The sequence below is a fragment of the Haemophilus sp. HMSC71H05 genome (genome assembly GCF_001838635.1).
GTDB lineage: Bacteria > Pseudomonadota > Gammaproteobacteria > Enterobacterales > Pasteurellaceae > Haemophilus_D > Haemophilus_D parainfluenzae_R.
Genome location: NZ_KV838026.1, coordinates 115,344 through 230,686, shown reverse-complemented (window position 1 = coordinate 230,686; position 115,343 = coordinate 115,344). Strand labels below are relative to the sequence as shown.

The 115,343-nt window shown below is 39.1% G+C and carries 107 protein-coding genes and 2 tRNA genes (2 of these 109 cut by a window edge); 65 read left to right on the top strand and 44 right to left on the bottom strand.

The window, feature by feature from the left end:
* Together HMPREF3279_RS02440 and HMPREF3279_RS02435 are read right to left on the bottom strand one after the other, a co-directional pair.
* On the bottom strand, positions 1-183 hold the 5' portion of the coding sequence (locus HMPREF3279_RS02440) for a mercuric transporter MerT family protein (protein WP_070592243.1). The gene continues 180 nt to the left of window position 1, outside the view; only the first 183 of its 363 coding nucleotides appear in the window; its start codon is at positions 181-183; its stop codon lies off the left edge, out of view.
* Positions 158-1,264, bottom strand: a complete 1,107-nt coding sequence (locus tag HMPREF3279_RS02435) for a transglutaminase-like domain-containing protein (RefSeq protein ID WP_070592242.1) — start codon at positions 1,262-1,264, stop codon at positions 158-160. The genes HMPREF3279_RS02440 and HMPREF3279_RS02435 overlap by 26 nt, the downstream gene beginning before the upstream one ends.
* Before the next feature lie 177 nt (positions 1,265-1,441).
* Between HMPREF3279_RS02435 and HMPREF3279_RS02430 the strand changes: the two genes are divergently transcribed.
* Entirely contained in the window at positions 1,442-2,509 is a 1,068-nt protein-coding gene (locus tag HMPREF3279_RS02430; protein ID WP_070867966.1) for a TIGR01620 family protein, read from the top strand.
* A gap of 50 nt (positions 2,510-2,559) precedes the next feature.
* Here HMPREF3279_RS02430 and prfB read toward each other — a convergent pair.
* Positions 2,560-3,658, bottom strand: a protein-coding gene (gene prfB / locus HMPREF3279_RS09985) for a peptide chain release factor 2 (RefSeq protein WP_143422657.1) whose coding sequence is annotated in 2 segments (ribosomal slippage) — positions 2,560-3,582 and positions 3,584-3,658 — 1,098 coding nt in all. Because the reading frame shifts where the segments join, the coding sequence is not laid out codon by codon here.
* Positions 3,659-3,784: 126 nt separating this feature from the next.
* Between prfB and dsbC the strand changes: the two genes are divergently transcribed.
* The 4 genes from dsbC (at position 3,785) to HMPREF3279_RS02410 (ending at position 7,707) form a co-directional block, all read left to right on the top strand.
* Positions 3,785-4,471, top strand: coding sequence for a bifunctional protein-disulfide isomerase/oxidoreductase DsbC (gene dsbC / locus HMPREF3279_RS02425; protein ID WP_070867965.1), 687 nt, complete (start codon positions 3,785-3,787; stop codon positions 4,469-4,471).
* Between the two features lie 102 nt (positions 4,472-4,573).
* Positions 4,574-6,298 carry a single-stranded-DNA-specific exonuclease RecJ gene (gene recJ, locus HMPREF3279_RS02420; protein ID WP_070867964.1) on the top strand — a complete coding sequence of 575 codons (1,725 nt, stop codon included), beginning with the start codon at positions 4,574-4,576 and terminating at the stop codon, positions 6,296-6,298.
* 48 nt (positions 6,299-6,346) lie between these two features.
* A complete protein-coding gene (locus HMPREF3279_RS02415) occupies positions 6,347-7,018 on the top strand; it encodes a thiol:disulfide interchange protein DsbA/DsbL (protein WP_232090030.1) in 672 nt (223 codons plus the stop codon).
* Positions 7,018-7,707 (top strand): 5'-methylthioadenosine/adenosylhomocysteine nucleosidase, encoded by a 690-nt coding sequence (locus HMPREF3279_RS02410; RefSeq protein ID WP_070867962.1) that lies wholly within the window; start codon positions 7,018-7,020, stop codon positions 7,705-7,707. Before HMPREF3279_RS02415 ends, HMPREF3279_RS02410 begins: the two co-directional genes overlap by 1 nt.
* Positions 7,708-7,807: 100 nt before the next feature.
* Here HMPREF3279_RS02410 and HMPREF3279_RS02405 read toward each other — a convergent pair whose 3' ends face one another.
* On the bottom strand, positions 7,808-10,654 hold the full coding sequence (locus HMPREF3279_RS02405) for a TonB-dependent receptor domain-containing protein (protein ID WP_070867961.1): 2,847 nt from the start codon (positions 10,652-10,654) through the stop codon (positions 7,808-7,810).
* Positions 10,655-11,036: 382 nt separating this feature from the next.
* Between HMPREF3279_RS02405 and cmk the strand changes: the two genes are divergently transcribed.
* From cmk to yciH, 7 genes are all read left to right on the top strand, one after another.
* Positions 11,037-11,714: a (d)CMP kinase gene (gene cmk / locus HMPREF3279_RS02400; protein ID WP_070867960.1), complete on the top strand. Its 678-nt coding sequence runs from the start codon at positions 11,037-11,039 to the stop codon at positions 11,712-11,714.
* A 96-nt stretch (positions 11,715-11,810) separates the two neighbouring features.
* Positions 11,811-13,460: a 30S ribosomal protein S1 gene (gene rpsA / locus HMPREF3279_RS02395; protein WP_070867959.1), complete on the top strand. Its 1,650-nt coding sequence runs from the start codon at positions 11,811-11,813 to the stop codon at positions 13,458-13,460.
* Between the two features lie 151 nt (positions 13,461-13,611).
* Complete coding sequence (locus tag HMPREF3279_RS02390) at positions 13,612-13,896, top strand: integration host factor subunit beta (RefSeq protein WP_005695916.1); 285 nt, start codon at positions 13,612-13,614, stop codon at positions 13,894-13,896.
* A gap of 93 nt (positions 13,897-13,989) precedes the next feature.
* The gene (locus tag HMPREF3279_RS02385; RefSeq protein ID WP_005699471.1) at positions 13,990-14,283 is read left to right on the top strand and encodes a LapA family protein; all 294 of its coding nucleotides are present in this window, start codon (positions 13,990-13,992) and stop codon (positions 14,281-14,283) included.
* Positions 14,283-15,461 (top strand): lipopolysaccharide assembly protein LapB, encoded by a 1,179-nt coding sequence (lapB, locus tag HMPREF3279_RS02380; protein WP_070867958.1) that lies wholly within the window; start codon positions 14,283-14,285, stop codon positions 15,459-15,461. Before HMPREF3279_RS02385 ends, lapB begins: the two co-directional genes overlap by 1 nt.
* 21 nt (positions 15,462-15,482) lie before the next feature.
* On the top strand, positions 15,483-16,172 hold the full coding sequence (pyrF, locus tag HMPREF3279_RS02375) for an orotidine-5'-phosphate decarboxylase (RefSeq protein WP_070867957.1): 690 nt from the start codon (positions 15,483-15,485) through the stop codon (positions 16,170-16,172).
* A gap of 4 nt (positions 16,173-16,176) precedes the next feature.
* Positions 16,177-16,497, top strand: a complete 321-nt coding sequence (gene yciH / locus HMPREF3279_RS02370; RefSeq protein ID WP_070868135.1) for a stress response translation initiation inhibitor YciH — start codon at positions 16,177-16,179, stop codon at positions 16,495-16,497.
* Between the two features lie 47 nt (positions 16,498-16,544).
* Here yciH and HMPREF3279_RS02365 read toward each other — a convergent pair whose 3' ends face one another.
* Both HMPREF3279_RS02365 and ettA read right to left on the bottom strand, forming a co-directional pair.
* Positions 16,545-16,901, bottom strand: a complete 357-nt coding sequence (locus HMPREF3279_RS02365) for a SirB2 family protein (protein ID WP_070867956.1) — start codon at positions 16,899-16,901, stop codon at positions 16,545-16,547.
* Between the two features lie 56 nt (positions 16,902-16,957).
* Entirely contained in the window at positions 16,958-18,628 is a 1,671-nt protein-coding gene (gene ettA / locus HMPREF3279_RS02360) for an energy-dependent translational throttle protein EttA (RefSeq protein WP_007242265.1), read from the bottom strand.
* A gap of 348 nt (positions 18,629-18,976) precedes the next feature.
* Here ettA and zevA point away from each other — a divergent pair, with 348 nt between their 5' ends.
* Both zevA and zevB read left to right on the top strand, forming a co-directional pair.
* Positions 18,977-19,609, top strand: coding sequence for a zinc transporter binding subunit ZevA (gene zevA / locus HMPREF3279_RS02355; RefSeq protein WP_070867955.1), 633 nt, complete (start codon positions 18,977-18,979; stop codon positions 19,607-19,609).
* A gap of 1 nt (position 19,610) precedes the next feature.
* Positions 19,611-20,588: a zinc transporter permease subunit ZevB gene (zevB, locus tag HMPREF3279_RS02350; protein WP_070867954.1), complete on the top strand. Its 978-nt coding sequence runs from the start codon at positions 19,611-19,613 to the stop codon at positions 20,586-20,588.
* 41 nt (positions 20,589-20,629) lie between these two features.
* Here zevB and HMPREF3279_RS02345 read toward each other — a convergent pair whose 3' ends face one another.
* The 7 genes from HMPREF3279_RS02345 to HMPREF3279_RS02315 form a co-directional block, all read right to left on the bottom strand.
* Complete coding sequence (locus HMPREF3279_RS02345) at positions 20,630-21,292, bottom strand: NAD(P)H-dependent oxidoreductase (protein ID WP_070867953.1); 663 nt, start codon at positions 21,290-21,292, stop codon at positions 20,630-20,632.
* A 48-nt stretch (positions 21,293-21,340) separates the two neighbouring features.
* Complete coding sequence (locus HMPREF3279_RS02340; RefSeq protein ID WP_070867952.1) at positions 21,341-22,084, bottom strand: YdcF family protein; 744 nt, start codon at positions 22,082-22,084, stop codon at positions 21,341-21,343.
* Complete coding sequence (locus tag HMPREF3279_RS02335; RefSeq protein WP_070867951.1) at positions 22,084-23,040, bottom strand: polysaccharide pyruvyl transferase family protein; 957 nt, start codon at positions 23,038-23,040, stop codon at positions 22,084-22,086. Before HMPREF3279_RS02335 ends, HMPREF3279_RS02340 begins: the two co-directional genes overlap by 1 nt.
* Positions 23,037-24,560 carry a lipopolysaccharide biosynthesis protein gene (locus tag HMPREF3279_RS02330; RefSeq protein WP_070867950.1) on the bottom strand — a complete coding sequence of 508 codons (1,524 nt, stop codon included), beginning with the start codon at positions 24,558-24,560 and terminating at the stop codon, positions 23,037-23,039. The genes HMPREF3279_RS02335 and HMPREF3279_RS02330 overlap by 4 nt, the downstream gene beginning before the upstream one ends.
* Before the next feature lie 139 nt (positions 24,561-24,699).
* Positions 24,700-26,460 carry an ABC transporter ATP-binding protein/permease gene (locus HMPREF3279_RS02325; RefSeq protein ID WP_070867949.1) on the bottom strand — a complete coding sequence of 587 codons (1,761 nt, stop codon included), beginning with the start codon at positions 26,458-26,460 and terminating at the stop codon, positions 24,700-24,702.
* A gap of 64 nt (positions 26,461-26,524) precedes the next feature.
* On the bottom strand, positions 26,525-28,768 hold the full coding sequence (locus tag HMPREF3279_RS02320; protein ID WP_070867948.1) for a TonB-dependent siderophore receptor: 2,244 nt from the start codon (positions 28,766-28,768) through the stop codon (positions 26,525-26,527).
* A 172-nt stretch (positions 28,769-28,940) separates the two neighbouring features.
* Positions 28,941-29,017 (bottom strand) — tRNA-Val (locus HMPREF3279_RS02315).
* A 229-nt stretch (positions 29,018-29,246) separates the two neighbouring features.
* Between HMPREF3279_RS02315 and pyk the strand changes: the two genes are divergently transcribed.
* The 4 genes from pyk to pgi all read left to right on the top strand — a co-directional run bounded on the left by pyk (position 29,247) and on the right by pgi (position 35,051).
* Positions 29,247-30,683 (top strand): pyruvate kinase, encoded by a 1,437-nt coding sequence (pyk, locus tag HMPREF3279_RS02310; RefSeq protein ID WP_070867947.1) that lies wholly within the window; start codon positions 29,247-29,249, stop codon positions 30,681-30,683.
* A 149-nt stretch (positions 30,684-30,832) separates the two neighbouring features.
* Positions 30,833-32,239, top strand: coding sequence for a replicative DNA helicase (locus HMPREF3279_RS02305; RefSeq protein WP_005695940.1), 1,407 nt, complete (start codon positions 30,833-30,835; stop codon positions 32,237-32,239).
* Positions 32,240-32,262: 23 nt separating this feature from the next.
* Positions 32,263-33,345, top strand: a complete 1,083-nt coding sequence (gene alr / locus HMPREF3279_RS02300) for an alanine racemase (RefSeq protein WP_049380934.1) — start codon at positions 32,263-32,265, stop codon at positions 33,343-33,345.
* A gap of 56 nt (positions 33,346-33,401) precedes the next feature.
* Entirely contained in the window at positions 33,402-35,051 is a 1,650-nt protein-coding gene (gene pgi, locus HMPREF3279_RS02295; protein WP_070867946.1) for a glucose-6-phosphate isomerase, read from the top strand.
* Between the two features lie 45 nt (positions 35,052-35,096).
* On the opposite strand, the gene HMPREF3279_RS02290 is transcribed toward pgi, so the two are convergent.
* The 10 genes from HMPREF3279_RS02290 to HMPREF3279_RS02245 all read right to left on the bottom strand — a co-directional run bounded on the left by HMPREF3279_RS02290 (position 35,097) and on the right by HMPREF3279_RS02245 (position 45,611).
* Positions 35,097-36,269 carry an MFS transporter gene (locus HMPREF3279_RS02290; protein ID WP_143422658.1) on the bottom strand — a complete coding sequence of 391 codons (1,173 nt, stop codon included), beginning with the start codon at positions 36,267-36,269 and terminating at the stop codon, positions 35,097-35,099.
* Between the two features lie 71 nt (positions 36,270-36,340).
* Entirely contained in the window at positions 36,341-36,958 is a 618-nt protein-coding gene (locus HMPREF3279_RS02285; protein WP_070867944.1) for a dual specificity protein phosphatase family protein, read from the bottom strand.
* A gap of 9 nt (positions 36,959-36,967) precedes the next feature.
* Positions 36,968-38,422, bottom strand: coding sequence for a glycoside hydrolase family 32 protein (locus HMPREF3279_RS02280; protein WP_070867943.1), 1,455 nt, complete (start codon positions 38,420-38,422; stop codon positions 36,968-36,970).
* 9 nt (positions 38,423-38,431) lie between these two features.
* A complete protein-coding gene (locus HMPREF3279_RS02275; RefSeq protein ID WP_070867942.1) occupies positions 38,432-39,043 on the bottom strand; it encodes a glutathione S-transferase N-terminal domain-containing protein in 612 nt (203 codons plus the stop codon).
* Positions 39,044-39,101: 58 nt separating this feature from the next.
* A complete protein-coding gene (locus HMPREF3279_RS02270; protein WP_070867941.1) occupies positions 39,102-40,028 on the bottom strand; it encodes an aminoimidazole riboside kinase in 927 nt (308 codons plus the stop codon).
* Between the two features lie 75 nt (positions 40,029-40,103).
* Positions 40,104-41,291 carry a tyrosine--tRNA ligase gene (gene tyrS / locus HMPREF3279_RS02265; protein ID WP_070867940.1) on the bottom strand — a complete coding sequence of 396 codons (1,188 nt, stop codon included), beginning with the start codon at positions 41,289-41,291 and terminating at the stop codon, positions 40,104-40,106.
* A gap of 137 nt (positions 41,292-41,428) precedes the next feature.
* Positions 41,429-42,808: a rhodanese-like domain-containing protein gene (locus HMPREF3279_RS02260; RefSeq protein ID WP_070867939.1), complete on the bottom strand. Its 1,380-nt coding sequence runs from the start codon at positions 42,806-42,808 to the stop codon at positions 41,429-41,431.
* A 17-nt stretch (positions 42,809-42,825) separates the two neighbouring features.
* Complete coding sequence (locus tag HMPREF3279_RS02255; protein ID WP_306806855.1) at positions 42,826-43,794, bottom strand: YeeE/YedE family protein; 969 nt, start codon at positions 43,792-43,794, stop codon at positions 42,826-42,828.
* 261 nt (positions 43,795-44,055) lie between these two features.
* Positions 44,056-44,772 (bottom strand): DNA/RNA nuclease SfsA, encoded by a 717-nt coding sequence (gene sfsA / locus HMPREF3279_RS02250; protein WP_070867937.1) that lies wholly within the window; start codon positions 44,770-44,772, stop codon positions 44,056-44,058.
* A gap of 92 nt (positions 44,773-44,864) precedes the next feature.
* On the bottom strand, positions 44,865-45,611 hold the full coding sequence (locus HMPREF3279_RS02245; protein WP_070867936.1) for an SIMPL domain-containing protein: 747 nt from the start codon (positions 45,609-45,611) through the stop codon (positions 44,865-44,867).
* 241 nt (positions 45,612-45,852) lie between these two features.
* Here HMPREF3279_RS02245 and HMPREF3279_RS02240 point away from each other — a divergent pair, with 241 nt between their 5' ends.
* From HMPREF3279_RS02240 to odhB, 4 genes are all read left to right on the top strand, one after another.
* Positions 45,853-46,515, top strand: coding sequence for a Bax inhibitor-1/YccA family protein (locus HMPREF3279_RS02240; protein WP_005699490.1), 663 nt, complete (start codon positions 45,853-45,855; stop codon positions 46,513-46,515).
* Between the two features lie 124 nt (positions 46,516-46,639).
* On the top strand, positions 46,640-47,344 hold the full coding sequence (locus HMPREF3279_RS02235; RefSeq protein WP_070867935.1) for a helix-hairpin-helix domain-containing protein: 705 nt from the start codon (positions 46,640-46,642) through the stop codon (positions 47,342-47,344).
* Between the two features lie 150 nt (positions 47,345-47,494).
* Complete coding sequence (gene sucA, locus HMPREF3279_RS02230; protein ID WP_070867934.1) at positions 47,495-50,302, top strand: 2-oxoglutarate dehydrogenase E1 component; 2,808 nt, start codon at positions 47,495-47,497, stop codon at positions 50,300-50,302.
* A 57-nt stretch (positions 50,303-50,359) separates the two neighbouring features.
* Positions 50,360-51,586, top strand: a complete 1,227-nt coding sequence (gene odhB / locus HMPREF3279_RS02225; protein ID WP_070775408.1) for a 2-oxoglutarate dehydrogenase complex dihydrolipoyllysine-residue succinyltransferase — start codon at positions 50,360-50,362, stop codon at positions 51,584-51,586.
* 102 nt (positions 51,587-51,688) lie between these two features.
* On the opposite strand, the gene cytX is transcribed toward odhB, so the two are convergent.
* Positions 51,689-52,867, bottom strand: a complete 1,179-nt coding sequence (cytX, locus tag HMPREF3279_RS02220; protein WP_070775407.1) for a putative hydroxymethylpyrimidine transporter CytX — start codon at positions 52,865-52,867, stop codon at positions 51,689-51,691.
* A 145-nt stretch (positions 52,868-53,012) separates the two neighbouring features.
* On the opposite strand from cytX, the gene sucC reads away from it, so the two are divergent.
* The 5 genes from sucC (at position 53,013) to cysB (ending at position 57,831) form a co-directional block, all read left to right on the top strand.
* Positions 53,013-54,179 (top strand): ADP-forming succinate--CoA ligase subunit beta, encoded by a 1,167-nt coding sequence (sucC, locus tag HMPREF3279_RS02215; RefSeq protein WP_070775406.1) that lies wholly within the window; start codon positions 53,013-53,015, stop codon positions 54,177-54,179.
* Positions 54,180-54,181: 2 nt separating this feature from the next.
* Positions 54,182-55,051 carry a succinate--CoA ligase subunit alpha gene (gene sucD / locus HMPREF3279_RS02210; RefSeq protein ID WP_070775405.1) on the top strand — a complete coding sequence of 290 codons (870 nt, stop codon included), beginning with the start codon at positions 54,182-54,184 and terminating at the stop codon, positions 55,049-55,051.
* A 121-nt stretch (positions 55,052-55,172) separates the two neighbouring features.
* Positions 55,173-55,796, top strand: coding sequence for an L-threonylcarbamoyladenylate synthase (locus tag HMPREF3279_RS02205; protein WP_070867933.1), 624 nt, complete (start codon positions 55,173-55,175; stop codon positions 55,794-55,796).
* A 40-nt stretch (positions 55,797-55,836) separates the two neighbouring features.
* Complete coding sequence (gene rluB / locus HMPREF3279_RS02200) at positions 55,837-56,847, top strand: 23S rRNA pseudouridine(2605) synthase RluB (protein ID WP_014065283.1); 1,011 nt, start codon at positions 55,837-55,839, stop codon at positions 56,845-56,847.
* Between the two features lie 12 nt (positions 56,848-56,859).
* Positions 56,860-57,831 carry an HTH-type transcriptional regulator CysB gene (gene cysB / locus HMPREF3279_RS02195; RefSeq protein ID WP_014065284.1) on the top strand — a complete coding sequence of 324 codons (972 nt, stop codon included), beginning with the start codon at positions 56,860-56,862 and terminating at the stop codon, positions 57,829-57,831.
* 55 nt (positions 57,832-57,886) lie between these two features.
* Here the strand turns inward: cysB and HMPREF3279_RS02190 are convergent, their stop codons facing one another.
* A complete protein-coding gene (locus HMPREF3279_RS02190; protein ID WP_070868134.1) occupies positions 57,887-58,951 on the bottom strand; it encodes an MFS transporter in 1,065 nt (354 codons plus the stop codon).
* 97 nt (positions 58,952-59,048) lie between these two features.
* Complete coding sequence (prmB, locus tag HMPREF3279_RS02185; RefSeq protein ID WP_070867932.1) at positions 59,049-59,993, bottom strand: 50S ribosomal protein L3 N(5)-glutamine methyltransferase; 945 nt, start codon at positions 59,991-59,993, stop codon at positions 59,049-59,051.
* A gap of 84 nt (positions 59,994-60,077) precedes the next feature.
* On the opposite strand from prmB, the gene smrB reads away from it, so the two are divergent.
* A complete protein-coding gene (smrB, locus tag HMPREF3279_RS02180; RefSeq protein ID WP_049369061.1) occupies positions 60,078-60,587 on the top strand; it encodes an endonuclease SmrB in 510 nt (169 codons plus the stop codon).
* Between the two features lie 34 nt (positions 60,588-60,621).
* Here smrB and argS read toward each other — a convergent pair whose 3' ends face one another.
* A complete protein-coding gene (argS, locus tag HMPREF3279_RS02175; RefSeq protein WP_070867931.1) occupies positions 60,622-62,355 on the bottom strand; it encodes an arginine--tRNA ligase in 1,734 nt (577 codons plus the stop codon).
* 88 nt (positions 62,356-62,443) lie between these two features.
* On the opposite strand from argS, the gene HMPREF3279_RS02170 reads away from it, so the two are divergent.
* The 5 genes from HMPREF3279_RS02170 to HMPREF3279_RS02150 all read left to right on the top strand — a co-directional run bounded on the left by HMPREF3279_RS02170 (position 62,444) and on the right by HMPREF3279_RS02150 (position 65,216).
* The gene (locus tag HMPREF3279_RS02170; protein WP_070867930.1) at positions 62,444-63,013 is read left to right on the top strand and encodes a VOC family protein; all 570 of its coding nucleotides are present in this window, start codon (positions 62,444-62,446) and stop codon (positions 63,011-63,013) included.
* A 4-nt stretch (positions 63,014-63,017) separates the two neighbouring features.
* Positions 63,018-63,317, top strand: a complete 300-nt coding sequence (locus HMPREF3279_RS02165; RefSeq protein ID WP_005695975.1) for a hypothetical protein — start codon at positions 63,018-63,020, stop codon at positions 63,315-63,317.
* Between the two features lie 23 nt (positions 63,318-63,340).
* The gene (locus HMPREF3279_RS02160; protein WP_049365852.1) at positions 63,341-63,805 is read left to right on the top strand and encodes an outer membrane lipoprotein; all 465 of its coding nucleotides are present in this window, start codon (positions 63,341-63,343) and stop codon (positions 63,803-63,805) included.
* Between the two features lie 151 nt (positions 63,806-63,956).
* Positions 63,957-64,784 carry a 2,3,4,5-tetrahydropyridine-2,6-dicarboxylate N-succinyltransferase gene (dapD, locus tag HMPREF3279_RS02155; protein ID WP_005695977.1) on the top strand — a complete coding sequence of 276 codons (828 nt, stop codon included), beginning with the start codon at positions 63,957-63,959 and terminating at the stop codon, positions 64,782-64,784.
* Positions 64,785-64,853: 69 nt separating this feature from the next.
* Positions 64,854-65,216 carry a hypothetical protein gene (locus HMPREF3279_RS02150; RefSeq protein ID WP_070867929.1) on the top strand — a complete coding sequence of 121 codons (363 nt, stop codon included), beginning with the start codon at positions 64,854-64,856 and terminating at the stop codon, positions 65,214-65,216.
* A gap of 50 nt (positions 65,217-65,266) precedes the next feature.
* Here HMPREF3279_RS02150 and tehB read toward each other — a convergent pair whose 3' ends face one another.
* Positions 65,267-66,127 (bottom strand): SAM-dependent methyltransferase TehB, encoded by an 861-nt coding sequence (gene tehB / locus HMPREF3279_RS02145; RefSeq protein WP_070867928.1) that lies wholly within the window; start codon positions 66,125-66,127, stop codon positions 65,267-65,269.
* Positions 66,128-66,231: 104 nt separating this feature from the next.
* Positions 66,232-68,280 (bottom strand): methionine--tRNA ligase, encoded by a 2,049-nt coding sequence (gene metG / locus HMPREF3279_RS02140; RefSeq protein WP_070867927.1) that lies wholly within the window; start codon positions 68,278-68,280, stop codon positions 66,232-66,234.
* A 161-nt stretch (positions 68,281-68,441) separates the two neighbouring features.
* Between metG and apbC the strand changes: the two genes are divergently transcribed.
* Complete coding sequence (gene apbC, locus HMPREF3279_RS02135) at positions 68,442-69,554, top strand: iron-sulfur cluster carrier protein ApbC (RefSeq protein ID WP_070867926.1); 1,113 nt, start codon at positions 68,442-68,444, stop codon at positions 69,552-69,554.
* 73 nt (positions 69,555-69,627) lie between these two features.
* Here apbC and HMPREF3279_RS02130 read toward each other — a convergent pair whose 3' ends face one another.
* The 4 genes from HMPREF3279_RS02130 to HMPREF3279_RS02115 form a co-directional block, all read right to left on the bottom strand.
* Positions 69,628-70,257 (bottom strand): histidine phosphatase family protein, encoded by a 630-nt coding sequence (locus HMPREF3279_RS02130; protein ID WP_070867925.1) that lies wholly within the window; start codon positions 70,255-70,257, stop codon positions 69,628-69,630.
* Between the two features lie 53 nt (positions 70,258-70,310).
* On the bottom strand, positions 70,311-71,678 hold the full coding sequence (locus HMPREF3279_RS02125; RefSeq protein ID WP_070867924.1) for a toxin/drug exporter TdeA: 1,368 nt from the start codon (positions 71,676-71,678) through the stop codon (positions 70,311-70,313).
* An 84-nt stretch (positions 71,679-71,762) separates the two neighbouring features.
* Positions 71,763-73,694: a MacB family efflux pump subunit gene (locus tag HMPREF3279_RS02120; RefSeq protein ID WP_070867923.1), complete on the bottom strand. Its 1,932-nt coding sequence runs from the start codon at positions 73,692-73,694 to the stop codon at positions 71,763-71,765.
* A gap of 18 nt (positions 73,695-73,712) precedes the next feature.
* Positions 73,713-74,897 carry an efflux RND transporter periplasmic adaptor subunit gene (locus HMPREF3279_RS02115; protein ID WP_070867922.1) on the bottom strand — a complete coding sequence of 395 codons (1,185 nt, stop codon included), beginning with the start codon at positions 74,895-74,897 and terminating at the stop codon, positions 73,713-73,715.
* 221 nt (positions 74,898-75,118) lie between these two features.
* Between HMPREF3279_RS02115 and glnS the strand changes: the two genes are divergently transcribed.
* The 14 genes from glnS to dapB all read left to right on the top strand — a co-directional run bounded on the left by glnS (position 75,119) and on the right by dapB (position 91,490).
* Positions 75,119-76,792, top strand: coding sequence for a glutamine--tRNA ligase (glnS, locus tag HMPREF3279_RS02110; RefSeq protein WP_070867921.1), 1,674 nt, complete (start codon positions 75,119-75,121; stop codon positions 76,790-76,792).
* A 66-nt stretch (positions 76,793-76,858) separates the two neighbouring features.
* Positions 76,859-77,299: a YcgN family cysteine cluster protein gene (locus HMPREF3279_RS02105; protein WP_049369087.1), complete on the top strand. Its 441-nt coding sequence runs from the start codon at positions 76,859-76,861 to the stop codon at positions 77,297-77,299.
* A 136-nt stretch (positions 77,300-77,435) separates the two neighbouring features.
* Positions 77,436-77,831, top strand: a complete 396-nt coding sequence (locus HMPREF3279_RS02100) for a 4-alpha-glucanotransferase (RefSeq protein ID WP_257282652.1) — start codon at positions 77,436-77,438, stop codon at positions 77,829-77,831.
* A 30-nt stretch (positions 77,832-77,861) separates the two neighbouring features.
* Entirely contained in the window at positions 77,862-80,051 is a 2,190-nt protein-coding gene (glgB, locus tag HMPREF3279_RS02095; protein WP_070867920.1) for a 1,4-alpha-glucan branching protein GlgB, read from the top strand.
* A 17-nt stretch (positions 80,052-80,068) separates the two neighbouring features.
* Positions 80,069-82,087, top strand: a complete 2,019-nt coding sequence (glgX, locus tag HMPREF3279_RS02090) for a glycogen debranching protein GlgX (protein ID WP_070867919.1) — start codon at positions 80,069-80,071, stop codon at positions 82,085-82,087.
* Positions 82,077-83,375 (top strand): glucose-1-phosphate adenylyltransferase, encoded by a 1,299-nt coding sequence (glgC, locus tag HMPREF3279_RS02085; protein WP_070867918.1) that lies wholly within the window; start codon positions 82,077-82,079, stop codon positions 83,373-83,375. Before glgX ends, glgC begins: the two co-directional genes overlap by 11 nt.
* Before the next feature lie 90 nt (positions 83,376-83,465).
* Positions 83,466-84,905, top strand: a complete 1,440-nt coding sequence (glgA, locus tag HMPREF3279_RS02080) for a glycogen synthase GlgA (RefSeq protein WP_070867917.1) — start codon at positions 83,466-83,468, stop codon at positions 84,903-84,905.
* 115 nt (positions 84,906-85,020) lie between these two features.
* Complete coding sequence (locus HMPREF3279_RS02075; RefSeq protein ID WP_070868133.1) at positions 85,021-87,486, top strand: glycogen/starch/alpha-glucan phosphorylase; 2,466 nt, start codon at positions 85,021-85,023, stop codon at positions 87,484-87,486.
* Positions 87,487-87,591: 105 nt separating this feature from the next.
* A complete protein-coding gene (gene ribE / locus HMPREF3279_RS02070) occupies positions 87,592-88,065 on the top strand; it encodes a 6,7-dimethyl-8-ribityllumazine synthase (protein ID WP_070867916.1) in 474 nt (157 codons plus the stop codon).
* Positions 88,066-88,070: 5 nt separating this feature from the next.
* A complete protein-coding gene (nusB, locus tag HMPREF3279_RS02065; RefSeq protein WP_049366976.1) occupies positions 88,071-88,508 on the top strand; it encodes a transcription antitermination factor NusB in 438 nt (145 codons plus the stop codon).
* A 57-nt stretch (positions 88,509-88,565) separates the two neighbouring features.
* On the top strand, positions 88,566-89,546 hold the full coding sequence (gene thiL / locus HMPREF3279_RS02060) for a thiamine-phosphate kinase (protein ID WP_070867915.1): 981 nt from the start codon (positions 88,566-88,568) through the stop codon (positions 89,544-89,546).
* Positions 89,546-90,040, top strand: a complete 495-nt coding sequence (locus HMPREF3279_RS02055; RefSeq protein WP_070867914.1) for a phosphatidylglycerophosphatase A family protein — start codon at positions 89,546-89,548, stop codon at positions 90,038-90,040. Before thiL ends, HMPREF3279_RS02055 begins: the two co-directional genes overlap by 1 nt.
* Complete coding sequence (locus HMPREF3279_RS02050; protein ID WP_070867913.1) at positions 90,034-90,660, top strand: LysE family transporter; 627 nt, start codon at positions 90,034-90,036, stop codon at positions 90,658-90,660. Before HMPREF3279_RS02055 ends, HMPREF3279_RS02050 begins: the two co-directional genes overlap by 7 nt.
* 17 nt (positions 90,661-90,677) lie before the next feature.
* Positions 90,678-91,490: a 4-hydroxy-tetrahydrodipicolinate reductase gene (dapB, locus tag HMPREF3279_RS02045; RefSeq protein WP_070867912.1), complete on the top strand. Its 813-nt coding sequence runs from the start codon at positions 90,678-90,680 to the stop codon at positions 91,488-91,490.
* On the opposite strand, the gene yfaE is transcribed toward dapB, so the two are convergent.
* Positions 91,485-91,733 (bottom strand): class I ribonucleotide reductase maintenance protein YfaE, encoded by a 249-nt coding sequence (gene yfaE / locus HMPREF3279_RS02040; RefSeq protein ID WP_070867911.1) that lies wholly within the window; start codon positions 91,731-91,733, stop codon positions 91,485-91,487. The genes dapB and yfaE overlap by 6 nt on opposite strands.
* A 106-nt stretch (positions 91,734-91,839) precedes the next feature.
* On the opposite strand from yfaE, the gene HMPREF3279_RS02035 reads away from it, so the two are divergent.
* From HMPREF3279_RS02035 to qseC, 4 genes are all read left to right on the top strand, one after another.
* The gene (locus HMPREF3279_RS02035; protein ID WP_070867910.1) at positions 91,840-92,526 is read left to right on the top strand and encodes a hypothetical protein; all 687 of its coding nucleotides are present in this window, start codon (positions 91,840-91,842) and stop codon (positions 92,524-92,526) included.
* A gap of 145 nt (positions 92,527-92,671) precedes the next feature.
* Positions 92,672-93,040 carry a YgiW/YdeI family stress tolerance OB fold protein gene (locus HMPREF3279_RS02030; protein ID WP_070867909.1) on the top strand — a complete coding sequence of 123 codons (369 nt, stop codon included), beginning with the start codon at positions 92,672-92,674 and terminating at the stop codon, positions 93,038-93,040.
* A 75-nt stretch (positions 93,041-93,115) separates the two neighbouring features.
* Entirely contained in the window at positions 93,116-93,784 is a 669-nt protein-coding gene (locus tag HMPREF3279_RS02025) for a response regulator (protein ID WP_054419433.1), read from the top strand.
* Positions 93,774-95,129, top strand: a complete 1,356-nt coding sequence (gene qseC, locus HMPREF3279_RS02020; protein WP_070867908.1) for a quorum sensing histidine kinase QseC — start codon at positions 93,774-93,776, stop codon at positions 95,127-95,129. The genes HMPREF3279_RS02025 and qseC overlap by 11 nt, the downstream gene beginning before the upstream one ends.
* A gap of 27 nt (positions 95,130-95,156) precedes the next feature.
* Here the strand turns inward: qseC and HMPREF3279_RS02015 are convergent, their stop codons facing one another.
* On the bottom strand, positions 95,157-95,717 hold the full coding sequence (locus tag HMPREF3279_RS02015; RefSeq protein WP_070867907.1) for a YceB family lipoprotein: 561 nt from the start codon (positions 95,715-95,717) through the stop codon (positions 95,157-95,159).
* Between the two features lie 90 nt (positions 95,718-95,807).
* Here HMPREF3279_RS02015 and HMPREF3279_RS02010 point away from each other — a divergent pair, with 90 nt between their 5' ends.
* The 9 genes from HMPREF3279_RS02010 to tyrA all read left to right on the top strand — a co-directional run bounded on the left by HMPREF3279_RS02010 (position 95,808) and on the right by tyrA (position 104,039).
* Entirely contained in the window at positions 95,808-96,530 is a 723-nt protein-coding gene (locus tag HMPREF3279_RS02010; protein ID WP_070867906.1) for an RIO1 family regulatory kinase/ATPase domain-containing protein, read from the top strand.
* Positions 96,527-96,655 carry a hypothetical protein gene (locus HMPREF3279_RS10215; protein ID WP_070867905.1) on the top strand — a complete coding sequence of 43 codons (129 nt, stop codon included), beginning with the start codon at positions 96,527-96,529 and terminating at the stop codon, positions 96,653-96,655. The genes HMPREF3279_RS02010 and HMPREF3279_RS10215 overlap by 4 nt, the downstream gene beginning before the upstream one ends.
* 114 nt (positions 96,656-96,769) lie before the next feature.
* Positions 96,770-96,846, top strand: a tRNA-Met gene (locus HMPREF3279_RS02000).
* A 129-nt stretch (positions 96,847-96,975) separates the two neighbouring features.
* Positions 96,976-97,431, top strand: a complete 456-nt coding sequence (gene rimP, locus HMPREF3279_RS10080; protein ID WP_049364144.1) for a ribosome maturation factor RimP — start codon at positions 96,976-96,978, stop codon at positions 97,429-97,431.
* Positions 97,432-97,446: 15 nt separating this feature from the next.
* Complete coding sequence (gene nusA / locus HMPREF3279_RS01990) at positions 97,447-98,934, top strand: transcription termination factor NusA (RefSeq protein ID WP_049373488.1); 1,488 nt, start codon at positions 97,447-97,449, stop codon at positions 98,932-98,934.
* A gap of 11 nt (positions 98,935-98,945) precedes the next feature.
* Positions 98,946-101,456 (top strand): translation initiation factor IF-2, encoded by a 2,511-nt coding sequence (gene infB / locus HMPREF3279_RS01985; RefSeq protein ID WP_070867904.1) that lies wholly within the window; start codon positions 98,946-98,948, stop codon positions 101,454-101,456.
* 62 nt (positions 101,457-101,518) lie between these two features.
* Positions 101,519-101,905 carry a 30S ribosome-binding factor RbfA gene (gene rbfA, locus HMPREF3279_RS01980; RefSeq protein WP_005699364.1) on the top strand — a complete coding sequence of 129 codons (387 nt, stop codon included), beginning with the start codon at positions 101,519-101,521 and terminating at the stop codon, positions 101,903-101,905.
* Positions 101,905-102,828 carry a tRNA pseudouridine(55) synthase TruB gene (gene truB, locus HMPREF3279_RS01975; RefSeq protein WP_070867903.1) on the top strand — a complete coding sequence of 308 codons (924 nt, stop codon included), beginning with the start codon at positions 101,905-101,907 and terminating at the stop codon, positions 102,826-102,828. Before rbfA ends, truB begins: the two co-directional genes overlap by 1 nt.
* Positions 102,829-102,914: 86 nt before the next feature.
* Entirely contained in the window at positions 102,915-104,039 is a 1,125-nt protein-coding gene (tyrA, locus tag HMPREF3279_RS01970; protein WP_070867902.1) for a bifunctional chorismate mutase/prephenate dehydrogenase, read from the top strand.
* 44 nt (positions 104,040-104,083) lie between these two features.
* Here tyrA and queF read toward each other — a convergent pair whose 3' ends face one another.
* Genes queF through HMPREF3279_RS01945 form a run of 5 tightly spaced genes read right to left on the bottom strand, consistent with a single transcriptional unit; the run spans position 104,084 to position 107,811 of the window.
* Positions 104,084-104,923, bottom strand: coding sequence for an NADPH-dependent 7-cyano-7-deazaguanine reductase QueF (queF, locus tag HMPREF3279_RS01965; RefSeq protein ID WP_070867901.1), 840 nt, complete (start codon positions 104,921-104,923; stop codon positions 104,084-104,086).
* A 24-nt stretch (positions 104,924-104,947) separates the two neighbouring features.
* A complete protein-coding gene (locus HMPREF3279_RS01960) occupies positions 104,948-105,733 on the bottom strand; it encodes a Zn-ribbon-containing protein (protein WP_070867900.1) in 786 nt (261 codons plus the stop codon).
* Positions 105,734-105,735: 2 nt separating this feature from the next.
* A complete protein-coding gene (locus tag HMPREF3279_RS01955; RefSeq protein ID WP_070867899.1) occupies positions 105,736-106,110 on the bottom strand; it encodes a SufE family protein in 375 nt (124 codons plus the stop codon).
* Positions 106,104-107,306, bottom strand: a complete 1,203-nt coding sequence (locus HMPREF3279_RS01950) for a cysteine desulfurase (protein WP_070867898.1) — start codon at positions 107,304-107,306, stop codon at positions 106,104-106,106. Before HMPREF3279_RS01950 ends, HMPREF3279_RS01955 begins: the two co-directional genes overlap by 7 nt.
* Entirely contained in the window at positions 107,296-107,811 is a 516-nt protein-coding gene (locus HMPREF3279_RS01945; protein WP_070867897.1) for a thermonuclease family protein, read from the bottom strand. The genes HMPREF3279_RS01950 and HMPREF3279_RS01945 overlap by 11 nt, the downstream gene beginning before the upstream one ends.
* A gap of 111 nt (positions 107,812-107,922) precedes the next feature.
* On the opposite strand from HMPREF3279_RS01945, the gene HMPREF3279_RS01940 reads away from it, so the two are divergent.
* Genes HMPREF3279_RS01940 through HMPREF3279_RS01925 form a run of 4 tightly spaced genes read left to right on the top strand, consistent with a single transcriptional unit; the run spans position 107,923 to position 112,379 of the window.
* On the top strand, positions 107,923-108,339 hold the full coding sequence (locus HMPREF3279_RS01940) for a CidA/LrgA family protein (RefSeq protein WP_070867896.1): 417 nt from the start codon (positions 107,923-107,925) through the stop codon (positions 108,337-108,339).
* A 6-nt stretch (positions 108,340-108,345) separates the two neighbouring features.
* Complete coding sequence (locus HMPREF3279_RS01935; protein WP_049365532.1) at positions 108,346-109,041, top strand: CidB/LrgB family autolysis modulator; 696 nt, start codon at positions 108,346-108,348, stop codon at positions 109,039-109,041.
* Positions 109,038-110,390, top strand: coding sequence for an anti-phage deoxyguanosine triphosphatase (locus HMPREF3279_RS01930; protein ID WP_070867895.1), 1,353 nt, complete (start codon positions 109,038-109,040; stop codon positions 110,388-110,390). The genes HMPREF3279_RS01935 and HMPREF3279_RS01930 overlap by 4 nt, the downstream gene beginning before the upstream one ends.
* 45 nt (positions 110,391-110,435) lie before the next feature.
* Positions 110,436-112,379, top strand: a complete 1,944-nt coding sequence (locus HMPREF3279_RS01925; RefSeq protein WP_070867894.1) for an ABC transporter ATP-binding protein — start codon at positions 110,436-110,438, stop codon at positions 112,377-112,379.
* 44 nt (positions 112,380-112,423) lie between these two features.
* Here HMPREF3279_RS01925 and HMPREF3279_RS01920 read toward each other — a convergent pair whose 3' ends face one another.
* The 4 genes in view from HMPREF3279_RS01920 to rsxG are tightly spaced (at most 26 nt apart) and all read right to left on the bottom strand, a layout consistent with a single transcriptional unit that may run on beyond the window.
* The gene (locus HMPREF3279_RS01920) at positions 112,424-113,794 is read right to left on the bottom strand and encodes a sodium-dependent transporter (RefSeq protein WP_070867893.1); all 1,371 of its coding nucleotides are present in this window, start codon (positions 113,792-113,794) and stop codon (positions 112,424-112,426) included.
* A gap of 26 nt (positions 113,795-113,820) precedes the next feature.
* A complete protein-coding gene (nth, locus tag HMPREF3279_RS01915; protein ID WP_049373472.1) occupies positions 113,821-114,456 on the bottom strand; it encodes an endonuclease III in 636 nt (211 codons plus the stop codon).
* Positions 114,453-115,163 (bottom strand): electron transport complex subunit E, encoded by a 711-nt coding sequence (locus tag HMPREF3279_RS01910; protein WP_070867892.1) that lies wholly within the window; start codon positions 115,161-115,163, stop codon positions 114,453-114,455. Before HMPREF3279_RS01910 ends, nth begins: the two co-directional genes overlap by 4 nt.
* 10 nt (positions 115,164-115,173) lie before the next feature.
* A protein-coding gene (gene rsxG / locus HMPREF3279_RS01905) for an electron transport complex subunit RsxG (RefSeq protein ID WP_049384776.1) crosses the window boundary here: on the bottom strand, positions 115,174-115,343 show its final stretch. 457 nt of this gene lie beyond the right edge of the window; the window shows 170 of its 627 coding nt (coding positions 458-627); its start codon lies beyond the right edge, outside the window; it ends in the stop codon at positions 115,174-115,176.

The following is a 115,343-nucleotide window of genomic DNA, read 5'->3' as shown; positions in this document are numbered from 1 at the left end:
GATAAGCATCGGAATGCGTAAATAATCATATTCACCCAAGCCAATCAACCATGTGGATGACACGCCAAATACTAAATAGATTAAAGGCGCAATACAACACAATGTTGAAGCCACCGCAGCACTTAGCGCGGTGGCAATCGCAACCCAAAAAGATTTATTAGAGCTTTTTAGAGACGTAGTCATATTTAAATTCTTTCGGGTCAAAGGAATTTAGCGGGTCACCACCGACTTCGGCATACGGATAGCCAAAGTTATTGAGTGGGGCAAGTTCTGGTTGCGGATATAAATCGAAGTCACGAGCATGATTAAAGCCTACCCAGTTAGCTTCCCAGTTACCGAATAAGTATTTGGCAACGGCTTGTGTATCCTTATCGTCAACGGATTTTTTCTCTGCTAAACGCATTTTTGCTACGTCTGCAGAATCAACAGGCACCCAACCGAAACCTGCAAGATAGAATTCAGCACGGCAATGCTGACCACCGCTTACGTTCGCTACGCCATGTTCATCCGCACTACCGAAAGCACCTTTGGAATATTTGCCCATTTTATCCGCTGCACCTAAACGAATACCGAAAATTTCACGAGCCGGAATACCGCTGGCACGAGCCAGTGCAACGAAGACAGAGTTAATATCGGTACATTTGCCTTTTAACACACCAGTGGTCAGAATTTTTTCTACATCACCATCGCCACAGCCTAGAACAGAATTGTCACGTTCCATATTGTTGACGATCCATTGGTGGATCAACTCAGCTTTTTTCAATGGATTGGTTTCAGTGCCTACAATTTTATCGGCGAACTGTTTCACGATACCATCAGTTTTAATATGTTGAGTCGGTTTTAAATATTCTTGTACATCAACAGAATAGTGAATATCTTTTGGTGGCGTGTAATTTTCTAGTGCACCTTTAACCATTGGTTCACGATCTTTGGTTTCAATCACCATTGTGATTTTTAAATCGCGTTTTTGTGCATCTTTATCCCAAGTTGCAAAGAGCGTTTTCGCACCATATTTGTTGTTTTCTGTTATATAGGCATCTAAATAGTTACCTTCAAAATGGATAGATTTTACCTGTTGATACTCACCATTAAATGGTAAAGGCACCCACAGATTCGCTTGTCCTTGCGAACCCTTTGGCGCAACTAAGTCATAAGTTTGAGTGAATTCATACAGATGAGAATCGGTATTGTAGTTTGGAATGTCGGTATTGGCGTAAGCCATGGAACATGCGGAGAGCACCGCAGTGGCGATAAGTTTCTTCATGAAAAGATCCTTCTTAGTTAACAGTTAAAACTTAACACATTAGATAAACTAATTGTGGACATGACTATAGTAGCTCATTTTATTTTCTAGTCAATATTGCTTTTTTATTTCAGCCATTTAAGATTTGCTAAAGAAATTCGAAGTAAAATACCGTTTCTATTTTTATTGGAAAGAATAATGACAAAACAAATTTTCACACAATCTCAACAACCAGAAGAGGAAGAAATTCTGCCTAAGCAGGAATTTTATAATGTTGAAACAACCATTGATAATGAACCTTTAGAAGGGGAGTTGTTGGACGAGCAATTTGAGCAAATTGTGAAACCTAAATCGAGTGGTTGGAAAACCGCTTTGAAATTGACCGCACTTTTATTTTTAGGGGCGACGGTTGCGCAATCTGTTCAATGGATTTGGGACAGTTATCAAAATCAACAATGGATTTACCTTGCTTTTGCCTTGGTAAGTTTTGTCGTTGTATTGTTTGGTTTATCTGAAATCATTGCAGAATGGCGACGTTTGGTGAAACTCAAAAAGCGTTTGAATCTACAAGAACAAAGTCAGCGGTTAATTGGTGAAAGTGCGGGTAAAAATCATCAAGTTTTTTCAGAACAGGATAGTGAGCAAGGAAAAGCCTTGTGTTTATCGATTGCCGATACCTTAAAATTGGATTCGCAACATCCCTCAATTGTCCAATGGGAAAAACAGCTGAATGAAAGTTATTCTGCTCGCGAAGTTACCCATTTATTTAGTAAGACGGTATTACAGTCTTTTGATCAAAAAGCGAAAAAACTGATTATGAAAATGTCGGCAGAATCCGCGGTGATTGTGGCAATTAGTCCTTTAGCTGTGATTGATATGTTTTTTATTGCGTGGCGAAATATTCGTTTAATCAATAAAATTGCAGCGATTTATGGGATTGAGCTTGGGTATTTTACCCGTCTTCGTTTGCTCAGAATGGTGTTAGTGAATCTTGCTTTTGCCGGTGCGACTGAAATCGTGCAAGATTTAGGGATGGATTGGCTTTCGCAAGATATTACCGCGAAACTTTCTGCACGAGCCGCACAGGGGATTGGTGTGGGATTATTGACAGCTCGATTAGGTATCAAAGCCATGGAGTTTTGTCGTCCATTGGCATTTGAAAAGTCAGAAAAACCAAAGCTTTCTCATGTGCAAAAAGAATTGCTGACGGTGATGAAAGATGCAGTGTTAGGCAAGAATAAACTGAAAGAAAAAGAAGAAGTGTAATAAAAAAGTGCGGTTAAAATTGACCGCACTTTTTTGTATAACAGAGATGATTAAAGTCCCGCTTTCAAGCTGGCCTCAATAAAGCGATCAAGATCGCCATCTAGCACGGCTTGCGTATTACGATTTTCAACGCCGGTGCGGAGATCCTTAATACGCGCATCATCTAACACATAAGAACGAATTTGGCTGCCCCAACCGATATCCGATTTATTATCCTCCATCGCTTGTTTGTCCGCATTTTTCTTTTGTAACTCAAGCTCATACAATTTTGCTTTTAACTGTTTCATGGCTTGATCTTTATTTTTGTGTTGAGAACGATCGTTTTGACATTGCACAACAATTCCACTTGGCATGTGAGTAATACGTACCGCACTTTCGGTTTTATTGACGTGCTGACCACCCGCACCGGATGCACGATAAACGTCAATACGTAAATCTGCCGGATTGATTTCAATATCAATATTGTCATCAATTTCAGGATAAACGAAAGCCGCTGCAAATGATGTATGACGACGGTTATTGGAGTCGAATGGACTTTTGCGCACTAAACGATGAATCCCCGTTTCTGTGCGTAACCAACCGAAAGCATATTCGCCACTAACACGAATCGTCGCGGATTTTAAGCCGGCGACATCGCCATCAGAGACTTCCATTAACTCAGTTTTAAAGCCTTTGCTTTCAGCCCAGCGAAGGTACATGCGAAGTAACATTTCTGTCCAGTCTTGTGCTTCTGTACCACCAGAGCCCGCTTGTAAATCGACATAACAATCGCATGCATCATGTTCACCGCTAAACATGCGGCGGAACTCTAATTTGGCAAGTTGTTGTTCAAGCTCATCTAATTCAGCAACGGCTTCATTGAAGGTCTCTTCATCTTCTGCTTCAACGGCTAATTCAAGCAGTCCTTCAATATCCTCTAAACCTTGTTCTAAATTCTTGATGGTATCAACCACTTGTTCAAGTGAAACGCGTTCTTTCCCAAGCGCTTGGGCTTTTTCGGGCTCGTTCCACACATCGGGTTGTTCTAATTCGGCATTAACTTCTTCTAAACGCTCAACTTTTGCATCGAAGTCAAAGATACCCCCGAAGCACAGAAGTGCGCTCGGAAAGGTCGGCAATTTTGTTTTTGATTGGATTGATTTCAAACATAATAAATAAACCTCTATAAGCGGCAGAAGTATAAGTCATTTTCAGTTTTTTGGGTAGTTTGGCTTGCACAAATCATCGATCCATTTATAATTCTAATCTTTGTTGTTTAGATATTTAGGAATAAAAATGAAAAAATTACTGACCGCACTTTTAATCACAGCTTCTGCCACAGCTATGGCGACTGATGCTGAGATTAAATCGAAATTACAAGCATTAGGTGCGAAAAATATTGAAGTGAAAGATTCACCGGTAAAAGGCCTTAAAACAGCGGTGACTGATCAAGGCATTTTATATGTGAGTGAAAATGGTCAATATGTTTTGCAAGGCAAAATGTATGAATTAACAAATAAAGGTCCAGTTGATGTAGCGGGTAAACTTTTAGCGGATAAAGTGAATGCGTTAAAAAACGAAATGATCATTTATCCAGCAAAAAATGAAAAATATGTTGTGACCGTATTCATGGATATTACTTGTCATTATTGTCATATTCTTCATCAACAAGTGAAAGAATATAATGATTTAGGTATTACCGTTCGTTATCTTGCATTCCCACGTGCTGGAATGAATGAAACTGCTCGTCAAATGGAAGCAATTTGGACAGCGAAAGATCCTGTGTTTGCATTGAACGAAGCTGAAAAAGGTAACTTACCGAAAGAATTAAAAACACCTAACATTGTGAAAAAACATTATGATTTAGGTGTACAACTTGGTGTAAAAGGTACGCCAAGTATTGTGACTTCAACAGGTGAAATGCTTGGGGGATATTTAAAACCTCAAGATTTATTAGCGGTGTTACAAGAATCTGCACAATAATTGTTAGTAGTGAGGGCGTATTGTATGCGCCCTTAAAATATTCATATCATCAAAACACATATCGAATGTGCCTTTAGTGGCCATTTTAAATAACGAAATACCGTGAAAAAACTCATCAAACGTCGTGAAATTCCTGCTGGAAATCCTGTTTCAGATAATGAATTACTCGATCGTCTCTATCGTTCTCGCCATATTAAAAACAGCCAAGAATTAGACCGCACTTTGCAATCAATGCTGAATCCCAATCAATTACACGGCATTCAACAGGCTGTAGATTTATTGGTTGATGCTTATCAACAGCAACAGAAGATTGTTATCGTCGGTGATTTTGATGCTGATGGGGCTACAAGTACGGCACTTTCAGTATTAGCTTTACGTATGCTTGGCTTTACGGATGTGGAATATCTTGTGCCGAATCGTTTTGAGCAAGGCTATGGTTTGAGTGTGCCTGTTGCTGAAATGGCAATGGAAAAAGGCGTGCAGTTATTGATGACAGTGGATAACGGAGTATCATCCTTTGAGGGCGTGGCGTATTTAAAAGAGCAGGGAGTAAAAGTGTTGATTACCGATCATCACTTACCACCAGAAATCCTGCCGAATGCTGATGCTATTGTTAATCCAAATTTGCAACAATGTGATTTCCCCTCAAAATGTTTAGCCGGTGTGGGCGTGGCGTTTTATTTAATGCTCGCTTTGCGTGCTAAATTTCGTGAATTGGGCATTTTTACGGCAGAAACACAACCTAATTTTACAGAGTTACTGGATTTAGTTGCGCTCGGCACGATTGCAGATGTGGTTCCTCTAGATCAAAATAATCGTATTTTAGCTCATCAAGGGTTGATGCGAATTCGTGCGAAACGCTGTCGTCCAGGAATTATTGCTCTCGCTGAAGTGGCTAATCGAGAAGTCGAAAAACTTTGTTCGACTGATTTGGGTTTTGCGATTGCTCCCCGTTTAAATGCTGCGGGTCGATTAGATAATATGTCTGTTGGTGTGGAGTTATTACTTGCAGAAAGTATGCAAGAGGCTAGAGCGCAAGCCTTAGATTTGGATAGTTTAAATCAAGCCAGAAAAGAAATTGAGCAAGGCATGAAGTTAGAAGCCTTAGAAATTTGCCGAAATCTCACCGCACTTTCTGATGAATTACCGATGGGGATAGCCTTATTTCAACCAGATTGGCATCAAGGTGTATTAGGCATAGTGGCCTCTCGAATTAAAGATCAATACCATCGACCAGTTATTGCTTTTGCGCAAGATCAAGAAGGTATTTTAAAAGGTTCTGCGCGTTCAATTGAAGGCTTGCATATGCGCGATGTATTAGAGCGCATCCATTCCCAACATCCTGATATGATTTTAAAATTTGGCGGTCATGCCATGGCAGCAGGATTAAGCATTAAAGAAAGCTTTTTCCTTGATTTTCAAAAGATTTTTAATCAAACGGTGCAAGATTGGTTAAATGAAGATCAATTACAAGGTGTGATTTGGACGGATGGCGAACTTCAAGCAAATGAATTTAGTATTGAAACTGCAGAAGTGATAAAATCTGGCGGACCTTGGGGACAAGCTTTTCCTGAGCCTGTTTTTGATGGTGAGTTTAAAATTTTTGAGCAACGCGCGATCGGGCAAAATCAAAATCACTTAAAAATGCTTGTAGAGCCTAAAAATGGTGGTCCATTATTAGATGCCATTGCGTTTAATATCGATACTCGGTATTATCCCGATTTGTCGATTAAGCAGGCAAAATTTGCTTATAAGTTAGAAATTAATGAGTTTCGTGGAAATCGAAACGTCCAATTATTAGTCGATTATATTGAACCAATTGGTTAATTTATGAAAAAAGTTTGGCAGAATAAATTATTAAAAGGATCCTTTGCAATGATATTGCTGAGTGTGACGAATGTCGCATTCGGTGAAGTCAGTGCAAAGGATTTTTCTGCCAAAAATCCACCGCACTTACCACCAGCGAATGTCGCACAGTTTGAAGATGGTCGAGATTATTTTTCATATCAAGAACCGATTGAACAAGCCAAAAGAAGCGATCGTAAAATTCCGATCCAATTTTTCTTTGATTATGACTGTCGAGTTTGTTCTTCAGCGCAAGACATCTTGCAGCTTTATAGCCAAATTCGCCCAAATAAAGTGGCATTAGATGAATACCCGGTTGCTACGAATGAAGCAAAATTTTCAGCGACAATATTTTATACCTTACAGCGTTTAAAAGTAGGCGAGTTGTCAGATACGCTGTTATTTGAAACCTCTGAAAAGGCACGTTATACCGAATTATCGTCATTAGATAAGATGCGAGAATGGATAGCCTCGCAAGGGATCAGTAAAGCTGAATTTAATAAAATCGTGCATTCTGCTGAAGTAAAAGAAGATGTGAATAATGCCATTAATTTAACAGAAGAATATGGCGTATTTACGTTCCCTTATGTGGTTGTGGGCGGAAAATATGTTCTCACCGCAAGTACATTATATAACGATGATTATGGCGTCGCGGTATTAGATTTCTTAGTGAATAAACTTGAGCAAGAAAGGAAAAAATAATGAAAATCGGGATTGTTGGTGCGATGGCACAAGAAGTGGAAATTTTATCCCAATTAATGACAGATAAAAAAGAAACGAAAATCGCAAGTGCGGTCATTTTTGAAGGCAAAATTAATGGTAAAGAAGTCGCATTATTGCAATCAGGGATTGGCAAAGTTGCGGCAGCTATTGGCACTACCGCTTTATTGCAATTGGCTAAACCTGATGTGGTTTTAAATACGGGCTCAGCAGGCGGTGTCGCAAAAGGTTTAAAAGTTGGGGATATCGTTATTTCAGATGAAACCCGCTATCACGATGCTGATGTGACGGCATTTGGCTATGAAAAAGGTCAATTACCCGCGAATCCAGCGGCTTTTCTTTCAGATAAACAATTAGCCGATTTAGCCGATGAAATTGCCCAATCACAAGGGCAAAATGTGAAACGTGGTTTAATTTGCTCGGGAGATAGCTTTATTAATAGTGAAGAAAAAATTGCTCAAATTAAAGCGGATTTCCCAAATGTGACAGCTGTAGAAATGGAAGCAACCGCGATTGCACAAGTTTGTCATGCCTTTAACGTACCTTTTGTGGTCGTTCGAGCTATTTCAGATGCAGGTGATGGCGAAGCGAGTATGTCATTTGAAGAGTTTTTACCCTTGGCTGCAAAGCAGTCTTCGGCGTTAGTGTTGGCAATGATAGATAGACTATAGTGCTTTATAATCTGTAAATAAGATGATTAATTTTTGAATAAAACAACAAACATTGTTTAAAAAGGCATAGTTAACTAACTATGCCTTTTATATAAACCCATTAGAATTTATAGTTTAAACTGAGAATATAAGTTCTTCCTCGTGCAAAATTGTAAAGTACAGATTTATCTTTTATTCCGTTTTCGCAAGTATCATTTTTGCTACAAATGGAATCATTTAAGCTTGAATAATATCGTTGAGATGCCGCATCGTTGCCAGAATCTAAAGGATCAACATAACGTTTATCTAGTAGGTTTTGTACTTCAGCTTTGATAATCAAATCTTTGATAGGTTCGTAACTTATATGCAAATCTAAAATAATCGGTTGTTTATTAATTTCCTCTGTTTTCTTAATTGCATAATAAGTTCTTTCATGACTAGTATTTAATTCAAATTCAGAACCGTTAATATAGTCTTCTTGAATGGTTGCCCGTTTGCTTTTCCCATAGTAACGAGCAGCAATACCAACAGTTAATTTTTGATCAAACCAGCGAGAGCCAAGTTCTAATCTTCCATAATCTTTAGGTAACATTGAGATACGAGATAGACCATAACCTTGTTTTAGAATGTCATCTTTTGATGCGTTGTTAGGACGTGGGCTTGCATCTGCATAATTGGTTGGTTGATTTGTTCGTTGATATGAATAAGACAGATTTGCAAAGAAACGTCCCATGTCATAGTTAATTTCTAACTCAACACCGCTTTTTTTCACAATAGGCTTATAATTTTGATGAGCAATGGTAAATCTAAATCCATTATTAGCTGCCCAGTCAGGAACAACACCATCTCTCCACCATACACCATATACATTATGAATATAATTTTTGATGAAACTGCGATATCCCACTAGTTTTAAACCTAGAACATCTTCTTCTGTAAAAACAGCTTTTTTATAGGTATTAAACCCAAGTTGATAGGTTTCAGCTCGCTCAGGTTTTAATGCTGTATTTACGCCAACATCAGAGACTTGAGAGAAGAACATTTCTTGAATATTTGGCATTCTATGTGTGCGCGAATAGGTGAAAAACGGCATAAAATAATCATTGATATCTGCACTAAGTATTGCTGAGTGATTTATCGCTGTTTTATGTCCTGATTTATGCAAAATCGGTTCATTAATTTGTGTCGGTGTATTTTCGTAACCTACATACTCACCGTTAAATGCATAATGCGTAAAATTGACACTATAATCTAAATGGTAAATTCCTTTAGAAAGTGCGGTATCAAAATAAACAGTTTTAAATTTTTGTTTACCAGAAGGTTGTAAGATCACTGAACGTTGTGGTAATCCGCTTTTGCTCCCTTGGAAGCGGCCTAAATAACTATAGTTTCCTTGAGAGTGTGATTCATTGTTATAAAACAAACTTAATTCTTCTGGAAAACGGTTTTTACTATACTCATTAATAAAGTAGTTAAAGCCCAATGTGGTTTTTAAATCGATTTCTTTTGGCAATAAAAAAGTATAGCTATTGTTAATATCAATAATATTTGCCACATTCTTTGTAATTAATTTATCTTCTACTTGCCAACCAGAAAAGAATGCACCTTTAGGATAAATGGTTTTACCTAAGTTATGTGCTACCATTAGATTTAGATCAAGATAGCGATTATTATTAAAGTTATAATTTAATTGATAATTACGATTTTCAATTTTTCGAGAACCAATTTTATTATCGAGAGTGCGAATTTGTGCACCTAAGGTATGGCGATCATCACCATACTCAAATTTTAATAAATGGCTACGAGAACGAGATTGCAAACTGCCAGGTTCAATAGGTGCGACGCTATATTGATCTTTATTACGTTCAAATGATTTGTCAGTTTTTTCAATTCCATCATCACCTTTTTGGAGCTCTTCAATATCCTCAGGTTTTTTTCCTGCTCCTAATTGTTGTAGAATGCTTGCTCTAGCCTGATTTTTATAAATATTTTTTACACTGGTCTCTGTTTCTTCAGGATCGTATATATTGGATTTTTCAATATGAGTAATACAATTTGAATCGGTCCATATTGTTTCTGTTTCTCCTGTTAAATCATTAGAGCTTGTCGTTTTTTCTGTACTTCCATGAAATGTTGGATTGGGGGCATTACAAGACCAATGGTTTTTACTTAAATCAGGTGTCCACTGTCCAGCTGAATTTAAAACATAACCTGCATTGTGGAAATAGGCTTCTTTCTCTTTAGCAAGAATATCTTGTCCTAGCGAAGACAATCGTTCTCCTCCACCAATACGATAATCTTGTGAAACCTCACGTTGACTGTAACCATATACCACACCAACATAACCACCATTATCAAGCCATTTTCTACCTGCAGCCATTGTCATAAAATTCGATTTAGTTGCATTGCTCCCCGTCATTCCTTTTACGATGAGCCCAAAAGGTTTGTCATCAGTAATAACATCATTAACGCCTAATGTTCTAAAATTAGCACTCCCAGACAAGGTATTTATACCATTGGAACCAGAAAAATTACTTTTATTGACATCTACACCTGCAATAAAATTGGGATCTATCGCTGCACCAAATTGAGAGCTACCACCAGATTGTCCCGAATCCATTGAGGTGGAATAAAAGGTTTGTGTAACTCCATCGACCATTGTATTGACACGACCTAATCCATTTTCGCCACGAATATTCACAGAAACTACGCCAGCCCCTTTATCTTGTTGAGTAAAAGCACCAGGGATACTTCGAATAACTTGATCGATAGTTTGAGTATTCTTAAATATATGCTCCCTTGTACTTTTAGCTTTTGCTTCTGTGAATGGTTTCTTATCATTAGCCACATTTTTTTCGACCACATTTATTTGATCGAGTATTTCTTCTGTTTGAGCTTCAGCAATATTAATATTCATTGCATTTATTAGGCAAAATGTAACTAAGTTTAATTTTATTTCTTTCTTCATTTGTTACCCCTTTATTTTTTTTGAGAAAGATTCTCATTATCTTCTTTGGGGTGAGAGAATTCAAGGGATGAGATCATGAAATTTATATAAGAATTAAAGAATAATTTTCATGTTATATATGATGAAATTTTTAATTCTCCTTTTTTGTTGAAAACATAATAACGATTATTGAAGTTTTTCTTTTTATCGGTGGCGTTTGCCTTGACATTATAGGAGAGGATTAAGAGCTGATATTTTTTCTTTAAATTTTATATGAGTTATCAATGTTTATTTAGAACTGTGATAGGTGATTATTTTTAACATTTGGCAAAAGAATCTTTAGTGAAATAAATTATTTGTGTCTATAATATATCGGTTTTTGAAAAGTAAAAGGATAGAGATGATGGGGATAATTATCACCGTTGATGGCCCAAGTGGGGCTGGAAAAGGAACACTTTGTTACGCATTGGCAGAAAAGTTAGGTTTTACCTTATTAGATAGTGGCGCGATTTATCGCGTGACAGCATTGGCTGCACTGAAACGTCATGCAGACTTAACCGATGAAGAAGGATTAGCGGAGTTAGCACGTCATTTAGATATTCAGTTCATTCCAAAGAATGGAGAAGTCAATGTGCTTCTTGGAGGGATGGATGTGAGTCATTTAATCCGTACGCAAGAAGTGGCGGAAGCCGCTTCAAAAGTAGCGGTTTTCCCAAAAGTGCGGTCAGCTTTACTGCAACTTCAGCAGGATTTTGGCAAAAATGATGGCCTGATTGCTGATGGACGAGATATGGGAACTGTGGTTTTCCCAAATGCACAAGTTAAACTGTTTTTAGACGCGAGTGCGGAAGAACGTGCAAAAAGACGCTATAAACAGTTGCAAAATAAGGGAATTAATGGTAACTTTGCACAGATTTTAGCCGAGATACAAGAACGTGATTTTCGCGATAGAAATCGTGAGGTTGCGCCATTGAAACCGGCTGACGATGCTTTATTGTTAGATAGCACAACATTGAGTATTGATGAGGTCATTGCTCAAGCGTTGGATTATATTCAACAAAAAGTGTCAATTTCGATTTAACTGTTTATTCAAGGAAGAATAGACATTTATCCTCAACCCCGCATTTTATGGATCTTAATGTGGATGTTATTAACTTAAATTAAGAAGATTATTTATATGTCAGAATCTTTTGCTCAACTCTTTGAAGAATCATTAAAAGGCCTTGAAACTCGTCAAGGTTCAATCGTTAGCGGTACTGTTGTTGCTATTCAAAAAGGCTTTGTACTTGTTGATGCAGGCTTGAAATCTGAATCTGCAATTCCTGTTGCTGAATTCCAAAACGCTCAAGGTGAACTTGAAGTTAAAGTTGGCGACACAGTAAACGTAGCTTTAGATGCAGTTGAAGATGGTTACGGCGAAACTAAACTTTCTCGTGAGAAAGCTGTTCGTCACGAATCTTGGATTGAATTAGAAAAAGCTTACGAAGATAAAGCGACCGTTATCGGTTTAATCAACGGTAAAGTGAAAGGCGGTTTCACAGTTGAGTTAAACGGTGTTCGTGCATTCTTACCAGGTTCATTAGTTGACACTCGTCCAGCACGTGAAGCAGATCACTTACTTGGTAAAGAATTAGAATTCAAAGTAATCAAATTAGATCAAAAACGTAACAACGTTGTTGTTTCTCGTCGTGCAGTGATCGAATCTGAAAACAGCCAAGAACGTGAACAAATCCTTGAGAACCTAGCTGAAGGTTCAGAAGTTAAAGGTATCGTTAAAAACTTAACTGACTACGGTGCATTCGTAGATTTAGGTGGCGTTGACGGTTTATTACACATCACTGATATGGCTTGGAAACGTGTTAAACACCCAAGCGAAATCGTGAATGTAGGCGACGAAGTAACTGTTAAAGTATTAAAATTTGACAAAGATCGTACTCGTGTATCTTTAGGCTTAAAACAATTAGGTCAAGATCCTTGGATTGCTATCGCTGAAAACCACCCAGTAAACAGCAAATTAACTGGTAAAGTAACTAACTTAACTGACTATGGTTGTTTCGTTGAAATCTTAGATGGCGTTGAAGGTTTAGTTCACGTTTCTGAAATGGATTGGACTAACAAAAACATCCACCCATCTAAAGTTGTAAGCCTTGGCGATACAGTTGAAGTAATGGTGTTAGAAGTTGACGAAGAACGTCGTCGCATTTCTTTAGGTTTAAAACAATGTAAACCTAACCCATGGACTCAATTCGCTGAAACTCACAACAAAGGTGACAAAGTTACTGGTAAAATCAAATCAATCACTGATTTCGGTATCTTCATCGGTCTTGAAGGTGGTATCGACGGTTTAGTTCACTTATCTGACATTTCTTGGAATGTTGCAGGTGAAGAAGCAGTTCGTAACTACAAAAAAGGTGACGAAGTTTCTGCAGTAGTATTAGCAGTAGACGCAGTGAAGGAACGTATTTCTTTAGGTATCAAACAACTTGAAGATGATCCATTCAACAACTTCGTAGCAGTTAACAAGAAAGGTGCAGTAGTTTCTGCAACTGTTGTTGAAGCTGATGCTAAAGGTGCTAAAGTTGAATTAGCAGGTGGCGTTGAGGGTTATATCCGTGCAGCAGACTTAACAAACGAAGTGGCAGCAGGTGATGTAGTTGAAGCGAAATACACTGGTGTTGATCGTAAAGCTCGTATCGTTCACTTATCTGTAAAAGCGAAAGATCAAGCTGAAGAAGCTGCGGCAGTTGCAAACGTGAATAACAAACAAGAAGATGTTGCTATTCCAAACGCAATGGCTGAAGCTTTCAAAGCAGCTAAAGGTGAATAATTAATTCACATAAATAAGGCTGGGTCATTGACTCAGCCTTATTATTACCAACTATAATTAACAAGGATTTAGCGGTAATTTATTATGAACTAATGCATTACCTGTAAGTCTTAATAACAAGTTTAAGTATAAATTTAAAGGAGAGTTGACGATGACTAAATCTGAACTAATTGAAAATCTATCAACAAAGCACCCAACTTTATCCGCAAAAGAAGTAGAAGGTATTGTAAAGGATATTCTTGAACTCATTGCACAATCTTTAGAAGAAGGTAATCGTATTGAAGTGCGTGGTTTTGGTAGCTTCTCTTTACACCATCGTCAACCACGAGTTGGCCGTAATCCTAAAACCGGTGATTCTGTAAAATTAGATGCTAAATCTGTACCGCACTTTAAAGCGGGTAAAGAATTAAAAGATCGCGTAAATGTTTTTGCTTAAACATTCAATCGATATCAATAAAACGACACTTAGGTGTCGTTTTTTATTACAAATTTTGGCATAATGAACCCATTCTTAACAAAGGAGATTGTGATGATTAAATATATTCTCGGACTCATTATTGTATTGGCTATCGTACTTGTTGCGGTAACTATAGGGGCAAATAATGATCAAGTAATCACCTTTAACTACATTGTTGCTGAAAGCCAATTCCAACTTTCAACATTAGTTGCAATTTTATTTGGTTTTGGATTAATTTTAGGTTGGTTAATTACAGGATTTTTCTACTTAAAATTAAAATTCAAAAATATGTCGTTAGCGCGTCAAGTTAAACGTCAAACATTACAAATTAACGAATTAACGACTACTCGCGATAAGGCAGTATAATGCTTGAATTACTCTTTCTGCTTCTGCCAATAGCCGCCGCTTATGGTTGGTATATGGGGCATCGGAGTGCTAAGAAAGATCAGGAAGATATGAGTAATAAACTCTCCCGTGATTATGTCACGGGGGTCAATTTTTTGCTTTCTAATCAAACGGATAAAGCCGTTGATTTGTTTCTTGATATGTTGCAAAAACAAGAAACAGAAAATGAAATTGAAAGCAACTCACAATTTGAAGCTGAGCTAACGCTCGGTAACCTTTTCCGTTCTCGAGGCGAAGTGGATCGTGCTTTAAGAATTCATCAAGCCCTCGATCGTAGTCCCAATTATTCTTTCGAACAAAAATTATTAGCTAAACAGCAACTTGCTAAGGATTTCATGGCGGTGGGTTTTTATGACCGTGCGGAAGCCCTTTACATCATTATGGTGGATGAACCTGAGTTCGCTGAAAATGCACTACAACAGCTTTTAGTGATTTACCAAAAAACAAAAGAATGGAAAAAAGCGGTTAATATCGCAGAAAAACTAGCCAAAATTTCCCCTAAAGAAAATGATGTGGAATTAGCACAATGTTATTGTGAATATGCTTTAAGTGGCGAGCTTGAAAGTGCGATTGAAAAACGCAGTATTTTACAAAAAGCGCTGAATGTTTCTCCAACGAGTGTGAGAGCATCAATGCTACTTGCTGATTTAGAAATGGCTAATAAAAACTATCGTCAAGCCATTCATTTTTTAGAGAATATTCTGAATCAAAATCCAATTTATATTGGTGAAGTGCTGAAAACACTCAAATATTGTTATGATGAATTAGGTGAAAGAGATAACTTTGAATTATTCCTGATTCGTGCCAGTCAACAGATTAACAATACGAAAGTTGATTTAATGTTAGCAAGCGTGATTGAAGAGAAAGATGGCAAGAGTGCAGCGCAATCAAAGCTTTATCAACAACTGACAAAACATCCTAGTACATCTATTTTCCACCGATTTATTCAATTTCAAATTGATGATGCAGAAGAAGGGCGAGGTAAAGAAAGCTTAATTTTGCTACATAAAATGGTGGGGGAGAGAATTAAGCAAGGCTTTGGTTATCGTTGTTCAAATTGCGGTTATCAAACCCATAAATTAATGTGGAATTGTCCTTCTTGTAAACAGTGGGAAACCATCAAACCAGAACATAATTAATTGACACAGTGAGGTAAAATTATGAATAGCAAAGTAATCGTTGCATTGGATTACGAAACGGAAGCAGAAGCGTTATCCCTCGTGGATCAAATTGATCCAAGCTTATGCCGTTTAAAAGTGGGTAAAGAAATGTTTACCACACTGGGAACCAGTTTCGTTAAGCAATTACACGAGCGTCAATTTGATGTTTTCCTCGACCTAAAATTTCATGATATTCCAAATACTGTGGCAAGAGCGGTGCGTTCTGCGGCTGATTTAGGCGTATGGATGGTGGACGTCCATGCGAGCGGTGGTTTAAAAATGATGGAAGAGGCGAAGAAAATTCTCGAGCCTTATGGAAAAGATGCGCCATTATTAATCGCGGTAACCGTATTAACAAGCATGGAAGATTTAGATTTGTTGCAAATTGGTATTAATTCTTCGCCACTTGAACACGTTTTACGTCTTGCAAATTTAACACAACGTGCAGGATTAGATGGGGTGGTTTGTTCACCACAGGAAGTGGAGATTTTACGTAATACTTGTGGTCCAGATTTTAAATTAATCACCCCAGGGATTCGCCCGATTGGAAGTGATTTTGGTGATCAGCGTCGCGTAATGACACCAGCAGCAGCTATTCGATCTGGTTCTGATTATTTAGTAATTGGTCGTCCAATTACTCAAGCTGAGAATCCAGCTGAAGTGCTTCGTTCAATTAATGCATCAATTTAGTAATATGACTGAGAGTACTTTAGTTTATTCTACCGAAGTTGGTCGAATTAAAGAGCAAAAGCAGTCCGTACAACGCCCTAAGGGTGATGGTATTGTTCGCATCCAAAAACAGACCAGTGGTCGAAAAGGTGCGGGCGTCTCAGTGATTACTGGGCTAGATTTATCTGATGATGAATTGAAAAAGTTAGCGGCAGAACTGAAAAAACGTTGTGGTTGTGGTGGTTCGGTTAAAGACGGCAATATTGAGATTCAAGGCGAAAAACGCGATTTACTTAAACAACTTTTAGAACAAAAAGGGTTTAAAGTAAAATTAGCCGGTGGTTAAGATAAGACAAAAAATCCATCTTCAATTGAAGATGGATTTTTTCATGATTAGCCTTCCATAAAGTTTGGTTGGTAAGCAAAGAACATTGCACCTAAGAAACTTAACAAGGCAAATGCCAGAAATGCACTGTTTGGATTGACCGCTTTACGACTAAAATATTTAGCCGAGAAGAAGATATAAAGCGCAAGCATGATGATTTTCATGATTAGCCAGCTTTGTAACTGATAACCGACCAAGAAGAAAATCGTTAAGCCACTTGCAATTAAAAGTGTATCAACCAAGTGCGGTAAAATTTTTAGCAATTTAATCGCTCGCCAATCTTTCCCACTTAATTGCATTCCCCCACGGATTAACAATAATCCTAAACTTAAAAATGCACAAACAATGTGCAAATAAACTAACATAATCACTCCAGATGTAAAAGGAAAAGTGCGGTCAAAAATAACCGCACTTTAATTTCTTATTTTGCAATACGTTTATATTTTATACGATGTGGTTGTGTTGCGGCTTCACCTAAGGTTTTCTTTTTCCACTCTTCGTAGTCAGAGAAGTTACCTTCATAGAAAGTCACTTTACCTTCATCACCGTAATCTAAAATATGAGTTGCAATACGGTCTAAGAACCAACGGTCATGGGAAATCACCATCGCACAGCCTGGGAACTCTAAGATCGCATTTTCTAACGCACGTAAGGTTTCAACGTCTAAGTCATTGGTCGGTTCGTCCAATAATAGTACGTTACCACCACGTTGTAGAAGTTTAGCTAAGTGTAAACGACCGCGTTCACCACCCGATAATTCGCCCACACGTTTTTGTTGATCTACGCCTTTGAAGTTAAAGCGTCCAACATAGGCACGACTTGGAATTTCAAAGTTACCAATAGTGAGAACATCTTGTCCGTTAGACACTTCTTCCCAAACGGTTTTCTTATCGTCCATTGAGTCACGGAACTGATCTACTGAGGCAAGTACAACCGTTTCACCCATCGTAATTGAGCCGCTATCGGGTTGTTCTTGGCCTGAAAGCATACGGAATAGGGTTGATTTACCCGCACCATTCGCCCCGATAATCCCCACGATAGCCCCTTTTGGAATGCTGAATGATAAATCATCAATTAAAGTGCGGTCGCCGTAAGATTTAGTGAGATGTTCTACCTCAATCACTTTATCACCTAAACGTGGACCAGGTGGAATAAAGAGTTCGTTGGTCTCGTTACGTTTTTGGTATTCGCCGGAGTTCAACTCATCGAAGCGCGCCATACGTGCTTTGCTTTTTGCTTGACGGCCTTTCGGATTTTGACGAACCCATTCTAACTCTTTCGCAATCGATTTTTGGCGTGCATTTTCAGCAGCTTGTTCTTGCTCTAAGCGTTTCTCTTTTTGCTCTAACCAAGAAGAGTAGTTACCTTCCCAAGGAATACCTTCACCGCGGTCGAGCTCTAAGATCCAACCTGCTACGTTATCTAAGAAGTAACGGTCGTGGGTAATTGCCACAACAGTACCTTCGTAGTCATGTAAGAAGCGTTCTAACCATGCCACAGATTCCGCATCTAAGTGGTTGGTTGGCTCGTCTAATAAGAGCATGTCTGGTTTTTCGAGCAACAAACGACAAAGCGCCACACGACGACGCTCACCACCAGATAAATGCTCAATTTTGGCATCCCAATCCGGTAAACGTAATGCATCTGCAGCACGCTCTAATTGGTTATCTAAATTATGTCCATCGTGTGCTTGAATAATCGCTTCAAGGTTTGCTTGTTCTGCGGCTAGTTTATCGAAATCCGCATCAGGATCTGCATAAAGTGCATAAACTTCATCTAAACGAGTCAGTGCATTTTTTACTTCAGAAACGGCTTCTTCTACCGCTTCACGCACAGTTTGTTGCGGATCAAGTTTTGGTTCCTGTGGAAGATAACCAATCTTAATACCTGGTTGTGGACGCGCTTCACCTTCGAACTCTTTATCCACGCCCGCCATAATGCGTAACAGGGTTGATTTACCCGCACCATTTAAGCCGAGCACCCCGATTTTTGCACCAGGGAAGAAGCTTAAAGAAATATCTTTCAAAATATGACGCTTCGGTGGCACCACTTTGCCGACACGGTGCATCGTATATACAAATTGCGTTGACATAATTTTCTCGATGTTATGAATAAAAGTGCGGTTATTTTACTTGATGTTTAGGGAATAAGCTATTTGAAAGGCAAAAAAAACCACCCATACAGGGTGGTAGGAAAGTAGTTTAGCTATATTTATGATTATTTTATTTAGGAACTTTATGAATATCAAGCAATCACTTGACGAAACAGATAGTACATAAATTTCAGTTATAAGGGAAATGCGAATGAATCATTTTTTGATAAAAATCAATAAAATCATAGGATTTTTTACTTTTAGACTGATTTTTATTCGATTTTGATTGGGAACTGCTTGTGATAAAATCTGTCTATTCAATCATTTAGCCACTCTTTTTTCTTATTTATGTTTAAAAAATTACCTCTTGGATTATTGCTGATTTCGCCTTTTTCAGCACTAGCGCATCCCCACGCATTCATCGATATGCAAACGAAACCCTTAGTGAAAGATAATCAATTAATTGGTTTCTCGACGCAGTGGTTACTTGATGAAGCCAGTTCTTCAGCTGTCTTGTATGATGTGAAACAGGCAAAAGGGGATAAGGCAGCCCAACAGAAATTAGTTGATGATGTCATGGCAAACGTTGTGAATGAACATTACTTTAGTTATGTCTTTGACAAAGAAAATCATAAAATTAAATACACAAAACACCCTGAAAATTACGGTATGCGTGTGAAAGGGAATGAGGTGGAATATTATTTTGATTTTCTTTTAGCTCAACCACAGGCCTTGCAAAATAATGAATTTACGCTAATGACTTATGATCGCACTTATTATGTGGCAATGCGGTATGCAGAACCAGGCAAAAGAGCGGTTGATTTTTCATCACTTCCTGCAAATTGCAAAGGCGAGGTGCTGGAACCTAATGTCGATGAAAAAATTCAATCTTACGCATCATCATTGGATAAATCGCAAAAAAATGAAGATGATTCCCTTGGTGTATTGTTTGCGCAGAAAGTAAAAATTAAGTGTGAATAAAATGAAGTTAAAACTGACCGCACTTTTTATTGGTTTATTAGCGATTATCTTCGCATTATTACCTTGGCTGTTTGTGCAAGTTGCTGATTGGCAAAAAGCCTTTAATCAGTTGATTTCTGAAAATCTACATCAGATTCAAGCACATTCATCAACAGCAGGATTGTGGTTGATTTTTGCCGCCTTTTCTTATGGTGTATTACATGCATTAGGGCCTGGGCATGGCAAATTTATTATCGCTAGTTATCTTTCTACGCACGAAAGCCAACTTAAGACCAGCGTACGTTTAAGCTTGCTTTCCTCTCTCATGCAAGGTTTTGTCGCAGTCGCTGCAACCTCCATTGTGGTGGTGATACTTAATCTATCCTCTAAATATTTTAAACTTAGCCAGTTATGGCTGGAACGTAGCGCTCTAATTTTATTAGTGTTGTTAGGGATTTATTGGATTACTCAAGGTCTGAAAGGCTTAAAGAAAAAGCAATCTTTTCGTATTACATCGATCCAATCATTACCAAAACAGATTGGAACAGCTTCGCCTTTTCGATATGAGCAAGGAAAAGTAAGTCAAACACAGTGTAGCTGTGGGCATCAACATCTACCGAATAATCAACAGCTTAAGCAATCAGGTGATTTAAAATCTCAGCTCTTAGTGATTTTGACTATTGGTATGCGACCGTGTAGTGGCGCTATTTTTGTGCTCTTTCTCGCTTATATGCTGGATCTTTATTGGTGGGGAATTGTAGCTACGTTTGCCATGTCTCTGGGCACAGGATTAATGCTTTCACTTTTTGCTGCGTTAGTGCGCTATGCGAGAAATGTCGCAACGCGATTAGGCCATTGGTACGGTTTAACTGGTTCTAATCAAAAAGGCGAGGCCATGATCAAATGTATTGCGGGCGCAATTATGATCTTTTTTGCACTAAGCTTGTTATATGGCACGATGGAGGCTGTAACAGGTGGCGCAGCCTTGTTTGGTGGGTAAAGAAAAGGGCAGCGTTTGCTGCCCATTTATTTGAAAATAGATTATTCAACCCAAGTAACGATTTCTTCAATTGGTCTACGTGATTTTTTAGTAATGTCTCTCGCACGATAACCAAATGTTGCTGCCACAGATACGCCCCATTCATTTGGATCAAAAAGACCTTCAGCGGCTAAAACTTCATTCATTTTATCGTAGTTAAAGCCTTCAATCGGGCAAGAATCAACACCGATAGCGGCGGCACCAGTGAGCATATTCGCTAATGCAATGTAGGTTTGTTTGCTTGCCCAGTCAAATAATGCACGCTCGCTTTCTGCGGTTTTCATTTGAACTTCTTGTAAGTCTTTGTATTTTGCCAAGGCTTTTTCTAATTGCTCACCTTGTAAACCTCTACGCACCGCTACATCACGGAAGAAAGGCGTGTCATAGCGCGCATTTTTCTTCGCAAGAATGATCACTAAATGGCTACAATCATCTAATTGATATTGCATACCCCAGCTAAAAGGTTTGAGTTTATCGCGTAATGCTTTATTTTGAATAATTAAGAACTTCCATGGCTCAGAGCCGACAGAGCTTGGTGATAAACGAGCAAATTCTAAAATTGCCGCGAAATCTTCTTGGCTAATTTTTTTATTTGGATCGTAATAACGTGTGGAGCAGCGATTTTCGAATACCTGAAGCATTTGTTCGCGTGTAATTTGACTCATGTTTTCTTCCTCTTAACATTATCTAATTTGTGATCGTTTGACCGCACTTTAGCGCTCTTTCCAATATCCAATCCACTCTTTGAGTAATTGCATATTTTTCGTAATCGCGCCACCTTGCGGAATAAAATGCATCATATTAAGTCCATAATTGTCAGGTGTAATGCCTTCACCTACACTTGCAGGTAACACATCAAAACCTTGTTGTTGGAACAATAATTTTGCACGTTGCATATGCCATTCATTGGTGACTAAAATAATTTTGTGAATACCTTCTTTTTCCAATATTTGTTTGGTGAAAAGGGCATTTTCTTTGGTAGTAAGTGCTTTAGGTTCAATCCATTTAGTTGGCACATTAAAGAAGTTTTGGAGTTCTTCCGCAGCGATTTTTGCTTCAATGGCGCCAGTTGGACTCGCCCCTGTAATTAATAATGGCAAGTGCGTTTCTTTTTGCAAGAATGCGGCATAGCGTAAGCGTTCAAGTTGAATACCTGTTGAAGCTAATGGTGCATAAAGCTCTTTGTTATCACGTAAACCACCGCCAAGTAAAACGATCGCTTGCGCTTGTTGATAATCTTGCAGAGTTAAATGATCTTCAGTAATGAGACTGTCTTTAAGTACTTGTGCAGTGTAAGGAATGCTTAAAAGATAGAGTAGAGAGAAACCAAGTGCGGTCGAAATTCGGCTTAATTTTTTGAAATTGAATTTAGCTAGAATAAGTGAAAGTCCCCATAAAATTAAAATATTAAATGGGGGAAGAATCATGGCTGTAATCAGTTTTTTCAATTCAAACATTATTTATCCAATTCAACAAAATCTAGCTCTTTGGTCCATAATTTGGCATAGCTACTATTTTTACCATAAGAGTTATCGCAAACACGATTTGGAATTTCTAACAAGCAAGAGAAAATATGACCATGTAAGCGAGTTGTGGTGACTTTATCATTCGCTAAGAATACTTGTGCAACACGTTTTACAATGCGTTGAGTATAGGCATACCAAAACTGATGGCAGAGATCTTTCAGCCAACCCAGACCAAATTTATTGGCCATTTTACTCATTCGCCAGCTTACTGCTAAAACAACATCGTCTTCTGTTGAAAGAATATCTTCCCAGTCTTTTACATTGCTGTTAGCAGGCAGTTGAGCAAGGATATTTTTCTCGATATCACTCGCTTCAATATCTTTACGTAGGAAGTAAAGTTGCTCACCAGTTTTGCCTTGTTTCGTTTCCATGGTGCCATAAAGCTGATGAGCCATGTCCGGTGATAAATAAACATGATCAGAAAATTGAGCAAATAGATTCGCGGTTCTTTCGTCACGAGCCAGTAAATGACAATCACTGTGGCTACGGAAAAGTGCGGCTGATTTTTGCAGATTTTCTTCGTGTTTAAAATAAGCAGTTTGTGGCAACACAATAATGCGATTATTCGGGAAATTCGTCACCATTTCTTCACGGATCTTTTGGTGCTGCGAATAAAGATCGCCAAAATTACCGCCACCATGTAAAAGGATGGTGGTGTTTGGTGTAATTTTCGCTTTAACTTCTTCAAGATCTAAATCATATTCGCAACGTTTTAAGGTCACATTAATGTGGTGATCTTTAAAAAATTGCTCGGTTCCGTGATAAATCAGTAAATCGCCCACGTTCAAATGAAGCGGGTAGTCGAAATAAAATACGTCGTTTTTATCTTTGATCAGTTCGACAATAGGATTCAGTTTGTTTTTTAAATCAATAAGGAGTTGATTCATTTTTTTACTCTTTTCTTTAAATAGCTAAACAAGAAATTTTTTTCTGCTGTGTTTAATCCGAAGATTAAAATGACACAGATTAATACCATTTCTAAAATGATGGATTGTCCAATAAATTCCAATAAAGAATAGCTGCGGGTAGTATCGGATATATAGATGGTACCTAATAGCAGGCCAAACACCACGCCGACATTCACTAAATATGAGACAAATTCTTTGTGGTTAAATTTAATTTTTTTATTAATAAAATATAATCGATAGAGTTGTGAGATGACCATCGTACTAAATTTACCCACAAAGGCAAATACTGGATTATAACCTAGTGTGAACAAATAATAAGCCAAAGGCACCGTACAAAGATCGATTAATGCGACGATGATATTGTATTGTTTTACGGTGGATGTGCCAATGGCTAATGCACTCATCCAAAATGCCCCTGCCATTGCACTGATTAATAAGCAAGCAATAATAGCTTGTACGAGTTGCTCAGTATATTGCGGAAGATGATCACCTAACCAAAATGTCAGTAAGGTATGGGTGAAATACAATACAGGGGCAGAGAGAATCGCCATTAAATAAAGTGAGTATTTTGAAATACCAAGAATTAATTGGCGATTGCGATCGTAATCTTTTGCCGCATAAGACTGCACTAACTGCGGATTAGCCGCCATTTGGAAATTATTCACAAAGCTATAAACCGCACCTTCTACCTGGGTCGCAATGGCGACAGCTGCATTGACTGCCACGCCAAAGAATAAGTTAGACACCATATTCAAGCCTTGGGTCGAACCCACATAGGCAACTTGCCCCATGAGCATCCAACCTGAAAAACTCACCATTTCTTTGGTTTTGCTTAAATCTTTATATAGGCGGAAACGTGCAGCTTCTTTGAAGTAATATTTAGTGAATAACACATAAAGAGAGAGCACGATTAAACTGACTGAAAGCAATAAGCAGCCATAAGTAATCAACTTATCGTAATGCGTGATATGACTTAAGATAAAGACAGAAGTCAGTTTTAAAATGGTTTCACCTAATCCCAACCAAGCATAGAATCCCATTTTCTCATGGGCAACAATCATGGCATTGAATGGCACTTTGATGATTTCAACAAGAGCAATAATTAATGCTAATTGGTAAACGATATTTGCGGCTTGCAAGCGTTCAGCGGGGATCACCAATTTGTGATTTAAAAACCATAAACCGACGGTTTCGGCTAACACGAATACGATAAAAATAATGAGTAGGTGATTTAAGATGCTAATATTAAAGACTTTATTGACACGTTGAATGTCATTCGAGGCTTTTTCTACGTTAATAAAACGCTGAGTGGTGGCCGTCATTGTGCCATTAAAAAAGGAAAATAAGACCACCACACCCATCACAATGTTGTAGATACCAAAATCTTCCACACCCAATACCTGCAATACCACACGAGAGATATACAGCATCGCCCCCATGTTGAAGAGCATTCGGATGTAAAGAAATAGCGTATTTTTGGCAATGGTTTTATTTGACATTGTGAGAATGAAATTAGAAAAATTGGGGGAATTATAGGGGGGATTGGGATGTGTAGCAAGCCTTGAGAGACTTCTTATAAGTTCAATCGTATTTAGTAAAAAAAAGAAAAGGCTAAATATAAATTTAGCCTTTTATTATTTAGACGATGCAGACTGCCAAATCTAGTTGCTTATTATGGAACTGATGCAATGTGCCACGATGACCCACGCTCAAAATGATCATATTGGGTAACCGCTCTTTAATTGTTTTATAAAGGAGGTACTCGGTTGGCTCATCAAGTGCTGATGTGGTTTCATCTAAAAAGACCACTTCAGGTTTCGTTAGTAAAATCCGAATAAATGCCACGCGCTGTAATTCACCTGGCGACAAAATTGCCTGCCAATCGTTATCTACATCTAAGCTATGAAGATATTTATCCAAACAACAGTCAGTCAGTGTTTTTTCCAATTCAGGATGATAAGGATCAATATCTGGATAGCAAATCGCTTCACGTAACGTACCTTGTGGCATATAAGGGCGTTGAGGTAGGAACAAACTGGTCACACAAGGATGTTCCACCAGACCAACTGTTTCAAAAGGATAAATTCCTGCCATCGCTTTTAATAGCGATGTTTTTCCCGTACCAGAAGGCCCTTGAATTAATAAAGCATCACCATTTTTTAATTCAATATTCAAGTTATTAAGCAACAATCTGCCTTGGTCATCTTTAATACCAAAATTTGATAACGCAACACGGTTTGAGCATTTCATGGGTTGATGAACCTCTAAATGATCTAATTCATCCAACTTCGTCATAAAACCATAAAGACGATTTAAACGCGCTTGGTAGAGCGTAAATTCTTCATAGAACAAACGGAAGAAGGAAAGTGCGGTCATTAATCGGTTAAATGCTTGCACAGTTTGGTGCATATCGCCCAGTTTGATTTGTCCAGTGAAAAAACGAGGTGCTTGCAGCATTAACGGTAAGAGTTTTGCAACGCGCGTGACACTTCCATTAAAGCCGTCTAATCCCAACATTCTCAATACAATTGCCCAACGGTTATGAATGATTTGAGCAAATTTGTTTTTCAATAAGTGTTGTTCTTGCAGTTCGCCTTGATAGAAAGCGATACTTTCCGCATTATCCCGCACTCGAATCAAAGAATAACGGTAGTCACCATTGAGTTTTTCTTTATTGAAATTTAACTTGATTAAAGGATGACCAATCCAAACAGACATTAACGTTGCGAGGATAATAAAGGCGTAAATAAAGAAGACAACGCCTTTTTCGATATTTAATCCGAAAAGACTTAACACGCCAGAAAGAGACCAAAGGATGATGGTAAATTCAATAGTGGTCAGTACAGAATTAATCATACCGCGTACAATAGTGACAGTGCTACTGATGAATTCACGCGCATCTTGTTCAATACGTTGATCAATATTATCGGGTAGCTCTTTTTCATATTTGAGACGATAGTATTTTTTATTTTCTAACCATCGTTTAACCAGGATTTTATTCAAGCTTTCCAACCAACGGATTTCAAATACTTGCCGTAAGAAATAATCGGCAATGGAGTGGATCACTTGTACCAATACTAAGAGAGCATTTAGTTTTGCAAAGAACCAAAACTTATCCGCATCTAATTCCTGCATGGAGCTATAAAGCCCATTATAGAAAAAAGAATTGAGCACGCTGAAGCGCACTTCTAGCAAAATCATCGTAAACAATACCAGTAGCATAAGGATGATTTTGATGCTGTTACGACGATTAATCGAAGGGGATACAATATGCCAAAACTTTTGACCAAATGAGGTTTGCTTTAGCGCTATCATTACCACGCTAAAGCATAAAACTACCCAGAAAAGTGCGGTCAAAATCCAGCTTAAACTTGAGTTAAGTTCAGTTTGCCAATTCATTGATTATCCATAAAGTAAAAAACGAAAAAAGGGCGAAATATTCGCCCTAATATTGTGCGCTCAATTAAAACTCAATTTTCGTGTTGAAGATAAATTCACGTCCATAACCTAATGCAACAGGGATTAACGTGTTTGTTGCGTTACCAGAGGTGGATGGATAGTAAGTTTTATTTGTTAAGTTTTTACCGTTAAGTTGGAAAGATACTTTCTTGCCAGAGATTTTGGTATCGTAAGCAATAAAGGCATCATATACCACGGCATGAGGTAATTTGTATGCTTTGGTGTAATCACTGTTATAAGCATGCCAAGAACCTAAATAACGAGCACCTCCACCAACACGAATGTTACCAAAATCAAATTCACCTACGTTATAAGCTAAGAATAGAGAAGCTTGATGTTTCGGTACACCAGAAAGTTGTTGATTTATCGCATCAGGATAAAGCTCATTTTCAAGTGATTTTACCTTGGTGTAGGTATAGTTAGCCGCTACACTTAGGTTATCAGTAACTTGACCATTAAGATCGAATTCCATACCGCGAGAACGTTGTTTACCCACAATATTTAGTTGCGCACTTGAACCCGAACCAACGGCTTCAGCCACATTACGTTTGATGATATTGAATAATGCAAGTGTCGCGTTGAAGCCAGAGTTTTCGTATTTTGCACCAATTTCAAAAGATTTACCTTGTTCTGGTTTTAAATCGCCGCTAACAGGTGTTGCAACACTCATTTGTGGACGGAAAGACTCAGCGTAGTTAGCAAATGTCGCAATATGTGGCGTAAATTTATATACGGCACCTAATTGATACAATAATTTACCATCGTGCTGATCAGTATTGCCGGTTCTTGTTAGATTTTGGCCTTTTTTACAGTTTGCAGCATTTAAACAATGACGTCCCGCAAATTGATCAAAGTACTCATAACGTAAACCACCTGTCATGATAAAGTTATCTGTAAAGTAAGCGGTATCTTGAATATAAACACCAACGGTTTTGAGATGGTTATATTGGTAAGCGTTGCCGTTACCGTTTTTATGTTCAGCAACCGGATTGGTATAATTTGGATGATCGATATTGATATCAGAACTCATGATACCTTGGTTATAAATAGGTCCAATATCACGAATATTACGCATAACATCCACACCGGCTACAAAACGGTTGGCAATATCACCAATACCAAATTCACCGACGATATTTAATGTGCCACTATGAACACGTTGATCGCCTTGTTGTTGCTCAATAGCTCGGCGTACATGACGAGCGCTTAATTCTGGAGAGGTAATCTCGCCCTTTTTATTTTTAATAGCAGGGATCGCAACATCTTTAACATTGATATTTGTAATACGTGCTTGGTTATAGAAATATTTATAACGAGCATAGCTATAACCCGCATTTAATTTCCAACCGTCACTTAATTTGTGTTCGATTTTGAAATCAATGTTATCGGTTTTTGCCGTAGTTTCATTATTTGGTTCATCTAAACGACGTGATACAGGGATATCCGGTAATGCATTCGTTGCTGTTAAAAGATTTGTACCACGATCAAATGGCTCAAGAATATCTTTGTGTTCATAAGAAAGAAGCACTTTAGTTTTATCATTTTCCCAAGAAAGAGATGGTGCGTAAGTGGTATTTTTTACTTTGCCAAAATTACGCCAGTAGTCTTTTTCTTGTTTGTCATAGATAAAGCGGTAAGCAAAACCATTTCCTAAGCCACCAGTGAAATCTAATTGTGTTCCCCATAGGCTATGATTACCTAAAGTTCCTCCGATAACATAGCGTGGTGTTTGTTGTGGTTTTTTAGTAATGATATTAACCACGCCACCTGGATCTTGAATACCATAAAGCACAGATGCAGGCCCTTTTAAAACTTCAACGGTTTCAGTTGTCGCACTAAAGTTTTTAGCTGGGCCAGCTTGTAAACCGTTACGCATAATCGAGTTGTCACGGTTTCCACCAAAACCACGTTTCTGAATAGAGTCAAACATACCGCCTAATGTATTCGCTTGACTCACACCACTGACGTTATAAAGCGCATCAATGAGTGATTCAGGTTTGCGATCTTCTAGTAGTTTGGTCGAAAGAATATTTACCGTGTTTGGCGTGTCGAATACTGGCACTTCAGCTTTTGATACGACAGATGTCCCTGTCGTTTGATAACCATTTTGCTTAATACCCGTATCTTGAACGTTAATTTGCTCAAGCGTCTCGGTGTTTGTATCTACGGCTTGCTCAGTTTCTGCAAACGTAGAAATGGAAAAACTGGTTAAAAGTGCGGTTGAAATGAGGCTTAATTTAAAATTCATAATCGCTATCCCGATAGATAATAAAAGAGGCGCAAGTATAGCGAAAACGTTTTCGTCAATCAATGAAAATTATTTTCATTTGTACGGGTGATTCGTTCAGAAAGTATCCATTCAAATTCAGTAGGGGGATAAAAAGAAAAAATCCCAAGCTAAAAAACTTGGGATTGCAAGATGGTGCGACTAGCTGGACTCGAACCAGTGACCCCCACCATGTCAAGGTGGTGCTCTAACCAACTGAGCTATAGTCGCATAAAAGATGTGGCAGATGATAAACAGTTTTGAGGATGAAAACAAGAGGATTTGTTTTAAGTTAAATTTAGCTGCTAAAAAAATAACCAAAAATTGATTTAAAAAGTCTCAGTAGTTATTTTGATTTTATGCAGGTTTAAGCGTATAATGCGCAGCGTTTTTTATCTCGGATGAGCCGAAATTTAAAAAAGAGCTTTAGTAAATTGTAACCATTTGTGGAGTTTAGATAATGTCTAGAAAATTAAGAAGAACGAAGATTGTATGTACAATGGGTCCAGCAACAGACCGCGATAACAATCTTGAAAAAATTATCGCAGCAGGCGCTAATGTTGTACGTATGAACTTTTCTCACGGTACACCAGATGATCATATTGAGCGTGCAGAGCGTGTTCGTGCGATCGCGAAAAAATTAGGTAAAACCGTGGCAATTTTAGGTGACTTACAAGGTCCTAAAATTCGTGTTTCTACTTTTAAAGACGGCAAAATTTTCTTAAATGTTGGTGATAAATTTATTCTTGATGCGGAATTACCAAAAGGTGAAGGTAATCAAGAAGCCGTTGGTTTAGACTATAAAACACTTCCACAAGATGTTGTGCCTGGCGATATTCTTTTATTAGATGACGGCCGTGTTCAATTAAAAGTACTTTCTACTGAAGGTGCAAAAGTATTTACTGAAGTGACTGTTGGTGGTCCATTATCAAACAATAAAGGGATCAATAAATTAGGTGGTGGCTTATCTGCAGATGCATTAACTGAAAAAGATAAAGCAGATATCATCACTGCAGCTCGTATCGGTGTAGATTACTTAGCGGTATCTTTCCCACGTTCAAGTGCAGACTTAAACTATGCACGTGAGTTAGCAAAACAAGCTGGTTTAGATGCGAAAATCGTTGCTAAAGTTGAACGTGCTGAAACCGTAGTTGATGATGCATCAATGGACGATATCATCCTTGCTTCTGATGTAATCATGGTTGCGCGTGGTGACTTAGGTGTTGAAATCGGTGACCCTGAATTAGTTGGCGTACAGAAAAAATTAATTCGTCGTTCACGTCAATTAAACCGTGCGGTAATCACTGCAACTCAAATGATGGAGTCAATGATCAGCAACCCAATGCCAACTCGTGCAGAAGTAATGGACGTGGCAAATGCGGTATTAGATGGTACTGATGCGGTAATGCTTTCAGCAGAAACTGCAGCAGGTCAATATCCAGCTGAAACTGTAGCGACAATGGCTCGCGTATGTTTAGGTGCAGAAAAAATGCCTAGCATCAATGTTTCTCATCACCGTTTAGATCGTGAGTTCAGAGATATTGAAGAATCTGTAGCAATGTCTGCGATGTATGCAGCGAACCACTTAAGCGGTATTGCAGCAATCATTACATTAAGCCACTCTGGTCGTACACCATTATTAATGTCACGTATTAGCTCAGGTTTACCAATCTTTGCACTTTCTCGTGTTCAAGAAACATTAAACCGTTGCGCATTATACCGTGGTGTAACACCAGTTCATTTTGATGGTGAATCTCGTAGCTCTGCAGGTGCAAAAGCAGCGATTAACCTATTAAAAGAAAAAGGTTATTTAGTTTCAGGTGATCTTGTTTTATTAACACAAGGTGATGAATCAGAAGGTACAACTAACGTTTGTCGTACTTTAACGGTTGAATAATCAACATTCCTGAATGAAAAAGAGCGGTGGATTTTTCCACCGTTTTTTTATGTCTAAAATATTGAAAATATTGACCGCACTTTTTTCTTAAAACCACCTCATATTTGCGGTATCATAAGCACAGTTTTTTAGTTTAAATTGAAATCCTTATGGCATCACAACGACAAATCCAATCTTCCGATCAGAAAACTGAACAAGTTAGTATCCCGCCTCATTCCACTGAAGCTGAACAAGCCGTTCTAGGCGGTATTATGTTGAGTAATCAGCATTGGGATGGTATCGCTGAAAGGGTCATTGCTGAGGATTTTTACACTTTTGCACATAAAGCAATCTTCCAAACGATGGAAGAATTAATGCGTAACCAAACGCCGATTGATTTAATCACCCTTGATCAAGCCCTTAAGGCCAAAGGCATTAGTGATTCTGTAGGCGGTTTTGCTTATCTCGCAGATCTTTCTAATAACACCCCAAATGCTATTAATATTTTGGCTTATGCCGAAATCGTACGTGAGAAAGCGATTTTGCGTGAGCTTATTGCAGTGGGGAATCGTATTGCAGAAAACAGTTATTCCCCAAAAGGCAAAGACATCAAAATGGTGTTGGATGAAGCTGAAAGGGAAGTATTTGCGATCGCTGAAAAACGGAGTTCTTCAACAGAGGGCCCTCAAAACGTGCTCAGTGTGTTGGAAAGCACCATTGCTCGAATTGAAACCTTAGGTAAGCTTGAAAATCATAACGGTGTGACAGGGGTCACAACAGGCTTTGTTGAGTTAGATAAGAAAACAGCCGGTTTACAGCCTTCCGATCTCATCATTGTGGCAGCACGTCCTTCCATGGGTAAAACCACATTTGCAATGAACCTTTGTGAAAATGCGGCCATGGCAAGTGATAAGCCTGTATTGGTATTCAGTTTAGAGATGCCTGCTGAGCAAATTATGATGCGTATGATTGCCTCTCTCGCTCGCGTGGACCAAACCAAAATTCGTACTGGCCAAAACTTGGAAGAGGCGGAATGGAGCAAAATAGCCAGCGTGTTTGGGATGTTTAAGCAAAAAAACAATCTTTATATTGATGATTCATCAGGTTTAACTCCAACAGAATTACGTTCTCGCGCACGTCGTGTGTATCGCGAAAATGGTGGATTGAGCATGATTATGGTGGATTATCTTCAATTAATGCGCGCGCCCGCATTTTCAGATAACCGTACCTTAGAGATCGCCGAGATTTCTCGTTCTTTAAAAGCATTAGCGAAAGAATTAGAAGTCCCGGTTATTGCACTTTCCCAGCTTAACCGTACTTTGGAACAACGTGCAGATAAACGTCCGGTAAACTCAGACTTGCGTGAATCTGGCTCTATTGAGCAGGATGCTGATTTGATTATGTTTATTTATCGTGACGAAGTGTATAACGATAATTCCGAAGATAAAGGGGTGGCTGAAATCATTATTGGTAAACAACGTAACGGTCCGATTGGTCGTGTACGTCTAGCATTTAACGGTCAATTCTCACGCTTTGATAACCTTGCCGAACAGCGTGAATACAGAGATGATTATTAGGCAAGATAGAACGGATTAGAAAAATGAACGTAAAACCGGCAACAGCGAAAATTAGTTCGCTTGCCTTAAAACATAATTTACAAGTTATTAAAGAAAAAGCACCTCACAGCAAAATTATTGCCGTGGTAAAAGCAAACGCATATGGTCATGGCGTGGTATTTGTTTCATCTGCTTTAGAAAGCATGGTAGATTGCTTTGCCGTAGCGCGTTTAGAAGAGGCGTTATCGTTACGCTCTAACGGTATTATCAAACCGATCTTATTGTTAGAAGGCTTTTTTGATGAAAAAGATTTACCCATTATTGCGGTAAATAACATCGAAACGGTGGTACATAACCGTGAACAGCTTGAAGCATTAAAACGAGCTGTAGTACCAAGTCCAATCAAAGTCTGGTTGAAGATTGATACGGGGATGCACCGTTTAGGTGTGTCGCTTGATGAAGTGGACTATTTTTATCAAGAGCTGAAAAAACTCCCTCAAATTCAACCGCACTTAGGTTTTGTTAGTCATTTTAGCCGTGCTGATGAGCTGGATTCCGATTATACGCAAGTTCAGCTTGATCGTTTCCTTCAGGCGACAAAAGATAAAGGTGGAGAAAGAACCATTGCGGCATCGGGCGGGATTCTATTTTGGCCTGAAGCCCATTTAGATTGTATTCGACCAGGGATTATTATGTACGGCATCTCACCAACGGATACTGTCGGTGCTGAATTTGGTTTAATCCCCGTGATGAACTTAACTTCTTCATTGCTTGCGGTGCGTGAACATAAAAAAGGTGAACCTGTTGGCTATGGTGGCATTTGGACCAGTCCGAAAGATACCAAAATTGGTGTTGTCGCTATTGGATACGGTGATGGATATCCGCGTGATGTGCCAGAAGGCACGCCAGTTTATCTAAATGGTCGTATTGTTCCTATTGTCGGTCGCGTCTCAATGGATATGCTAACGGTAGACTTAGGCGCAGATAGCCAAGATAAAGTAGGTGATGAAGTGATTTTATGGGGTAAGGAATTACCAATTGAAACGGTAGCTAAATACAGTGGTATTTTAAGCTATGAATTGATTACAAAATTAACCCCTCGTGTTATAACAGAATATGTCGATTAATTGTTTTTGTAAGAAAGCAAAAATGTAAAGAATTCAATTTTTAAAAGGAAATATTCATGAAAAACATCAACCCAACCAATACACAAGCTTGGAAAGCACTTGAAGCTCATCAATCTCAGCTGGCTAATACCACGATTGCTGATTTGTTCAAACAAGAACAAAATCGTTTTAACGATTATTCTTTAAATTTTGAAAATCAAATCTTAGTGGATTTTTCAAAAAATAAAATTAACCAAGAAACCCTCAAATTGCTTCGTCAATTAGCCAAAGAGTCTGCATTAGATGAAGCGATTAATGCTATGTTTACAGGCGAGAAAATTAATCGCACAGAAAATCGAGCTGTATTACATACCGCACTTCGTAACCGTTCAAATACACCTGTCTATGTAGATGGCAAGGATGTGATGCCGGAAGTGAATGCTGTATTAGCGAAAATGAGCGCGTTCTGTGATCGTGTGATTTCAGGTGAGTGGAAAGGTTATACCGGAAAAGCAATTACTGATGTGGTGAATATCGGTATCGGTGGTTCAGACTTAGGCCCTTACATGGTGACTGAAGCACTTCGTCCTTATAAAAATCACTTGAATATGCACTTCGTTTCAAACGTGGATGGAACCCATATCGCTGAAACGTTGAAAAAAGTGAATCCTGAAACCACACTTTTCTTAGTGGCTTCTAAAACCTTCACCACCCAAGAAACTATGACCAATGCGAATTCTGCACGTGATTGGTTATTGGCGGCAGCGAAAGATAGCAGCGCGGTGGCAAAACACTTTGCCGCACTTTCGACCAATGGTAAAGCGGTAGCAGAATTTGGTATTGATACAAACAATATGTTTGAATTCTGGGATTGGGTTGGTGGCCGTTATTCTTTATGGTCTGCAATCGGTCTTTCAATCGCACTTTCAATTGGCTTTGATAATTTTGAAGCACTCTTAAGTGGTGCGCATGAAATGGATAAACATTTCCGTACTGCACCATTAGAAAAAAATATCCCAGCGACATTAGCGTTAGTAGGCTTATGGAATACCAACTTCCTCGGTGCACAAACTGAGGCAATTTTACCTTATGACCAATATTTACACCGTTTTGCGGCTTATTTCCAACAAGGCAATATGGAATCAAACGGTAAATATGTCGATCGTAATGGCAATGTTATCCGTGATTATCAAACCGGCCCAATTATTTGGGGCGAACCAGGTACAAATGGTCAGCATGCGTTCTATCAATTGATTCACCAAGGTACGATGTTAATTCCTTGTGACTTTATCGCGCCAGCACAAAGTCATAATCCATTAGGTGACCATCACAGCAAATTGTTATCCAACTTCTTTGCACAAACTGAAGCACTTGCTTTCGGTAAAACCAAAGAAGAAGTTGAAGCAGAGTTTGTGAAAGCGGGTAAATCGTTGGATGAGGTAAAAGACATTGTGCCATTTAAAGTCTTTACCGGTAACAAACCGACCAACTCTATTTTAGTGCAAAAAATGACACCATTTGTTCTTGGCGCATTAATTGCAATGTACGAACACAAGATTTTTGCACAAGGTGTGATTTTCAATATCTTTAGTTTTGACCAATGGGGCGTGGAATTAGGTAAACAACTAGCGAACCGAATTCTTCCTGAATTGGCAGACAAAGAGAAGGTTTCAAGCCATGATAGCTCAACCAATGGATTGATTAACCAATTCAAAGCATGGCGATAATATAAAAAAAGTGCGGTCAAAACAGACCGCACTTTTTTATTTTCATTAAACTGATTTGACTTTCCACATACAGCCTACGCTGATAAAAATTAGTGCCACAGCAACATAAAAAACAGAGTTGTAATGCCAAATTTCCGCAATAATACCCGCAATAGGTCCTCCGATAATCCAACTACTTTTCGCTGCATTACTAAATAAGGTGGTGGCAGTACCCATTTTAGTTGGCATTAAGTCTTGGAAATACACCATGCCAATCGTAGCGGTAATACCGATAAAAATCGCATTAAGCATTTGTAATCCGATAAGCTGCCAAGTTTGTTCAGCGAATAATAAACTTGAATAGAAGGCGAGCCCTGAAACTAAAGCAATCATCATCAAGCGTTTTTTACTGAAATATTTGGTGAGATAACCCGCAAATATCATCACAGGAATTTCCAATCCCGCAGCCGTCCCCATTAATGTTCCCGCCAGTTCTTTGTTTAAATGTAATTCATTAATCACAAATAATGGCATATTAATGAGATACATGCTGTTACAGGTCCAAAGTAATAGGTTAGCGATGAACAAGTAAATCACACTTTTTCTTGGTGGCGCATTGTCTAAAACCTCTTGATTTTTAACCGCACTTTGACGAGGAATTTTCGGCAATAATTTGCTGACGCCTGCACATAGTAAAAAGGCAGAACCTGCCACCAAATACATGTAATCAAAGCCCCAGTTTAACGCAATGAAAAAAGAAAGTGGTGGCCCAACAATCCAAGCCAATGAGATTTGAGTTCGCATAATTGTGGTGAACATCACCGCTTCACGGTGACTACTTTCAGCATATTCTCGCGCTAAAGCAAAAGATTGCGGATTAGCGGATGAACCTAGCCCTAATAGCATTGTGCCGATAATAATTAACACATAATAATTTCGGCTATAAGCAAAAATCAGACAGCCAAGCACAGCAATTAAACAGCAAACAATCATCACTTTGCGACGGTCATCTTGCTTATCAGAATATTTTGCGAGAATTTGGCTCAAGATAATGCCAATAATGGCATTGACTGAATAGAACAAGCCCACAAAAAAAGGTGAAACTTGAATCTCTTGAGAGAGATATAAACTCAAGGTCGGTGTTTGAAAGGCAGAGGCAATCCCTGTTAAAAAGGCAATCAATAGAAAATTGAACGCCACAATATTGGATGGCGTTGCGTTTTGTTTTTGAACAAACATAGTCATTAATTTTAATAAAAGAACATAGTTGGAAATAAAAGTGCGGTTAATTTTAACCGCACTTTCATGTTTTATTTTGTTGCGTTAGAACGTTTATCTAATTCAGATTTGATCTTAGCCATATTTTCTTGCGTGAAGAAATTATCAATATTTTTCCAAACAGAATGATAGCCGTAAGGGCCTTGTTGCATTTCACGTTTGGCTTCATTGAGATCCCAATTTTGATAAATCACTCGGTAGCTTGCAACAATTAAGCCAGTTCTGTCAGCGCCATGATAACAATGCACTAAAACCGCACCATTTTTTTGGTGTTGTTTGATTTGCCACAGAATATCAGCCACTTCATCTGGACTGATTGACCAAGTAAGTAATGGGGTATTAATCAAGTTGATCTTAGTATGACCAAATGCTTGTTTATCATCATTACGGTCAAAAAAGCGTAAATTCACAATCGTGTGAATATTCAACTTATTTAATAATGTTTCAGATTGCGGCTCTAATTGCTCACTACGGTAAAATTTATTATCAATCTGATATAAATTTTCCTGTTCGCTGATTAGCGTTGCCCAATGTTCTGTATTTTTTGGCGGTTCATTTGGTGTTGTCGTACAGGCGACTAATGAAAAAGCCGTTAAAGCAAAAAGAACATTTTTGCTCATTTTGTATAAATTGAAATGAGTTTGTTTCATAAAAACCTTTTAAATATATTGAATAGCCGGTAAATAACCGATCATTAAATCTAACGGACGATTGCTGGTTATTGTATTCTCTCTGTTCTCAATGAAAAATCTTGATGTCATCGCTTTTTCACCGTGATTCAAGAAAATTTCAATAATTGAGCGATCAAAGAAGATTTCAACGGTCTGCAAATTTTCAAATTCGCAGAAACGTTTCGTATCGAATTTCTCCATTAATTCCGTTTGTTCGCTTTGACTGCGATCTAAGCAGATCAAGCCATTTTCATAAGATAGGCGCAGTGATTGTCCTTTTTCATTTTGGAAGAAGATTAAGTCAAAGGCTTGGTTATTTGCCTCAAATTTTACATAAGCACGATCTAAATTAGCAATATCCGCTTTTTCATCAAGATGAAGCGCAGAAAGTGCGGTCAGATTTTTGTATATTTTATCAATCGGGCGTTGATAAATTTTCGAACCTTCTAAACGCAATTCTCTTGGTAAAGTTAAAGATGAATGCCATTTAAATTTATCTGTTGGGTAAGTTAAATCTGGCAAACCAATCCAACCGAAAAGCACGGCATGAGTTTGGTTATCTAAGCCTGCAAATGTTTGTGGTGCGTAGAAATCAAAGCCCTGATCTAATTCGCTAATATATTCTGCTTCAAAGGTTAAATCTGTTAATTTCCCCACAGCATAAGTCGCATGATAATTATTTTGGAATTGATGTGCTTCCTGATCTTTACCTTGTGGCGACCAAATAAACACATCTTTATCACCGAGCTTCAATAGGTCAGGGCATTCCCACATAAACACGTTTTTATTGTCAAAAGCGGGTAAAGAAAGCTCACCTAATAAACGAGGCGTATCTTCAAGATTGTCCATTTCAAAAATAATGGCTGTCCCTGTGAGGTTTTCTCGCTGTGCACCACAGATAAAACGGATTTTCCCGTCTTCAGTAAAATACGGTTTAGGATCACGAACATGCTCTGTATAACCTTCAGGCGCATTTTCAATTAACGGACGTTTGCTAAGCAATTTCCCATTAAGATCAAAAATCGCTAAATTTTGATAAGGCACGCGTTGATTATCACTTGGTCGACGAGTATTGCCGGTATAGAACATGGCCAATTTGTCACCAACTTTTAAAGCGCCACCAGAATAACAGCCGTGAGACTCAAAAAGCTCGCAAGGAATCAGATCATCTGCTGATTGATAATGTTGGAAGTCTTTTGTGATTAAATGCTTCCAATGTTTCATCCCGTGAATTGCATCGAATGGAAACCATTGGTAGAACAGATGATACTTTTCACCATCAAAAATCAGACCATTCGGATCATTCATCAAGCCAGTTGGTGGGGCAATATGAAAGTGCGGTCGGAAATCCTTGTCTTTTTGCACAGTTTGAGCAATTTCCGCAAGTTCGCCTTTTTCTGCGGCTAAAATACTTTTGTATTTGCCATTATTGAAAATAATCATAATTTAATCTTATTTTGGTAAGGTATTTTTTAAGCAATCATAGCGTTGATTCATTGCTTCAGCCCATGTTTTTAATGATTTGATGGTTTCATGTTGTGACGCATGAGTCCAAGCATCGCGAAATAATAGAAAATCAATTGCACACACGGCATTCAATGTGCCGATATTTAATTCTTCACCAAAACTATCAATGGCTTTTTTTAGTTCAATTAAGCTTCGCTCAGTGCGGTCAAAAATTTGCTGATGACGTTCAAGCCACCATTGCTCTTGTGGACGAAGGCATTTTTCAGGTGCTACGGATATTTCATTCTCTAAAATACCATCGGCTAAATAATGTAAACGGAGAATTTCCCAACGTATCTCGTTGTTTCCATAAAGTGAAGGTTGCGTACCAATGTGATCGAGATATTCAGCAATGAGTGAACTGTTATAAAGCCATTCACCATTTTCTCGTTGTAATGCCGGTAAACGACCAAGAGGATTGTCTAAGTTATGTGGTGAGTTCTTATCTAAGCCACTGCTTGCGAGGAGTAATTCAACATGATCTTGCAATTGATGATATTGCACTACAGCACGGGCTTTTCTAGCATAAGGGCTAGAGTTCGAATACCAAAGTTTCATAAATACGTCCTAAATTATTTTCATAAATAAAAGGTGCAGCTATTTGCACCTTTGCACGCTAATTCGCTAAAAATGCGGCTAATTGTGTTTGATTTGGCAGAGCAGACATCGCCCCTTTTGCTGTCGTAGCAAGGGCGCCACAAGCATTGGCTTGACGGATAATTTGCACAAGCACCTCATTTTCTTTCCAGTTTGGATGCTGTGAAAGTCCAGCAAGCAGACCACCAACGAAGGCATCGCCAGCACCCGTTGTATCAACAGGTTGTAAGGCTTTTCCAGAAATCACATCTTTCTTACCTTCTAAGTGATAAAGTGCACCATCTTTACCCAAGGTCACGATAATCAATTTTTCAGGATAAAGTGCGGTCACTTTTTCAAAGGCTTTTTCAAGGCTATCAGTATTAGTCAAAAGCGTTAATTCTTCTTCAGAGAATTTCAATACGTCAGCTAATGCAACTGCTTCCATTACCACGGTTTTCATTTCTTCTAGGCTAGACCAAAGTGATTCACGTAAATTAGGGTCAAAAGAGAAGAAACCGCCAGCGGCTTTAACACGACGAATGGCTTCGAAAGTCGCTTCGCGTGATGGATTATTAATCAGCGCGATAGAGCAGCAATGCAGCCATTCACCTTGTTGGAATGGGGGTAAATCGCTAGCTTGTAAAAACTGATCCGCACTAGGGTTTACCATAAAGGTAAAGCTACGTTCGCCATTATCTAAGCCGACGATAACTGTAGAGGTGCGATGTTGCGGATCTAAAATCATATGTTGTGTATTCACATTTTCCGCATTTAAGGTATCTTGCATAAATTGGCCAAGCGGATCATTACCTACACGACCAATAAAGGCACTCGGGCTGCCTAAGCGTGCGACACCAACAGCCACATTTGCAGGGGCGCCACCGGCACAGCGTAAATAATGATTTTCACCGTCAGGAATAAGATCGACAACCGCATCACCGGTTACCCAGATTTTTTGGCTCATTTAATTTTCCTTCTATTGTGGATATCAGTTAAAAAATAACCGCACTTAAAAAGAGCGGTCATTTTCATAGGTGTTTTATGCGATGGTTACGCGTGCGAATTTACGCTTACCGACTTGGTAAACATTCGTGCCTTTTGGCGCGTTGGCTTTCATGTCTTCGACTTTTTCACCATTAATTTTCACACCACCTTGTTTCGCTGAGCGAATTGCTTCAGAAGTAGAAGGAACCAATCCTGCTTCTTTTAATAAGGTTGCTAAACCAATTTCGCCTTCAAAGGTGAATTCAGGCATTTCATCTGGCATTGCACCTTTTTGGAAACGGTTAATAAATTCTTGCTCAGCCGCCTCTGCAGCTGCTTCATCATGGAAACGTGCGATGATTTCTTTGGCTAATAAAATCTTCACATCACGTGGGTTTTTACCATTTTCCACTTCTGCTTTTAATTCCGCAATTTCAGTGAGTGGGCGGAAAGAAAGTAAGTTGTACCAATCCCACATTAATTCATCAGAGATCGACATGATTTTACCGAACATATCGCTTGGTGCATCTGTCACGCCGATGTAGTTACCTAATGATTTAGACATTTTCTTCTCACCGTCTAAACCAACAAGTAATGGAAGCGTAATTGCTACTTGAGGTTTTTGACCGGCTGATTTTTGTAATTCACGACCAACAAGTAAGTTGAATTTTTGGTCAGTACCACCAAGTTCCACGTCTGCTTCTAATGCAACAGAGTCATAACCTTGTAATAAAGGATAAATAAATTCGTGAATTGCGATAGGTTGATTGTTACCAAAACGTTTTTTGAAGTCATCACGTTCTAGCATACGCGCTACGGTGTAGTTACTTGCTAAACGGATCATCCCTTCAGTACCCAATTTACCCAACCATTCAGAGTTGAATACGATTTTCGTTTTTTGTGGGTCTAGAATTTTGTAAATCTGTTCTTTATAGGTTTCCGCATTGCGAAGCACATCTTCGCGGCTAAGCGGTGGGCGAGTGGTATTTTTACCAGATGGGTCACCGACCATACCCGTGAAATCACCGATTAAGAAATAGACTTCGTGGCCTAATTGTTGGAATTGACGAAGTTTGTTTAATACCACGGTATGCCCTAAGTGAATATCCGGAGCAGTTGGGTCTGCACCAAGTTTAATTTTAAGTGGGCGATTTTCTTTTAGTTTTTCGATTAAATCTGCTTCAGAAAGAATCTCATCAGTACCGCGTTTTAGTTCTGCGAGAACGGTATTAATATCAGTCATTCTATTTCCTAATGTTATTTCAATATTAAAGGCTACATTATAGAGATTATTCGACAAATTTGAATGCCTTGTTGTAAATTAAATGGAAAAAGGCCGCATAAATATGACTATTCTGCGGCCTTGTTTATCTTGATGTATTAACTTTTACAAGAGTTACCTTTTTTCTGAATCTTGCCAAAATCATTATGTGCATCAGGTTTACTCATATTATTAGGGGCGCCTTTTTGTACTGGATATTTTGAATCCATTTGCCAAGCATTCCAACCACCATCATAGACATAAGTATTTTTCCATCCCATCATATTGGTCATAAACCAAGGTACACTAGCACGCCAGCCCGTACCGCAATAAAATGCAAGGTGATCATCTTTATTAATACCTTGTTGTTTCCAAAGTTCGACGATTTCTAACGGATTACGCAATGTATGATCGGGGTCGTAGTAATCGGCTAGATTTGATGAATCTGTACCCGCAAATCCCCATATTGCACCATAGGGTTCACCTTTTACGGGAATGTAATCATAACCACTTATTTTTCCGGTGTATTCATCCCATGAACGATTACTGATTAGCTTCAAGCCATTTTCCTTTTGCGCTTTAATGACATCATCAGGCATTGAAAGGTTGATTTCAGGATGTTGAGGAATGGTTGTGCCGAAACTTGCGACTGGAGTAGGAATATTTACTTGAGTTTCAGTAGGTAAATTCGCATCGACCCAACCGGTTAAACCACCGTTTAGGAAACGGACATCTTCTACACCCGCCCATTTTAACGCCCATAATACTCGTAAAGCAGCAAGTTGATTTTCTGAATACAGTACAATCGTTTTGTCTTTAGCAATGCCGTTTTTAATTAAGTTTTGTTCAATAACGTTTGGTGTAGATAAATTCCAAACAGGATCGTTTTCAATCCAATCCGTATTAAAATGGTACGCCCCAACAATATGTTGAGTGTAGGATTTAGCTTTTTCCAGATCCCCCCAAGATACTTCAAATACCATGAGCTTATCGTTTGTGTAAGTTTCTGGTTTTTCTCCATGAATGACTGCATTCAGCCATTGAGGTGATACGCTTAATTGATAGTTTGGAAATGACTCAAGCGGGTAGTCGGCATTGGCATAATTAATAAAGTCTTTAAAGACTTTTACCTTATAACCTTTAGCAGCAAATTCAGTGCTGATACGTTGTAAATCATCCAAATTGCTGTCATAGAAAACAATTGTTTTATCTTTACTAATTCCTTTGTCTTTAGCAAAGCTTTCAAATTTATCATCAGCAATATAATCTAACCATGCTGTCGTAAATTGAATCGCACCTTTAATATGTCCACCTTTGGTGGCGTTTTGATCTTTAAATCCGTTGTACAGACTGTCGTGACGAGTATCTACAATCAAATAAGTGGGGTTATCGATATTTTTGAGAAGTTCTTCCGTGCTAATTTCGGTGACTTTATTTTGTTCACAAGCCGTTAATAAGGCTAGTCCTCCAAGCAATAAAGCAACTTTGTTTTTTTTCATCATATCCTCCTTGAATATTAAATTCGACATTGTGTTGTTTTAAAAATAAAGGTGCTGAGCCAAACCCCAATAAGTATCATCCCTGTAGCGGTCCATCCTTGGGCAGAAAAATAAGCGGTAGCAACTAATGAATTTGTCACTGTGCAACCGCCAGCCAAACTAGCACCGATACCCATTACCACTCCACCTAGTAAACGGCGGAATAGCATATCTGGTGGTGGAAGAGTTAATTTGAAATCAGCACAAACTTTAGCACTGACAAAGGAACCTATGATAATACCTATAACAAATAAGCTTCCCCAGTTTAGATAGCGCTGTTGACCCGTCACAATATATTGAATGACATTGGCTGTAGGTACAGCAATACCATAACCATAATTACGTCCGGTTTGTGCACTTAAATACCATGCTAGCACCCCAAGCATGCCTATCAATGCTGCACCAGTGAATGGAGATAAGTATTTGAAACGTTTATTAGGATCTTGGAATTGATAGCGAGGATGCTGTATTTGATATATAAGCAGTAGTACCGTAATAAGGCATAAGGAGATGACTAGCCACCATGGGTTTATTTGCAGTTTTTGGTAGAAGTTATCGGTTACCATATTTTGTTGAAGTAACGGCGCAAGCCAATGTTTTAGTATGCCACTTTGTGCAGAAGCCACAGTTAGTGCAAAACTAAACAATGCCAGCCAAGCACCTACAATGCCTTCACCACTACGAAACCATGTGCCACTACCACAACAACCGGCAGATGCCATACCGAAGCCAAAGAGAAGTCCACCCAATACAGTCGCAGATAGAGAAAATTCCCCATTGGGCAACTCAATAAGCTCATAATGTTGTAGTGTGAAAAATCCTATGGATTGAATAGATATTGCAATACAAAGTGCGGTGGGGAATCGGAAGTTTTTTTGCGTAAAAATATTCCGAAAGCCAGAAACAAAGCAGAATTGAGAACGTTGTAATAGAATGCCAAAGAGCACTCCGATGATAAGACCACTTAACATAGATTAAACCTTAATACATATGATAATGGCAATGATTAGAGCACAAAATTGTATCAAATAAAATATCTGAAGCTATTTTTTATACATATTTTTGATTTAGATAAAAAAAAACGCCTATTTGTGGGGAAATAGGCGTGAAGTTGGAGTGATTATCTGTTTGTTTTTGGAATGGTTAGATGATAACTATTCTCAAATACATTGTCAACAACAAAATGCAAATAATTCTCAATTATTTTTTTAATCGATGTAAGGTACACTTTCTGTGAGAGAAAGTGCGGTCGGAATGCCATCTGAAATTTCAAATTTTCCCGCATAAGCATAAGCTTCAACGCCCTGAGATTTGGCGTCTTTTAAAAGGCGATCATATTCAGGATCTACAAACTCAGCGATTTTAAAACGATCGAAGCCATCATGTAATCCAGCAAAGAGAACAACCGCGCGATGTCCTTGTTTTTTCATGGCTAAAAGCTCACGAACATGTTTTTGTCCACGGGTAGTAACGGCATCGGGAAACATTCCTAATGTACCTTTTACGAAGGTGATTGATTTCACTTCAACATAACAATCTGGCAAGCCTTCACCTTTAAGCAAGAAGTCGATACGGCTATTTTCTTCACCATATTTCACTTCAGGATAAATTTCATCGTACACAGAGAGTTCTTTAATTTGTTTATTTTGCAAGGCTTCAAAGACTAACTGGTTGGATCTGTGCGTGTTAATACAAACAAGTTGGCCATTTGCTAATTGTGTTAATTCCCAACTATGTGGATATTTGCGCGTTTGGCTATCAGAATGAGAGTACCAAACGGTATCACCTTTTTCACCACAGCCAGTCATTGCACCAGTGTTTGCACAATGAATGGTGATCACTTCGCCATTTGGTAATTCAATATCAGTCAAAAAGCGTTTATAGCGACGAATTAATTTTGCGAATTGTAGAGTAGGGAGTTGCATAGCGTATTCCTTGTTAAAAGAAAGTGCGGTCGAATTTTATGACGAAATTGACCGCACTTTGTTCTTATGAATGTTTAGTAAATATTAAACAATTATTCAATGGCATATTCAATAGTGACGACTAAGCGTGCTTTTTTCTCAATGGTGCTTGTGTCGTAGCTACCAGTATAATCGCTAGAGTCATCCGCATCGGGATTTGGTGCTTGAATGTAGAATGGCCCTTGTGAAGCGGATTTTAACACGCCAACTTTTACGTTACTGGTTTTCGCGAACTCTTCAGCGCGAACATGTGCATCTTGTGTGGCTTTTGAAATTAATTCACGTTTTATTTGTTCAAGGTTTTCTAAGTAGTAATTTGGATCACCAAAACTAATGTCTTGGTTGTTGGCAACCAATTGATGAATATTAGTGAGAGCTTTCTGTAACTTCGTCAATTCTTTAGTTGAAATTCGGATTGATCTTGATGCATCAAAGCCATTTTCTCTACTTTTGGTTTCACCTTTTTCATTTTCGTAATAGTCAGTATGAGTAGATACATCTAATTCGGTGATTTCTCGATTTTCATCAGCGAAACCTTGTGCTTTAAGGAAACGAACGGCTTCATTTAAGTTTTTCTGATTCGCTGCCATTGCATCATTATAAGTTTGCCCCCAACCGCTTACACGAATAACCCATGTACCTTGTGTTGAGGTGTAGTGACTTTCTGCCAAGCCTTTAACTGAAATAGAGCCGGTCTGGCGTAAATTTTTAAATTGATTACCTAAGATAAACGCTGATGCCATCAATCCAACTGCAAGAATGATGCCAAAAATAGCGAGATAAGATTTTTTGCTGTTCATATAATGTCCATGATGTGGAATAAAAGAGTGCTTATTATAATGTAATTCAACTTATTGAGTAAGTTAATTTATTCACTATAACGCATATAAAAAATAACTTTAAAAGTTGACCGCACTTTTACCTTCCTAAATTTAAACATCAAAATAAATTCTTGATTTACCATTGACTTTTTTAGCTGTAGCCCTTACTTTACGAAGTGATGTTTCACCAATTTTATTCTTTGTAAAATAAGGAGCTTTTATGCAATCTCGCATTGTGGTTAATTCACAGGAAGAATCACTACTTAGCACACATAAAGTGCTACGTAATACCTATTTCTTATTGGGATTAACGATGGCATTTTCGGCAGTTGTTGCTTATATTTCTATGAGCTTGAACTTGCCTTATCCAAACCTTATCGTATTGCTCGTAGGCTTTTACGGTTTACTTTTTGTGACAAACCGTTTAGCAAATAGTGCGTGGGGGATTTTGGCTGCATTCGCGTTTACAGGGTTTATGGGTTATACCATTGGGCCAATTTTAAATATGTATGTGGCGAGAGGAATGGAAGATTTGATTATGCTTGCTTTCGCAGGTACCGCTATCGTCTTCTTTGCATGTTCAGCTTATGTGCTAACAACGAAGAAAGATATGTCTTTCCTTTCTACCGCGATTTTCTCATTATTTATCGTGTTATTGTTAGGAATTGTGGCAAGTTTCTTCTTCCAAATTCCAGCATTAGCGGTAGGGATCAGTGCATTGTTTGTGGTGTTCTCAACAATGACAATCCTTTATGAAACCAGCAATATTATTCACGGTGGCGAAACAAACTATATTCGTGCAACAGTGAGTATTTATGTGTCAATTTACAACTTATTCATTAGCTTATTAAGATTACTTTCTATCTTCTCAAGCGATGATTAGTCAGTATTAAATTTAAAGACGCTCCTTATTAGGGGCGTTTTTTGTTTTGAACTAATTTTCTGAAGAGAAGTCTTAGCATACAGGTTCGCTAGTTGAACCTATTGATAATAAAATAGGAGTTTTTATGAAATCTTTAAAATCACTTTTAACATTAACATCACTCGCATTAGCGGTATCAGGTTCTGCATTAGCAACGAATACTTCCGTATTGCCAACAAAAGAAGATGTTGTAAGCAATTCAAAATCAATGGTTGAAAGCACAAAAGCTGATATGAAAAATGCAGCAAATGATAAGCTTAAATCAATGACAGATAGTGCAAGTTCAACAAAATCAACTGCATTAGATAAAGTAAAAGAGGCTAAAGAAAAAGCGACATCTGTAAAAGATGCAATGAAAGATAAAGCAACTTCTGCAAAAGATGCGGTAAAAGAGAAAGCATCAGCTTTAAAAGAAAAAGCGACTGAGAGTAATCAACCCTCAATTAAAGATAAAGCTACTGAAAAATTAAATTCAGTCAAAGAGAGTGCAAAAGAGAAAGCGTCTGATGCAAAAACAAAAGCAGCAGATAAAGTAAAAGAAGTGAAAGAAAAAGCAGCTTCTACAAAAGATGCAGCCAAAGAGAAAGTCGCTTCTTCTGCAAAAGTGAACGTCAATAAAGCGGATGCTGAAACCTTACAAAAACTTTCTGGTATCGGTGAGAAAAAAGCACAAGCTATCATTGATTACCGTAACAAAGTGGGTAAAATCAAAAACGCTGCCGAACTTTCAAATATTGATGGTATCGGTGAAGCCACAATTGAGAAAATCACACCATTCTTAAGTTTCTAAGAAAGCATAGATAAAACAGACCGCACTTTATGTGCGGTTTTTTTATTGAAGTAGATCACAAAATTGTAACAAAGTGTGATTTGGAGGATTATTTCTTTTTTTATCCTATGTATAATGTGCGGACAACATCATGTAATACAAGGGGTAGATATGCAGCATTATAATGCCTTTGATGAATGGTTGGCTTCAACTGCTTTAGGTGGGGCAAATCAATCGTATATTGAAGAGTTATACGAAAGTTATTTAGAAGATCCATTTTCAGTCGATGAAAGCTGGCGAGCCACATTTGATGCATTGCCAAAAACAACCGCCGCAGAGCAACCACATTCACCAGTGCGTGATTATTTCCGTCGTTTAGCAAGAGAAAATACAACAGAAGCCGTGACGGTTATCGATCCAGAAGCCAGTGCGAAATTAGTCAAAGTTCTCCAATTTATCAATGCTTATCGTTTCCGTGGCCATTTAGAAGCGAAACTAGACCCAATCAATTATTATCGTTGGAAAGTCTCCAGCGTACCTGAGTTGGATTACCGTTATCACGGTTTTACCGAGCAGGATCTCAATGAAACCTTCAATATTAATCACTACGTTTATCATCGCGATAACATCAAATTAGGTGATTTAGCTAAAATGCTGAAAGAGACCTATTGTGGCTCAATTGGTCTTGAGTTTATGCATGTTCAAGATATGGAGCAGAAAAGTTGGCTACAAAGCAAATTAGAAAGCCAATTAAATAAACCGCTCTTTACTAAAGAAGAAAAAATTAATTTATTAAGTGAATTGACAGCTGCAGATGGCTTAGAACGCTATCTTGGGGCGAAATTCCCGGGTGCAAAACGTTTCTCTTTAGAGGGAAGTGATGCCTTTATTCCATTGATGAAAGAAATTATTCGCCATGCGAGCAAACAAGGTGTACAAGATGTCATGTTTGGTATGGCACACCGTGGCCGTTTAAATATGTTAGTGAATGTGCTCGGTAAGAAACCCGAAGATCTTTTCGATGAGTTTGCGGGTAAACATTCAGGCGAGCGTACAGGTGACGTGAAATACCACCAAGGTTTCTCTTCTGACTTCGCGGTCGGTGATCGTCGCGTGCATTTAACCCTTGCATTTAACCCTTCACACTTAGAAATTGTCAGCCCAGTAGTGATTGGTGCGGTACGTTCTCGTCAAACCAAAAAGAATGATACAGAACGTACTCAAGTATTAGCCGTTACGGTTCATGGGGATTCCGCGGTAGCGGGACAAGGTGTTGTACAAGAAACCTTGAATATGTCTAATGCACGTGGTTATACCGTTGGTGGCACAATCCGTATCGTGATCAATAACCAAATTGGTTTTACTACCTCGAATCCGAATGACACGCGTTCAACAGAATATTGTACTGATATCGCGAAAATGATTCAGGCACCGATTATTCATGTAAACGGTGATGATCCTGAAGCGGTCGCTTTTGCCGCGAGAATGGCGGTGGAATATCGCAATCTATTCAAACGCGATATTTTCATTGATCTGATTTCTTATCGTCGTCATGGTCATAATGAGGCTGATGAGCCATTAGCCACTCAACCAATGATGTATAGCATCATCAAAAAACATCCAACGCCACGCAAAGTCTATGCTGATCGTTTAATTGCTGAAGGGGTAATTACCGAAGAAGAAACCATTGAAATGATGAATCTCTATCGTGATGCCTTAGATAATGGCGATCGCGTAGTGAAAGAATGGCGAGAAATGGATACTGCCCAAATGGACTGGTTGCAATATCTCAACTATGACTGGACATCCCCTTACGAAAGTAAATTCCCACAAGAACGTTTCCAAACTTTAGCGGAGCGTGTTAGTGAATATCCAGAAACCTTACGTGCACATCCTCGTGTAGAAAAAATCTATGCTGATCGCCGTGAAATGGCAAAAGGCGAGAAATTGTTCGATTGGGGTATGGCGGAAACTATGGCATACGCAACCTTATTAGATGAAGGCGCTAATGTTCGTTTATCGGGTGAAGATGCAGGACGTGGTACGTTCTTCCACCGCCATGCAGTTGTGCATAACCAAAATGACGGGACAGGCTATGTGCCATTAACACATTTACATGCTAACCAAGGTCGTTTTGAGGTGTGGGATTCTGTATTATCTGAAGAAGCTGTACTAGCCTTTGAATATGGTTATGCTACAACAGATCCAAAAACATTAACCATTTGGGAAGCACAATTTGGTGACTTCGCAAACGGCGCACAAATCGTGATTGACCAATTTATTAGTTCTGGCGAACAAAAATGGGGCAGAATGTGTGGTTTAGTCATGTTATTACCACATGGCTATGAAGGCCAAGGTCCAGAGCACTCATCCGCTCGTTTAGAACGTTATTTACAACTTTGTGCAGAACAGAATATGCAAGTGTGTATTCCATCTACACCAGCACAGGTTTATCACATGTTACGTCGCCAAGCGATCCGTAAAATGCGTCGTCCATTAATTGGTATTTCACCAAAATCTTTATTACGTCATCCACTTGCCGTCTCAAGTATGGATGAATTAGTAAATGGCACATTCCAAACCGTAATTGGTGAAATTGATGATATCGATCCAAAACAAGTTAAACGTGTGGTTCTATGCTCTGGTAAAGTGTATTACGATCTCTTAGAAAAACGCCGTGCGAATAACCAAACAGATGTGGCGATTATTCGTATTGAACAGCTTTATCCGTATCCACATGAAGATGTGAAGAAAGCGTTAGAGCCTTATGCCCATGTGACGGATTTTGTGTGGTGTCAAGAAGAGCCATTAAACCAAGGTGCTTGGTATTGCAGTAAGCATAACTTTGACAGCTCAATTCCTGAGCATGTGAAGTTAAAATACGCAGGTCGTCCAGCCTCAGCTTCACCAGCGGTAGGTTATATGTCTTTACACACCAAACAGCAAAAACAATTGGTAGAAGATGCACTGACACTGTAAAAGTGCGGTCAAAATTTGAGTAATTTTTAAAGAAAGAATAATTTAAAGGAAAATAAAATGACAATCGAAATTCTTGTTCCAGATTTACCGGAATCCGTTGCGGATGCAACTGTTGCAACATGGCATAAAAAAGTCGGTGAGACGGTAAAACGTGACGAAGTCTTAGTGGAAATCGAAACAGATAAAGTGGTACTTGAAGTGCCAGCTTTAAGTGATGGCGTAGTGGCTGAAATTCTTCAAGAAGAAGGTGCAACCGTAGTAAGTAAACAGCTTTTAGGTAAACTTTCTACTCAACAAGCGGGTGATATTTCATCAGAGACAGTGAAAGGCAATGAGCCAACACCAGCAGATCGTCAAAAAGCAGCGATTGAAAATAGTCACAATAATTCAGCGGATCAAGGTCCTGCTATTCGTCGTTTATTAGCTGAACATGATTTAGATGCAGAGAAAATTCAAGGTTCTGGTGTAGGTGGTCGTATTACCCGTGAAGATATTGCTCGTGAAGTAGCAAAACGTGATGCACAAAAAGCGAAACAAGATGTGGCGACAGAGCAGAATACAATCAGTACTGTGGCATATAGCTCTCGTTCAGAAAAACGTGTACCAATGACCCGTTTACGTAAACGTATTGCAGAACGTTTATTGGAAGCAAAAAATACCACCGCAATGCTCACGACATTCAATGAAGTGGATATGCAGCCGATTATGAAATTACGTAAAACATACGGCGAGAAATTTGAGAAACAACATGGTGTACGTTTAGGCTTTATGTCTTTCTACATTAAAGCAGTGGTTGAAGCATTAAAACGTTATCCAGAAGTGAATGCTTCAATTGATGGTGATGACATTGTGTATCACAACTATTTTGATATTAGCATTGCCGTTTCAACGCCGCGTGGTTTAGTGACACCAGTATTACGCAACTGCGATAAACTCAGCATGGCAGATATTGAGAAACAAATTAAATCACTCGCAGAAAAAGGCCGTGATGGTAAATTAACGGTTGAGGATTTAACTGGGGGTAACTTCACCATTACTAATGGCGGCGTATTTGGTTCTTTAATGTCTACACCAATTATTAACCCACCGCAAAGTGCAATTTTAGGCATGCATGCCATCAAAGAACGTCCGGTTGCGGTAGATGGTCAAGTGGTGATTCGTCCTATGATGTATTTAGCCCTATCTTATGACCACCGTTTAATTGATGGTCGTGAATCTGTTGGCTTCTTAGTGGCGATTAGAGACTTATTAGAAGATCCAACTCGTTTATTATTAGAAATTTAAGTATATAGGCTTTTTCTCTTTTGAGGGAAAAAGCCTTTTTTATATCGAAGTAATTAAAAGGGCGGGAACAATGCCCGCCTTTCTATCGTTAAAATCCAATCTTTATTTAGCTATTTTGCGTACTAAGATTGCTAAGATAAAGGTAATGATGATAACAGGGAAAGTCAGACCTAAATCGCTTTCCCAACCTTTTGCCATCAGAAAACGATAGAGCACGAAGCCGACAAACCAAACGCCGAGTCCAACACTATCAACTGATTTTCTTACATCATGTTGTTTAAGCACGAAGAAATCAGCGATAAGCACGGCGATCATTGGCGCGAATACAGAGCCAATAAAGAACAAGAAATGTTCGTATTCTGTTACAGGTAAGGTTGAGGCTAATATGATGCCCACAATCACGGTCAGAACTGAGATTGGCGTAACTTTTAATTGAGGGAAAATATTGTTTAAACTCATGCCGGTGGAATAGGCGGGAAGAGCCGTGTTAATCATGGTAGAGGCGATGACAATTAATACGCCAATAACACTGACACCAGCAAGCGAAAGAATTTGTGAGATTTCAGATTTACCGGTCACTAATGCTGCACCTAAGCCAAGAGCATACATCCAGCAGCTAGTCGCGGTATAAGTCAGCGTTGAAAGTGCGGTCGTTTTAAATGGTGTTTCGCTATTCTTCGTGTGGTCAGATACTACCGGTAACCAAGAAAGCGGCATGACAGCAGCAATTTCAACAGCTGTACCAAATTTAATATTTTGTGCTACATCCATGGTAATGAATGGTTTATTGGCGACTTGAATACTAAGCCACAACATCAGTAAAAACATGGTGACAAGTGAAATGCTTTTAAAGATACCTAATTTAGTAAAGCCGAGTAGTAGCCAAAGTATGATGAGTATGCCTAAACCAAGTGTAAGAAATGGGAAGAGTGAAGCATCAGGTGTTTGATTTAAGATGGAAATGACGTCAGCGCCCATATAAATCATGACTGCAGTCCATCCCATTAATTGCATGGCATTAAGTAAAGAGAAAAGCGCAGAGCCTTTTTCACCAAATGAAATTTGTACCGTTTGCATAGCACTTTTTTGGGTTTTTGCGCCGATGTAACCAGCACAGAAAAACATCGAACCACCAATAAAGTGTCCAACGACGATGGCGATTAAACCTTGTTGCCATCCTAGTGGTGCAAACCAAGTACCGGTGAGAATTTCTGCCATTGAAATAGCAGCAGTAAACCAAATGAGCGCAATCGCAAGATTGCTTGATTTTTTCGTTTGCATGTTGTTATCCTTAACATGAATTGTGGTTATTCTGTCCCAGTATATAACTCAATATAGAAAGGGCAAGCCCAGAATTTAAAATAAAACAAAGTGCGGTCAAATTTTTGTTTGTTTCGCTAAACAACATCAAAAATAGGAAGGAAATATGAATTTACATGAGTACCAAGCTAAGCAGCTTTTTAAGCAATATGCTCTGCCTGTGAGTGAAGGTGTCGTGTGCCAAACGGCAGATGAAGCTGAAATGGCACTCTTTCAGCTGAATGGTGATGTTTGGATAGCGAAATGTCAAGTTCACGCAGGTGGACGTGGAAAAGCTGGTGGTGTGAAGCTCGTGCATAATGCAGAAGAAGCGCGTGCTTTTGCAGATAAATGGCTTGGCCAGCATTTAGTCACCTTCCAAACTGATAAAAAAGGCCAACCCGTTAATAGCATTTATATTGAAGAAACCTGCCAGATTGAGAAAGAACTTTACCTTGGTGCAGTGATTGATCGTGCTTCGCAGAAAGTGATTTTTATGGCTTCTTCAGCAGGGGGGATGAGCATAGAGGATGTAGCAAGAGAAACGCCTGAATTAATTCATAAAGTGACCATTGATCCTCTCGTGGGGGGAATGCCATATCAAGGCCGTGAATTAGCCTTTAAACTTGGTTTAAGCGGCGAACAAAATAAACAATTTGCCGAGATTTTTGTAAAACTCGCTCAACTTTTTATCGAAAAAGATTTTTCTCTAGTTGAAGTGAATCCGCTTGTGGTGACAAAAGAAGGCAATTTAATTTGCGTAGATGCGAAAGTAGGCATTGATGATAACTCACTTTATCGACATCCTGATTTATTAGCCTTACGCGATTTAAGTCAAAGTGATGCACGTGAAGCCGAAGCAGAAAAATATCAACTTAACTATGTTGCTTTGGAAGGTGATATTGGCTGTATGGTCAATGGCGCAGGACTTGCTATGGGCACAATGGATATTGTGAAATTATATGGCGGTACCCCTGCAAACTTCCTTGATGTTGGTGGCGGTGCAACGAAAGAACGTGTGGCTGAAGCCTTTAAGATTATTCTTACAGATAAAAATGTGAAATCTGTATTAGTGAATATTTTTGGTGGAATTGTACGCTGTGATCTTATTGCTGAAGGTGTCGTGGCGGCGATTCAAGAAGTCGGTGTAAAAGTGCCTGTTGTGGTTCGATTAGAAGGAACCAATGCCCCACAAGGTAGAGCAATTTTAGCCGAAAGTGGTGTGAATTTAATTGCAGCACATAGTTTACAAGCAGCAGCACAAGCGGCAGTGAAAGCGGCAAAAGGAGAATAATCATGGCGATTTTAATTAATAAAGAGACAAAAGTAATTTGCCAAGGTTTCACTGGTGCGCAAGGGACATTTCACAGCGAACAGGCATTGGCTTATGGCACAAAGTTAGTGGGTGGCGTTTCACCGAATAAAGGCGGAACAACTCACTTAGGTTTGCCGGTATTTAATACAGTGCGTGAAGCGGTGCAAGCTACAGGGGCTACGGCAACGATGATTTATGTGCCCGCACCATTTTGTAAGGATGCCATTTTAGAAGCCATTGATGCAGGTATTCAGTTGGTAGTCTGTATTACAGAAGGCATTCCGACATTGGATATGTTGTTGGTAAAACAAAAATTAAATGAAACGGGTGTCGTGATGATCGGCCCAAATTGTCCAGGCGTGATTACACCGGATGAATGTAAGATTGGTATTATGCCGGGCAATATCCATAAAAAAGGCAGAGTAGGCATTGTTTCTCGTTCAGGCACCTTGACCTATGAAGCGGTAAAACAAACAACAGATGAAGGTTTCGGTCAATCCACTTGCGTAGGGATCGGCGGCGATCCTATTCCAGGATCTAACTTCATTGATATTCTTAAACGATTCCAAGAAGATTCTGAAACTGAAGCCATCGTGATGATTGGTGAAATCGGTGGCTCTGCAGAAGAAGAGGCGGCAGCGTTCATTAAATCTCATGTGACAAAACCTGTGGTGGCTTATATCGCAGGTGTAACGGCGCCAAAAGGCAAGCGTATGGGACATGCAGGAGCGATTATCAGCGGTGGAAAAGGAACAGCGGCAGATAAAATTGCCGCACTTGAAGCGGCGGGTGTGAAGACCGTGAGAAGTCTCGCTGAAATCGGTTCAGCTCTCCGTGAATTGTTGAAATAAAAACTAAAAAAATAGACCGCACTTTGGATGAGTTTTCAAAGTGCGGTCGTTTTTTATAACAAATCCTTATAACTACATCTAAATCGGTGTATAATCTCGTCAGTTTTTTAAGGACAAAATTATGAGCCAATTTTTCTATATCCACCCTGAAAATCCGCAAGCACGTTTGATTAATCAAGCGGTAGAAATTTTGCGTCAAGGTGGCGTCATTGTGTATCCGACAGATTCGGGCTATGCCTTGGGTTGTATGATAGGCGATAAACATGCGATGGATCGTATTGTGGCAATTCGTAAATTGCCAGAAGGGCATAATTTTACGTTGGTATGTAGCGATTTATCCGAGCTTTCAACCTATGCAACGGTCAGTAATGTGGCTTATCGCTTAATTAAAAATAATACACCGGGGCGTTATACCTTTATTTTGACAGCAACGAAAGAGCTTCCTCGTCGATTAATGACGTCAAAACGCAAAACGATTGGCTTGCGTGTACCAGATAATCAAATAGCCTTAGATTTATTGAAGGCATTAGGTGAACCGATTTTATCTTGCTCACTGATGTTGCCTGATAATGAACATATGACTTATTCCGATCCCGAAGAGATTCGTGAATGCTTAGAACGTCAAGTGGATTTAATTATTCATGGTGGCTATTTAGGTCAAGAGCCAACAACAGTGGTGGATTTAACGGAAGAATCACCAGTGATTTTACGTGAAGGAAGTGGTAGTACCGCTCCTTTCATTTAACTTATTTTAGACGCTTGGGAAAGCGACAAAGGAAAAACAGATGAAACCTATTCAAAAACCAGTCAGACAAGAACGTGAAAAACAAGCGGGAAAACAACCGCACTTTGATCGTAAAGATCGTAAAAGTGCGGTCAATTCTGACATCAAATCAACCCCTAAAGCTAAGGTAGCTAAACCATCTCGTCAATCTACTGTAGAAGGTGAAAAATTACAGAAAGTGCTTGCGCGTGCAGGGCAAGGCTCTCGTCGTGAAATTGAAGCGATGATTGCTGAAAATCGTGTAAGTGTTGATGGCAAAATGGCGACCCTTGGCGATCGTATCGATGTACATTCCGGTGTAAAAGTGCGTATTGATGGTCGCATCATCAACCTTCAACAAGCACAAAAAGAAGTGTGTCGTGTGTTAATGTATTACAAACCAGAAGGTGAACTTTGTACGCGTAGTGATCCTGAAGGCCGTCCGACCGTATTCGATCGTTTACCACGTCTAAATGGCGCAAGATGGATTGCGGTAGGTCGTTTGGATATTAATACTTCAGGTTTATTACTTTTCACGACAGATGGTGAATTAGCTAACCGTTTAATGCACCCAAGCCGTGAAGTTGAACGTGAATATTCCGTTCGTGTATTTGGTCAAGTGGATGATGCTATGTTAGCGCGTTTGCGTAAAGGCGTGCAGTTAGAAGATGGGCCTGCTAATTTCAAAGAAATCAAATTTGCAGGTGGCGTGGGGATTAACCAATGGTACGATGTGACTTTAATGGAAGGTCGTAACCGTGAAGTGCGCCGTCTGTGGGAATCACAAGGCATTCAAGTTAGCCGCCTAATTCGTATTCGTTACGGCAACATTAAGCTGATGAAAGGCTTACCGCGAGGTGGTTGGGAAGAAATGGATCTGGAAAACGTCAACTATTTACGTGAATTAGTGGGCTTGCCACCTGAAACAGAAACTAAATTGGATGTGACGAAACCTCGTCGTCGACCAAAATCAGGTCAAATTCGTAAAGCAGTAAAACGTTATACTGAGTTAAGTAAACGCTATAAAAAATAGGTGGTATTCGCGATGAAAATGCAGCAACTCCGCTACATTGTTGAGATTGTAAACCAAAATTTAAACGTGACAGAAGCGGCTAACGCACTTTATACCTCTCAACCTGGTATCAGTAAACAGGTTCGCTTGTTAGAAGATGAATTGGGTTTAGAGATTTTTGAACGTAATGGTAAGCATATTAAATCCATTACGCCTGCGGGTAAAAAGATTGTAGCTATTGCCCGTGAGCTTTTGGTGAAAGCACAAAGCATTAAATCGGTTGCGAATGAGTATACCTGTCCGAATCATGGTGTATTACGCATTGCGACAACCAATACACAAGCGCGTTATATGCTGCCAGCCGTGGTGGAACGTTTCTCTAAACAATATCCAGATGTGAGCTTGCATATTCATCAAGGTTCACCCACTCAAATTCACGATGCATTGATTTCTGGCGAAGTGGATTTAGCGATCACAACAGAAGCACCATACCTTTTCGATGATTTGATTCAACTGCCTTGCTATTTGTGGAATCGTTCGGTGATTGTTAAACCAGACCATCCTTTAGCAAAAGTGAAAGAACTTACCGTTGAAGAATTAGGCAAATATCCGTTAGTCACTTATACCTTTGGCTTTACAGGTGTGTCTGATTTAGATTATGCCTTTAACCGAGCTGGTATTTTGCCTAATATTGTGTTTACTGCAACGGATGCTGACGTGATAAAAACCTACGTGCGTTTAGGATTAGGCGTGGGCATTATGGCATCTATGGCACATACGCCAGCTGATACGGATTTAGTGGCGATTGATGCCGGGCATTTGTTCCGTGCGAGTATGACGCAGATTGCCTTTAAACACAGTACTTTCTTACGCAACTATATGTATGATTTTATCGAATTTTTCTCACCGCACTTAACGCGTCCAATGGTGGAAAAAGCCGAGAGATTGCGTGATAACAATGCCGTGAAGAAATTGTTTGATAATGTCGAATTAGATGTGAAGTAAAATAACAAAAATAAAAGGGCGGTCAGAATTTAATGCGAATTCTGACCGTTCTTTTTTACAATAAAAATAAATGCGGCACTAAATTCATGACGATAACTGTCGCAATGGAAAGCAATAATCGTGATGAGCCAAAGATAAAACCTCGGTTGGTACCATTATCAAATTTTACTAATAAATTTGCCATTGCTGTTAAAGCATAGACTTCAATCACTGTGAAAATGACTAAGTAAATATAAGCAGAAACCAAAGAAATATATTTCAACGTAATAAACCAAGGCAGGATAATACCAACAGCCAAGATTGGCGCCACCAATAGGGTTTGTTTAATCGTTAAATTAATTTTTCGAGAAAAATAACTTTGTAATGACACAGTCAACAAACCATTTACAAAAAGTGCAATGGGGGAGTGTTCCGGCATGCCTAATTTGTTATCAAATAGGAACGGGAAGATAACAAAGAATGAGGTTGCAATGGAAAGGGGAATAAACAACATCAAATGCACCAATAAAAATTCTTTAGTAATGATTTCTTTAATTTGGGCAAAGCGAAATTTCACTAAGGTTTGCAAGGTTTGAATTTGATAAAACGGTTTTACCATTAAGGCAAAGAGAACTGCTTCCATTGCAAAGCAGACCCAAATTAACCATTCAATATGATTGTATTTGATAAATGGAATCACCAATAAAGGCGCAAACATAGACGACATGGAAGTGACTTTCAAATATTTTCCCTGTAATCGGGTTTTCTCTTTGTATTCTTCACCCGCGAGCACCAATAGGCAGGCTTTCGCATTGGTACCAAACAAACAGCTGCCTAGGCCAAAACAGGTGGTGGCAATTAAAAGTAGAATGTAATTGTCAGCAGAGAGAAAGAAAATATAGGCAATGACATCTAAAAAGCATCCAAGTAACATCATTTTAGCCAATCCAAAACGATCACCCCAGATACCGGCTAAAATCGCTAATGCTTGGTTGCAGAAGAAAAGCAATGAGAGCGAAAAGGCAATTTCACTGTTGCTTAATCCTTTTCCTTGTAAATAGATGAAAAATACCGTTTGCATGGAAAAGAATGCAAGGGTAGAAAAGAAACGACGAGTCAGTAAAAGTTTTTGTAAATTCATTGTTTTATTTAAAAAAGAAAAGCACGCGTTAAGAACGCGCGCCAGTAATTGGTTAAGTGCGGTCAAAATTTACGATGATTTTAACCGCACTTTTAGTTTAAAAAGAATCGTGATATTTCACTAAATCTTCGCGACTAATAGCAAATACACCTAGACCGCCATTTTTTAGTTCAACCCATTCAAATGGCACATCTGGATATTGTTCAATGAGACTTACCATGCTGTTGCCTACTTCACAAACGAGCATGCCATTTGGTGTTAAATAATCCGGTGCTTGTTTTAAAATTTGTTTTGTAATTTCTAAACCATCAACACCGGAACCTAAGGCTAATTCAGGTTCATAATGAAATTCTTCCGGCATATCCGCTAAGTCTTCTTCATCCACATAAGGCGGATTGGTGACGATTAAATCATATTGCTGACCGAAGAGATTTTGGAATAAATCTGATTGAATCGGGAAAACACGGTGTTCTAATTGGTGGCGCGCAATATTGATTTCCGCCACATTTAACGCATCCACAGAAAGATCGACGGCATCTACTTCGGCTTCAGGAAAGGCTTCAGCCGTCGCGATTGCGATACAACCACTTCCTGTACAAAGATCTAAAATACGTTTTGGCTCAGATTTTAAAAGCGGCGCAAATTTATCTTGGATTAATGCACTAATTGGCGAGCGAGGAATAATTATGCGCTCATCCACATAAAATTCTAATCCGCAGAACCACGCACTATTCGTTAAATAAGCGACTGGCACACGTTGCTCAATACGGCTTAAGACTAATTGTACTAAAGTCTCTTTTTCAGAATGAGTAAGTTTGCTACCAAATAAATCTTGCGGTAAATCGAGTGGTAATTGAAGTCCAGCAAGGACTAATTGCAGGCTTTCATCCCACGCATTGTCATGGCCTTGCCCGTAGTAAATATCAGAACGGTTGAACGTACTGTATGTCCAGCGTAAAAAATCTTGAATAGTTGTTAATTCACTTGCCACATTATCTTCTAAAATTGTTGCAACAAGCTCTTGATTGTGTAAGGTTTCCATTTTGTGCCTCAATAAAAAATTTGGCTAGTTATACCATAGAATAGATGTGCTATCATTAAGCAAAATAACAAATTGAGAAAAATAATGACAGAACCAGATGATTTCGATCTTTTTCGGGCAGAAACCAAAGGGATCAAACCTATTAAGCAAGATACCTTTGTAGCGCCGCGTCAAAAGAGCGGTCAGAAAAAATCCCCTTTACGTGATATTCGAGAAAAAGAAGATACGCTTTTCTATTTTTCTGATGAGTATGAACCATTGCTAAATGAACATGATGGTGTCATCAAATATTTACGCGAAGGGGAAGATAGTCATTTATTGAAACAACTTCGTCGTGGCGATTTTTCACCCGAATTATTTTTGGATTTACATGGTTTAACCCGTGAGCAAGCCAAAATGGAATTGGCAGCACTGTTGTTAGCTTGTGAAGATGAGCATGTTTATTGCGCGAGCATCATGACGGGCTATGGAACCTTTACGTTGAAAAAACAAATTCCACGTTGGTTAGTTCAGCACCCTAAAGTCCGAGCGTTACACCAAGCACCAAAAGAATGGGGCGGAGAAGCGGCGATACTCATTTTAGTAGATGTATAAAGAAAAAGTGCGGTCGAAATTGACCGCACTTTTTTTACATTTTTTCGATTGTCTTAATGCCTAATAACGCTAAACCTTGTTTTAAGGTTTTCTCTGTAAGAGAAGCGAGTTTTAAACGGCTTAATTTTACGTTTTCATCTTCTGCATTTAAGATTGGACAGTGTTCATAGAATGAAGAGAATACACCCGCCAACTCATATAAATAAGCACAGAGTACATGAGGTGTACCTTCTTTGCCCACCGTTTGAACCGCTTCCTCAAATTGAAGCAATTTGATCGCTAATGCACGTTCTTTTTCATCTGAAAGCTGAATTTTCGCTTCTGCAAGAGCGGTTGGATTCACGTCTGCTTTATTGAAGATTGAACGAATACGCGTATAAGCATATTGCATATAAGGCGCGGTATTACCCTCAAAGCTGAGCATATTATCCCAATCGAACACATAGTCAGTTGTACGGTTTTTAGAAAGATCCGCATATTTCACCGAGCCAATACCCACCGCTTCAATAACCGCAGTTTTTTCTTCATCAGATAAATTGGTATTTTTCTCGTTGATTAATACAGTTGCACGCTCAATCGCTTCATCTAATAAATCTGCTAATTTTACGGTACCACCAGTACGAGTTTTGAATGGTTTACCGTCTTTACCCAACATCATACCGAAGTTTTTATGTTCAAGTGAGAAGCTGTCTGGTACATAACCGGCTTTACGCGTAATTAACCACGCTTGTTGCATATGTTGGCTTTGACGAGTATCAGAGAACACTAATGCACGATCCGCTTTTAAGGTTTCATAACGATATTTCGCTGCTGCGATATCAGTAGTAGTATAAAGGAAACCTCCATCTTTCTTCTGAACGATAACGCCCATCGGCTCGCCTTCTTTATTCTTGAATTCATCAAGATAAACAACCAATGCACCTTCATCTTCAACCGCTAAACCTTGTTTTTTCAGATCTTCAACGATAGCAGGTAACATCGGGTTATAAAGACTTTCACCCATCACATCTTTTTCAGTCAATGTGACATTCAAACGATCGTAGTTACGTTGGTTTTGTTGCATGGTGATATCGACTAATTTTTTCCACATTGTGCGGCAATATTCATCTCCACCTTGTAATTTCACCACATAGTTACGGGCTTTTTCAGCGAAAGCTTCATCTTCATCATAATGTTTTTTCGCTTCGCGATAGAATGCTTCAAGATCTTGAAGTTCCATTTCGCTTGCGTGTTCATTTTCCATTTTTTCAAGATAAGCAATGAGCATACCGAATTGGGTACCCCAGTCACCCACGTGATTCGCACGAATAACGTTGTGACCTAAAAATTCAAGGGTACGAACAACGGCATCACCGATGATGGTAGAACGTAAGTGGCCTACGTGCATTTCTTTCGCAACGTTTGGTGAAGAATAATCAATCACGATAGTTTGTTTTTCATTTGCGCTGACACCAAGATTTTGATCTTTTAATGCGGCAGAAACATTATTCGCTAGCCAAGTTGGATTTAAGAAAATGTTGATAAAACCTGGACCAGCAATTTCAGTTTTTTCAGCGACATCAGAAAGATCTGCATGATTTAATACTTTTTGTGCAAATTCACGTGGATTTAAACCTAGTTTTTTAGCAGCAGCCATGATGCCGTTTGCTTGGTAGTCGCCAAATTGTGGTTTACCTGATTGGCGAATAAGCGCATCACATTGTTCATCTGCGCCAGCAGCAATCATCGCTTGTTTAATTTTATCGGATAAAATAGATTGAATATTCACGGTTTTTCCTAATCTTGAAATTGAATAATGAAAATAATCGGCTATGATACCGTTGTTTATAGATTTCTCAAAGTAAGAGCAGGAGAAAATGTCAAATTTAATGGAAAAATCGACCGCACTTTATCAAGAGTTGCCTTTATTTAAGGAAAAAATTCAGCAATTAGCTGCTGTCATGAAAGTGAATTTAGCGGATTATCAAATTGATCATTTAGCTTTAAGAGCAAATACTGAAGAAAAAGCAAAAAATTGGCTGACAGAGTTATTAAAGTGCGGTAGAATTTTAAGCGATAATATCGTCAATGGGCGTCCTATCTATTTGATTGAATTAGATGAGCCAGTTGATTTCATTGGTCAGCCTGTCGATGTTATTGAATTACCGTTTCCTAAAAATAAACAATATCCCCAAGAAACTTGGGAACATATTGAAATTGTAATGCCGTTTTTATCTCATGAATCTGTTGAGGATTGGGTTAATCGAATTTGCAATACATTTTTATGGAAGGAACTAACTCAATTAACCATGAAGGTGAGCGAACCTAAGGTGGAAGGGGAGCAATTGCCCAATCCATCCATTGCAGTGAGTTTTGTTGATAAAACAGAAAATCACGTTTGCATAAAGGTTCATCCTTATACAATAAAGAAAATACTCGAGGTTTAGTGTAATGAAAAAAATTACCTTAGCATTAACTGTCTTATTAAGTTTAGGTTTATCAGCTTGTTCATCTCAATCACAAAAAGATGAAAGCGCTTATAAAGGTCAAGTTATCTTCACCGAATTCCAAGGTGATGATGTAAAATTAACCGTTCGTAAAAACGACTGCTCATACAAACAAGAAGGTGAAACAGAAGTTATCGTTCACAAATACGATTCAACTTTAGTAACTGGTGCTTGTGTGAAAGTATCTGACAACGGTCAAGGCGTGAAAAACGTTTCTACTTGGTCTCCAAGAAACCCAATCTAATTTATTTTTAGAAGGTTAGTTTTATGAAAAAAGTAACAGTAGCATTAGCACTTATGATGTCTATCGGCTTAACCGGTTGTGCAAACACTGATATTTTTAGCGGTGATGTGTATGAAGCTGGACAAGCAAAAGAAGCGCGTTCAATTAGCTATGGTACTATTGTTTCTGTTCGTCCTGTTAAAATCCAAGCGGATAATCCAGGTGTAATCGGTACAGTTGGTGGTGGTGCTTTAGGTGGTATCGCTGGTAGTACAATTGGCGGTGGCACTGGACAAGCAATTGCAACTGCAGTAGGTGCAATTGGTGGGGCGATTATTGGTAGCAAAGCTGAAGAGAAAATGAGCCAAGTTAATGGTGCAGAGCTTGTTATCAGAAAAGATAATAGAGAAGAGATCGTTGTGGTTCAAAAAGCGGATCCTAGCTTTAAAGCAGGTCGTCGCGTAAGAATCGTTGGCGGTTCATCATTAAATGTTTCTGTTATCAACTAACTTAAACGAAAAAATAGAAAAAAGCGAGCCATAATAAGGTTCGCTTTTTTTTATGTTTTAAATCAAAAGAAAGTGCGGTTGTTTTTTGCTTGAAAGTCAAAAATATGATAAAACTATCAACCGTTATTTCACATCAACAATAGGAAGCAAAATGTCAAATTTACAACAAGTTATTGAAGCTGCATTTGAAAAACGTGCGGAAATTACCCCTAAAACAGTTGATGCACAAACTCGTGCAGCAATCGAAGAAGTGATCGAAGGATTAGATAGCGGTAAATACCGTGTTGCAGAAAAAATTGATGGCGAATGGGTTACTCATCAATGGTTGAAAAAAGCGGTATTATTATCTTTCCGTATCAATGATAACCAAATCATTGATGGCGCTGAAACTAAATACTATGACAAAGTAGCATTAAAATTTGCTGACTATACCGAAGAGCGTTTTGCTCAAGAAGGTTTCCGTGTTGTACCTTCTGCAACCGTACGTAAAGGTGCATACATTTCTAAAAACTGTGTATTGATGCCATCTTATGTAAATATTGGTGCATATGTGGGTGAAGGTACCATGGTTGATACATGGGCAACCGTTGGTTCATGTGCGCAAATTGGTAAAAACGTTCACTTATCAGGTGGTGTAGGCATCGGTGGTGTATTAGAGCCATTACAAGCAAACCCAACTATTATCGGCGATAACTGTTTTATCGGTGCACGTTCTGAAGTGGTTGAAGGCGTGATTGTTGAAGATGGTTGTGTGATCTCTATGGGCGTATTCATTGGTCAATCAACTAAAATCTATGATCGTGAAACTGGTGAAGTGTTCTACGGTCGCGTTCCTGCTGGTTCTGTGGTTGTTTCAGGTAGCCTTCCATCAAAATGTGGTAAATATAGCTTATACTGTGCAGTGATCGTGAAAAAAGTTGATGCAAAAACTTTAGGTAAAGTAGGTATCAACGAATTATTACGCTCTATTGAAGAGTAATTAAGATCTTATAGAAAACAAACCGCACTTTAAAATAACTTAGTGCGGTTTTATTTATCATAGATAATAATGATTAAAAAGTTTATTTTTGTTGTTTTTATATTTTTTTCTATTTGGGGAATAAAAAGCCAATCAGAAAAAAGATGGGATGCTCTTAAGCACCAAAATCATATTTTATCGGTATTCAATAAAGAAGCTGCTCAATCCATAGATTCTATAGACAATAACACTAAAATTTCTTCCTATATCATAATTAATTTTAAAGAAAATATGAAAATATCTCTAATTAAGGATACCTTGGCAAAAGCTGGATTTATTTTTCAAAATGATAGGTATTGTAAGGGAGCAGAAGAGATAGATCTCTTTATAACTACTAAAATAAACCTCGTTTATCGTTATCCATCTAGAGATTGTGAAAACTATAAAAAATGACCGTACTTTATCTAACAAAGTGCGGTCATTTTCTTTTCTAAATTAGCGAATTATTTTTTTCTTGCTAACATTGTCGCAAATTTTAATTTAATGCGATTGCCGTTTTCATCGGTTTTATGTAATTCGCCCATATTTTCGTTGTATTCTAAGAATTCCCAATCTTTATAGTATTCTTTTAATTCACCTTCAGAGAACGTAAATGAGAATGCTAATGGACAAGGCACCTCAGGTGTAGACATCGCTGCTACAATTAAGTTGTAACCACCTTGGTTGGTGTGTTCTTGCATATTCTTAATAATAGCTGGAATTCGCTCACGATTTAAGAACATAAATACCACGGTTGATACAATAAAGTCGTAGTTTTCTTGAATATTGGCGGTGTTAATATCATAAACAGCAGTTTTGATATTTAAGTTTTCTTTATCTTTAGTTTCGTTTAAGAAGGCAATGCTGTTTTCATTGTGATCCCAAGAAGTCACATCATAACCTTTTAAACTTAAATAAAGGGAGTTACGACCTTGTCCGCAGCCTAAATCTAACACTTTACAAGGTTTAATAATTTTAGCAGCATCAACCACATCACCATGCGTTGCAGTCATATTATATTTTTTGCTGAAGTAATCTTCTTTTTTGCAATAGAAGCCAAGCGTACATTCTAAGTCATCAGAAAGTGCTTCAACTCGATGCCAGGCTTGTGGCTCGACAAACGGAATGTTACTTTCTGGCGTGAAAATATGCTCAGCAATAACATCACCATCTTCAGTTAGCTCATAAAACTTAAGCTTACCTTTCAACACCGTAAGTTTGCCCCAAGTGCCCACTTTTGTATTGTGTTTTTCTTGGAACATTTTAGGTAGTTTATCTTTTGTCCAAACCGGCATTTGTTTATAGCAGATAAGTTCGTTCGTCATAATGAATTCCTTTTAATTTACATGATAAATAGCTGATTGATATGGTAGGGTATTTGAGTCTATTTGGCAATAAAAAAGGCGACCGAAGTCGCCTAAATGTTAAATTATTTTACTTGCATACCGGCAGTCACACCGCTATCAGCTGAAAGTAAGAATAAATCACTTCCGCCAGTACCAGCAGAAAGAATCATTCCTTCTGACACACCGAATTTCATTTTGCGAGGAGCCAGGTTTGCTACCACAATAACAAAACGACCTTCTAATTCTTCAGGTTTGTTGTAAGCCGCTTTAATGCCAGAGAATACTTGGCGAGTATGGTCACCTAAATCTAATTCAAAACGTAAGAGTTTGTTTGATTCAGGTACAGCTTCGCATTTCAGTACTTTTGCTACACGCATATCAATTTTAGCAAAATCATCAATGGTAATAGTATCAGCAATAGGTTCAACATTTGAAAGTGCGGTCGCTTTTGCCGATGTTTTTTCTGTCGCTTTGTTTGCTTCAGCGAAAAGTGCTTTAGTTTCTTCTACAACAGCATCGATTTGTTTTTTCTCTAAACGAGAGAAAAGGGCTTTAAATGGAGTAAGTTGATGACCTAATAAAGGCTGTGCAATATTATTCCAAGTTAGTTCTGTTTGTAAGAACGCTTCTGCACGTTCAGCTAGCTTTGGAAGAACCGGTTTTAAGTAAGACATTAATACACGGAAAAGCTCGATACCCATTGAGCAAACTGCTTGTAATTCACTATCTTTACCTTCTTCTTTTGCAATGACCCAAGGGGCTTTTTCATCAATATATTTATTGGCTTTATCAGTTAATGCCATGATTTCACGAATGGCTTTGTTGTATTCACGGCTTTCATAGTAAGCAGCAATTTGTTCAGCTTGTGCAGTGAATTCATTGAAAAGCGCTTCATCTTCTAATTTATCTGCTAATTTGCCTTCAAAACGTTTTGTGATAAAGCCCGCATTGCGAGAAGCTAAATTGACTAATTTATTCACGATATCTGTATTGACTCGTTGAACGAAATCCTCCAAATTGAAATCAAGATCTTCGATGCGATCGTTTAATTTCGCTGCGTAGTAGTAACGCAAACATTCTGGGTCAATGTGATTTAAATAGGTGCTGGCTTGGATAAATGTACCGCGTGATTTTGACATTTTTGCGCCATCTACGGTGACATAACCGTGAGCAAACACATTGGTTGGTTTGCGGAATTCGCTACCTTCTAACATAGCCGGCCAGAATAGACTGTGGAAATATACGATATCTTTACCGATAAAGTGATAAAGTTCTGCATCGCTGTTTTCTCCCCAGAATTCATTAAAATCAATGCCTTCACGATCGCAGAGATTTTTGAATGAAGCCATGTAGCCGATTGGGGCATCTAGCCAAACATAGAAGAATTTATCTTTTGCACCTGGAATTTCAAAACCAAAATAAGGGGCATCACGAGAGATATCCCATTGTTGCAAACCACTTTCAAACCATTCTTGCATTTTGTTTGCAATTTCCGGTTGAAGTGAGCCAGAGCGAGTCCATTCTTTTAACATCCCTTCAAAAGCAGGTAAGTCAAAGAAGAAGTGTTCAGATTCTTTAATGATTGGTGTTGCACCTGATACAGCAGAACGTGGATTAATTAAATCCATCGGGCTATAAGTGGATGCACAAACTTCGCAGTTATCACCATATTGATCTTCAGCTTTACATTTTGGACAAGTCCCTTTGACGAAACGATCCGGTAAGAACATGTTCTTTTCAGGATCGAATAACTGAGAAATCACTTTCGTTTTAATGAAGCCTTTAGCTTTTAATTTATTGTAAATATCAGCGGTGATTTGTTTATTTTCTTCACTGTGAGTAGAGTGATAGTTATCAAAACTGATATTAAAGCCCGCAAAATCACGTACGTGATCAGCTTTTGCTTTTGCGATTAATTCTTCTGGTGTAATGCCTAATTTATCAGCATTAAGCATGATTGGTGTGCCGTGCGCGTCATCAGCACAGACAAAATGAATTTTATTGCCACGCATACGTTGGAAACGCACCCAAATATCCGCTTGAATGTGTTCTAACATATGGCCTAAATGAATGGCGCCATTTGCATAAGGTAATGCACAAGTGACTAAAATTTTACGAGGTTGAGTTGTCATTATTTTTCTCTTATTCTTTTTGCAAAAATTGCGAGTATGTTACCTGATTAGTGTGATTTTTTCTAGTTTAGTTATACTTTTAGCTTAACATTTGAGGTGTAAAAGGGGTAGAATATCCCTGACAAATTTACTCTACTACCTACTACTATTAAAGGAATATTATGGCAACTGCTTTTTCTGAAAATTTAACGGCAGAACAACAATCTCAGGTTCTGCAACTTTTCCAACAATTTCAACACCCAACCTTACAAAAAGACTTAATCGAATTAAAGACATTGAAGAAAGTTGAAAAAGGCGGTGACGTATTACGTATTGAATTACAATTGCCTTTTGCATGGAACACTGGCGTGGAGCAAGTGAAACAGCAACTTTCTGATGCGTTATTAAAAGCAACAGATAGCAAAGAAATCAAATGGGTGGTGAATTATCAAATCGCAACCTTAAAACGTGCAAATAATCAACCTGCTGTTAAAGGTGTGAAGAACATCATTGCGGTGACTTCAGGTAAAGGTGGGGTAGGAAAATCATCCGTTTCGGTGAATCTTGCGCTAGCTTTACAAGCTCAAGGTGCTCGCGTAGGGATCTTAGATGCGGATATTTACGGTCCATCTATTCCGCATATGTTAGGTGCACCGCATCAACGCCCAACTTCACCAGATAATCAACATATCACCCCAATTAAAGCATATGGTTTATCTGCAAACTCAATCGGTTTCTTAATGGATGAAGATAATGCAACCATTTGGCGTGGTCCAATGGCAAGTAGTGCATTAAGTCAGCTTTTAAATGAAACCTTATGGGATAGCTTAGATTACTTAGTGATCGATATGCCACCGGGTACAGGTGATATCCAATTGACCCTTTCACAACAGATCCCTGTAACGGGTGCGGTAGTGGTTACAACACCACAAGATATTGCGTTATTAGATGCGGTGAAAGGCGTATCGATGTTTGAACGTGTATCTGTACCAGTATTGGGAATTGTGGAAAATATGTCTATGCATATTTGTAGCAATTGCGGACACCATGAAGCGATCTTCGGTACCGGTGGTGCAGAAAAAATGGCACAAAAATACAATGTGAAAGTATTAGGCCAGTTACCGTTGAATATCCAAGTTCGTCAAGATTTGGATGCGGGTAAGCCAACTGTGGTTGCAGCACCAGATAGTGAAATTGCGAAATCTTTCTTAGATTTAGCGGAGAAAGTATCAACTGAGCTTTACTGGCAAGGTTCTGTGATTCCGGGCGAGATTTTATTCCGCGAAGTGAAATAATCACAAAAACACTATAAAAATTAACCGCACTTTAGGTTATCCAAAGTGCGGTTATTTTTTTAGCGAAATTTAGTTATTTTAAATGATCCGCATCATTTATTTTCTCAACACGAAAACCGTTCTCATCGTCATAATGTACAACACTGATTGAGGTGTTAATGAGCGATACTGATTTATCTTCATCGCGGTGATTTTGCCAGGCTGCACCGTTTAATAAGGCAAGCAATAAACGCAAGGTATGGCCATGCGACACAATGAGAATATTACCTTGATTGTGAATCTTGATAATATCGTGCAATGCTTTCATGGCACGTTTGCCTAATTGCTCAAAGGTTTCTCCGCCATTTACTTGAGCTTTGTAATTAGCAGGATCTTTAATGAGTTGCTGGAATTCGGGATGTTCTCTTAAAGTATCAACAAGTTGCCCTTCCCAGGTACCAAAATATTGTTCGTTTAAACCTTGGTGATGGAAAAGGGGAATATCACGTTCGCCGATAATGTGAGAGGCGGTTGCGATGGTACGTTTTAATACGCTAGAGTAGGCCGCGACAAAAGGAATATTATTAAGTGCCACACCTGTTTTTTTCGCGCCATTAATGCCTTCTTCAGTTAAAGGGGAGTCGCCATGACCTTGCATTAAACCTTCTGTATTCCAAACAGTTTTACCGTGGCGAATGAAATAAAAAGTTAGTTGTTTTTTCATTTTTCATGTCCATAAAAAAGATTAAGGAAGTCGAAACTTCCTTAATCATGATTTTAACGGGAGTAATAACCTGCCATTGAACTATATACGGCATTTTCTGCCTGAATGATGTTGTATTTCGCATTCAAGATAGAAAGTTGAGAGCTTTTCTCTGTGTTTGCCGCAGCAAGCCATTCACGTAATTCAGATACACCAGCATTGTAACGATCACGATAGTATTTGGTGATACGTTGGTTATAGCTGTGTGTTTTTTGTAAGTTAGCAAAGGCACTTTGCGCTTGTGTATAGGCGAAGTAGTTGGTATCTACATCATTCAAAGCTTTAGTAATACTTTGCTCGTAGTTTAAACGTGCGGTTTCATAATCGGCTTCAGAGATTTTCACGTTCCATTTCACCGTATTCCAGTTGAGGAATGGTAGGCTAATGCCGATTAAGCCTGTACCCACAGGATTGTCCAATGCGTTACCGACTTTAGTACCACTTGATGTCAAGCTGCCACCTAAAGTGACTTCTGGGAACCAGCCTTTTTCAGTTGCTTTTGCATTTTTGAATGCACTGCTTAAGCGATATTGATAGCCTTTCACATCAGGACGATTCGCAATCACAGAAACAGGCACATTTAAATTCACACCCACATTTTTCACATTAAGAATGTGTGGGAAGTTGATATTTAATGCTTCTTCCGGTTTTAAGTTTAGTAAGTTACGTAAAGTTTGTTCCGCTGTTTTGCGTTGTGTTTGATAGTTGATCAAGTTGTTACGAGCGGTTAATACAGCTTGTTGTGATTGATCCACACTAGCACTGTCAGCGACACCTTGTGATAAACGACGTTGCATAATGCTGCTAATGTCGTTGTAGTATTTAATGGTTTCCTCTGTTGTACTGATAGCGTCATTTAAATAAGCAATTTGATAATACGTTGTCACAACAGAGTTGATGAGTGAAAGTTTCGTTGCTTCTAAATCTTCAGCCGTTGCTTTGTGTGACCATTCTGCGGCATCTGCAGTATCCGCTAAGCGTTGCCATAAATCTAACGTATAACTCACATTTAATGCACCTTGATGGCTTACTGCTGAGCTGCCACCGGTTTTCACGTTTTTACTTGCAGAAGATTGGGTTGAACCGCTAAATGCAGGAATTAAATTCGCACCTGCAAGGTTTGCATTATATAAAGCACGGTTTACGGCGACAGACGCTTTGGCTAAATCTTTGTTGTTAACTAATGCTTGTTCTACCACACGATTTAATTGTGAATCATTGTAAAGTGCCCACCAGTTTTCTTTTACATTAAATTGTTTGGTGATTTCCGCATAATTTTGGTAATCCTGCTGGCTCGCTTTATAAGAATCACCGATATTGGCACAACCTGCTAGAGCAGTTGCCATCGCGATTGCTAAGGTTAATTTTTTCATTTTTAACATGGATTTTTTCCTTTCTTTTAAATTAAAGTGCGGTTAAAAATTAGTAAGAATTTTAACCGCTCTTTTGTGTTTTACAAAATTTCTTTATTCTCGAGCAAGAGCTGTAATTGGATCTAATTGCGCTGCACGTTTTGCCGGCATATAGCCGAAGATCACACCAATAAGGGTAGAGAAGACCACTGCCGCAACAATTGAGCCGGTAGAGAATGCCATCGTAAAGTCAGTCATAAATACGTTAAATAACAGACCGATTAGGCCCGAAAGCAGAATCCCCGTCACGCCGCCAATTAAACAAATCAGCACGGCTTCAATTAAAAATTGTTGCAGAATATTAAATTGTCTCGCGCCAATAGCCATGCGTACACCAATTTCTTTAGTTCGCTCTGTCACGGAAACCAACATGATATTCATCACCCCAATCCCACCAACGATTAATGAAATAAAGGCGATAGAGGAAATGAGCAATTTCATTGTGCCAGTGGTACTTTCAATGGTTTGTTTAATGGTATCGCTATTCATGATGAAGAAATCTTTTTTACCATGACGCATAGTGAGCAATTCAGTAATTCCTTTTTCAGAGACAGTCGTATTGACAGAATCATCCACTTTTACCGTAATCGACCCAATTTTTTTGCTGCCCGAAATACGATTCATCACGGTAGTGTAAGGGGCATAGAGATTAAGTGAACTGCTTGCCCCGCCCATTTGTTTATCAGATACCACGCCAATAATACGTAATGGACGTTTGTTAAACATTACGATTTTACCGATAGGATTTTCATCCGGGAAAATCGACTTTTTCGCACTTTCATCGATTAAGGCTACTTGGTTGTTATCAGCAACATCTTGAGCCGAAAATAAATTACCGGATTTTAGTTTTAATCCATCGACATCAAAATATTGTTCACCTACACCTTTTAAACTGGTCGAGGAGAACGTCTGGTTACCATAAATTAATGTGCCACTTGATGAGCTATTCGGCGTGACACTTTGTACATAGCTTTGTTGATTTAAAGCAGTGGCATCATTAATTGTAAGGTTCTGCATCTGTTCAGCACGACGATCGCCAAAACCAGTACCATTAAAGATAGTCATAGTACTTGTACCGATGCCTTTAATATTTGCTAAGATTTTCTGTTGTGAACCATTTCCCAATGCCACGACGGAAACCACGGAGGTAATCCCGATAATAATCCCGAGCATGGTTAAAAGAGAACGCATTTTGTGGGCGATAATCGCACTCACCGACATACGAAAGGCTTCTACAAATTGATCTTTGCTAAATCCAAAGTGCGATTTAGATTTGGTTGGATTTTTGACCGCACTTTTTACTGCTTCTTTTTGTGTATCGCCAATGATTTCACCGTCTTTAATTTCAATCACGCGATTCGCGCTGGCGGCAATTTCACGATCGTGGGTTACCATAATAATGGTGTGGCCTTCTGCGTGTAATTGACGCAGAATTTCCATCACCTTTTGACCGCTTTGTGAATCCAATGCGCCAGTGGGTTCATCGGCTAAGATAATTTCACCGCCATTCATCAACGCACGGGCAATACTCACACGTTGTTGCTGACCACCAGAAAGCTGGCTGGGTTTATTTTGCCATTTATCACCTAAGCCTAATTTTTCTAAAAGTTGCTTCGCACGAGAAAGACGTTTTTCTTGTGATATTCCCGCATAAATTGCAGGCAAAGCGACGTTCTCAGCGGCAGTTAAACTTGATAATAAGTTATAGCGTTGGAAAATAAAGCCGAATTTTTGGCTACGTAAATCTGAAAGCTGATCTCTGCTTAATTCAATAGTTTCTTTGCCATTGATTTTGTAAGAACCACTGGTTGCCGTATCCAAACATCCGATGATATTCATCAAGGTCGATTTACCCGAACCAGATTGCCCAATAATCGCCACAAAATCGCCTTTTTCAATATTTAAAGAAACATTCTTTAAAATATGAACACGATTTTCGCCTTCACCGAAGTAACGGTTAAGATCCTTAATTTCAATAATATTCATTAATTTTCTACCGCACTTTTAGAACATTCTTGGACCACGAGGCATAGAGCCTACTTTTTCACCATTGGCCACTTGTGACACGATAACTTTTTCACCTTCGTTTAAACCAGATTTGATTTCAGTTTGGAAATCATTTTGTACACCGGTTTCAACTTCACGCTGTTCAGGTTGATTTTTGTCATTCAATACATTCACAAAGCTTTTGCCATCAAGTTTTTGAATGGCCATATTAGAAACCAATAACACATCTTTGGCATTGGCAATTTTGATGTTGTTTTCTGTCGTCATTCCGATGCGTAAAGTACGATTAGGGTTATCAATTAATACGTTAGCGTAATAGTAAATCGCACTGGTTGTGGAGCTACTACTGCTTGAACTTGTCGAAGATGACGTTGAAGAGCTATCGCTTGTCGTGGTATTGGCTGGATCAACAGAATCAATGACGGAGTGATATACAGTTTGACTATCTGATAAAATAGTAAAGCTGACTTCTTGACCCGCTTTAACTTTGGTAATATCGCCTTCTGAAATTTCAGGCTTAATTTTCATTTTGCTTAAATCGGCAATGGTTACAATTGTTGGAGTCGTTTGGTTGGCATTAACGGTTTGACCTTCAGAAACCGGCACGGAAATAACGGTACCGTCCATTGGTGCGGTGATTTTGGTGTAGCCCACATTGGTTTCTGCGGTATTCACTTCAATTTCAGCTTGTTTGATATTGGCTTCAATGGCTTCCATTTCGGCTTTCGCATTATCAAGTGTGCTTTTTGCACTATTCAAACTATCCAAAGACGTCGCTTTTTGTGTATAAAGTTTTGATAAGCGGTTATAACTTGAAAGAGCAACATCATAAGCGGTTTTCTTCGCTTTTAATTGAGCTTGATAGCTGACTAATGCGGCCTTTTTGGTATTTAAGGTATTAATTTGGGTTGTAGAATCAATATCCGCGATCATTTCGCCTTTTTTGATTTCTTGCCCTAATTTGACATAGAGTTTGGTGATTTTACCCGAAACTTGGGCACCAACATCAACTTCATTCACGCTTTCAACTGAACCAGAAGCGACAACGGTTTTTTCCACATTGCCACGTGTAACGGATTCCGTCAGATAAGTCGTTTCTTGTTTGCTATTGCTTGAGAAAAAATAATAAGCTGCGCCAGCAGCAACGGCTAATCCAAGTAAAATAAAAAAGCGTTTTTTCATAAAGACTTTGTTATCCTAAATAAAAATGAACGTTTGTTCAGTAAAGGGGTATTCTAAAGGTAAACTTTTCAGTTTGCACGAAAAATCTTCAAGTTAGACCTAAAAATCCTCAAAAATTCAGTATTAATTTAATGAAAGTGCGGTTAGTTTTGGGATCAAATTCACAACGCCAGACTTTTCGTATAGAATGGGGAAATTATTTTCAATTTATTGAGAAATTTATGAGCAATACAGAACACACTCTAGAAAATGCGGAAAATACCCGCACACACAATTTCATTACTCAAATTATTGATGAAGATTTAGCTTCGGGTAAACACAAAAGTGTTCATACTCGTTTCCCGCCTGAGCCAAACGGCTATTTGCATATTGGCCACGCCAAATCGATTTGCTTAAACTTTGGCTTAGCAAAAGAATATAACGGTTTATGTAACCTACGTTTTGACGATACCAATCCGGTGAAAGAAGACGTGGAATATGTGGATTCCATTAAAGCCGATGTGGAATGGTTAGGCTTTAAATGGGAAGGCGAGCCGCGTTATGCGTCTGATTACTTCGATGCACTTTATGGTTATGCGATTGAGTTAATCGAAAAAGGTTTAGCGTATGTGGATGAACTTTCTCCAGATGAAATGCGTGAATATCGCGGTACATTAACTGAGCCAGGTAAAAACAGCCCATATCGTGATCGTAGTGTCGAAGAAAACTTAGCGTTATTCGAAAAAATGAAGAACGGTGAGTTTGCGGAAGGTACATTAAGTCTTCGTGCGAAAATCGACATGGCATCGCCATTTATGGTCATGCGCGATCCTGTGCTTTATCGTATTAAATTTGCGAGCCATCACCAAACTGGTGATAAATGGTGCATTTACCCAATGTACGATTTTACTCACTGTATCTCTGATGCGATTGAGCGTATTACACACTCTCTATGTACATTAGAATTCCAAGACAACCGTCGTTTATATGACTGGGTGTTGGACAATATTAGTATTGAACGTCCATTACCGCATCAATATGAATTCTCTCGTTTAAATTTAGAAGGCACGTTAACGTCTAAACGTAAGTTATTGAAATTAGTAAACGACGGTATTGTGGATGGTTGGAATGACCCGCGTATGCCAACGATTTCAGGTTTACGTCGTCGTGGTTATACCCCGGCTTCATTACGTGAATTCTGTCGTCGTATCGGTGTGACTAAACAAGATAACGTCGTAGAGTATTCTGCACTTGAAGCGTGTATTCGTGAAGATTTAAATGAAAACGCACCACGCGCAATGGCGGTGATTGATCCTGTTCGTGTTGTGATTGAAAACTTTGAAGGCGAAGAAACCTTAACGGCGCCAAATCACCCAAATCGTCCAGAATTAGGTGAGCGTCAATTACCGTTTACGAAAGAGCTTTACATTGATCGTGCAGACTTCCGTGAAGAAGCGAATAAACAATATAAACGCTTAGTATTAGGTAAAGAAGTGCGTTTGCGCAACGCCTACGTGATCAAAGCTGAACGTGTCGAAAAAGATGCGAATGGTGAAATTACCACAATTTTCTGTACTTACGATCCTGAAACTTTAGGTAAAAATCCGGCTGATGGCCGTAAAGTGAAAGGGGTAATCCACTGGGTATCTGCAGTACATAATCACCCAGCAGAGTTCCGTTTATACGAGCGTCTTTTCACCGTACCAAACCCTGGTGCAGCAGAAGAAATCGAAAGCGTATTAAATCCAACCTCTTTAGTGGTGAAACACGGTTTTGTAGAACAAAGCCTTGCAAATGCAGAACCTGAAAAAGGTTATCAATTTGAACGCGAAGGTTATTTCTGTGCGGATAATAAAGACAGCCGTCCAGAGCACTTAGTGTTTAACTTAACCGTAAGCTTAAAAGAAGGCTTCTAATTCTAAACAACAAAGTGCGGTCAAAAATCACGTAAATTTTGACCGCACTTTTTTATTGGTTTCACTATGCAATTTGAATCTCATTTTTGGCAAAAAAAATCGCTCCTTGAAATGACGGAATCCGAATGGGAAGCATTATGTGATGGTTGTGGTAAATGCTGCTATCGCAAATATATCCAAGGGCGGGGTAAGCGTGAAAAACTCTACTATACGCGAATTGCTTGCAATCTCTTAGATGTGGAAACAGGGAAGTGTCGTAATTATCCTGAGCGTTTTAAAATCGAAAGTGATTGTACCAAATTAACCAAAAAGAACTTACCTGATTTTGGATGGTTGCCGAATACCTGTGCTTATCGCTTATTGTATGAGGGAAAACCTTTACCCGAATGGCATCCCTTAATCAGCGGTGATCCTAATTCAGTGAAAAATGCAGGTGTTTTAATTCAAGATGGCGTACATGAAGAAGATGTCATTGATTGGTTTGAATTTGTCATTGAAACTGAATAATTTAAATTTCGTTGTTTTTATTCTCTTTAAACTTTGTTTTTTGATTTAGGTCACAATTTGCGAGATTGGCAATTGTATTTCAATTGTGCTTACTTATAATACTCATTAAGTATTATATAGATGTATCATTCGTTGTATGCAAATGTCCTTATCACTTAAACAATGTGCTGAAAAACTTGGCATTTCGTTTTCCCATTATAATATTGATGGGCATTTGATTGATGCGTCGCCAACCAGTATTGATTATTTTATCGAGCAGTTGCAATTTCCGCCGAATATTGGACAAAATCAGCCGTTCCAAGATGTAATATGTGCCTTTGAAAACGAACCCATTCATGATGATTTAATCGCGTTTTCTTCTCCTCCTGATGCTTTTTTGTGTTATCAATCGCTCGACGAGCAAAACCAAATTCAGTTTGAAAAAACAATTCCATATTCAATCGCACTTTTATTGCCTGCTTTGTCTTTTATCTATTATCGTTTGATGCTTTTTGCGCTCAACAAACGAGAAAATACAATCGGTTGTAAATAATCAAGCTTACAAAGCATAAAGGAGTATGTCATGACGAAATTAGTCGCTCAATCAGTAATTAATTCATTTTTTGATGGCAAACATGCCGATCCTTTTGCTGTATTAGGCATGCATGAAACTCACAATGGTATTGAGATTCGTGCTTTATTACCCGATGCAGATAAAGTCGAAGTGATTGACAAAGAAAGTCAATCCATCGTTGTCTCGCTAGAGAAACTGGATGACCGCGGATTTTTTGGTGCTATTGTGCCAGAGATTCACCATTTCTTTACCTACCAATTAAAAGTGTATTGGGGCATAGAAGCCCAAATTATTGAAGATCCGTATCGTTTCCATCCGATGATTAATGACTTGGATCAATGGCTATTGACGGAAGGTTCGTTATTGCGTCCTTATGAAGTATTAGGTGCGCATTTTACTGAATGTGACAGTGTACCGGGCGTAAATTTCCGTGTATGGGCGCCAAATGCTAAACGTGTTTCGTTGGTTGGTGATTTCAACTATTGGGATGGTCGCCGTCATCCAATGCGTTTCCATCCGGCAAGTGGTGTGTGGGAATTATTCTTACCAAAAGCCAGTCTGGGGCAGCGCTATAAATTTGAATTGATTGATTGCAACGGCAACCTTCGTTTAAAAGCTGACCCTTATGCATTTAGCTCTGAATTACGTCCGGATACCGCATCAGAAATCAGCATGTTGCCGGATGTGGTCGAAATGACGGAACAACGTCGTAAAGCGAACCAACGTAATCAACCTATTTCGATTTACGAAGTACATTTGGGATCATGGCGCCGTAATTTAGAAAATAATTTCTGGCTTGATTATGACCAAATTGCCGATGAGCTTATTCCTTATGTAAAACATATGGGCTTTACCCATATTGAGTTTTTACCGATCTCCGAATTTCCATTTGATGGCTCTTGGGGCTACCAACCGATAGGGCTGTATTCACCAACTAGCCGTTTTGGTACACCAGAAGGCTTTAAACGCTTAGTCGAAAAAGCGCACAAAGCAGGTATTAATGTGATTTTAGACTGGGTACCGGGGCATTTCCCTAGTGATACACACGGTTTAGTGGCATTTGATGGTACAGCCTTATATGAACATGCTGACCCTCGTGAAGGCTATCATCAAGACTGGAATACCTTAATTTATAACTATGGTCGTAATGAAGTGAGAAACTTCTTATCCAGTAATGCACTGTATTGGCTTGAACGATTTGGTGTAGATGGCATCCGTGTAGATGCAGTCGCATCAATGATTTACCGCGATTACAGCCGTGCTGAAGGCGAATGGATTCCGAATCAATATGGCGGTCGTGAAAATTTAGAAGCCATTGACTTCTTAAAACATACCAACTGGAAAATCCATTCTGAGGTGTCCGGTGCTATTTCGATTGCGGAAGAGTCCACTTCTTTCGGTGGCGTAACCCATCCAACAGAATACGGTGGTCTTGGATTTAATTTTAAATGGAACATGGGCTGGATGAATGACACCCTAAGTTATATGAAACTCGATCCCGTTTATCGTCGTTATCATCACGACAAAATGACCTTCGGGATGATTTATCAATACAGCGAAAACTTTGTATTGCCACTTTCTCACGATGAAGTTGTACATGGCAAATATTCGTTACTTGGCAAAATGCCTGGCGATGCATGGCAAAAATTCGCTAACTTGCGTGCTTACTACGGTTATATGTGGGGCTATCCAGGCAAGAAATTATTATTCATGGGCAATGAATTTGCTCAAGGTCGCGAATGGAATTATGAAGAAAGTTTGGATTGGTTCTTACTTGACGAAAACCATGGTGGCCTATGGCATAAAGGTGTATTGCAATTAGTCAAAGATTTGAACGGAATTTATCAAAAAAATGCACCGCTCTTTGAATTAGACGGTGAACCGGAAGGCTTTGATTGGTTAGTGGTGGATGATGCGGAAAATTCGGTCTTTGCTTTTGAACGTAAAAGCAGTAATGGCGAACGCATTATTGTAATCAGTAACTTCACACCTGTGCCACGCGAAGGCTACCGTATCGGTGTAAATGTAGCGGGTGAATACGAAGAAATTTTGAATACTGACTCAATGTATTATCAAGGTTCAAACGTAGGTAATTTTGGCTTGGTAGAAAGCGAAGCGATCGCAAGTCACGGACGTGAAAATTCGATTAGCGTGACCATTCCGCCACTCGCAACGATCTATTTAAAATATAAAGCATAACAATCGCGAAAAACACAATGTTTAGTATTTATAACAATGGCAAACCTTCCCCAATGGGATATTCACAAATGCTAGAAAACGGTCTAAAAATTTCGAATTTTGCGCTGTTTTCTAGTGCGGTCGATGCTGTTGAACTTTGCTTGTTCCGTGATGGCAAAGAAAGCCGTTTTGCTATGAGCAGAACCGATGATATTTGGCATGTGGCAATTGAAGGCGTTGAGTTAAATGATGAGTATGCGTTCAGAATCACAGGCAAAAATGACCGCACTTTAGCCAATCCGCAAAAGTTAATGCTTGATCCTTATGCGAAAGCAGTAAGCCATAAACCGGATTTAAGCTCACCAGAATCTCGTTCAATTTTCGTGTTAAATGATGAACGAGATAATGCAGCGATTGCACCTAAAGGCCGCATTATTGATGAGTATTTTGATTGGTCAGGGGATTGTAAACCGTCTATTCCTTGGGCTCAAACCATTGTGTATGAATTAAATGTTAAAGGATTTAGCCAATTAAATTCCCATATTCCAGAAAATATCCGTGGTACTTATGCGGCATTGGCTCACCCCGAAAACATTGCGTACTTTAAATCATTGGGTATTACCAGCCTTGAATTGCTCCCAGTGAATTTCTTCATTGATGAACCACATTTGCAAGAAAAAGGATTACGCAATTATTGGGGCTATAACCCATTAGCTATGTTTGCTTTAGAACCGAGTTACGCAGCTGATCAAAAACAGCCTTTGAACGAGTTTAAGAGCATGGTGAAAACCTTGCATCAAGCGGGTATTGAAGTGATTTTAGATGTGGTGTTTAACCATACGGCTGAATCTGAAAAATCATTTCCAACATTTTGCCAGCGTGGTATTGATGACAAAACCTATTACTGGCAAAACGAGCATGGTGATTACCTCAACTGGACGGGGTGCGGCAATATGCTCAATCTTGCTAATGATGTTACTCGCAAATGGGTATTAGATTGTTTACGTTACTGGGTAACAGAATGTCATGTGGATGGTTTCCGTTTTGATTTAGCGACGGTACTTGGTCGTGAAACGCCTGATTTCAATCCAAATGCAAAATTGTTTGCGGAAATGGAACAGGATGAGGTTCTACAAAGAATTAAATTAATCGCAGAACCTTGGGATATAGGCCATTACGGTTACCAAGTTGGTTATTTCCCAGCCTATTTTTCTCAATGGAATGATCGTTTCCGTGATGATATGTGTCGTTTTTGGTTATGGCAAAGTGGTGAAGTGGGTGCTTTTGCAGAACGTGTTGCTGGCTCGAGCGATATTTTTAAACGAGAAGGACGATTACCGCATGGTAGCTTGAACTTTATTACTGCCCATGATGGTTTTACATTACGAGATTTAGTGAGCTATAACCATAAACACAATGAAGCTAACGGCGAAGAGAACCGTGACGGACGCAATGAAAACTATAGCTACAATCATGGCATAGAAGGTTCTCAACTCGATTTAGCTGATGAATGGCAAAGTGCGGTCGAAAATAACCGTGTTTTATCAGAAAAAGGCTTGTTAGGCTCGCTATTATTATCAAATGGTGTGCCGATGCTACTTGCTGGAGATGAGTTTGGTAACAGTCAATATGGCAATAACAATGCCTATTGCCAAGACAACGAAATGACGTGGTTAAAATGGGAGAATTTTAACCAGACCTTATTTGACTTCACCAAGCAAACCATTGCATTACGAAAAAAAATTCAAAGTTTGCAGCAGGACGCTTGGTGGTCGGATGAAAATGTCGAGTGGTTGAACACAGGGGGAAACCCTATGACCCTAGACGATTGGCATAATCGGGAAAGCAAAGCCCTACAAGTTATGTTGGACGGCAAATATCTTTTCTTAATTAATGCAAAAACTGAACCGCAATCTTTTTATTTGCCAAAGGGTAAATGGAAAAAGATTGCCGAAACTGAAAATAGCGTGATTCAACAATGTGATGTGAGCGGTATAGCATTTGAAGTGTTGGAACATATGGATGATGAAAACGATGGAGTTTGTTATGAAAAGTGATCTTAATAAATATGAATTAGTTAAAGATACTTTAGTGCTTATTTTGGCTGGTGGTCGAGGTTCCCGTTTACATGAATTAACCGATAAACGTGCTAAACCTGCGTTATATTTTGGCGGTAATCGTCGCATTATTGATTTTGCGCTTTCCAACTGTATTAACTCAGGCCTGAATCGCATTGGTGTGGTGACCCAGTATGCCGCTCACTCTTTATTACGCCATTTACAAACAGGTTGGTCATTCTTACCGCAAGAGCGTGGTGAATTCGTTGATATGTTACCTGCCCGTCAACAAATTGATGATTCTACGTGGTACCGTGGGACAGCGGATGCGGTATATCAAAATATGGCGATTATCCGTAATCACTATCGCCCCAAATACATTTTGATTCTTGCTGGCGACCATATTTATAAACAAGATTACAGTGTTATGTTGATGGATCACGTGAGAAGTGGAGCAAAATGTACAGTAGGCTGTATTGAGGTACCTCGTTCTGAAGCGAGTGAATTTGGTGTCATGGCGGTAAACGAAAATCTTAAAGTGAAAGCCTTCGTTGAGAAACCAAAAGATCCACCAGCAATGGTTGGTAAACCAGACATTTCATTAGCTTCCATGGGGATTTATGTCTTTGATGCAGAATATCTCTATAAAATGCTTGATAGAGAAGTAAACACACCTTGCACATCTCATGACTTTGGTAAAGATGTCTTGCCAAAATGCTTGGAAGAAGGCGTGCTTTATGCGCATCCATTCAGCCGTTCCTGTATGGGCCGTAACACTGAAGGTGAAATTTACTGGCGTGATGTGGGTACACTTGATAGTTTCTGGCAATCTAATATCGATTTGGTTTCAGAAAATCCACAATTAGATATTTATGATCAAAGCTGGCCAATTCGTGGTAATCCAGTACAGGCTTATCCATCTAAATTCTTCTATAAAAAAGCGAATGTCAAACCAGTGGATAACTCGCTTATCGGTGGGGGCTGTGTGATTACCGATGCATCTATTAGTAACTCGGTGTTGTTTGATAGAATCAAAATTGATGAAGACTCTTCAGTTGATCACTGCGTCGTGTTACCGCAAGTACAAATTGGTAAAAATTGTATATTGAAAGATTGTATTATTGATCGCCATTGCATTATTCCAGATGGTATGGAAATCGGTGTGGACAAAGCCCTCGATAGTAAACGTTTCCGTGTAAGTTCTACCGGTAAAGTTGTACTTGTTACATCAGCAATGTTGAAAAAATTGCAGGGTGAAGAAGTCACTAACGAAGAACATTTGGATTAAAGTGCGGTCAATTTTGACAGTATTTTAAGTGAAGTAAAAAGATTGTGCTGTTATCAATGACAGCACAATTTTAAGTATAAAAGGAAAATTATGAGAGTTTTACATGTTTGCTCGGAGATGTATCCCTTACTCAAAACTGGCGGACTTGCCGATGTTTTAGGGGCATTGCCTTTTGCACAAAAAGAAATTGGTATAGATGCACGTATTTTGTTGCCGGCTTATCCAAAAATTTCAGCGGGCATTGAGAATACGCATGTCGTCACAGAATTTGATAATTTTGCTGGTCATGTTGTATTGCGTTATGGTGAATACAATGGTGTAGGGATTTATCTGATTGATGCACCACATCTCTATTGGAGAGAAGGAAATCCTTATCATGATAGCGATTACAACGATTATGCTGATAACTATAAACGCTTTGCTTTATTAGGCTGGGTGGGCGCTGAGCTTGCGACAGGCTTAGATAGCTGGTGGCGAGCTGAAGTAGTGCATGCTCATGATTGGCATGCGGGCTTAGCCGCCGCTTATCTCTTTAATAAAGGTCGTCCTGCAAAATCAGTATTTACGATTCATAACCTGGCATATCAAGGACAATTTGCCCACCGTCATTTACATGAAATTGGATTGCCAGAAGGGATGTTCCATGTTGATGGTTTAGAGTTATTTGGCCAAATTTCATATTTGAAAGCAGGTCTCTATTATTCTGATATGGTCACAGCAGTGAGTCCAACTTATGCGAAAGAAATTACCACACCAGACTTTGCTTATGGCTTGCAAGGCTTATTAACAGGCCTACGTGAAGCTGGCAAGTTGGTGGGGATTTTAAATGGCGTGGATCAAGAAATTTGGCATCCAAGTTGTGATGCGTATATTCAGCATCACTACAAATTAAAATCTATCGCAGGCAAGAAGAAAAATAAAGAGGATTTACAAGCTTACTTCAATTTGCCACAACAACCTGATGCACTCTTATTTGTGATGGTGACTCGCTTAACAGAACAAAAAGGCGTAGATTTACTGATTGCCACAGCGGATGAAATTGTTAAACAAGGTGGCCAACTAACCATTCTCGGCTCAGGTGCAAAACATTTGGAAGAGGGGATTTGCCAATTAGCACAACGTTACCCAGAAAATATTGCAGTGAAAATTGGCTATGATGAAGCACTTTCACATTTAATGGTTGCCGGTGGTGATGTCATTTTAGTACCAAGCCGCTTTGAACCTTGTGGATTAACTCAACTATATGGTTTGCAATATGGCACATTGCCACTTGTTCGTGCGACGGGAGGATTAGCGGATACCGTGACCAACAGTACAAGTGAAACCATTAAAGAGCGTACTGCAACAGGTTTTGTATTTCAAAAAGCCGAAGCAGATGATTTACGAAGTGCTATCCAGCATGCCTTTACCTTGTGGCAAAAGCAACGTGTTTGGGCGATGGTGCGTAATAATGCCATGGCACAGGACTTTAGTTGGAAAAATGCGGCCGCTCAATATGAGCAGCTCTATTTAGGCATTTTGGACTCATAATTAAATGGATTGACTCCCTCTTCAAAATAATCGCCTTTGAAGGAGGAGTTTTTGTTGTTTTTTTCGTAAAAAAGCTTAAAATTTGCGCGATTTTTTTATTGAGGTTTTACTTTCTATGATCATGGACAATTTTGATTCGCCATTTCTCTACAATCGACCAAGTCTTGATGTTGAAGGCGTAAAAAAAGCAATTGTTTATAAATTAATTTTCTTAATTGGTCGTTCACCAAAAGAGGCGAGTCAACGCGATTGGCTAAATGCGACACTTCATGCAGTGCGTGATTTAGTGACTGAAGGCTGGATTACCACCGCTCGTCAATCTCGTGCAGAAGAAACCCGTCGTGTTTATTACCTTTCTATGGAATTCTTAATTGGCCGTACACTTTCTAATGCGATGATCGCAGAAGGTGTTTATGACGTGGCAGAAAAAGCCCTGGCTGAATTAAATGTTAATTTGGAAGAGATTATTGAAAAAGAAGTGGATCCAGGTTTAGGTAACGGGGGATTAGGTCGCCTTGCTGCTTGCTTTATGGACTCACTGGCAACATTAGCGATTCCTGCGATGGGTTACGGTATTCGTTATGAATACGGTATGTTCCGTCAAAAAATTGAAAATGGTCAACAAGTTGAACGTCCGGATGATTGGTTGGAAAAAGGTGCGCCTTGGGAATTTATGCGTCCATCAAAACGTTTCAGTATTGATTTTGGTGGTCATATCTATTTTGAAGATAAAAAATGTATCTGGAATCCGGCTGAAAAAGTGACCGCACTTGCATACGATCAAATGATCCCAGGCTATAAAAATGATTCGGCATCGACCTTACGTTTATGGTCTGCGCATGGTGGAGAGTTATTTGATTTAGCTGAATTTAACCGTGGTGATCATTTAGCGGCGGTAGCAACGCGTTCCGCTAACCAAAACCTTTCTCGTGTACTTTATCCAGATGATTCTACTTGGAATGGTCGTGAGTTACGTTTACGTCAAGAGTACTTCTTAGTATCAGCATCTTTACAAGATATTCTTCGTCGTCATCTAAGAACACATGGTACATTGGATAATCTTGCTGATAAAGTAGCGATTCACTTGAATGATACCCACCCGGCATTAGCGATTCCTGAGTTGATGCGTATTTTAATCGATTTACACGGTTACTCATGGCAAAACGCTTGGGATGTGACTCGTCGTATTTTCTCTTATACTTGCCATACGTTAATGTCAGAAGCATTAGAAACCTGGCCGGTAGAAATGATGGCGAAGATCTTACCGCGTCACTTACAAATGATTTTTGAAATCAATGATCATTTCCTTGAATATGTGAAAACGTATGTCACCACCGATATGGACTTTATCCGTCGCGTTTCACTTATCGAAGAAGGATATCAACGTAAAGTGCGCATGGGATGGTTGTCTGTTGTCGGTTCACATAAAGTGAACGGTGTTGCGGCGATTCACTCAGATCTTATGGTGACATCAACCTTTGCTGATTTTGCTCGCATCTATCCAGAACGTTTTACTAACGTAACAAACGGTGTGACACCACGTCGTTGGCTTGCCGTAGCGAACCCGAAATTAGCGGCTTTATTTGATCAATATATTGGTTCTGAATGGCGTTGCGATTTAAGCCAAATTGAAAAACTTAAAGCGTTTGCAGATAAAGGTGAATTTAAGCGTGCAGTAGCAGATATTAAATACGATAACAAAGTGAAATTAGCACAATATGTGAAGAAAACACTTGATATTGATTTAGATCCACATGCTTTATTTGATGTACAAGTAAAACGTATTCACGAATACAAACGTCAAATGCTTAATGTGTTACACATTATTGCACGTTATAACGAAATGCTTGCTCATCCAGAAAAAGATTGGCAGCCACGTGTGTTCATTCTAGCGGGTAAAGCAGCTTCAGCTTACTATGCAGCAAAACAAACCATTCGTTTGATTAATGATGCGGCAAATGTCATCAATAATGATGAACGCTTAAAAGGTCGTTTAAAAGTTGTCTTTATTTCGAACTACAGCGTAAGTCTTGCACAATTAATCATTCCAGCGGCAGATATTTCTGAGCAAATCTCTCTTGCAGGAACAGAAGCATCAGGTACCAGTAACATGAAGTTTGCCTTAAATGGTGCGTTAACATTGGGTACGCTTGATGGTGCGAACGTTGAGATTTTAGATAATGTTGGTGAAGACCACATCTTTATCTTCGGTAATACGGTTGAACAAGTGGAAGCATTACGTCGCGAAGGTTATCGTCCGTTTGATTATTATCAAAATGACGAGCAATTACGTGAAGTTATTGACCAAATTATCCGTGGTGATTTCTCGCCGGAAGAACCGAACCGTTATCACTCTCTCATTCAAGGTCTACAATACCACGATTATTATCAATCTTTTGCTGATTTCCGCAGTTATGTGGAAGCGCAAAAAGCAGTAGATAAAAAATATCAAGATCGTGACGTATGGATAGCAAGTACCATTCAAAATATGGTGAACATGGGCTTCTTCTCATCAGACCGTACAATTCTTGAATATGCGAAAAATATCTGGAAAATTGAACCGTTAAAACTCGAGAAGTAAGTTCTTTTCCTCTCGTAGAAAACCCTGTCGGATTATTTCCACAGGGTTTCTTTTTATGCTAAAATCCACCGTCAAATTTATTGTTCATTCAGATTAGGAAAAAGTATGAAAGTTTTAGAAGGTGCGGTAGCTGCGCCAAATGCTAAAATCGCAGTGGTGATTGCTCGTTTTAACAGTTTTATTAATGAAAGTTTATTAGAAGGCGCGGTAGATGCATTAAAACGTATCGGTCAAGTGAAAGATGAGAATATCACTATCGTTCGTGCTCCAGGTGCGTATGAACTTCCATTAGTGGCACGTCGTTTAGCTGAAAGCAAAAAATTTAATGCAATCGTGGCATTAGGTACAGTAATCCGAGGTGGTACAGCTCACTTTGAATATGTAGCGGGTGAAGCAAGCAGCGGTTTAGGTCAAGTAGCAATGCAAGCTGAAATTCCAGTGGCTTTTGGTGTTTTAACGACTGAAAACATTGAACAAGCTATTGAACGCGCAGGTACTAAAGCAGGTAACAAAGGTGCAGAAGCAGCATTAACGGCACTTGAAATGGTGAACCTTTTACAACAAATTGATGCGGCATAATTCCAATGACAGAGAAAAAAGAACCTGTAAAAAAAGTATCGCCACGTCGTAGAGCGAGAGAATGTGCGGTTCAAGCATTATATTCTTGGGCGCTCTCTGGTAACGCACCAGAACAAGTGGAACTCACGTTCGTTGTGGATCAAGATTTAAAAGGTGTGGATAAACCTTATTTTAGCCGCCTTTTCCGTCAAACCGTTGCGAATGTAGAAGCCGTTGATTTTTCAATGAGCCATTATTTAGATCGCGCGTTGGATGAATTAGATCCGATTGAAAAAGCGATTTTACGTTTAGCGGTTTATGAACTTCAATTTGAGCCAGATGTGCCGTATAAGGTAGCGATTAACGAGGCAATTGAAGTGGCGAAAGTGTTTGGTGCAGATGAAAGCCATAAATACATTAACGGTGTATTGGATAAAGTCGCTCCTGCATTAGGTCGCAAATAATTATTCAAATGTAGGGTAGACAAATGTCTGCCCTTTGTTTTTTGGTGCGTAGATAAAATGAGTACGGGTGAATTTGAGCTTATAGGGCGATACTTCTCAATACAAAAAGGTAATCAACACTTTGTTGATTTCACTATTGGGGATGATTGTGCGATCACTCATATTCCTGAAGGCTATCAGCTTGCCATTACCACCGATACAATGGTCGAGGGTACGCATTTTTTATCTTCCATTTCTCCCCAAGATTTAGCGTATAAAGCCATCGCAACAAATCTAAGTGATTTAGCTGCTATGGGCGCTAAACCCGCTTGGATTTCTCTTGCACTCACATTACCTGAAGTTGATGAAAACTGGCTGAGCCAATTTAGCCAAAGTCTGTTTGATACATTAAATCAATATAATGTGACGTTAATTGGTGGCGATACAACGAAAGGCCCACTTTCTGTAACCATTACGGCACAAGGTTTCGTACCAAAAGGAAAGGCTTTATTCCGACATAACGCGAAGGTTGATGATGTAATTTATGTATCGGGCACGTTAGGTGATAGCGCGGCGGGTTTAAATTGGATTTTACAAGGTAAAAGTGCGGTCGATTTTGATGCTGAATTTTTAGTAAAACGCCATTTTCATCCAACGCCACGTGTTGAATTAGGTCAAGCCTTAGTGGAAATTGCGCATTCGTGCATTGATATTTCAGATGGTCTTGTCGCTGATTTAGGACATATTTTAACGAGAAGCCAATGTTCAGCGGAGATTGAATTATCTACCTTGCCTTTATCCACACCACTCAAAAAAATATATCGCTTAGAAAAGGCAGAAGCGTTTGCATTAAGTGGCGGGGAAGATTATGAGCTTTGCTTTACGGTTCCTGCAAATAAAAAGGCCGAGATTGAAAAGTTGTCCCAATTATTAAATGTACCTTGCACTTGTATCGGAAAAATTGTTCCGCAAAATAGCAATCAGATTACTTTTTTAAAAGATGGATGTGTCATCAATTATCAAGCGCCGTCTGGCTTCGATCATTTTAAGGATAAATAATGAATAGTTCACCTCTTGATAAAGTTAGCTTAAAAAATCCAGTTCATTTACTGGCATTAGGTTTCGGTTCAGGACTCATTCATCCTGCACCGGGTACATGGGGAAGTTTAGCCGGAACGATGTTAGGCTCCGCATTATTAACCTGTCTTGGACTAAAAATCTTCCTAATTTTGACCGCACTTTGCTTTGCGCTTGGCTGTTATCTATGCCAAAAAACCGCAGATGATATGGGCGTTCATGATCACGGTTCCATTGTTTGGGATGAATTTGTTGGGGTATTTATCGTGTTAGCCGTGATTCCAACTTTATCCTTGCCTTGGATTGTCATTGCCTTTGTATTGTTTCGTTTTTTCGATATTTTAAAACCTTATCCCATCCGTTATTTTGACCAAAAACTGGAAAGCGGTTTTGGGATTATGGTGGATGATGTTCTAGCAGCAATCTATGCGGTTATCGTGATTGCGATATTACGTATCGTAGGCTTACCATGCTAAATTTGATGATTATTCATCTTGTTGGCTTACTTTCGCCTGGCCCAGATTTTTTCTATGTCAGCCGAATTTCAGCGATGAGTTCTCGTCAAGAAGCTATTGGTGGTGTGATAGGGATTACCATTGGTGTATTAATCTGGGCAACGGCTGCTGTTTTAGGGCTCGCCATTATTTTTGCCACCATGCCAATTATTCAAGGCATCGTGATGATGCTTGGTGGATCGTATTTAGTTTATCTCGGCATTAAAATGGCAAAAGTGAAAACCAATGCGGTCTTTGATGAAAAGCAGAATGTAAATACATCAAATCAATCGACTTTAAAAAGCATTATGAAAGGCTTATTGGTCAATTTATCTAATGCTAAAGTGGTGATTTATTTCAGCAGTGTGATGTCATTGGTTTTAGTAAATATTACCGAAACATCACAAATTTTGACCGCACTTGCTGTGATTACCGTAGAAACCTTTTTATATTTCTACATCATTTCAGTGCTTTTTTCGCGTTCTGTTGCAAAACAGTTTTATAGCCAATATAGTCGCTATATTGATAATGCTGCAGGGCTGATTTTTATTTTCTTCGGAATCTATTTAATTTATAGTGGCGTTCAACACGCTTTAATTTGATTAAAAAAGGACAAAACATGACATTAAAAATTGCGATCGCCGGGGCTGGCGGAAGAATGGGGCGTCAATTAATTCAAGCCGTACATAGTGCAGAAGGGGCTGAATTAGGTGCTGCTTTTGAACGTAAAGGTTCCTCTTTAGTTGGTGCAGATGCTGGCGAGCTGGCGGGTATTGGTACATTAGGTATCAAAGTATCAGATGATTTAAATGCAGAAAAAGACAACTTTGATTTGCTGATTGATTTCACCCGTCCAGAAGGCACACTTGAGCATATCGCATTTTGTGTTGCTCATAATAAAAAAATGGTAATTGGTACTACGGGGTTTGATGATGCAGGCAAAGCTGCAATTCAAGCTGCATCGGAAAAAATCGCCATTGTATTTGCCTCAAACTTTAGCGTAGGGGTGAATCTGGTATTTAAACTATTAGAAAAAGCCGCCAAAGTGATGGGCGATTATTGCGATATCGAAATCATTGAAGCGCATCACCGTCATAAAGTGGATGCACCATCGGGTACCGCACTTTCAATGGGCGAACACATTGCGAAAACCCTTGGTCGTGATTTGAAAACGCATGGCGTATTTTGTCGTGAAGGCATTACAGGCGAACGCAAACGTGATGAAATTGGTTTCTCTACCATTCGTGCCTCTGATGTCGTGGGTGAACATAGTGTATGGTTTGCAGATATCGGTGAGCGTGTTGAAATTGCTCACAAAGCATCAAGCCGTATGACATTTGCAAATGGCGCAGTGCGTGCAGGTAAATGGTTAGAAAAACAATCTCACGGATTGTTTGATATGACAGATGTGTTGGATTTGAATAATTTATAATTCTATTTCTAAATCACTTTCCACCCGACAACAACAGAGTAAAATCTCATCGGGTTGAATAAAGGCAAGGGGCTCTTCAGCGTAGTAAACCTTGCCTTTTTTGATCTTAACGCGACAAGAACCACAATAGCCAGAACGACATTGATATTCATGGTGAATTTGATGTTGTTCTAAAAAATTAAGCAGAGAAGTTTGGTTATCGAAATCTAAGGTGATTTGGCGCTGAATAAGATGGATTTTCATGAAACAAAATAAAACAAAATTTTGCTCATTATAGAAGAAAGAGAAGTAAAACTCACGGCTCTTTTGTTGTAATATAGCGAGCTAATATTCATCATAAGGGAAGAGCATGAGAACCTTTCTAAAATTAACGTGGATTTCAATCGCACTTTTATTAACGGCTTGTAGCACTATTTCAAAAGAGCCGGTTAAGCATATTGATATGTATGTAAAGCCTTATTACGATGCCAGAGATGGGCGACTTGAACAGATTAATGTGAACAAAGATATTGATGCGTTATTACTGAAAAATACACAAAAAGACTTTGAAAGTGCGGTCAATATTATTGAGAAAAAAGTGGATTTTGTTTCTCCGATGACAATGTTTGCACTTTCTGCTCGTGCTTATGATTTTGGCCTACGAGATGAAGCGGTAAAATGGTTTTATCGTGGGCAAAATCGTTTAATCACTGCTTTATATGTGTTGGATTTAGATAAATTAACAGTATCGAATAACACAGCATTTGGGCAATTAGTGGGACAGCATGTTAATCCGTATGCGTTCTGTGATTTGAATAAGCAACACAAGGCGGCGCAAGATGCGATTGACTGGGCTAAAAATCATCCGTATCAGGCGGTGTTTTTACCTCAATTACCGAGCAAGCATCCAGATAGAAAACAAGCGTTAAAAGAAGCAGAAGCAAAACTTGATGCACGTTTAGTTGAGCAAGACCGCTATTTTGCTAATCCTGAAAATAAAGCGAAATGGGAAAAAGAACGCCAAGATAACTTAGTTAATGAACGATTTTGTTGGTAATTTTAAAAATTTTAAAAATCTTAAGGTTGCTTAAGATTTCATTAAGATTTGTTGTGTTTAATAAGCATCAACAAGGCGGCAATGAGGATAATCCTTCGCTTTGAAACATGATTAATTTATGCTTAATTTTATTTAGGAGAACATGATGAAAAAATTTGCTTTAGCAACCCTTTTAGCTTTATCTACTTCAGCAGCATTTGCTGGTTTTAATGGCAACACTGCACAAGGTGGCTTCCAAGGTGGTGATCAAGGTCAACAACTTACTGTTAAACAAGCATTATCTGCGAAAGATAATTCTATGATTACCTTAGTCGGTAACATCACTCAACAAATTGATGGTGATGAATATGTTTTCACCGATGGCACAGACCAAATCAAATTGGAAATTAAAAAGCGCGTTTGGAATGGTTTAAATGTGGGACCTCAGGATAAAATCCGCGTTTACGGTAAATTGGATAATGAACCTTTTGAAAAACCAGAGCTTGAAGTAATTAGCATTGAAAAAGCGCAATAATTCATATAATTTGAAGTGGTGGGCAAAAGCCCGCCATTTTTTCGTTTTGAGAAAGATAAAAGTGCGGTCAATATTATGCGAGTTTTATTAGTAGAAGACGATGCGCTCATCGGCAATGGTCTGCAAATTGGTTTAACAAAATCAGGCTTTATTGTAGATTGGTTTACCGATGGGCAAAGTGGATTAAATGCCTTAATCGGCGCGCCTTATGATGCGGTGGTATTGGATTTAACCCTGCCTAAACTGGATGGTTTGGATGTATTAAAACAATGGCGTTCAAATAATCAAGATGTGCCTGTATTGATTTTAACTGCGCGTGATACATTGGATGAACGCATTAAAGGCATTCAACAAGGTGCCGATGATTATCTTTGCAAACCCTTTGCCTTGGCGGAAGTGGTGGTGCGATTGCAGGCATTAATTCGTCGTCGTTATGGGCAAGTTAAACCTCAGATTGAGCATGGCAATGTCAAACTCGATCCTGCTCAACGTAAGGCTTGGTTGAATGAAGATGAAATTACATTAACCGGGCGTGAATATAAATTACTCGAACTTTTTATGCTGAATAAAGAGAGAGTACTTTCTCGTGCAACCATCGAAGAAAAACTGTCAAATTGGGATGAAGAATTAAGTAGCGGTGCATTGGACGTGCATATTTATAATTTGCGTCAAAAACTGGGTAAACAATTTATTCGTACAGTACATGGCGTAGGCTATGCCTTAGGACAAGTTAATGAAAAATAAACGACTGAGTTTTCGTCTCTTAATCGGTTTAAGTTTGACCGCACTTTGTGTGTGGTGCATTGCCACAGCTGTAGCATGGACGGTCGTCAAAAAAGAAGCTAAAGATGTGTTTAATGCACAACAAGTGCTTTTTGCTGAGCGTTTAGCGACGTCTGATTTGAAAAATGTCTTATTAGATGAAAATGCTAACTTTCCACGTGGTGGATTTAAACCGCAGAAACGTCATTACGATAATGACGCTCTAGCCTTTGCTATATTTTCTAACAAAGGCGAAAGACTATTAACCGATGGTGATAATGGCGACAAATTTATTTTTCAAAATAAGACGGGTTTTAGCAAAGAATATATTTTAGATGACGACGATGAATGGCTGATTTATTGGCAACCTGTCGGTAAAGGCGAACTTGTCATTGCGGTGGGACAAGAATTGGAATACCGCGAAGAGTTGGTCAATAAAATGGTCTTCAGCCAAACAGGGATTTGGTTTGCAGGATTACCAATACTATTATTGGTTGCGTTTATTGTGATTTATCGTGCATTAAAACCAATTAATCGATTGAGTCGAAACGTACAAGCTCGCCGACCAGGTGATGTGTCGTTATTAGAAACTGATGATGTGCCAACAGAGATTCTACCGTTAGTCCAAAACTTAAATCAATTTTTCACACGTACCAGTGAGCAGTTAAAACGGGAGCGCCGCTTTGTTTCTGATGCAGCACATGAATTACGTAGTCCATTAGCGGCATTGCGTATTCAAACAGAAGTCGCACAGTTAGCTGGCGATGATGCACAAACTCGTGAAATGGCCTTAGCGCATTTAACCCAAGGTATCGACCGAGCAACTCAATTAATCGAACAGCTTCTTACGCTTTCCCGCTTAGAGAATCTCAAAGAATTAGATAACCTTGCTGATATTCATTGGTCGGAAATTATCACTTCGCTTATTGGTGATTTATATTTTAGTGCACAACAACGCCAAATCGAATTACAGTTTGAGCATCAGGGAGATCCTGCCGTTAAGCAAGGGCAGCCATTATTACTTGCACAAATGCTACGAAACTTATTGGATAATGCCATAAAATATTGTCCTCAAGGCACTCTGGTTCGTGTGATTTTACAGCCACGTAAAATTTTTATTGAAGATAATGGCGGTGGTGTTGCGCCAGAAGAATTAGCAAAATTAGGGCAGCGTTTTTATCGTCCCGCAGGACAAAATGAAAAGGGAAGTGGGCTTGGATTGTCTATTGTGGCAAGAATAGCGGAATTGCATCACTATCGTTTCCGATTAGAAAATATTGAATCCAACAGACAAGTTAAAGGTTTGCGAGCTATCATTGAGTTATAAAAAAGGGCGTTAATTACGCCCTTATTATTAAAACATTCCACCAATTAGTTCTAATCGACCTTTTTCAACTTTAATTTCTTTGGCAAATTTCTTTATGAGCATTTGTTTCATATCACTTTCATCCAAGGTATAAACAGGCATACGACTTAATAAGGCTGCCACACCATCGCTTAATAGTGGCATAACATCTTGGAGTTGCTCCATTGCACTATTAGGTTCGCCAGACCATTGCAAAATTCGCAGATTTTTTAAATAGAGCGCACCTTCCTGTGCGTTATATTCTGGAACGGCATCAAAGGTTAAATGCAACTTAGCTGGGTAGGTTTTACCAGATAAACGAATAAGCGTATCAGCCAAACCACTCATTTCAACACGATTACTTTCAGTTTGCCCGATTTTAGTCACTAAATCTTTCAGTGCGTAATCCATGGAAAATAACCCTGGAATACCGAGCTTGTCATTAATCGTGCCTTTTTCACTTAAATACTGGTTAATTTGTTGCTCACTGATGCTAAAAGGGGAAGCTTGTACAGATAGCGTGCAGAAACCTAATGTTAGTACGGTAAGCACTTTTTTCAAAAAATGCATATTTTTCTCCTTGATTGAAAAAGAATAAAAATTTTGTAGAATGTATCTCTTATCTTTTTACTATACAATAAAAATTTTAGGTAAGAGAACATGAGTTTGTCGTTTAAAGACCATGTGCAAAAGCTTCTTGAAGAACATCGTGGAGAACGCGTTTTCCGCTTTGAATATTTAGGAAAACATTATTGGCTAAAACAGCCTGAACAATTAAAAGGGATATGGTTATTACTAAAACCACGTCCAAAACAACATTTTAAAGAAGAGTGTGAAATACTACAGCATCTAAATAATATTGGTGCACCAGTACCTAAATTATGCGCTTTCGGTGATGATTATTTAGTATTGGAAGATGCTGGGCCAACATTAAACATCTGGCTGAATGATGAGACATTGTCTTGGGCAGAAAAATCACATATTTTGTATTCAGCGATAGAAATATTGATCAATCTTCATCAACAAGGCATTATTCACGGTCGTCCAGCTATACGTGATATCGCATGGAAAGAAGGTAAGATTACTTTTATGGACTTTGAATCCCATTCAAAAAGCCATAATGAACATTGGTTGATTACACGTGATATGTTGGCATTTTTAGACAGTTTATGTCGTGTGAAAAGCTTAGATGATGAAAAGCTTAATGAATTATTTGATTATTATAAATCTTACTGTCCAATAACTTATTGGGATGATATGTTGTCATATGTGAGAAGATTTCGTTGGCTTTATTATCTTTTACTTCCGTTCAAACCAATTGCAAGAACGGACCTATTGGCCGTTTATCGGTTATTTGAACATTTAACAAAGGAAAATCTATGAAAAAATTATTTTTAGTGGCTTTATTAAGTGCTTTGGTGAGTGCTTGTTCTGTCGGTGTAGGTGCAGGTGGCGGCAGTAATGGTGTAGGCGTTGGTGTTGGTTTAGGCACTGGCTTTGGATTCTAACGCTCACTTTAGATAAAGCAAAGTGCGGTCAAAAAATCTCAGGTTTTCAAGAAAACTAGCAGAAATCGCTTGATCTTTTGATTTAGATCACTATAATATACCCCATATTTCGGACGCGGGGTGGAGCAGCTTGGTAGCTCGTCGGGCTCATAACCCGAAGGCCGTCGGTTCAAATCCGGCCCCCGCAACCAATAACAAGTTCAGTAAAAAGAACCCCAAATTTGGGGTTTTTTTGTACGAGAAATTTAGAAACTGGGCTTAGGTTCATTGACGAACCTAACCCTTTTTTTATGTCTGAATTTTAAGATTAGGAGCAAAAATTGGCAACATTAGAACAAAAATTGCAAGAGATGCTTCAAGGTGCAGTAGAAGACTTAGGCTGCGAACTTTGGGGGATTGAATGCCAACGTGCAGGTCGTTTTATGACCGTACGTTTATTCATTGATAAAGACGGTGGCGTAGGCGTTGATGATTGTGCTGATGTAAGTCGTCAAGTGAGCGCGATTTTAGACGTGGAAGATCCAATTGCGGATAAATATAACCTCGAAGTGTCATCACCAGGTCTTGATCGTCCACTATTTACGCTTGAACAATTCCAACGTTATGTGGGCGAGGATATCGCTGTGCATTTACGTATTCCTGTTTTAGATCGTCGTAAATGGCAAGGTAAATTGGAAAAAATTGAAAATGACATGTTGACACTTATTGTTGATGGTCAGGAACAAGTTCTTATTTTTGGCAACATTCAAAAAGCCAATGTAATCGCAAAATTTTAAAGGAGAAAAAGGAAAATGAGTAAAGAGATTTTGTTAGCTGCTGAAGCAGTATCTAACGAGAAGTTATTACCACGTGAAAAGATTTTTGAAGCGTTAGAGAGTGCGATTGCACTTTCAACGAAGAAGAAATATGACTATGAAACCGATATTCGCGTGTCTATCAACCCTAAAACGGGTGAATTTGATACATTCCGTCGTTGGTTGGTGGTTGATGAAGTTAAAGTGCCAACAAAAGAAATGACATTAGAAGCGGCACAATTTGAAGATCCGAATGTTCAACTTGGTGATTATGTTGAAGACCAAATTGAGTCTATCGCATTTGACCGTATTGCAATGCAAACTGCTCGCCAAGTAATCAGCACTAAAATCCGTGAAGCAGAACGTGCAAAAGTAGTTGAGCAATTCCGTTCTGAAGAAGGTAAGATTGTTACGGGTACAGTGAAAAAAGTAAACCGTGAAAGCATTATTTTAGATTTAGGCAATAAAGCAGAAGCCGTGATTATGCGTGAAGATATGCTTCCACGTGAAAACTTCCGTCCTGGCGACCGTGTTCGTGGTGTGCTTTATAAAGTAAATCCAGAAAGCAAAACGGCACAACTATTTGTGACTCGTGCGAAACCTGAAATGCTAATCGAGTTATTCCGTATTGAAGTACCAGAAATCGGCGAAGAAATGCTTGAAATTCGTGGTGCGGCACGTGATCCAGGTTCTCGTGCGAAAATTGCGGTGAAATCTAATGATAAACGTATCGACCCAGTTGGTGCATGTGTGGGTATGCGTGGTGCACGCGTTCAAGCAATTACCAATGAGTTAGGTGGAGAACGTGTGGATATCGTACTTTGGGATGATAATCCGGCACAATATGTGATTAATGCAATGGCGCCGGCTGATGTGACTTCAATCATTGTGGATGAAGATAATCACTCAATGGATATTGCGGTCAATGCTGACAACTTAGCACAAGCAATTGGTCGTAACGGTCAAAACGTACGTTTAGCGACACAATTAACCGGTTGGACATTAAATGTTATGACCACCGAGCAATTAAATGAAAAACATCAAGCAGAAGATACCAAAGTATTAAATTTATTCATGGATAAATTGGGTCTTGATGAAGAGTTTGCTCAAATCTTAGTGGATGAAGGTTTTACTTCTTTAGAAGAAGTGGCTTATGTTCCAGTAAGCGAGCTAACTGCAATTGATGGTTTAGAAGATGAAGATCTTATCGAAGAGTTACAAGGTCGTGCAAAAGATGCGATTACTGCAGCTGCTGCAGCTGAAGAAGAAGCCTTGAAAAAAGCGAATATTGAAGATCGTTTATTAAATCTTGAAGGGATGAATCGTCACATTGCCTTTAAATTAGCTGAAAAACAAATTACTACGCTTGAAGAACTTGCTGAGCAAGGTGTAGATGATTTAGCTGATATCGAAGAATTAACCGCAGAGCAAGCCGCTGACTTTATTATGGCTGCGCGTAATATTTGCTGGTTTAGCGAAGAGTAAGGAGTTTAATAATGACTGAAGATGTAAAAAATGCGGATGCGAATGCACCGAAAAAACTAAGTATTCAACGCAGAACAAAAACAACCGTAAGCAGTACAACAGCTGGCGGTAAAGCAAAAGCGGTACAAGTTGAAGTTCGTAAAAAACGCACTGTGCCAACAGATGCTGCCCGAAAAGCTGCTGAGGCAGAAAAATTAAAAGCACAGCAAGAAGCAGAGAAGAAAGCGGCAGAAGAAAAAGCACGTTTAGCTGCTGAAAAAGCTGCAGCAGAAAAAGCGAAAGCTGAGAAAGCCAAGGTTGAAGCAGAAAAGGCAGCGAAACCAGCGGTTGAAAATAAACCTAAATCTGTTGATCCAGAAAAAGAAAAACGTAAAGCGGAAGAAGCAGAACTTCGTCGCAAAGCGGAAGAGCTGGCTCGCAAAAAGGCAGAAGAGCAAGCGCGTAAAGCTGCTGAAGATGCTAAACGTTATGCTGAAGCGGATACGTCAAGCAATGAAAGCGCATCAGAAGATTATACTGATTACAATTTAAGCTCTCGTTATGCTTTAGAAGCGGAAGACGAAGAAGAACGCCGTAATGAAAATCGCGGTCGCGGCAAAAATAAAGTCGCTAAAGCGAAAAAAGAACGCGATGACGTGAAAGGCGGCAATAAAAATGAGCGCGAATCTAACCGTAAAAATCAAAAAGACGGTAAATTCGGTAAAGGTAAAAATGGTAAGAAAGGCGCAGCATTACAACAAGCCTTCACAAAACCTGTTCAGGTTGTGAAACAAGATGTTGTTATTGGTGAAACCATTACCGTTGCGGAATTAGCAAATAAAATGGCAACCAAAGCGACTGAAATCATCAAAGCTATGATGAAGATGGGCGAAATGGTAACCATTAACCAAGTGCTTGATCAAGAAACAGCGCAATTAGTGGCTGAAGAATTAGGTCACAAAGTGATTCTTCGCAATGAAAATGAACTTGAAGAAGAAGTATTAGGCGATCGTGATGTTAACGCAGAAAAAGTAACTCGTGCACCAGTTGTAACGATCATGGGTCACGTTGACCATGGTAAAACCTCATTGCTTGACTATATTCGTAAAGCGAAAGTTGCAGCAGGTGAGGCGGGTGGTATTACTCAGCACATCGGTGCGTACCACGTAGAAATGGATGACGGCAAAATGATCACCTTCTTAGATACGCCAGGACACGCCGCATTTACCTCAATGCGTGCACGTGGTGCGAAAGCAACGGATATCGTTGTTCTTGTTGTTGCGGCAGATGATGGTGTGATGCCTCAAACCATTGAAGCTATTCAACACGCGAAAGCAGCAGGTGCGCCTTTAGTGGTTGCGGTGAACAAAATTGATAAACCAGAAGCAAATCCAGACCGAGTAGAACAAGAATTACTTCAACACGAAGTGATTTCTGAGAAATTCGGTGGTGATGTGCAATTCGTTCCAGTTTCTGCGAAGAAAGGTACCGGTGTTGATGACTTATTAGATGCCATCTTGCTTCAGTCAGAAGTACTTGAATTAACGGCTGTAAAAGACGGCATGGCAAGCGGTGTAGTGATTGAATCTTACCTTGATAAAGGTCGTGGTCCGGTTGCGACAATTCTTGTTCAATCTGGTACTTTACGTAAAGGTGATATCGTACTTTGCGGTTTTGAATACGGTCGTGTTCGTGCAATGCGCGATGAAAACGGTAAAGAAATCGATGAAGCCGGCCCATCTATCCCTGTTGAGGTGTTAGGTCTTTCTGGTGTACCTGCAGCGGGTGATGAAGCAACTGTAGTACGTGATGAGAAAAAAGCACGTGAAGTGGCGTTACACCGTCAAGGTAAGTTCCGTGAAGTGAAACTTGCTCGTCAGCAAAAAGCGAAACTTGAAAATATGTTTAGTAATATGGCTGAAGGTGATGTTGCTGAACTAAATATCATCGTGAAAGCAGACGTACAGGGTTCTGTGGAAGCGATTATTCAATCGTTACAAGATCTTTCTACTGATGAAGTGAAAGTGAAAGTTGTTGGTTCTGGTGTCGGTGGTATTTCTGAAACTGATGCAACCCTAGCGGCAGCCTCTAATGCGATTATTGTTGGCTTTAACGTACGTGCGGACGCTTCTGCTCGCCGTATTATCGAAGCAGAAAATATTGACCTTCGTTATTACTCTATCATTTATGAACTATTAAATGATGTGAAAGCAGCGATGAGCGGTATGTTACAACCTGAATTCAAACAAGAAATCATTGGCTTGGCTGAAGTGCGTGATGTGTTCAAACATCCGAAATTTGGTGCAATCGCAGGTTGTATGGTGACCGAAGGTGTAGTAAAACGTAACAACCCAATCCGCGTATTACGTGATAACGTGGTAATCTTTGAAGGTGAATTGGAATCTCTCCGTCGCTTTAAAGATGATGTCTCTGAAGTCCGTAATGGTATGGAATGTGGTATCGGCGTTAAAAACTACAATGACGTAAAAGTCGGCGACCAAATCGAGGTGTTTGAAGTCGTTGAAATTAAACGTTCAATCTAATCAATAAAAAGAGCGGTCAAAATTCAACGTATTTTTGACCGCTTTTTAATAAGAGAAATATTATGGCAAGAGAATTTAAACGCAGCGATCGCGTTGCACAAGAATTACAAAAAGAAATCGCCATCATTTTGCAACGTGAAGTGAAAGATCCCCGTATTGGCATGGTAACCGTGTCTGATGTGGAAGTATCAAGCGATTTAGCTTATGCAAAAGTGTTTGTCACATTTTTGTTTGATCATGATGAAGTAGCGATTGCACAGGGCATGAAAGGGTTAGAAAAAGCGGCACCTTACATTCGTTCATTAGTGGGTAAAGCAATGCGTTTACGCATTGTGCCGGAAATTCGTTTCTTCTATGATCAATCCTTAGTCGAAGGGATGCGTATGTCTAATTTGGTGACAAACGTGATACGTGAAGACGAGAAAAAACACGTTGAGGAAAATGACTAATGTCGAGACCTCGTAAGCGTGGACGTGATATTGATGGCGTATTTTTATTAGATAAGCCACAAGGCATGTCATCTAATGATATTATGCAAAAGGTGAAACGCGTATTCCAAGCGAATAAAGCAGGGCATACCGGTGCGCTCGATCCATTAGCAACCGGTATGCTACCTATTTGCTTAGGCGAAGCGACAAAGTTTTCGCAATTCTTATTAGATGCAGATAAACGCTATGTGGTTACAGCAAAATTAGGTGAACGTACGGATACCTCAGATGCAGAAGGACAAGTGGTCGAAACGCGTCCTGTCAATGTGGAAACATCACAAATTTTGACCGCGCTTGAACAATTCCGTGGTGATATTTTGCAAGTGCCGACCATGTTTTCAGCGTTAAAACACAATGGAAAACCATTGTATGAGTATGCTCGCGCAGGCATTACGGTAGAACGTGAAGCACGTCCTATCACGATTTTTGAGCTTAACTTTATTGAGTATCAAGCGCCTTTTCTAACTTTAGAAGTGCATTGTTCGAAAGGAACCTATATCCGAACATTAGTGGATGATTTAGGTGAGGTGTTAGGTTGTGGTGCTCATGTGACTGTATTACGTCGAACTGCGGTTGCGGATTATCCAACAGAAAAGATGATGACATGGGATGCTTTGCAGGCGCTTGCAGAGCAAGGTGATCTTGCTCAACTTGATCAACATCTTTTACCGACAGATACAGCGGTCAGCAAATTACCAGCGTTACAGTTAAATGCTGAACAAAGTAAAGGTATCGGCTTTGGGCAACGTGTCAAATTTGCTAATGAAGCAAAATTATATGGTCAAGTGCGGTTGTTTTCTGACAAGAATGTCTTTTTAGGCGTGGCACTTATCGATGATAACAATGTAATTCGTCCACAACGTTTGATTACACAATCTCTCTAATCATTTGCCTTTCTGTTTTAATTCCAGTAATCTCACCTGTAACCTTTTAATTGCAATCTATGTAAATAAGATATTGCAGGTGAATTATGGATGTCCTTAATCATTTACGTCAGGAAATTGATACACTCGATCGCGAACTGATTCAACTTTTTGCTAAACGCCTCGAATTGGTAACCCAAGTCGGCGAAGTAAAGCACGAAAAAGGTTTACCAATTTATGCACCTGATCGTGAATTAGCGATGTTACAAGCACGCCGAGAAGAAGCGGCTAAAGCAGGAATCTCTCCACAACTCATTGAAGATGTGCTCCGTCGTTTCATGCGTGAGTCTTACTTCAATGAAAATCAATTTGGTTTTAAAACGCTGAATCCAGCCATTAACAAAATTGTTATCGTCGGTGGTTATGGAAAAATGGGGCAGTTATTTGCCCGCTATTTACGTGCTTCCGGTTATCCTATTTCTATTTTAGATCGTGATGATTGGGATGTGGCAGAACGCATTTTAACGAATGCGGATGTTGTTATTATCTCAGTACCGATTGATCACACGTTAGAAACAATAGAACGTTTAAAACCTTATTTAACGGAAAATATGCTATTGGCGGATCTCACCTCCGTGAAACGAGCACCATTAGCTAAAATGTTAGAGGTGCATAAAGGGGCAGTAGTTGGGCTGCATCCAATGTTTGGCCCTGATATTGCGAGCATGGCAAAACAAGTGGTCGTGCGTTGTGATGGGCGCTTTAGTGAACGTTATGAATGGTTGTTAGAGCAAATTCAAATCTGGGGTGCAAAAATTTACCAAATTGATGCTGCTGAGCATGATCACAATATGACGTACATTCAAGCATTACGTCACTTTTCCACTTTTGCGAATGGTCTGCATCTTTCCAAACAGCCAGTCAATTTAAGCAATTTATTGGCGCTATCTTCTCCGATTTATCGCTTGGAATTAGCCATGATTGGTCGTCTATTTGCCCAAGATGCGGCACTTTATGCCGATATTATTATGGATAAGCCAGAAAATTTAGATGTGATTGAAAGTTTGAAACAAACGTATGAAGAGGCGTTACAATTCTTTGAAAAAGGCGATCGCCAAGGGTTTATTGATGCTTTCCATCAAGTGAGAGAATGGTTTGGGGAATATTCAGACCAATTCATGCAAGAGAGCCGTCAGTTATTGCAACAAGCTCATGATTTACGACATGTATAAAACAAAAAGTGCGGTTGATTTTCACCGCACTTTTGTTTTGTGATTTATTGTCTTGCTAAGCGTAAATTTTGTGGAATTGCCTCAAAGTTAGAACGGAATGGATTAATATCCAATCCACCACGGCGTGTATAGCGCGCATAGACAGTGAGTTTTTCTGGTTTGGCATAATGCATCAAATCACAGAAAATACGCTCAACACACTGCTCGTGAAACTCATTATGTTGACGGAAAGACACGATGTAGCGGAGAAGTTTTTCGCGATCGATTTGTTTGCCCACATAATGAATTTGTACAGTTCCCCAATCTGGCTGACTGGTGATGAGACAGTTAGATTTCAATAAATGGCTGACTAAGGTTTCCTCCACCACATTATCGGACGTGCAATTTTGCAAAATATCCGCATTAAATTCGTAGTTGTGGATTTCGATATCCTGATCATCAATGCAATCGCCCGTTAAAGTATCAATACTTTGTCCTTGATAGTGGGATAATGGATGTAAACGTACTTTAACCTCGCCTTGAGCACAATCGCTTAGATCTTCACGCATTGTGCGTTCTACGCTAGCAAAATCAGCAAATTTACTTTGGTTAAAGCTGTTTAAATAGAGTTTAAAGCTTTTCGATTCAATTAAATTTTCACTGCGATAATCAATTTCTACATCAGCTATGGCGACTTGCGGCAAACCTTTTGGATTTAACCAAGAAATTTCGTAGGCTGTCCAAATATCGGCACCTTGGGTAAATGGCTGCTGTTCAGTAATGCCTAAGGCATCACGATTGAGTTTTCGAGGCACCGGTTGTAACAAAGTGCGGTCATAATTTGCTGCATATTCTGTTGCTTGACCGAGTTTTAAAGATTGAAGGCTTTTATCTTGATAGTTCATGTGTTTTCCTGAATAACGAAATCGCTATAAAAAATTCCACGACACATTCGAGACTAATCGACATGGGTCGCATTTAAAGTAAATTACATCAAATAGTGGCGCGTCTAATACCCAATCGCCACCACATTGTGGGCAACAGCGTTGCTGTTCTGACTCTAAAGAATGGCCTCCGACACGGTATAAATAATAATAGGTCGGTATGCCGTTTTCTTTTTCGATTTCAGCAGCAAGGTAGCGTCCATGTTTAGTAAGCGTACTATTAATCTCGGTGATTTCGCTTAATGATTCTTTTTCTAAAGCCGAACCATTCATTTGCAACTGATCGCAGGCCTGCCAATTTTCCTGCCATTTAATCAAATCTTGGCTTAAGTGCGGTTGATTTTTTAGCTGTTTATAGAGCGGAATTGGGGAGAAATCATCTCCGCTATGTAATGGCGAGCAAGATTGCAAATGTGTGGTATAAAGTATCTGCCATGCTGGATGGCTGCATTCTGCAGTGCTGTCTGCATTTAAATCATCGGCAATAATTTGAAAACCTTGAAAATGTAGACCGCACTTTTCAGCATTTTCCATCGCCAGATTCACAGTTTGGTTATTATTCTCGGGTAAAAGGCTATTTTGCTCAGGGCAAATGACGCGCATCGCAAAACCTTGTTCACCGTCTTCCTCCGTCAAATAAAGCGGGATTTCACGGCCAATAATTTGACCGTTATAACGCCATTGGTCGATGATTGCATTGAGCAAACGGCTTTGTTGGCCAATATCATTTTCTAAGGCGGTCAATTTAAAAAAAGGTTCGATCAGATACATAATTACAGATTGTGCAAGATTTCTTCGATTTGTTTTAAACCGTTTAAACGGGTTTCACTTAAGCGAGAGGCAATACCAAGCTCATCAAAAAATTGACGAATATTAAATTGTTGTAATTGGTTTCGGGTTTGGCCGTTGATGTTTTGTAACAACAACCATAACAAACCATTCATAATTCGCGCTTCGCTGTAAGCTTGAAATTGAAACGTGCCGTCATGTTGTGGAATGGGCATAAACCAAAGTCCCGCTTCACAGCCTTGAATCGATTGCATTTGAGCCAATTCATCTGGAGAAGGTTGAGGGAGATGCTTACCCGCTTGAATAATGAAACGGTAACGATATTCCCAATTTTTTGCCTGTTTAATGTTTTCTAGCATGCTAATAACTCTAAGGATTTATCTAATGCCGCAAAAAAAGCGTCCACATCTTGTGGGCTGTTATAAGGCGCAAAAGAAAGTCGTAATGTAGTGCGCTCACCAAGACGGGCTAAGTAAGGTTGTGCACAATGTTCACCAACACGCAACGCAATTTTTTGTTCACTTAACAGGGTAGCAAGATCGGATGCTGCAATACCATCAAAAACAAAACATACTACTGAACTAGGTTGCGGTGAATTGAATAAACGACAATTCGGATAGTTTTTTAACCGCACTTTACTTTGTTCAGCAAGCTCAACGGCATGCGCTTCAGCTGCTTGAAAATCCCATTTTTTGAGCCAATCTAGCACCGCACCAAAGCCAATCACGCCAGCAATATTCGGTGTGCCAGCCTCTAATCGATAAGGTAAATCGGCAAAGGTAATACATTCATGGGAGACTCGCTCAATCATTTTTCCACCGTAAAAAAGTGGTTGTAGCAGGGAAAGTGAGCTTAATTTTCCGCTTAATACACCAATGCCGTTAGGTCCATAAATTTTGTGCGCAGAAAAGGCAATAAAATCCGCATCTAATGCCTGCAAATCAATTTGTATATGGCTAATAGCCTGAGCGGCATCCACTAAAACGAGCGCATTGCTATGTTGACGGATTAGTCGAATTAAATGCTGGATATGTTGTTCCGTTCCTGTTACGTTGGAAATAAAATTAAGTGCTACTAATTTGGTTTTCTTATTCAATGCTGCAATTAAGGCATTTTCATCAATTAGCCAATTATCCAAAATAGGCAACACTTGAATTTTAGCCCCACATTTTTTCGCTGTTTCATGCCAAGTAACATAATTAGCATGATGGTCCGCTTGGCTAATTAAAATCTCATCATCTGTATGCAAAGAGGGGAGTAAACCATTAGCAACCAAATTAATGCTATGCGTCGTCCCAGAAGTCCAGATTACGGCTTTTTCATCTTCCGCATTAATTAAGGTTTTGACTAGGTGACGAGCATTTTCATATTGTGCTGTTTGTGCCGCTTCATATTGGCTACGATGCACAGAGCCTGCCGATTGATAAAAGGTACTTGTTGCATCAATTAATGCCCGAGGCTTTAATGCTGTCGCTGCATTATCCAAATAAACTACGGCATTTGGCGATTTAAAATAAGGAAATTCATTTTTAAATGATTGATAATCAAAAGCCATGTTGACCTCCATGTTTACCTGCTTTGTTCTGTTTGCGCCATTCATAAGGGGCGGTAGGGTTAGGATCTCGCCATAAACCGATTTTTTGTTGTTGGGCAAAATCTTGTGCCTGGAAGTAGATTGGATTTTTAGCATATTGCGGATAAACCCAAGCCATGCCGTTTTTCACCATTTCTAAGTTGATGTTTTGTTCTTGTAGATAAACCGTTGCCAAAATACGTTGGTAGCGTTCATAACCGGAAACTGACAACGTCACATTTTGTTTGAAAACAAGCTGTGAAAGATATTGTTTGGCTTTCTTTCCAAATGGTTGACCTTTTTCTGGAGCATCAATTTCTTGTAATCGCACTTTGAATTGTTTTTTAGTGGGTAAGAGGCAAGTCAGGGTGTCGCCATCACTTACGCCTACTACCCAGCATTCTACTTGGCGTTCTGCTGAGATTGAAAATTGCGTCCAAAGTGCGGTTAAAATTATGGTTAAAAATAAGAGGAATTTTTTAATCATTTGGAATTTCTTTGATCTGCATCGCAAAATTTAGCTAAAATGAATGGGTAATTTTAACAAAAAAGCGTAAAATAAATTTTAATTATTATTAAAAAAGTTGATAGAGGAAATATGTTACTCCAAAAATGCGTTCAACTCGCTCGTTCGCTCATCATTTTATACATTATGTTACTACTCGGCAATTTGATTTCTCACTATATCCCAGTGGGGATTCCAGGCAGCATTTGGGGCTTGTTATTACTTTTTTTAGGTTTAACGACTCATGTAATTCACTTGGAGTGGATTTATTTCGGTTCGAGCTTGCTGATCCGATACATGGCAGTCCTTTTTGTGCCTGTGAGCGTGGGGATTATCAAATATTATGATTTACTCGTTAGCCAATGGAAAGTTTTACTCATCCCAAATATTCTCAGTACCGTTCTAACACTTTTAGTTATTGCATTTATAGGAAACTATTTATTTTATAAACAATCCTTTACCCATAAACGTAAAAAAGTATTGGAAAGACGCAATCTTCAAGCTGACTAAGGTTTTATTATGCAGTATGCAATTTATCTTTATACCATTTTAACGATTTTCGGATTTTGGCTCGCATTACAAATCAGTAAACGTTGGAAATCTATGATTTTCAATACTTTTGTGCTCACAGTATCAATTCTTGTGCTGATTTTAGTGGTTAGCGATATTCCTTATGACGATTATATGGCGGGCAATGCGCCGATTAATAATTTATTAGGGGTAAGTATTGTTGCGCTGGCGTTACCGTTGTATGAACAACTTCGTCAAATTGCGAAACAGTGGAAAATTATTCTTTCTGTAGTGACATTAGCTTCTCTGTTTTCGATGTTTACCGGTGCCATTTTTGCGATTATTTTAGGGGCAAGCCCTGAAATGGTGGCGACCGTATTACCAAAATCCATTACTACGCCAATTGCGATGGAAGTCTCTTCACATTTAGGCGGTATTCCAGCCGTTACAGCCGTAGGTGTAATTGTTGCAGGTTTGCAAGGTTCGGTTTTTGGTTATCTCATTTTGAAAAAACTCGGTATTAAACAACAAGAAGCCGTTGGTTTATCTGTTGGGGCGGTTTCTCACGCACTGGGCACCGTAAGCTGTATGGAAGCCGATCCGAAAGCCGGTAGTTATAGTTCGATTTCTTTGGTTCTTTGCGGTATTATGAGCTCAATTTTAGCGCCCTTAGTATTCCATGTTATCCGTCTATTTTTATGAGAACCCAATTAGCTGATTTTTGGACTGAACGTTTCCTCCCAGATCCGCCTCGCGAAAAAGATCACCGACCACCATTTCGTCGTGATCGCGGGCGGATTTTACATTCTGCCGCTTTCCGTTGTTTGCAAGCAAAAACACAAATTCACGCGGTGGGCGAAAATGATTTTTATCGTACACGTCTAACGCATTCCCTTGAAGTGGCACAAATCGGTAGCAGCCTGGTTTCCCAATTAAAATTTGCGGAAAGTTATGTTGCTATTTCAGACCAGCTTCATATTGAAAAAAGTGAATTACAGAAACAACTCAAACCTTTATTACCAAGCAATGATTTAATTGAAAGTTTGTGCTTTGCGCATGATATTGGTCATCCACCGTTTGGCCATGGTGGGGAAGTGGCGCTCAATTATATGATGCGTAACCACGGTGGTTTTGAAGGTAATGCGCACACATTTCGTATCATTACTAAACTTGAGCCTTATACTGAAACGGCTGGGATGAATTTAACGCGTCGTGCCATTTTAGGCGTAGTGAAATATCCGAATATTTTAGACTTATCTTCACCACAATATGCCCAGTTGCCGCATGCTGAAAACTCTGATCCGCGTTATGTGAAAATTAGCGATTGGAAACCTGGAAAAGGTTTATTCCGTGATGACGTCACAATGTTTAATTGGTTATTGCAAAACCTTTCTGAAAATGACCGCACTTTGTTTGGCTCATTTCAAAAAGTGCGGTCAAATCCCGCCGAGTTTTTAAAAACACAATTTAAATCTTTAGATTGCAGTATTATGGAATTGGCAGACGATATTGCGTATGGCGTGCATGATTTAGAAGATGCGATTGTGACCGGAGTAGTAAATCAACATCAGTGGCAAGAAGCATTGGCTGAACTTAAAATGATTCCTTCAGATTGGTTGGCAAAAAATATAGAACAAGTCAGCCAACGATTATTCTCCAATCATCATTTTGAGCGTAAAAATGCCATTGGTGCATTAGTGAATTTCTTTATCACCCATGTGCGTTGGAAAGTTACCGGCAATTTTGATGAACCTTTGTTACGTTATAACGCAGAACTACCGCAAGATGTGATTGCCGCATTAAATGTGTTCAAAAAGTTTGTATGGAAATACGTGATTCGTCACGTCGAAACGCAACGTATTGAATATAAAGGCCAACGCATTCTCACGGAAATGTTTCAGATTTTTGAGTCGGACCCCGAACGTTTATTGCCAACGAATACGGCTAATCGTTGGAGAAATGCACCGGAGCAGGGCAAAAAACGTATTATTTGTGACTATATCGCGGGCATGTCAGATGCTTATGCCTTAAAGGTTTATCATCAGCTCTAAAGTGCGGTGATTTTTATTGATATTTTGAATTTATAGGACAATTTTGTGGCATTAATTAGTTTAACTAACGCTTATCTTTCTTTTAGTGATCACCCCTTACTTGATCATGCAGAGCTTCATATTGAACCAAATGAGCGCGTATGTTTGGTGGGGCGTAACGGTGCAGGTAAATCAACGTTATTAAAAATTATTGCACAGCAAGTCACGATGGATGACGGCAAAGTGCAGTATGAAAAAGATTTAGTAGTTTCTCGTTTAGAACAAGACCCACCTCGCCATGCTGAAGGGAATGTATTTGATTATGTGGCGGAAGGGATTGAGCATTTAGCGGGTTTGTTAAAGGAATACCATCATATTTCACAAGAGTTGACACAAAATTACAGTGAACAAATTCTTAATCAACTGGCACAAGTGCAAGCTAAATTAGAGCATGCCAATGGCTGGCAGTTTGAAAATAAAATCAATGAAGTTCTGCAAAAGCTCGAGTTAAATCCTGATACTAAATTAGCGGATTTATCGGGTGGTTGGTTGCGTAAAGCCGCCCTTGCTCGTGCGTTGGTGTGTAATCCTGATGTCTTGTTATTAGATGAACCGACCAACCACTTGGATGTGGATGCAATCGAATGGTTAGAAAACTTCTTATTAGAATTTACCGGAAGTATTGTGTTTATTTCTCATGACCGTTCTTTTATCCGTAAAATGGCGACTCGTATTGTGGATTTAGACCGCGGGAAATTAGTGTCTTATCCTGGTGATTATGATTTATATCTCACCACGAAAGAAGAAAACTTACGTGTCGAAGCGTTACAAAACGAGCTTTTCGATAAACGTTTAGCCCAAGAAGAGGTTTGGATCCGTCAAGGTATTAAAGCGCGTCGTACGCGCAATGAAGGCCGTGTGCGAGCTTTAAAAGCTATGCGTGAAGAACGTCGCCAACGTCGTGAAGTGATGGGCTCCGCCAAGTTACAATTAGATAACTCAAGTCGTTCTGGCAAAATCGTATTTGAAATGGAAGATGTGAGCTATGAAATTGAAGGCAAACAACTTCTCAAAGATTTCAGCACGACTATTTTACGTGGCGATAAAATTGCTTTAGTGGGGCCAAATGGCTGCGGGAAAACCACATTCATTAAACTCTTATTAGGTGAAATCAAGCCAACGAGTGGTCGTATTCATTGTGGTACAAAATTAGATATCGCTTATTTTGACCAATATCGTGCAGATCTTGATCCGGAAAAAACGGTAATGGATAACGTTGCCGATGGCAAACAGGATATTGAGGTCAATGGTGTAAAACGTCATGTGTTGGGCTATTTACAGGATTTCTTATTTCCACCAAAACGAGCGATGACACCCGTAAAAGCGCTTTCAGGTGGTGAACGTAACCGTTTGTTATTGGCTAAATTATTACTGAAACCGAATAACTTACTGATTCTCGATGAACCAACCAATGACTTGGATGTAGAAACCTTAGAATTACTGGAAGAAATCCTCACGGATTATCAAGGCACCTTGTTGATTGTCAGCCATGATCGTCAGTTTATTGATAACGTTGCGACGGAGTGTTATTTCTTTGAAGGCGACGGTGTATTGAATAAATACGTGGGCGGTTTCTTTGATGCAAAAGGACAACAAGCCAATTACTTTGCCATGAAAGCAGAGCAAGAAGCTAAAAAAATCAAAAAAGAAGCACCAAAAGCACAGGAAAGTGCGGTTAAAAATGACGTTATTTCTCAAAAGCCAAAATCTGTTAAACTTTCTTACAAAGAACAACGCGAGTTAGAACAGCTACCACAATTATTGGAAGAATTGGAAGAGAAAATCACTGCACTTCAAGCTGAAATTGGTGACCCTCACTTTTTCCAACAAGCTCATGATGTAACGGATGCGAAGCTAAAAGAATTAGCGGATACGGAAGCGGAACTTGAAACAGCATTTATGCGATGGGAAGAACTTGAAGAGAAAAAGACCCAAGCTGAAGCAAAATAGGGCCTAGGTAAAAAAGAAACCGAGCGAAATAGCTCGGTTTTTTATTAAATATTACTGATAAAAATCACCAAAATAATCACAGGAACAACAAATTTGACATAGTTAAACCAGATTGTGGTGAAGCGTGAATTTGGTGTTGCGGATAGCTCTTTTTTCGCATCGTCTTTTAAAACAAAACCAACGAAAATGGCACAACCAAGTGCGGTCAACATAAAGAGAATATTGCCGCTGACAAAATCAAAGGCATCGAAAATGCTTTTACCGAAGATAGTGAAATCTTTCCAAAGGTTGTCACCTAAAATAGAGGGCACGTTACCTAATAAGAAAATCCCCATCAAGGTAACAAAAATCGCTTTACCACGGCGCATTCTGAGTTTTTCTTGTAATGCGGTGATGATGACTTCGTAAATGGTAATTGATGTGGTTAATGCCGCAATAAGTAATAAGCCGAAGAATACGATAGCAAAGAATTTACCCGCCCATAAGTGTGAAAATACAATTGGTAAACTTTGGAAAACCAAAGTTGGGCCAGCGTTAGGTTCAATGCCGAATGTGAATAATGATGGGAAGATCATAAAACCACATAACACAGCAATAATGGTGTTAGTGAAGCCAGTAATAACTGCTGTGTGAATAAGGTTTTCTTCTTTGTTTAAATAGCTGGAGAGGGTAATCAACACACCAAAACCAAGACTTAATGCGAAGAATACTTGACCTAATACGAAGATGAAGAGTTTAGGTGTGATTTTGCTGAAATCAGGTTTTAAGTAGAAAGTCACACCTTCCATCGCACCTGGTAAGGTAAGGTTACGAATCACCATACCGATAAGGAAAATAAAGAGTAATGGCATTAAGTATTTCACGGAACGTTCAATCCCGCCAATGATACCTTTCGCCAAAATAATGTAATTCACCGCCACAAACAGGAATGTATAAAGCATGATTTCCCATGGGCTGTTGCTGATGTGTAAATCGTAGAAATCTTTGGCTACTTCTTTTGTAATTGGGGCGCTAATATCAAGGGTGTTATTCATCAGACTAATGATATAAGACATCACCCAACCACCTAATACCATGTAATAAGCCATGATACCAAATGCGCCAAGGAGCCCCATATAACCAAGAATCTTCCAATATTTGGAGATGTTTTTACCTTTATCTTGGATTTTGTCGCCAAAGGCATCAATGGAATTCACACGCAAACGGCGTCCGATAACATTTTCTACTAAAATCATCGGGATACCAATGACAATCATCGCGATACAAAAGAGGAGCACGTAAGCACCACCGCCATTTTCACCCACTAAATAAGGAAAGCGCCAAGTGGCTCCAAAGCCAACTGTCGCACCTGCAACGGTGAGCACATAAGTTAGTCGGCTAGACCATGTTTGGCGAGATGGATTGTTTGTTGTCATAATATATTCCGTTTGATTTTATTCGTTTAATATTCTGTTTTTTCTTTGTATTCGCAGAGATCTTCAATGATGCAAGCACCGCAGCGAGGTTTGCGGGCGGTACAAGTATAGCGCCCGTGCAAAATAAGCCAGTGATGCACATCCACTTTAAATTCTTTAGGCACAACTTTGAGCAGTTTTTCCTCCACTTTTACCACATCTTTGCCAGGGGCAAAATTCGTGCGGTTGCATACGCGAAAAATATGGGTATCCACTGCAATAGTCGGGTGACCGAAAGCGGTATTTAACACGACATTCGCCGTTTTTCTGCCTACACCTGCAAGAGCTTCTAAGGCTTCTCGATTATCGGGTACTTCACCATTATGTTTTTCAACTAAATCACGGCAGGTTTTAATGATATTTTCTGCTTTGCTGTTATAAAGCCCGATGGTTTTAATGTATTCTTTTAACCCCTCTAAGCCGAGATCTAAAATGGCTTGTGGGGTATTTGCCACAGGGAATAATTTTGCTGTCGCTTTATTCACGCCTTTATCGGTCGCTTGAGCAGATAGGATCACCGCGATGAGTAATTCGAAAGGCGAATTATACTCTAATTCCGTGGTGGGATGCGGATTTTGCTCCCGAAGTCGAGTGAGGATTTCAATTCGTTTAGCTTGGTTCATTTTTTCATATCAATTCGGTTTTTAATCGCCAGTAGAATGCCTAATCCAATAAACGCACCTGGCGGAAGAATAAAGAGTAAAAAGCTGCTGTCAGCGTGATAAATATGTAATGTAAGGAATTTGGCGCCTTGACCAAATAGGTTTTCAATGCCTTCAAAAAGGGTACCTTGGCCTAAGATTTCACGTAGCGCACCTAATACCGTGATACTTAAAGCCATACCTAATCCCATCGAAAAACCATCCCAGGCTGCATGTGCTACGCTATTTTTAGAGGCAAAGGCTTCTGCACGACCGATGACGATACAGTTAGTCACGATCAAAGGAATAAAAATCCCAAGTGCTTGATAGAGTGTATAGGTATAAGCATTCATTAATAATTGCACAACGGTTACGGTGGTAGCAATAATCATCACATAAATTGGAATACGGATTTCATGAGGGATTTGCTTACGAAAGAGCGAAACAACGGTGTTTGTAGAGGTTAAAACCAACATAGTCGCCAAACCTAAACCTAATGCATTTGTTGCAGTACTTGAAACAGCCAACAGCGGACAAAGCCCCAATAATTGCACGAGGGTTGAGTTGTTTTTCCATACGCCTTGAATAAAGATTTCTTTCCAAACAGAAGGCGTTTGCGTTATTTCTTCTGAATTTTCAACCGCACTTTGCTCATCAAGTGCGGCCGTTTTTTCGGTTAAATCAGTCATAATAAATATCCTATTGCGCGTATTTTTTTGCCATCTCGTTGAGTAATGCCTCATTTTCAAGCATCACGAGAGCAGAGCGTTTTACTTGATTCACAATCGCGCGTGGCGTAATCGTTGCGCCAGAAAATTGGTCGAATTTACCGCCATCTTTTTTGACCGCCCAATCTTTTAGGCTTTCAG

Bases quoted from the DNA above. Each gene is read 5' to 3' on its own strand.
- ettA (WP_007242265.1), bottom strand. From the start codon at position 18,628: ATGTCAACGCAATTTGTATATACGATGCACCGTGTCGGCAAAGTGGTG.
- alr (WP_049380934.1), top strand. From the start codon at position 32,263: ATGAACGTAAAACCGGCAACAGCGAAAATTAGTTCGCTTGCCTTAAAA.
- HMPREF3279_RS02075 (WP_070868133.1), top strand. From the start codon at position 85,021: ATGATCATGGACAATTTTGATTCGCCATTTCTCTACAATCGACCAAGT.
- tehB (WP_070867928.1), bottom strand. From the start codon at position 66,127: ATGACGAACGAACTTATCTGCTATAAACAAATGCCGGTTTGGACAAAA.
- HMPREF3279_RS02260 (WP_070867939.1), bottom strand. From the start codon at position 42,808: ATGAAAAAAAACAAAGTTGCTTTATTGCTTGGAGGACTAGCCTTATTA.
- HMPREF3279_RS01930 (WP_070867895.1), top strand. From the start codon at position 109,038: ATGAGAACCCAATTAGCTGATTTTTGGACTGAACGTTTCCTCCCAGAT.
- glnS (WP_070867921.1), top strand. From the start codon at position 75,119: ATGAGCAATACAGAACACACTCTAGAAAATGCGGAAAATACCCGCACA.
- HMPREF3279_RS02415 (WP_232090030.1), top strand. From the start codon at position 6,347: ATGATATTGCTGAGTGTGACGAATGTCGCATTCGGTGAAGTCAGTGCA.
- ribE (WP_070867916.1), top strand. From the start codon at position 87,592: ATGAAAGTTTTAGAAGGTGCGGTAGCTGCGCCAAATGCTAAAATCGCA.
- HMPREF3279_RS02050 (WP_070867913.1), top strand. From the start codon at position 90,034: ATGCTAAATTTGATGATTATTCATCTTGTTGGCTTACTTTCGCCTGGC.
- HMPREF3279_RS02015 (WP_070867907.1), bottom strand. From the start codon at position 95,717: ATGCATTTTTTGAAAAAAGTGCTTACCGTACTAACATTAGGTTTCTGC.
- HMPREF3279_RS02190 (WP_070868134.1), bottom strand. From the start codon at position 58,951: ATGAATTTACAAAAACTTTTACTGACTCGTCGTTTCTTTTCTACCCTT.
- dapB (WP_070867912.1), top strand. From the start codon at position 90,678: ATGACATTAAAAATTGCGATCGCCGGGGCTGGCGGAAGAATGGGGCGT.
- HMPREF3279_RS01945 (WP_070867897.1), bottom strand. From the start codon at position 107,811: ATGATTAAAAAATTCCTCTTATTTTTAACCATAATTTTAACCGCACTT.
- rluB (WP_014065283.1), top strand. From the start codon at position 55,837: ATGAAACCTATTCAAAAACCAGTCAGACAAGAACGTGAAAAACAAGCG.
- HMPREF3279_RS02290 (WP_143422658.1), bottom strand. From the start codon at position 36,269: ATGTTTGTTCAAAAACAAAACGCAACGCCATCCAATATTGTGGCGTTC.
- HMPREF3279_RS02120 (WP_070867923.1), bottom strand. From the start codon at position 73,694: ATGAATATTATTGAAATTAAGGATCTTAACCGTTACTTCGGTGAAGGC.
- HMPREF3279_RS01940 (WP_070867896.1), top strand. From the start codon at position 107,923: ATGTTACTCCAAAAATGCGTTCAACTCGCTCGTTCGCTCATCATTTTA.
- cytX (WP_070775407.1), bottom strand. From the start codon at position 52,867: ATGCAAACGAAAAAATCAAGCAATCTTGCGATTGCGCTCATTTGGTTT.
- HMPREF3279_RS10215 (WP_070867905.1), top strand. From the start codon at position 96,527: ATGAAAAAATTATTTTTAGTGGCTTTATTAAGTGCTTTGGTGAGTGCT.
- zevB (WP_070867954.1), top strand. From the start codon at position 19,611: ATGAAGTTAAAACTGACCGCACTTTTTATTGGTTTATTAGCGATTATC.
- HMPREF3279_RS02275 (WP_070867942.1), bottom strand. From the start codon at position 39,043: ATGAAACTTTGGTATTCGAACTCTAGCCCTTATGCTAGAAAAGCCCGT.
- apbC (WP_070867926.1), top strand. From the start codon at position 68,442: ATGGCAACTGCTTTTTCTGAAAATTTAACGGCAGAACAACAATCTCAG.
- rpsA (WP_070867959.1), top strand. From the start codon at position 11,811: ATGTCAGAATCTTTTGCTCAACTCTTTGAAGAATCATTAAAAGGCCTT.
- HMPREF3279_RS02170 (WP_070867930.1), top strand. From the start codon at position 62,444: ATGTCAAATTTAATGGAAAAATCGACCGCACTTTATCAAGAGTTGCCT.
- HMPREF3279_RS01920 (WP_070867893.1), bottom strand. From the start codon at position 113,794: ATGACAACAAACAATCCATCTCGCCAAACATGGTCTAGCCGACTAACT.
- HMPREF3279_RS02305 (WP_005695940.1), top strand. From the start codon at position 30,833: ATGGCATCACAACGACAAATCCAATCTTCCGATCAGAAAACTGAACAA.
- tyrS (WP_070867940.1), bottom strand. From the start codon at position 41,291: ATGACTGATATTAATACCGTTCTCGCAGAACTAAAACGCGGTACTGAT.
- HMPREF3279_RS01910 (WP_070867892.1), bottom strand. From the start codon at position 115,163: ATGACTGATTTAACCGAAAAAACGGCCGCACTTGATGAGCAAAGTGCG.
- HMPREF3279_RS02105 (WP_049369087.1), top strand. From the start codon at position 76,859: ATGCAATTTGAATCTCATTTTTGGCAAAAAAAATCGCTCCTTGAAATG.
- HMPREF3279_RS02410 (WP_070867962.1), top strand. From the start codon at position 7,018: ATGAAAATCGGGATTGTTGGTGCGATGGCACAAGAAGTGGAAATTTTA.
- HMPREF3279_RS02320 (WP_070867948.1), bottom strand. From the start codon at position 28,768: ATGAATTTTAAATTAAGCCTCATTTCAACCGCACTTTTAACCAGTTTT.
- pyrF (WP_070867957.1), top strand. From the start codon at position 15,483: ATGAATAGCAAAGTAATCGTTGCATTGGATTACGAAACGGAAGCAGAA.
- pyk (WP_070867947.1), top strand. From the start codon at position 29,247: ATGTCTAGAAAATTAAGAAGAACGAAGATTGTATGTACAATGGGTCCA.
- HMPREF3279_RS02030 (WP_070867909.1), top strand. From the start codon at position 92,672: ATGAAAAAATTTGCTTTAGCAACCCTTTTAGCTTTATCTACTTCAGCA.
- HMPREF3279_RS02270 (WP_070867941.1), bottom strand. From the start codon at position 40,028: ATGAGCCAAAAAATCTGGGTAACCGGTGATGCGGTTGTCGATCTTATT.
- sucC (WP_070775406.1), top strand. From the start codon at position 53,013: ATGAATTTACATGAGTACCAAGCTAAGCAGCTTTTTAAGCAATATGCT.
- HMPREF3279_RS01950 (WP_070867898.1), bottom strand. From the start codon at position 107,306: ATGGCTTTTGATTATCAATCATTTAAAAATGAATTTCCTTATTTTAAA.
- qseC (WP_070867908.1), top strand. From the start codon at position 93,774: ATGAAAAATAAACGACTGAGTTTTCGTCTCTTAATCGGTTTAAGTTTG.
- HMPREF3279_RS02035 (WP_070867910.1), top strand. From the start codon at position 91,840: ATGAGAACCTTTCTAAAATTAACGTGGATTTCAATCGCACTTTTATTA.
- HMPREF3279_RS02390 (WP_005695916.1), top strand. From the start codon at position 13,612: ATGACTAAATCTGAACTAATTGAAAATCTATCAACAAAGCACCCAACT.
- nth (WP_049373472.1), bottom strand. From the start codon at position 114,456: ATGAACCAAGCTAAACGAATTGAAATCCTCACTCGACTTCGGGAGCAA.
- yfaE (WP_070867911.1), bottom strand. From the start codon at position 91,733: ATGAAAATCCATCTTATTCAGCGCCAAATCACCTTAGATTTCGATAAC.
- HMPREF3279_RS02115 (WP_070867922.1), bottom strand. From the start codon at position 74,897: ATGAAAAAACGCTTTTTTATTTTACTTGGATTAGCCGTTGCTGCTGGC.
- HMPREF3279_RS02340 (WP_070867952.1), bottom strand. From the start codon at position 22,084: ATGTTTGAATTGAAAAAACTGATTACAGCCATGATTCTTCCCCCATTT.
- HMPREF3279_RS02335 (WP_070867951.1), bottom strand. From the start codon at position 23,040: ATGAATCAACTCCTTATTGATTTAAAAAACAAACTGAATCCTATTGTC.
- thiL (WP_070867915.1), top strand. From the start codon at position 88,566: ATGAGTACGGGTGAATTTGAGCTTATAGGGCGATACTTCTCAATACAA.
- HMPREF3279_RS01955 (WP_070867899.1), bottom strand. From the start codon at position 106,110: ATGCTAGAAAACATTAAACAGGCAAAAAATTGGGAATATCGTTACCGT.
- HMPREF3279_RS02245 (WP_070867936.1), bottom strand. From the start codon at position 45,611: ATGAACAGCAAAAAATCTTATCTCGCTATTTTTGGCATCATTCTTGCA.
- HMPREF3279_RS02430 (WP_070867966.1), top strand. From the start codon at position 1,442: ATGACAAAACAAATTTTCACACAATCTCAACAACCAGAAGAGGAAGAA.
- odhB (WP_070775408.1), top strand. From the start codon at position 50,360: ATGACAATCGAAATTCTTGTTCCAGATTTACCGGAATCCGTTGCGGAT.
- HMPREF3279_RS02165 (WP_005695975.1), top strand. From the start codon at position 63,018: ATGAAAAAAATTACCTTAGCATTAACTGTCTTATTAAGTTTAGGTTTA.
- HMPREF3279_RS02125 (WP_070867924.1), bottom strand. From the start codon at position 71,678: ATGTTAAAAATGAAAAAATTAACCTTAGCAATCGCGATGGCAACTGCT.
- HMPREF3279_RS02160 (WP_049365852.1), top strand. From the start codon at position 63,341: ATGAAAAAAGTAACAGTAGCATTAGCACTTATGATGTCTATCGGCTTA.
- HMPREF3279_RS02235 (WP_070867935.1), top strand. From the start codon at position 46,640: ATGAAATCTTTAAAATCACTTTTAACATTAACATCACTCGCATTAGCG.
- dapD (WP_005695977.1), top strand. From the start codon at position 63,957: ATGTCAAATTTACAACAAGTTATTGAAGCTGCATTTGAAAAACGTGCG.
- yciH (WP_070868135.1), top strand. From the start codon at position 16,177: ATGACTGAGAGTACTTTAGTTTATTCTACCGAAGTTGGTCGAATTAAA.
- HMPREF3279_RS02240 (WP_005699490.1), top strand. From the start codon at position 45,853: ATGCAATCTCGCATTGTGGTTAATTCACAGGAAGAATCACTACTTAGC.
- sucD (WP_070775405.1), top strand. From the start codon at position 54,182: ATGGCGATTTTAATTAATAAAGAGACAAAAGTAATTTGCCAAGGTTTC.
- HMPREF3279_RS02025 (WP_054419433.1), top strand. From the start codon at position 93,116: ATGCGAGTTTTATTAGTAGAAGACGATGCGCTCATCGGCAATGGTCTG.
- prmB (WP_070867932.1), bottom strand. From the start codon at position 59,993: ATGGAAACCTTACACAATCAAGAGCTTGTTGCAACAATTTTAGAAGAT.
- HMPREF3279_RS02435 (WP_070592242.1), bottom strand. From the start codon at position 1,264: ATGAAGAAACTTATCGCCACTGCGGTGCTCTCCGCATGTTCCATGGCT.
- rbfA (WP_005699364.1), top strand. From the start codon at position 101,519: ATGGCAAGAGAATTTAAACGCAGCGATCGCGTTGCACAAGAATTACAA.
- glgB (WP_070867920.1), top strand. From the start codon at position 77,862: ATGACGAAATTAGTCGCTCAATCAGTAATTAATTCATTTTTTGATGGC.
- cmk (WP_070867960.1), top strand. From the start codon at position 11,037: ATGGGGATAATTATCACCGTTGATGGCCCAAGTGGGGCTGGAAAAGGA.
- HMPREF3279_RS02010 (WP_070867906.1), top strand. From the start codon at position 95,808: ATGAGTTTGTCGTTTAAAGACCATGTGCAAAAGCTTCTTGAAGAACAT.
- glgX (WP_070867919.1), top strand. From the start codon at position 80,069: ATGTTTAGTATTTATAACAATGGCAAACCTTCCCCAATGGGATATTCA.
- zevA (WP_070867955.1), top strand. From the start codon at position 18,977: ATGTTTAAAAAATTACCTCTTGGATTATTGCTGATTTCGCCTTTTTCA.
- nusB (WP_049366976.1), top strand. From the start codon at position 88,071: ATGACAGAGAAAAAAGAACCTGTAAAAAAAGTATCGCCACGTCGTAGA.
- HMPREF3279_RS02325 (WP_070867949.1), bottom strand. From the start codon at position 26,460: ATGAATTGGCAAACTGAACTTAACTCAAGTTTAAGCTGGATTTTGACC.
- glgC (WP_070867918.1), top strand. From the start codon at position 82,077: ATGAAAAGTGATCTTAATAAATATGAATTAGTTAAAGATACTTTAGTG.
- HMPREF3279_RS02055 (WP_070867914.1), top strand. From the start codon at position 89,546: ATGAATAGTTCACCTCTTGATAAAGTTAGCTTAAAAAATCCAGTTCAT.
- queF (WP_070867901.1), bottom strand. From the start codon at position 104,923: ATGAACTATCAAGATAAAAGCCTTCAATCTTTAAAACTCGGTCAAGCA.
- HMPREF3279_RS02100 (WP_257282652.1), top strand. From the start codon at position 77,436: ATGCAAATGTCCTTATCACTTAAACAATGTGCTGAAAAACTTGGCATT.
- HMPREF3279_RS02285 (WP_070867944.1), bottom strand. From the start codon at position 36,958: ATGAAACAAACTCATTTCAATTTATACAAAATGAGCAAAAATGTTCTT.
- smrB (WP_049369061.1), top strand. From the start codon at position 60,078: ATGACAGAACCAGATGATTTCGATCTTTTTCGGGCAGAAACCAAAGGG.
- infB (WP_070867904.1), top strand. From the start codon at position 98,946: ATGACTGAAGATGTAAAAAATGCGGATGCGAATGCACCGAAAAAACTA.
- cysB (WP_014065284.1), top strand. From the start codon at position 56,860: ATGAAAATGCAGCAACTCCGCTACATTGTTGAGATTGTAAACCAAAAT.
- nusA (WP_049373488.1), top strand. From the start codon at position 97,447: ATGAGTAAAGAGATTTTGTTAGCTGCTGAAGCAGTATCTAACGAGAAG.
- HMPREF3279_RS02365 (WP_070867956.1), bottom strand. From the start codon at position 16,901: ATGTTAGTTTATTTGCACATTGTTTGTGCATTTTTAAGTTTAGGATTA.
- truB (WP_070867903.1), top strand. From the start codon at position 101,905: ATGTCGAGACCTCGTAAGCGTGGACGTGATATTGATGGCGTATTTTTA.
- HMPREF3279_RS02345 (WP_070867953.1), bottom strand. From the start codon at position 21,292: ATGAGTCAAATTACACGCGAACAAATGCTTCAGGTATTCGAAAATCGC.
- HMPREF3279_RS02150 (WP_070867929.1), top strand. From the start codon at position 64,854: ATGATTAAAAAGTTTATTTTTGTTGTTTTTATATTTTTTTCTATTTGG.
- dsbC (WP_070867965.1), top strand. From the start codon at position 3,785: ATGAAAAAATTACTGACCGCACTTTTAATCACAGCTTCTGCCACAGCT.
- glgA (WP_070867917.1), top strand. From the start codon at position 83,466: ATGAGAGTTTTACATGTTTGCTCGGAGATGTATCCCTTACTCAAAACT.
- metG (WP_070867927.1), bottom strand. From the start codon at position 68,280: ATGACAACTCAACCTCGTAAAATTTTAGTCACTTGTGCATTACCTTAT.
- pgi (WP_070867946.1), top strand. From the start codon at position 33,402: ATGAAAAACATCAACCCAACCAATACACAAGCTTGGAAAGCACTTGAA.
- sucA (WP_070867934.1), top strand. From the start codon at position 47,495: ATGCAGCATTATAATGCCTTTGATGAATGGTTGGCTTCAACTGCTTTA.
- lapB (WP_070867958.1), top strand. From the start codon at position 14,283: ATGCTTGAATTACTCTTTCTGCTTCTGCCAATAGCCGCCGCTTATGGT.
- HMPREF3279_RS02205 (WP_070867933.1), top strand. From the start codon at position 55,173: ATGAGCCAATTTTTCTATATCCACCCTGAAAATCCGCAAGCACGTTTG.
- HMPREF3279_RS02330 (WP_070867950.1), bottom strand. From the start codon at position 24,560: ATGTCAAATAAAACCATTGCCAAAAATACGCTATTTCTTTACATCCGA.
- sfsA (WP_070867937.1), bottom strand. From the start codon at position 44,772: ATGCAACTCCCTACTCTACAATTCGCAAAATTAATTCGTCGCTATAAA.
- tyrA (WP_070867902.1), top strand. From the start codon at position 102,915: ATGGATGTCCTTAATCATTTACGTCAGGAAATTGATACACTCGATCGC.
- HMPREF3279_RS02405 (WP_070867961.1), bottom strand. From the start codon at position 10,654: ATGAAGAAAGAAATAAAATTAAACTTAGTTACATTTTGCCTAATAAAT.
- HMPREF3279_RS01960 (WP_070867900.1), bottom strand. From the start codon at position 105,733: ATGTATCTGATCGAACCTTTTTTTAAATTGACCGCCTTAGAAAATGAT.
- HMPREF3279_RS02385 (WP_005699471.1), top strand. From the start codon at position 13,990: ATGATTAAATATATTCTCGGACTCATTATTGTATTGGCTATCGTACTT.
- HMPREF3279_RS02280 (WP_070867943.1), bottom strand. From the start codon at position 38,422: ATGATTATTTTCAATAATGGCAAATACAAAAGTATTTTAGCCGCAGAA.
- HMPREF3279_RS02130 (WP_070867925.1), bottom strand. From the start codon at position 70,257: ATGAAAAAACAACTAACTTTTTATTTCATTCGCCACGGTAAAACTGTT.